Annotated in this window: 111 protein-coding genes and 1 other annotated feature (1 of these 112 cut by a window edge); of the genes, 89 read left to right on the top strand and 22 right to left on the bottom strand. The window is 39.3% G+C overall.

Translation table 11 applies throughout. The annotated features are described in order from the left end of the window. The 4 genes from Gferi_RS06715 to Gferi_RS06700 all read left to right on the top strand — a co-directional run. Nucleotides 1–752, top strand: partial view of a hydantoinase/oxoprolinase family protein gene (locus Gferi_RS06715; RefSeq protein ID WP_069974853.1) — the 3' end only. The gene continues 1,387 nt to the left of window position 1, outside the view; 752 of the gene's 2,139 nt are visible here — the last part of the coding sequence; its start codon lies off the left edge, out of view; its stop codon occupies nucleotides 750–752. Between the two features lie 21 nt (nucleotides 753–773). After that, nucleotides 774–1,430 (top strand): hypothetical protein, encoded by a 657-nt coding sequence (locus Gferi_RS06710; protein WP_069974852.1) that lies wholly within the window; start codon nucleotides 774–776, stop codon nucleotides 1,428–1,430. Nucleotides 1,431–1,530: 100 nt separating this feature from the next. Then, nucleotides 1,531–2,889 carry an FAD-dependent oxidoreductase gene (locus tag Gferi_RS06705; protein ID WP_069974851.1) on the top strand — a complete coding sequence of 453 codons (1,359 nt, stop codon included), beginning with the start codon at nucleotides 1,531–1,533 and terminating at the stop codon, nucleotides 2,887–2,889. Between the two features lie 102 nt (nucleotides 2,890–2,991). Then, a complete protein-coding gene (locus tag Gferi_RS06700) occupies nucleotides 2,992–3,915 on the top strand; it encodes an ROK family protein (RefSeq protein WP_069974850.1) in 924 nt (307 codons plus the stop codon). A gap of 238 nt (nucleotides 3,916–4,153) precedes the next feature. On the opposite strand, the gene Gferi_RS06695 is transcribed toward Gferi_RS06700, so the two are convergent. Continuing rightward, the gene (locus Gferi_RS06695) at nucleotides 4,154–4,960 is read right to left on the bottom strand and encodes an IclR family transcriptional regulator (RefSeq protein WP_069974849.1); all 807 of its coding nucleotides are present in this window, start codon (nucleotides 4,958–4,960) and stop codon (nucleotides 4,154–4,156) included. Between the two features lie 283 nt (nucleotides 4,961–5,243). On the opposite strand from Gferi_RS06695, the gene Gferi_RS06690 reads away from it, so the two are divergent. From Gferi_RS06690 to Gferi_RS06665, 6 genes are all read left to right on the top strand, one after another. Next, complete coding sequence (locus Gferi_RS06690; RefSeq protein WP_069974848.1) at nucleotides 5,244–6,236, top strand: 2-keto-3-deoxygluconate permease; 993 nt, start codon at nucleotides 5,244–5,246, stop codon at nucleotides 6,234–6,236. Nucleotides 6,237–6,307: 71 nt separating this feature from the next. Continuing rightward, nucleotides 6,308–6,589: a UxaA family hydrolase gene (locus tag Gferi_RS06685; protein WP_069974847.1), complete on the top strand. Its 282-nt coding sequence runs from the start codon at nucleotides 6,308–6,310 to the stop codon at nucleotides 6,587–6,589. A 28-nt stretch (nucleotides 6,590–6,617) separates the two neighbouring features. Next, nucleotides 6,618–7,778, top strand: a complete 1,161-nt coding sequence (locus Gferi_RS06680; RefSeq protein ID WP_069974846.1) for a UxaA family hydrolase — start codon at nucleotides 6,618–6,620, stop codon at nucleotides 7,776–7,778. A 154-nt stretch (nucleotides 7,779–7,932) separates the two neighbouring features. Further along, entirely contained in the window at nucleotides 7,933–8,823 is an 891-nt protein-coding gene (dapA, locus tag Gferi_RS06675; protein ID WP_069974845.1) for a 4-hydroxy-tetrahydrodipicolinate synthase, read from the top strand. Between the two features lie 118 nt (nucleotides 8,824–8,941). Next, complete coding sequence (locus Gferi_RS06670) at nucleotides 8,942–9,280, top strand: PadR family transcriptional regulator (protein WP_069974844.1); 339 nt, start codon at nucleotides 8,942–8,944, stop codon at nucleotides 9,278–9,280. Beyond that, entirely contained in the window at nucleotides 9,273–10,673 is a 1,401-nt protein-coding gene (locus Gferi_RS06665) for an FtsW/RodA/SpoVE family cell cycle protein (RefSeq protein WP_069974843.1), read from the top strand. The genes Gferi_RS06670 and Gferi_RS06665 overlap by 8 nt, the downstream gene beginning before the upstream one ends. Nucleotides 10,674–10,879: 206 nt before the next feature. Here the strand turns inward: Gferi_RS06665 and Gferi_RS06660 are convergent, their stop codons facing one another. The 3 genes from Gferi_RS06660 to Gferi_RS06650 all read right to left on the bottom strand — a co-directional run bounded on the left by Gferi_RS06660 (nucleotide 10,880) and on the right by Gferi_RS06650 (nucleotide 13,022). After that, nucleotides 10,880–11,860 (bottom strand): helix-turn-helix transcriptional regulator, encoded by a 981-nt coding sequence (locus tag Gferi_RS06660; protein ID WP_330389606.1) that lies wholly within the window; start codon nucleotides 11,858–11,860, stop codon nucleotides 10,880–10,882. A gap of 342 nt (nucleotides 11,861–12,202) precedes the next feature. Beyond that, nucleotides 12,203–12,394, bottom strand: coding sequence for a hypothetical protein (locus tag Gferi_RS06655; protein ID WP_069974841.1), 192 nt, complete (start codon nucleotides 12,392–12,394; stop codon nucleotides 12,203–12,205). Between the two features lie 82 nt (nucleotides 12,395–12,476). Continuing rightward, nucleotides 12,477–13,022, bottom strand: a complete 546-nt coding sequence (locus Gferi_RS06650) for a MerR family transcriptional regulator (RefSeq protein ID WP_069974840.1) — start codon at nucleotides 13,020–13,022, stop codon at nucleotides 12,477–12,479. Nucleotides 13,023–13,157: 135 nt separating this feature from the next. Here Gferi_RS06650 and Gferi_RS06645 point away from each other — a divergent pair, with 135 nt between their 5' ends. The 14 genes from Gferi_RS06645 (at nucleotide 13,158) to Gferi_RS29420 (ending at nucleotide 26,455) form a co-directional block, all read left to right on the top strand. Continuing rightward, complete coding sequence (locus Gferi_RS06645; RefSeq protein ID WP_069974839.1) at nucleotides 13,158–13,784, top strand: TetR/AcrR family transcriptional regulator; 627 nt, start codon at nucleotides 13,158–13,160, stop codon at nucleotides 13,782–13,784. Between the two features lie 57 nt (nucleotides 13,785–13,841). Continuing rightward, nucleotides 13,842–15,125 carry an MFS transporter gene (locus tag Gferi_RS06640; protein WP_083273413.1) on the top strand — a complete coding sequence of 428 codons (1,284 nt, stop codon included), beginning with the start codon at nucleotides 13,842–13,844 and terminating at the stop codon, nucleotides 15,123–15,125. Then, on the top strand, nucleotides 15,106–17,454 hold the full coding sequence (locus Gferi_RS06635; RefSeq protein WP_069974837.1) for an ABC transporter permease: 2,349 nt from the start codon (nucleotides 15,106–15,108) through the stop codon (nucleotides 17,452–17,454). Before Gferi_RS06640 ends, Gferi_RS06635 begins: the two co-directional genes overlap by 20 nt. A gap of 27 nt (nucleotides 17,455–17,481) precedes the next feature. After that, nucleotides 17,482–18,234: an ABC transporter ATP-binding protein gene (locus tag Gferi_RS06630; protein WP_069974836.1), complete on the top strand. Its 753-nt coding sequence runs from the start codon at nucleotides 17,482–17,484 to the stop codon at nucleotides 18,232–18,234. Between the two features lie 64 nt (nucleotides 18,235–18,298). Continuing rightward, a complete protein-coding gene (locus tag Gferi_RS06625) occupies nucleotides 18,299–18,505 on the top strand; it encodes a hypothetical protein (protein WP_069974835.1) in 207 nt (68 codons plus the stop codon). Between the two features lie 110 nt (nucleotides 18,506–18,615). Beyond that, complete coding sequence (locus Gferi_RS29425) at nucleotides 18,616–18,786, top strand: DUF255 domain-containing protein (RefSeq protein ID WP_083273412.1); 171 nt, start codon at nucleotides 18,616–18,618, stop codon at nucleotides 18,784–18,786. Nucleotides 18,787–18,947: 161 nt separating this feature from the next. After that, the gene (locus tag Gferi_RS06620; protein WP_069974834.1) at nucleotides 18,948–19,934 is read left to right on the top strand and encodes a DUF4180 domain-containing protein; all 987 of its coding nucleotides are present in this window, start codon (nucleotides 18,948–18,950) and stop codon (nucleotides 19,932–19,934) included. Continuing rightward, nucleotides 19,935–20,774 carry an alpha/beta fold hydrolase gene (locus tag Gferi_RS06615; RefSeq protein WP_069974833.1) on the top strand — a complete coding sequence of 280 codons (840 nt, stop codon included), beginning with the start codon at nucleotides 19,935–19,937 and terminating at the stop codon, nucleotides 20,772–20,774. A gap of 18 nt (nucleotides 20,775–20,792) precedes the next feature. Next, nucleotides 20,793–21,158, top strand: a complete 366-nt coding sequence (locus tag Gferi_RS06610; RefSeq protein ID WP_069974832.1) for a DUF4180 domain-containing protein — start codon at nucleotides 20,793–20,795, stop codon at nucleotides 21,156–21,158. A 674-nt stretch (nucleotides 21,159–21,832) separates the two neighbouring features. Beyond that, nucleotides 21,833–22,000: a DUF255 domain-containing protein gene (locus Gferi_RS29165; protein ID WP_207645802.1), complete on the top strand. Its 168-nt coding sequence runs from the start codon at nucleotides 21,833–21,835 to the stop codon at nucleotides 21,998–22,000. 34 nt (nucleotides 22,001–22,034) lie between these two features. Then, nucleotides 22,035–23,918 (top strand): thioredoxin domain-containing protein, encoded by a 1,884-nt coding sequence (locus Gferi_RS06605; RefSeq protein WP_334292689.1) that lies wholly within the window; start codon nucleotides 22,035–22,037, stop codon nucleotides 23,916–23,918. Nucleotides 23,919–24,065: 147 nt separating this feature from the next. After that, nucleotides 24,066–25,178, top strand: coding sequence for an ABC transporter ATP-binding protein (locus Gferi_RS06600; protein WP_069974831.1), 1,113 nt, complete (start codon nucleotides 24,066–24,068; stop codon nucleotides 25,176–25,178). Between the two features lie 23 nt (nucleotides 25,179–25,201). After that, a complete protein-coding gene (locus Gferi_RS06595) occupies nucleotides 25,202–26,200 on the top strand; it encodes a PucR family transcriptional regulator (RefSeq protein WP_069974830.1) in 999 nt (332 codons plus the stop codon). Nucleotides 26,201–26,353: 153 nt separating this feature from the next. Beyond that, nucleotides 26,354–26,455, top strand: a complete 102-nt coding sequence (locus tag Gferi_RS29420; protein WP_408607485.1) for a putative holin-like toxin — start codon at nucleotides 26,354–26,356, stop codon at nucleotides 26,453–26,455. Nucleotides 26,456–26,693: 238 nt separating this feature from the next. On the opposite strand, the gene abc-f is transcribed toward Gferi_RS29420, so the two are convergent. Beyond that, nucleotides 26,694–28,601, bottom strand: a complete 1,908-nt coding sequence (gene abc-f / locus Gferi_RS06590; protein WP_069974829.1) for a ribosomal protection-like ABC-F family protein — start codon at nucleotides 28,599–28,601, stop codon at nucleotides 26,694–26,696. Between the two features lie 430 nt (nucleotides 28,602–29,031). Next, nucleotides 29,032–29,296: a binding site (T-box leader), on the top strand. Between the two features lie 170 nt (nucleotides 29,297–29,466). Between abc-f and trpE the strand changes: the two genes are divergently transcribed. Genes trpE through ltaE form a run of 8 tightly spaced genes read left to right on the top strand, consistent with a single transcriptional unit; the run spans nucleotide 29,467 to nucleotide 36,996 of the window. Further along, the gene (gene trpE / locus Gferi_RS06585; protein ID WP_069974828.1) at nucleotides 29,467–30,939 is read left to right on the top strand and encodes an anthranilate synthase component I; all 1,473 of its coding nucleotides are present in this window, start codon (nucleotides 29,467–29,469) and stop codon (nucleotides 30,937–30,939) included. Between the two features lie 2 nt (nucleotides 30,940–30,941). Then, nucleotides 30,942–31,499: an aminodeoxychorismate/anthranilate synthase component II gene (locus Gferi_RS06580; protein WP_330389690.1), complete on the top strand. Its 558-nt coding sequence runs from the start codon at nucleotides 30,942–30,944 to the stop codon at nucleotides 31,497–31,499. A gap of 31 nt (nucleotides 31,500–31,530) precedes the next feature. Then, entirely contained in the window at nucleotides 31,531–32,550 is a 1,020-nt protein-coding gene (gene trpD / locus Gferi_RS06575; RefSeq protein ID WP_069974826.1) for an anthranilate phosphoribosyltransferase, read from the top strand. Further along, complete coding sequence (gene trpC, locus Gferi_RS06570) at nucleotides 32,547–33,329, top strand: indole-3-glycerol phosphate synthase TrpC (protein WP_069974825.1); 783 nt, start codon at nucleotides 32,547–32,549, stop codon at nucleotides 33,327–33,329. The genes trpD and trpC overlap by 4 nt, the downstream gene beginning before the upstream one ends. Next, a complete protein-coding gene (locus tag Gferi_RS06565; protein WP_069974824.1) occupies nucleotides 33,326–33,928 on the top strand; it encodes a phosphoribosylanthranilate isomerase in 603 nt (200 codons plus the stop codon). The genes trpC and Gferi_RS06565 overlap by 4 nt, the downstream gene beginning before the upstream one ends. 1 nt (nucleotide 33,929) lies before the next feature. Continuing rightward, entirely contained in the window at nucleotides 33,930–35,132 is a 1,203-nt protein-coding gene (gene trpB / locus Gferi_RS06560) for a tryptophan synthase subunit beta (RefSeq protein ID WP_069974823.1), read from the top strand. Beyond that, on the top strand, nucleotides 35,122–35,916 hold the full coding sequence (gene trpA, locus Gferi_RS06555; protein WP_069974822.1) for a tryptophan synthase subunit alpha: 795 nt from the start codon (nucleotides 35,122–35,124) through the stop codon (nucleotides 35,914–35,916). The genes trpB and trpA overlap by 11 nt, the downstream gene beginning before the upstream one ends. 48 nt (nucleotides 35,917–35,964) lie before the next feature. Then, nucleotides 35,965–36,996 carry a low-specificity L-threonine aldolase gene (gene ltaE, locus Gferi_RS06550; RefSeq protein WP_069974821.1) on the top strand — a complete coding sequence of 344 codons (1,032 nt, stop codon included), beginning with the start codon at nucleotides 35,965–35,967 and terminating at the stop codon, nucleotides 36,994–36,996. A gap of 32 nt (nucleotides 36,997–37,028) precedes the next feature. On the opposite strand, the gene Gferi_RS06545 is transcribed toward ltaE, so the two are convergent. The 6 genes from Gferi_RS06545 to Gferi_RS06520 all read right to left on the bottom strand — a co-directional run bounded on the left by Gferi_RS06545 (nucleotide 37,029) and on the right by Gferi_RS06520 (nucleotide 48,615). Then, nucleotides 37,029–38,438, bottom strand: a complete 1,410-nt coding sequence (locus Gferi_RS06545) for a Na+/H+ antiporter NhaC family protein (protein ID WP_069974820.1) — start codon at nucleotides 38,436–38,438, stop codon at nucleotides 37,029–37,031. Between the two features lie 93 nt (nucleotides 38,439–38,531). Further along, complete coding sequence (locus Gferi_RS06540) at nucleotides 38,532–39,689, bottom strand: alanine dehydrogenase (RefSeq protein WP_069974819.1); 1,158 nt, start codon at nucleotides 39,687–39,689, stop codon at nucleotides 38,532–38,534. 283 nt (nucleotides 39,690–39,972) lie between these two features. Next, nucleotides 39,973–41,373 carry a sigma-54 interaction domain-containing protein gene (locus Gferi_RS06535; RefSeq protein ID WP_069974818.1) on the bottom strand — a complete coding sequence of 467 codons (1,401 nt, stop codon included), beginning with the start codon at nucleotides 41,371–41,373 and terminating at the stop codon, nucleotides 39,973–39,975. Between the two features lie 33 nt (nucleotides 41,374–41,406). Then, complete coding sequence (locus Gferi_RS06530; protein WP_069974817.1) at nucleotides 41,407–42,468, bottom strand: flavodoxin family protein; 1,062 nt, start codon at nucleotides 42,466–42,468, stop codon at nucleotides 41,407–41,409. After that, on the bottom strand, nucleotides 42,465–43,706 hold the full coding sequence (locus Gferi_RS06525) for a Rossmann-fold NAD(P)-binding domain-containing protein (RefSeq protein WP_069974816.1): 1,242 nt from the start codon (nucleotides 43,704–43,706) through the stop codon (nucleotides 42,465–42,467). The genes Gferi_RS06530 and Gferi_RS06525 overlap by 4 nt, the downstream gene beginning before the upstream one ends. A 1-nt stretch (nucleotide 43,707) precedes the next feature. Next, nucleotides 43,708–48,615 carry a nucleotidyl transferase family protein gene (locus tag Gferi_RS06520; RefSeq protein ID WP_069974815.1) on the bottom strand — a complete coding sequence of 1,636 codons (4,908 nt, stop codon included), beginning with the start codon at nucleotides 48,613–48,615 and terminating at the stop codon, nucleotides 43,708–43,710. Between the two features lie 246 nt (nucleotides 48,616–48,861). Here Gferi_RS06520 and Gferi_RS06515 point away from each other — a divergent pair, with 246 nt between their 5' ends. The 5 genes from Gferi_RS06515 to Gferi_RS06495 all read left to right on the top strand — a co-directional run bounded on the left by Gferi_RS06515 (nucleotide 48,862) and on the right by Gferi_RS06495 (nucleotide 53,137). Next, nucleotides 48,862–49,236, top strand: coding sequence for a GntR family transcriptional regulator (locus Gferi_RS06515; RefSeq protein ID WP_069974814.1), 375 nt, complete (start codon nucleotides 48,862–48,864; stop codon nucleotides 49,234–49,236). Further along, nucleotides 49,233–49,934 carry an ABC transporter ATP-binding protein gene (locus Gferi_RS06510; protein ID WP_069974813.1) on the top strand — a complete coding sequence of 234 codons (702 nt, stop codon included), beginning with the start codon at nucleotides 49,233–49,235 and terminating at the stop codon, nucleotides 49,932–49,934. The genes Gferi_RS06515 and Gferi_RS06510 overlap by 4 nt, the downstream gene beginning before the upstream one ends. Next, a complete protein-coding gene (locus Gferi_RS06505; RefSeq protein WP_069974812.1) occupies nucleotides 49,921–50,709 on the top strand; it encodes a hypothetical protein in 789 nt (262 codons plus the stop codon). Before Gferi_RS06510 ends, Gferi_RS06505 begins: the two co-directional genes overlap by 14 nt. Before the next feature lie 426 nt (nucleotides 50,710–51,135). After that, a complete protein-coding gene (locus tag Gferi_RS06500; protein ID WP_069974811.1) occupies nucleotides 51,136–52,281 on the top strand; it encodes a double-cubane-cluster-containing anaerobic reductase in 1,146 nt (381 codons plus the stop codon). 79 nt (nucleotides 52,282–52,360) lie between these two features. After that, a complete protein-coding gene (locus Gferi_RS06495; protein WP_069974810.1) occupies nucleotides 52,361–53,137 on the top strand; it encodes an acyl-CoA dehydratase activase in 777 nt (258 codons plus the stop codon). Nucleotides 53,138–53,142: 5 nt separating this feature from the next. On the opposite strand, the gene Gferi_RS06490 is transcribed toward Gferi_RS06495, so the two are convergent. Continuing rightward, a complete protein-coding gene (locus tag Gferi_RS06490; protein ID WP_236932750.1) occupies nucleotides 53,143–54,165 on the bottom strand; it encodes an FUSC family protein in 1,023 nt (340 codons plus the stop codon). A gap of 480 nt (nucleotides 54,166–54,645) precedes the next feature. Here Gferi_RS06490 and Gferi_RS06485 point away from each other — a divergent pair, with 480 nt between their 5' ends. The 18 genes from Gferi_RS06485 to Gferi_RS06400 all read left to right on the top strand — a co-directional run bounded on the left by Gferi_RS06485 (nucleotide 54,646) and on the right by Gferi_RS06400 (nucleotide 67,967). Beyond that, entirely contained in the window at nucleotides 54,646–55,143 is a 498-nt protein-coding gene (locus tag Gferi_RS06485) for a nucleotide triphosphate diphosphatase NUDT15 (RefSeq protein ID WP_069974808.1), read from the top strand. A gap of 30 nt (nucleotides 55,144–55,173) precedes the next feature. Beyond that, nucleotides 55,174–56,322, top strand: a complete 1,149-nt coding sequence (locus tag Gferi_RS06480; RefSeq protein ID WP_069974807.1) for an aminotransferase class V-fold PLP-dependent enzyme — start codon at nucleotides 55,174–55,176, stop codon at nucleotides 56,320–56,322. Nucleotides 56,323–56,367: 45 nt separating this feature from the next. Further along, entirely contained in the window at nucleotides 56,368–56,877 is a 510-nt protein-coding gene (locus Gferi_RS06475) for a (Fe-S)-binding protein (protein WP_236932704.1), read from the top strand. A 75-nt stretch (nucleotides 56,878–56,952) separates the two neighbouring features. Further along, the gene (locus Gferi_RS06470; RefSeq protein WP_069974805.1) at nucleotides 56,953–57,186 is read left to right on the top strand and encodes a thioredoxin family protein; all 234 of its coding nucleotides are present in this window, start codon (nucleotides 56,953–56,955) and stop codon (nucleotides 57,184–57,186) included. A gap of 391 nt (nucleotides 57,187–57,577) precedes the next feature. Next, complete coding sequence (locus tag Gferi_RS06465) at nucleotides 57,578–57,769, top strand: hypothetical protein (RefSeq protein ID WP_069974804.1); 192 nt, start codon at nucleotides 57,578–57,580, stop codon at nucleotides 57,767–57,769. A 149-nt stretch (nucleotides 57,770–57,918) separates the two neighbouring features. Further along, nucleotides 57,919–58,254: an ArsR/SmtB family transcription factor gene (locus Gferi_RS06460; protein ID WP_069974803.1), complete on the top strand. Its 336-nt coding sequence runs from the start codon at nucleotides 57,919–57,921 to the stop codon at nucleotides 58,252–58,254. A gap of 40 nt (nucleotides 58,255–58,294) precedes the next feature. Beyond that, the gene (arsD, locus tag Gferi_RS06455) at nucleotides 58,295–58,618 is read left to right on the top strand and encodes an arsenite efflux transporter metallochaperone ArsD (protein ID WP_069974802.1); all 324 of its coding nucleotides are present in this window, start codon (nucleotides 58,295–58,297) and stop codon (nucleotides 58,616–58,618) included. Between the two features lie 24 nt (nucleotides 58,619–58,642). Next, the gene (locus Gferi_RS06450; RefSeq protein WP_069974801.1) at nucleotides 58,643–59,551 is read left to right on the top strand and encodes an ArsA family ATPase; all 909 of its coding nucleotides are present in this window, start codon (nucleotides 58,643–58,645) and stop codon (nucleotides 59,549–59,551) included. Further along, entirely contained in the window at nucleotides 59,535–60,425 is an 891-nt protein-coding gene (locus Gferi_RS06445) for an ArsA family ATPase (RefSeq protein ID WP_069974800.1), read from the top strand. Before Gferi_RS06450 ends, Gferi_RS06445 begins: the two co-directional genes overlap by 17 nt. Before the next feature lie 133 nt (nucleotides 60,426–60,558). Next, the gene (locus Gferi_RS06440) at nucleotides 60,559–60,774 is read left to right on the top strand and encodes a hypothetical protein (protein ID WP_156782335.1); all 216 of its coding nucleotides are present in this window, start codon (nucleotides 60,559–60,561) and stop codon (nucleotides 60,772–60,774) included. 267 nt (nucleotides 60,775–61,041) lie between these two features. Next, the gene (locus Gferi_RS06435) at nucleotides 61,042–62,211 is read left to right on the top strand and encodes a permease (protein ID WP_069974798.1); all 1,170 of its coding nucleotides are present in this window, start codon (nucleotides 61,042–61,044) and stop codon (nucleotides 62,209–62,211) included. A 198-nt stretch (nucleotides 62,212–62,409) separates the two neighbouring features. After that, nucleotides 62,410–62,913 (top strand): MarR family winged helix-turn-helix transcriptional regulator, encoded by a 504-nt coding sequence (locus tag Gferi_RS06430; protein WP_207645800.1) that lies wholly within the window; start codon nucleotides 62,410–62,412, stop codon nucleotides 62,911–62,913. Between the two features lie 72 nt (nucleotides 62,914–62,985). Continuing rightward, a complete protein-coding gene (locus tag Gferi_RS06425; protein ID WP_069974797.1) occupies nucleotides 62,986–63,981 on the top strand; it encodes a permease in 996 nt (331 codons plus the stop codon). 164 nt (nucleotides 63,982–64,145) lie between these two features. Next, the gene (locus tag Gferi_RS06420) at nucleotides 64,146–64,430 is read left to right on the top strand and encodes a metallophosphoesterase family protein (RefSeq protein ID WP_069974796.1); all 285 of its coding nucleotides are present in this window, start codon (nucleotides 64,146–64,148) and stop codon (nucleotides 64,428–64,430) included. A 122-nt stretch (nucleotides 64,431–64,552) separates the two neighbouring features. Next, complete coding sequence (locus Gferi_RS29265; protein WP_083273410.1) at nucleotides 64,553–64,756, top strand: ArsR/SmtB family transcription factor; 204 nt, start codon at nucleotides 64,553–64,555, stop codon at nucleotides 64,754–64,756. Nucleotides 64,757–64,788: 32 nt separating this feature from the next. Then, on the top strand, nucleotides 64,789–65,190 hold the full coding sequence (locus Gferi_RS06410) for an arsenate reductase ArsC (RefSeq protein WP_069974795.1): 402 nt from the start codon (nucleotides 64,789–64,791) through the stop codon (nucleotides 65,188–65,190). Nucleotides 65,191–65,371: 181 nt separating this feature from the next. Then, the gene (locus tag Gferi_RS06405; protein WP_069974794.1) at nucleotides 65,372–65,893 is read left to right on the top strand and encodes an NUDIX hydrolase; all 522 of its coding nucleotides are present in this window, start codon (nucleotides 65,372–65,374) and stop codon (nucleotides 65,891–65,893) included. Nucleotides 65,894–65,963: 70 nt separating this feature from the next. Continuing rightward, the gene (locus tag Gferi_RS06400; RefSeq protein ID WP_069974793.1) at nucleotides 65,964–67,967 is read left to right on the top strand and encodes a beta-propeller domain-containing protein; all 2,004 of its coding nucleotides are present in this window, start codon (nucleotides 65,964–65,966) and stop codon (nucleotides 67,965–67,967) included. Between the two features lie 138 nt (nucleotides 67,968–68,105). Here the strand turns inward: Gferi_RS06400 and Gferi_RS06395 are convergent, their stop codons facing one another. After that, nucleotides 68,106–68,423: a YbjQ family protein gene (locus tag Gferi_RS06395; RefSeq protein WP_069974792.1), complete on the bottom strand. Its 318-nt coding sequence runs from the start codon at nucleotides 68,421–68,423 to the stop codon at nucleotides 68,106–68,108. A gap of 223 nt (nucleotides 68,424–68,646) precedes the next feature. Here Gferi_RS06395 and Gferi_RS06390 point away from each other — a divergent pair, with 223 nt between their 5' ends. Both Gferi_RS06390 and Gferi_RS06385 read left to right on the top strand, forming a co-directional pair. Further along, nucleotides 68,647–69,561, top strand: coding sequence for an amidohydrolase family protein (locus tag Gferi_RS06390; RefSeq protein WP_069974791.1), 915 nt, complete (start codon nucleotides 68,647–68,649; stop codon nucleotides 69,559–69,561). Beyond that, nucleotides 69,558–70,385, top strand: coding sequence for a DUF166 domain-containing protein (locus Gferi_RS06385; protein ID WP_069974790.1), 828 nt, complete (start codon nucleotides 69,558–69,560; stop codon nucleotides 70,383–70,385). Before Gferi_RS06390 ends, Gferi_RS06385 begins: the two co-directional genes overlap by 4 nt. Nucleotides 70,386–70,880: 495 nt before the next feature. On the opposite strand, the gene Gferi_RS06380 is transcribed toward Gferi_RS06385, so the two are convergent. Then, nucleotides 70,881–71,264: a hypothetical protein gene (locus Gferi_RS06380; RefSeq protein WP_069974789.1), complete on the bottom strand. Its 384-nt coding sequence runs from the start codon at nucleotides 71,262–71,264 to the stop codon at nucleotides 70,881–70,883. 1,116 nt (nucleotides 71,265–72,380) lie between these two features. Here Gferi_RS06380 and cooS point away from each other — a divergent pair. The 18 genes from cooS (at nucleotide 72,381) to Gferi_RS06290 (ending at nucleotide 93,928) form a co-directional block, all read left to right on the top strand. Further along, nucleotides 72,381–74,276 (top strand): anaerobic carbon-monoxide dehydrogenase catalytic subunit, encoded by a 1,896-nt coding sequence (gene cooS / locus Gferi_RS06375; protein ID WP_069974788.1) that lies wholly within the window; start codon nucleotides 72,381–72,383, stop codon nucleotides 74,274–74,276. A gap of 10 nt (nucleotides 74,277–74,286) precedes the next feature. After that, the gene (locus tag Gferi_RS06370; protein WP_069974787.1) at nucleotides 74,287–75,072 is read left to right on the top strand and encodes an ATP-binding protein; all 786 of its coding nucleotides are present in this window, start codon (nucleotides 74,287–74,289) and stop codon (nucleotides 75,070–75,072) included. Further along, nucleotides 75,059–76,735: a formate--tetrahydrofolate ligase gene (locus Gferi_RS06365; RefSeq protein ID WP_069974786.1), complete on the top strand. Its 1,677-nt coding sequence runs from the start codon at nucleotides 75,059–75,061 to the stop codon at nucleotides 76,733–76,735. Before Gferi_RS06370 ends, Gferi_RS06365 begins: the two co-directional genes overlap by 14 nt. Nucleotides 76,736–76,933: 198 nt before the next feature. Next, a complete protein-coding gene (locus Gferi_RS06360) occupies nucleotides 76,934–77,566 on the top strand; it encodes a cyclodeaminase/cyclohydrolase family protein (RefSeq protein WP_069974785.1) in 633 nt (210 codons plus the stop codon). A 45-nt stretch (nucleotides 77,567–77,611) separates the two neighbouring features. Beyond that, nucleotides 77,612–78,466: a bifunctional 5,10-methylenetetrahydrofolate dehydrogenase/5,10-methenyltetrahydrofolate cyclohydrolase gene (locus Gferi_RS06355; protein ID WP_069974784.1), complete on the top strand. Its 855-nt coding sequence runs from the start codon at nucleotides 77,612–77,614 to the stop codon at nucleotides 78,464–78,466. Between the two features lie 97 nt (nucleotides 78,467–78,563). Continuing rightward, nucleotides 78,564–79,235 carry a methylenetetrahydrofolate reductase C-terminal domain-containing protein gene (locus tag Gferi_RS06350; RefSeq protein ID WP_069974783.1) on the top strand — a complete coding sequence of 224 codons (672 nt, stop codon included), beginning with the start codon at nucleotides 78,564–78,566 and terminating at the stop codon, nucleotides 79,233–79,235. 20 nt (nucleotides 79,236–79,255) lie between these two features. Continuing rightward, nucleotides 79,256–80,131 carry a methylenetetrahydrofolate reductase gene (locus Gferi_RS06345; protein ID WP_069974782.1) on the top strand — a complete coding sequence of 292 codons (876 nt, stop codon included), beginning with the start codon at nucleotides 79,256–79,258 and terminating at the stop codon, nucleotides 80,129–80,131. A 20-nt stretch (nucleotides 80,132–80,151) separates the two neighbouring features. Further along, nucleotides 80,152–81,525: a dihydrolipoyl dehydrogenase gene (lpdA, locus tag Gferi_RS06340; protein WP_069974781.1), complete on the top strand. Its 1,374-nt coding sequence runs from the start codon at nucleotides 80,152–80,154 to the stop codon at nucleotides 81,523–81,525. Between the two features lie 94 nt (nucleotides 81,526–81,619). Further along, nucleotides 81,620–82,393 (top strand): ATP-binding protein, encoded by a 774-nt coding sequence (locus tag Gferi_RS06335; RefSeq protein ID WP_069974780.1) that lies wholly within the window; start codon nucleotides 81,620–81,622, stop codon nucleotides 82,391–82,393. A gap of 21 nt (nucleotides 82,394–82,414) precedes the next feature. After that, nucleotides 82,415–83,359: an acetyl-CoA decarbonylase/synthase complex subunit delta gene (gene acsD / locus Gferi_RS06330; RefSeq protein ID WP_083273409.1), complete on the top strand. Its 945-nt coding sequence runs from the start codon at nucleotides 82,415–82,417 to the stop codon at nucleotides 83,357–83,359. A 67-nt stretch (nucleotides 83,360–83,426) separates the two neighbouring features. Beyond that, on the top strand, nucleotides 83,427–84,773 hold the full coding sequence (acsC, locus tag Gferi_RS06325) for an acetyl-CoA decarbonylase/synthase complex subunit gamma (RefSeq protein ID WP_069974779.1): 1,347 nt from the start codon (nucleotides 83,427–83,429) through the stop codon (nucleotides 84,771–84,773). Nucleotides 84,774–84,896: 123 nt separating this feature from the next. After that, nucleotides 84,897–85,682: a carbon monoxide dehydrogenase/acetyl-CoA synthase methytransferase subunit gene (gene acsE, locus Gferi_RS06320; protein WP_069974778.1), complete on the top strand. Its 786-nt coding sequence runs from the start codon at nucleotides 84,897–84,899 to the stop codon at nucleotides 85,680–85,682. A gap of 42 nt (nucleotides 85,683–85,724) precedes the next feature. Beyond that, a complete protein-coding gene (gene acsB, locus Gferi_RS06315; RefSeq protein ID WP_069974777.1) occupies nucleotides 85,725–87,851 on the top strand; it encodes an acetyl-CoA decarbonylase/synthase complex subunit alpha/beta in 2,127 nt (708 codons plus the stop codon). A gap of 19 nt (nucleotides 87,852–87,870) precedes the next feature. Continuing rightward, on the top strand, nucleotides 87,871–88,242 hold the full coding sequence (gene gcvH, locus Gferi_RS06310; RefSeq protein WP_069974776.1) for a glycine cleavage system protein GcvH: 372 nt from the start codon (nucleotides 87,871–87,873) through the stop codon (nucleotides 88,240–88,242). A gap of 60 nt (nucleotides 88,243–88,302) precedes the next feature. Further along, a complete protein-coding gene (acsV, locus tag Gferi_RS06305; protein WP_069974775.1) occupies nucleotides 88,303–90,237 on the top strand; it encodes a corrinoid activation/regeneration protein AcsV in 1,935 nt (644 codons plus the stop codon). Between the two features lie 102 nt (nucleotides 90,238–90,339). Further along, a complete protein-coding gene (locus Gferi_RS06300) occupies nucleotides 90,340–92,049 on the top strand; it encodes a [Fe-Fe] hydrogenase large subunit C-terminal domain-containing protein (protein WP_069974774.1) in 1,710 nt (569 codons plus the stop codon). A gap of 3 nt (nucleotides 92,050–92,052) precedes the next feature. Further along, the gene (locus Gferi_RS06295; RefSeq protein ID WP_069974773.1) at nucleotides 92,053–93,228 is read left to right on the top strand and encodes a PP2C family protein-serine/threonine phosphatase; all 1,176 of its coding nucleotides are present in this window, start codon (nucleotides 92,053–92,055) and stop codon (nucleotides 93,226–93,228) included. Nucleotides 93,229–93,244: 16 nt separating this feature from the next. Next, complete coding sequence (locus tag Gferi_RS06290) at nucleotides 93,245–93,928, top strand: DUF3786 domain-containing protein (protein WP_069974772.1); 684 nt, start codon at nucleotides 93,245–93,247, stop codon at nucleotides 93,926–93,928. 20 nt (nucleotides 93,929–93,948) lie between these two features. Here the strand turns inward: Gferi_RS06290 and Gferi_RS06285 are convergent, their stop codons facing one another. The 3 genes from Gferi_RS06285 to Gferi_RS06275 form a co-directional block, all read right to left on the bottom strand. After that, a complete protein-coding gene (locus Gferi_RS06285; protein ID WP_069974771.1) occupies nucleotides 93,949–94,389 on the bottom strand; it encodes a hypothetical protein in 441 nt (146 codons plus the stop codon). A gap of 95 nt (nucleotides 94,390–94,484) precedes the next feature. Then, entirely contained in the window at nucleotides 94,485–94,901 is a 417-nt protein-coding gene (locus tag Gferi_RS06280) for a DUF3842 family protein (RefSeq protein WP_069974770.1), read from the bottom strand. Between the two features lie 21 nt (nucleotides 94,902–94,922). Further along, nucleotides 94,923–95,114 carry a CooT family nickel-binding protein gene (locus tag Gferi_RS06275; protein WP_069981326.1) on the bottom strand — a complete coding sequence of 64 codons (192 nt, stop codon included), beginning with the start codon at nucleotides 95,112–95,114 and terminating at the stop codon, nucleotides 94,923–94,925. 272 nt (nucleotides 95,115–95,386) lie between these two features. Between Gferi_RS06275 and Gferi_RS06270 the strand changes: the two genes are divergently transcribed. Together Gferi_RS06270 and Gferi_RS06265 are read left to right on the top strand one after the other, a co-directional pair. After that, nucleotides 95,387–95,992, top strand: a complete 606-nt coding sequence (locus Gferi_RS06270; protein WP_069974769.1) for a hypothetical protein — start codon at nucleotides 95,387–95,389, stop codon at nucleotides 95,990–95,992. 130 nt (nucleotides 95,993–96,122) lie between these two features. Beyond that, the gene (locus Gferi_RS06265) at nucleotides 96,123–96,809 is read left to right on the top strand and encodes a TIGR00266 family protein (protein WP_069974768.1); all 687 of its coding nucleotides are present in this window, start codon (nucleotides 96,123–96,125) and stop codon (nucleotides 96,807–96,809) included. Nucleotides 96,810–96,878: 69 nt separating this feature from the next. Here Gferi_RS06265 and Gferi_RS06260 read toward each other — a convergent pair whose 3' ends face one another. After that, complete coding sequence (locus tag Gferi_RS06260) at nucleotides 96,879–98,309, bottom strand: sigma-54 interaction domain-containing protein (RefSeq protein ID WP_069974767.1); 1,431 nt, start codon at nucleotides 98,307–98,309, stop codon at nucleotides 96,879–96,881. 295 nt (nucleotides 98,310–98,604) lie between these two features. Here Gferi_RS06260 and Gferi_RS06255 point away from each other — a divergent pair, with 295 nt between their 5' ends. The 4 genes from Gferi_RS06255 to Gferi_RS06235 all read left to right on the top strand — a co-directional run bounded on the left by Gferi_RS06255 (nucleotide 98,605) and on the right by Gferi_RS06235 (nucleotide 103,824). After that, complete coding sequence (locus Gferi_RS06255; protein WP_069974766.1) at nucleotides 98,605–99,885, top strand: glycine/sarcosine/betaine reductase component B subunit; 1,281 nt, start codon at nucleotides 98,605–98,607, stop codon at nucleotides 99,883–99,885. Nucleotides 99,886–99,896: 11 nt separating this feature from the next. Then, nucleotides 99,897–101,171: a glycine/betaine/sarcosine/D-proline family reductase selenoprotein B gene (locus Gferi_RS06250; protein WP_083273408.1), complete on the top strand. Its 1,275-nt coding sequence runs from the start codon at nucleotides 99,897–99,899 to the stop codon at nucleotides 101,169–101,171. A gap of 106 nt (nucleotides 101,172–101,277) precedes the next feature. Further along, nucleotides 101,278–102,687 (top strand): Na+/H+ antiporter NhaC family protein, encoded by a 1,410-nt coding sequence (locus Gferi_RS06240; RefSeq protein WP_069974763.1) that lies wholly within the window; start codon nucleotides 101,278–101,280, stop codon nucleotides 102,685–102,687. Nucleotides 102,688–102,702: 15 nt separating this feature from the next. After that, nucleotides 102,703–103,824, top strand: a complete 1,122-nt coding sequence (locus Gferi_RS06235) for an alanine dehydrogenase (protein WP_069974762.1) — start codon at nucleotides 102,703–102,705, stop codon at nucleotides 103,822–103,824. A gap of 45 nt (nucleotides 103,825–103,869) precedes the next feature. Here the strand turns inward: Gferi_RS06235 and Gferi_RS06230 are convergent, their stop codons facing one another. The 3 genes from Gferi_RS06230 to Gferi_RS06220 are packed head-to-tail and all read right to left on the bottom strand — an operon-like array spanning nucleotide 103,870 to nucleotide 106,107. Beyond that, nucleotides 103,870–104,607 (bottom strand): amino acid ABC transporter ATP-binding protein, encoded by a 738-nt coding sequence (locus Gferi_RS06230; RefSeq protein WP_069974761.1) that lies wholly within the window; start codon nucleotides 104,605–104,607, stop codon nucleotides 103,870–103,872. An 11-nt stretch (nucleotides 104,608–104,618) separates the two neighbouring features. Next, on the bottom strand, nucleotides 104,619–105,290 hold the full coding sequence (locus tag Gferi_RS06225) for an amino acid ABC transporter permease (protein WP_069974760.1): 672 nt from the start codon (nucleotides 105,288–105,290) through the stop codon (nucleotides 104,619–104,621). Nucleotides 105,291–105,312: 22 nt separating this feature from the next. Then, nucleotides 105,313–106,107: an amino acid ABC transporter substrate-binding protein gene (locus tag Gferi_RS06220; RefSeq protein WP_069974759.1), complete on the bottom strand. Its 795-nt coding sequence runs from the start codon at nucleotides 106,105–106,107 to the stop codon at nucleotides 105,313–105,315. Nucleotides 106,108–106,716: 609 nt separating this feature from the next. Between Gferi_RS06220 and Gferi_RS06215 the strand changes: the two genes are divergently transcribed. From Gferi_RS06215 to Gferi_RS06195, 5 genes are all read left to right on the top strand, one after another. Continuing rightward, nucleotides 106,717–109,182, top strand: a complete 2,466-nt coding sequence (locus tag Gferi_RS06215) for a heavy metal translocating P-type ATPase (protein ID WP_069974758.1) — start codon at nucleotides 106,717–106,719, stop codon at nucleotides 109,180–109,182. Between the two features lie 30 nt (nucleotides 109,183–109,212). Then, the gene (locus Gferi_RS06210) at nucleotides 109,213–109,428 is read left to right on the top strand and encodes a heavy-metal-associated domain-containing protein (RefSeq protein ID WP_069974757.1); all 216 of its coding nucleotides are present in this window, start codon (nucleotides 109,213–109,215) and stop codon (nucleotides 109,426–109,428) included. A gap of 29 nt (nucleotides 109,429–109,457) precedes the next feature. Further along, nucleotides 109,458–109,793: a metal-sensing transcriptional repressor gene (locus Gferi_RS06205; RefSeq protein ID WP_069974756.1), complete on the top strand. Its 336-nt coding sequence runs from the start codon at nucleotides 109,458–109,460 to the stop codon at nucleotides 109,791–109,793. 36 nt (nucleotides 109,794–109,829) lie between these two features. Continuing rightward, nucleotides 109,830–110,507, top strand: a complete 678-nt coding sequence (locus tag Gferi_RS06200) for a hypothetical protein (protein WP_083273407.1) — start codon at nucleotides 109,830–109,832, stop codon at nucleotides 110,505–110,507. 195 nt (nucleotides 110,508–110,702) lie between these two features. Next, a complete protein-coding gene (locus tag Gferi_RS06195; RefSeq protein ID WP_069974755.1) occupies nucleotides 110,703–112,430 on the top strand; it encodes an urease accessory protein UreH domain-containing protein in 1,728 nt (575 codons plus the stop codon). A 373-nt stretch (nucleotides 112,431–112,803) separates the two neighbouring features. On the opposite strand, the gene Gferi_RS06190 is transcribed toward Gferi_RS06195, so the two are convergent. Further along, the gene (locus tag Gferi_RS06190; RefSeq protein ID WP_207645799.1) at nucleotides 112,804–113,190 is read right to left on the bottom strand and encodes a four-helix bundle copper-binding protein; all 387 of its coding nucleotides are present in this window, start codon (nucleotides 113,188–113,190) and stop codon (nucleotides 112,804–112,806) included. 186 nt (nucleotides 113,191–113,376) lie between these two features. Between Gferi_RS06190 and lgt the strand changes: the two genes are divergently transcribed. From lgt to Gferi_RS06175, 3 genes are read left to right on the top strand one after another with little or no spacing between them, the layout of a single operon-like run. Continuing rightward, entirely contained in the window at nucleotides 113,377–114,219 is an 843-nt protein-coding gene (gene lgt / locus Gferi_RS06185) for a prolipoprotein diacylglyceryl transferase (RefSeq protein ID WP_069974754.1), read from the top strand. Between the two features lie 13 nt (nucleotides 114,220–114,232). Further along, nucleotides 114,233–114,517: a hypothetical protein gene (locus tag Gferi_RS06180; protein ID WP_069974753.1), complete on the top strand. Its 285-nt coding sequence runs from the start codon at nucleotides 114,233–114,235 to the stop codon at nucleotides 114,515–114,517. Between the two features lie 59 nt (nucleotides 114,518–114,576). Further along, nucleotides 114,577–115,275 (top strand): zinc metallopeptidase, encoded by a 699-nt coding sequence (locus Gferi_RS06175; RefSeq protein WP_069974752.1) that lies wholly within the window; start codon nucleotides 114,577–114,579, stop codon nucleotides 115,273–115,275. Nucleotides 115,276–115,343 lie beyond the last annotated feature (68 nt).

Raw genomic sequence — 115,343 nt, 5'->3', positions numbered from 1 at the left:
GGGCGGTAGTGGTGAATGCATTAGCTGAGCACTACGGTTTCAAGTGGAAAATTGCGAAAAATGCGCCCTATATCTCTACGATCGGTGTGGCACTGGCAATGGTGAGGGAGCAAATTGAACGTACAATCGTAAATCCTACAGAAAATGATATCAAGAGGATTCGTGCAGATGTAATTGAGAGAATCGTTAAATCAGGTGCCAATGAACAAACTGTGGATGTTACCATCGAGATAGATAACCAGAAAAATATGGTTAGGGCAATCGCAACAGGTGCTACCGAATTAAGGAAAAAAGACCTGTCGGCTGTGAACTTGTCCGTGGAGCAGCTCAAACAAATATCAGCTGAAGCATTGGTTGTTCAAGCAGGAGATGTAGCCTTTTTGTATGGAATTGGAAGATGGTATTTGTTTGAAGCAAATACTACTGAAAAAGCTTTTATGGGTCTTCTCAAGAAGAAAAAAAGATACTCCTGCATCATTGACCGGGAGGGTGTAGTAAGGTTAAAAAAAGAAAAGGCAGCATGCCTAAAGTTTAAAAAATCCCAAACAAATAGCATTTTTGCTGAATTCCTTGATGAGAATACTACCTACTCCGATGCAAATGCAACTATTCCTAAAGTGTTCCTATTCTATAAAGAAAAAATGCTTGATTTAACTGGCATGCAAAATGCAGAACAACTATACTCGATTATGGAAGTTGAGACAGACTTTCTTGATCAGGAGGATGAAATAATAGCAGTGGCTTACAAATAATTGTACCTGGAGGCAGGGAAAATGAATATAAATGATCAGGTGCTAGCCTTTGGTGAGCTGTCACATGACCTACTTTTTCACAAGATACCGGCAGAGAAGTACATGTACTACATTGACCGCTCCATAAAAGAAGGAATATCTGCTGCGCGCCAATATATCCGTAGAGATATTCGATCACTTTACATGGAAAAGAATATAGAAATAAGGTATGCTGACGGCAGTTCCGCTTTCTTGGGAATCCGGTTCAGGGCACAGTTTCATTTAGGCAAAAAAAAGAGCAGTGTAACCATATACAGAAATTCTTTAGCTGAGCTTGCAAAAATGTCTTCGCTGGAAGGCGGCGGACAATTGACATACGAGAAGGCATTGGATATACACCTGTGTCATGAATTCTTCCACTACCATGAATATATAACCGGTAAGGCCGTATCAGAAACCTTAGACCCGGTTGTTACATTAAAGCTGCCCTTCTTTACCAGAAAAGCCAACATAAGCCGATGCAGTGAAATTGCTGCCCATGCTTTTTCAAAACAAATGCTCGGGCTTGAATACATGCCCAATATTTATGACTATATCTATTTGATGCATACTAAACAGTTGCCTCCGGATTACCTTCAGGCATTAGTAAAAAGATTCCAGATAGAGACCAAAGGGGGAAGGTGCCATATCCATAAATAATCCGGATCACACGAACCTGTGGTCTGTTATTATATAGGACCTGTTTTAAAGTACTGCCAAATGACCAGGTATAGCTGAACACTAAAAAAGGGGGATTATTATGCAATATGTAAGCAGGGAATATGACGTGATAATAGTAGGCGGCGGGATTTCAGGGGCAATGGCTGCCGTGGCCGCCGCAAGAAATGGTGTTAAAACATTGGTGATCGAAAAAAATGGTTTTCTTGGAGGCATGCTGACGGCTTCCGGTGTTGGCCCCATGATGACATTTCATGCAGGAAATACCCAGGTGATCCGGGGACTTACAGGAGAACTCATCGAGCGGCTTGTTAATCAAGGTAAATCGCCCGGACATATTTATGATACCACGGGATTTACCTATACGGTCACCCCTTTTGATTTAGAGGCTATGAAGATTGAGCTTGAGGATATGGTCTTAGAAAGCGGCGGAGAAATACTTTATCATACCATGCTGGCAGACGTAAAAGTTGAGAATCAGGAAATTAAAGAAATTATCCTCTGTAATAAAGCGGGACTTAGCAATCTAACCGGGAAGGTATTTATTGATGCTACCGGTGATGCAGACCTATCCATGATGGCAGGTGTGGATTTTACTAAAGGCCGGCCTACTGACGGTGCATCTCAGCCAATGACAATGAAATTGAGAATGAACTGTATAGACATGAAAAAGGTTAGAAACTTTATAAAGGAAAATCCGGATGAATTCCCGAGGTTAAAAGGGGATACCTCAATCATTGACAAATCTGACAGACTTTCTATTGGTGGTTTTGTTAAGATGCTGAAAAAGGCACAAGATAAGGGAGATATTTCCTTTAGACGGGAGGATGTTTTATTTTTTGAAACAAATAATTATGGTGAAATTATTGTAAATACCTCAAGGCTGCTAGGTTATGATGCGACAGACCCAATCAGCTTAAGCAAAGCAGAAATAAAAGGCAGGAAGCAGACAAGGGAGTTAGCCAGGTTTCTAAAATCAAACATACCGGGATTTGAGAATGCACAGGTTGAATTCACAGGACCATCAATTGGCGTAAGAGGATCAAGACAAATAAAAGGGGTATATACGCTTACGGGAGAAGACCTTATTGCATGTAGAAAGTTTGAAGATGCAATCGCCCATTCGGGATATCCCATTGACATACATAATCCTGACGGGGAGGGAACAGAAGCCAAAAAGCTTAAATGGGGAGAATATTACAGTATTCCATACAGATGTTTGGTCAATCATAAAATCAACAATATTATTACTGTCGGCAGATGCATATCAGCAGATTTTGAAGCACAGGCGGCAATTCGGCTAACGCCTACGGCAGGTGCCATTGGTCACGCAGGAGGAGCAGCAGCTTCAATGATAGCAAGAGGTGGGTTCAACGCAAAGGAGATTGATCCAAAAGAGCTTAGAAGAATTTTACTGGAGCAACAAGCATTTTTAGATTAGAGTACATTTATCCAGCTGCTGAATAGTGCTAAAATCTTTTACGGTAAAACCAATAAGCATTAACTCTAGATTGAATATCCTGAACCGAAGGGAGTAAATCCTATGAAAAATAAGCATTGGATTGGTGTTGATTTTGGCGGAACCAATATACGAATAGGTCTGTTTAACCATGAAAATAAGCTTGTCTGTGAGAATAAGTTTCTGACGGAGGCAAATAGGGGACCTGAGTACATCATAGCTAATCTTAAGCAGAATATACAAATGGTGAAAGGTGACCATGACATAGGCGGAATTGGGATTGGTATGCCAGGGCCCCTCAACCCCTATGAGGGAATTGTCCTTGGCCCTGTAAACCTTCCGGGTTGGGACTTCGTTCCCTTGGCTGATAGGATAACAGAATACTTTGGAATCCCATGCTATATAGAAAATGACTGCAATGTGGCAGCTTTGGCAGAAAGCTTGGAAGGCGCAGGGAAAGGTTATCCCATCGTATTTTATATTACAGTGAGTACAGGTGTTGGCGGAGGCCTGTGTATTCATGGTGAAATACTTTCCGGCGCATCAGGAAATGCTGGAGAGATTGGAAATATCATCGTTAGCGATAAACCGGTAAAACACAGTTTCTTAAATTCCGGTTCCCTAGAAGGGATGGCCAGTGGCACAAGTATTTTAAAGCTGGCGCAAAAAAGAGGATTAAAGGTTAATCATGCCCATGAAGTATTTAAACTGGCACGGGAAAATAACGAAACAGCAAGAGAAATAGCAGCGTCTGCCATGGATTCGCTGGCAAGGGGAATGGCAGCCATTGCCCATGTGGTAGAACCCCACATATTTATACTGGGTGGGGGGGTATCTACGGCTGTACCTAACTTTGCAGCTGAAATGAAGGAAAGATTTGAACAATACATCTACCCGGTAATGAGGGGAAAAATTCAAGTAGAACTTTCGCAATTCAATGAACCGGGAATGATCGGCGCCATGTACCTGGTTAAAAAGAAAGTAACAAGGCTAAACAACAAAACTTGAGAATATTTCACATATTTCGGAACAGTACTTGCAAATTATTTCATCATTTAGCCTGTATGATTTAAGGGACAGTTCTGAAGCTGAATTATTTTTAAACCAGATTCAACGCGGACCGTCCCCAGGTTGAATTTTTATATTTAGATAAAATAGCAAAAAAAGGATAGATCAAATTTTCTATCCTTAATTTTTTATTGTCTATTTTTTGAATAAATCCTTTTTATGGCTAGTATTAAGGTGCTTAACGGTATAATTCGTTTTTAAAGGTTAAGCTTTCTACATCTATATTAACTGCAGCAAAATAGGTTTCAATTTTTTTCTTAGCACTTAATAATAAGCTTTTTGCCAGGTTTAATTTTTCTTCAGTAGCCCGGAAGGTAGGAATACTAATACTGAGGGCAGCTACTGTTTCGCCATTATTAGATAGGGGAACGGCTAAACAACGCAAGTGTTCTGTTACTTCCTCTACTTCTTGTGCAATATTATCTTCTTTAACCTGATTCAGCTGCTGTGCTAAGATTTCTAAATTTGTGATTGTATTCTTGGTATAAGCCTTTAAACCTTCAGGATATAATAATTTTAAGTCTTCTAAATCAAATTGATATAATAGAGCTTTTCCCAAAGCCGTACAATAGGCAGGTAGACGCTTGCCTACATGGGAGATGAGCCGAATATCAATTTTTTTATCCGGATCCACCTTTGAAATATATAATACAGAGCCCCTATCTAATATACCCATCTGGCATGTTTCCTCAATTTCACTGACAATATATTTAATTTCATTATTAATAAATTCCAAGACATTTTTGTTGCTGGAATAGGAGGCACCTACGCAGAAAGAGGCTATTCCAACAGTATATTTCAAGGTTGGTTTATCTAAAAAAATAAATCTGCGGTCTAACATAGTTTGTATAATAGGGAAAATAGTGCTTTTGGGAGCTTTGATAGCTTCAGCTATCCCTGTTAGAGTAAGACCTTCAGGATGAGCCGCTAATAATTCTAAAATATTTAGTACCCTTTCAGTAGGCCTATGTGTGGTCCTCTCCATATAACCAACCTCCATTCAAAATGATATAACCAGTATTTTTATAATATCAGATAACGATTCCCATATCAAACGAAAGCAAAAAATCAAGAGAAAACATGTTGGAGAATTTAGAAAATTTAACTAGATTAATATTGACTCAATAAAATGTCTATGCTATTATCTAAGTATAAAGTTTGTATAAACAAACAGCGTTCGTAAATACGAACATTGGAGAGAGGAGAGGGGAATACTATTATTTTAAGCATGGAAATGTAGACGAATAAAATTAAGGGGGATTCATGCTATGATTATGAGATTTATTAAGAAGGTACCTGCAGGTATGATGATTGTCCCAATGCTTATCGCATCACTGATTAATACGTTTATTCCACAAATAGTGCAAATTGGATCCTTTACAACTGCAGTTTTTACTAGTGCCGGGGCAGCTACGGCTATTGGAATCCAACTATTTTGTCTGGGAACAACACTACAGTTTAAAGAAATGCCAAAAGTTTTTAAAAGAGGTGGAATCCTACTTCTATCAAAATTCGCAATTGGGGCGGCCATTGGTATTGGTATTGGAAAAATGTTTGGCATGGCCGGAGTCTTAGGATTAACTACATTATCAGTAATCAGTGCAGTAACGAATAGCAATGGCAGTGTGTATCTTTCTCTAATGAATGAATACGGAGACGAAACAGATGCAGCTGCCATGGCGCTGCTGGCGCTTAATGATGGACCGTTTTTAACACTAATTGCCCTTGGAGCATCTGGACTTGCGAATATACCATTTATTGCTCTCGTAGCAGCCGTTGTACCTATTGTTGTAGGTATGATCTTAGGAAATATTGATCAAGAACTAAAGAATTTTTTAGCACCAGCAGGAACGATCCTGATACCCTTTGTAGGTTTTGCCTTAGGTGCTGGGATCAATATAACAAATATTGTTAAAGGGGGACCTCAAGGAATTCTTCTTGGTTTGATTTGTACATTCTTGGGAGGAATTTTCATAGTATTCTGTGATAGATTTATTGGAGGCCGTCCGGGATATGCAGCATGGGCTGTTTCAACAACAGCGGGGAATGCAGTTGCAGTGCCGGCGGCGGTAGCTTTAATAGATCCGGCTTGGCAAGCTTATGTGGGTACAGCTACAACCCAGGTTGCAGCAGCCACTGTAGTTACGGCGCTTCTAGTTCCATTTATTACGGACTGGTGGGCAAAGAAATACGGGTGTCCTAAATATCCTTTGAAAGGGCAGGAATTTAAGAGCCAAAAGCTAGCAGAGCAAAAGGCTTGATAAATTAAAACATATAAAGCTTAGCATAAAACAAATTACATAAAAACGGATATTTAAGAGGAGTGGAAGCTATGGGTAATGCTTTGGTTATTAATGAAAAAGACAACGTGGCAGTTTCGATTGAGTCAATTACAAAAGGATCAGAGGTTAACTGTAAGATGAATGATGGTTCTACAATAGCTGTTACGGCCTTAGATGATATTGAAATTTATCATAAAGTGGCGACAAAGGATATTGCAAAAGACGAGACCGTTGTCAAGTACGGTCAGTATATTGGGGTTGCAGCCTGTGATATTAAAGTTGGGCAGCATGTACATGAGCATAATGTAGTAAGCAAGAGAGAAAATGCATAACGATAAACTATAAAGGGGGCTGGTAAAGATGAATTTTTACGGATATAAAAGACCAGACGGCAGGGTTGGTGTAAGAAATCATGTTTTAATTTTGCCTGCAAGTGTTTGTGCATCTGATACAACTAGAATGGTTGCTTCTCAGGTGAAAGGGGCTGTTACTTTTAACAATCAAAATGGGTGTGCTCAAGTTGAAGGAGACCAACAATTAACAATGGATATTCTAGCTGGTTTTGCTGCAAATCCTAATATTTATGGTACGGTTGTTATTTCTCTCGGTTGTGAAAATTGTCAGATGAATCTTGTAGTTGAAGCTATTAAAGAAAGAACAAACAAGCCAATGGAAACCTTTATTATTCAGGAAAACGGAGGCACATTGACAACCATTGAAAGGGCGGTTCGGGTTGCCAGAAAAATGGTTCAGGAAGCAAGCTTACTTAAAAGAGAAGAATTTCCTATTTCGGAACTAATTATTGGAACCGAATGCGGGGGATCTGATCCAACAAGTGGATTAGCTGCAAATCCATTAATAGGTGAACTAAGTGATCGATTAGTAGCCCATGGGGCCACATCTATACTGTCAGAGACAACAGAACTTATAGGTGCTGAACATCTTTTATCCGAAAGGGCCAAAACGCCAGCGGTTAAGGATAGAATATATGAAATTGTCTATAGATATGAAAAAGCCCTGCAGATGGTGGGGGAAGAAGTGAGAGAGGGAAATCCATCACCTGGCAACAAGGCAGGTGGAATTACGACCCTTGAAGAAAAATCCCTCGGGTGTATACATAAAGGTGGGCATACTGAGATTACAGCTGTATATGATTATGCAAAGGAGGTTCGTGAAAAGGGACTTGTAATTATGGATACCCCTGGTAATGATCCTTCTTCTGTAGCTGCAATGGTGGCTGGAGGCGCACAAATTATCGTCTTTTCAACTGGGCGAGGAACGCCTACAGGTAATCCAATAGCCCCAGTTATCAAGGTGACAGGGAATAAAATCACCTATGCGAATATGATTGATAACATTGATGTAGATGCCAGTCCGGTAATTTACGGTCCGCAGACAATGGACCAGTTAGGCGATGCACTGCTAAAAGAGGTTGTTGAAGTAGCTAATGGCAGATTAACAAAGGCAGAAGCCTTAGGTTATACAGAAATAGCTATAGCAAGATTGTGTAACTACGTATAAAAATAGGCCTATATAATAGAAAATTTTGAAAATATAATAAAGATAAAGCAAAATTGAGTATGGGCAGGCCTTAAGTTAATGATCTGTTTGTACGGTATGTTTTTTTATTGTTCTAGATATGAAATTAAAAATGACAAAAAGGTGGACTGATAAAATGTTTAAAGGAATTTATACTCCAATGATCACAATATTTGATGAAACGGGGGGGATTGATAAAGCAAGTAATGGGAAACTAATTGAAAAGTTAATTGAGGATGGCGTAGATGGTATTGTTTTAATGGGAAGTATTGGAGAATTCTTTACTTTATCATTAGAAGAGAAAAAAGAGTTTTTAAAATTTGCCATAAAAGTTATTGATAAAAGAACAAAGATCATGGTGGGAACAGGTTCTAATGATGTACAAGAAGTAATCGAACTAAACCAATATGTATATGAATTAGGAGCAGACGCTGTTTTAGTTATATGTCCCTATTTCTTCTCATTAGGTGACCATAGTCTCTATGAGTATTATCAAAAGATTGCAATAGAATCATCATTGCCTATTTTGCTCTATAATTTTCCAGAGCGTACATCTATTAATATGTCTGTAGAATTGGTGAGTCGCTTAGCAAAGGAATTTGATAATATTGTTGGGATCAAGGATTCTACTGTAGCATTTGGAAACACAAGAAAATATATTGAAGCTGTGAAAAAGGTGAAGGATGATTTCTGCGTATTTTCAGGATTTGATGAATGTCTATTACCTAACTTATTATCAGGGGGTGCTGGTATAATAGGTGGGCTAAGTAATTTTGCAGCTGAGTTATTTACAAGTGCTTATAAAGCATATCAAGATGGAAATTTAGCTAAACTGATAGTTTTTCAGGAAAAAATTAATGAATTAATGGCTATTTATGATTTATCAAATCCTTTCATACTAGCAATAAAGGAAGCGGTAAGTAAGACCTTAGGTCATCAATTTAATACAAGTTTAAGGAGTTCGGATATAAAATTAATTGACAGCCAAAAATTAATTCTTGATGAACTAATCAGAGATTATAAATAAATTTATTCAACAGCTTTCCTATTGTATACGAAACATATTGACAATCAGAATTTTTCTAAATACAATATTATACATAGAATATCTACTTATAAAGAAATGCTATGCATAGGAGGTCAATATGAAAATTAATAAGGAGCTTATGAAAGGCAGTACATCTATCCTTATTCTTTCTCTTTTAGATAAGGAAGATATGTATGGGTATCAAATAACACATGAACTTAAAAAGTTATCAAAAAATGTTTTTGAGCTTAAAGAAGGAACGCTTTACCCTATGCTTCACAGCTTAGAAAATGAAAAAGCCATTGAGTCCTATTGGCTTGATGCCGATAATGGAAAACGCAGGAAATATTATAAAATCACAAAAATCGGAAAAAAACTTTTGGAGGATAAAAAATCCGAGTGGCAAATCTACACCAGGGCAATTAATTCTGTAATTGGGGGTGTCTGCTTTGAATAAAAAAATAGAAGCATTTTTAGATGAAGTTTGCATCCATATAGACTATAAAGCAGTACATAAAGACCTCCGGGAAGAGCTTGGCGAGCATATAAACGATTTAAAGGAAGAAAATATAGCGAATGGGTACGATGAAGAAAAAGCGCTGGATTTAGCGATTTCTGCAATGGGAAATACAGAAGAAATAGGCATAAAGCTAAACCGTCAGCATAAACCACAGACGGAATGGTCGCTTTTGATTTTAACAGCGATCATTACTATAATCGGTGGTATAGTTATGTTTTCAAGCAGTAAATTCGTTGACGGACGAGCAATTGATTTCTCGAGATATATAGTCTTTTCAGCTATGGGTATAAGTACCATGACAGCTTTATATTATTTTGATTATACCAAGTTTAAAAATATATCCATGCCTATTTATATTTCCGGGATTTTATTGATTTTAGTAACAATGCTAATAGGAATACAGGTAAATGGTGTTAAAAGGTGGCTTGTGATTGGTAATTTTTCCATTTCATCTCCGGAATTTGCAAGTGTATTGTTTTTAATAGCGTTTGCAGGTTTTTTAGAGAAATACCGCGGAAAAGGTGCAATTAGTATTATAAAATTAATTATTCAAGGCGCTTTTTCAGTATTTTTATTGATACTGATGCCAAGTGCAGCTACTGCTTTTGTACTGGCAGTCGCATATGCGGTTGTACTTATCACAGCTATAATGAGAAATCATTTTAGCAAAAATAAAAAAAGCCAGTTCATGGCAGTCTTTGCAGGCGGTGCTGTCCCGGTTATATTATTCATATATAGTGTTATAACGAACCCATATAAATTAAAACGCCTTACTGTTAAAGCAGATCTTTCAGGAGCTGGTTACCCACAGTATATGGCAAATACCTGGCTATCTATTTCAAGCTGGTTTGGCAAAACGGAAGCTACATACAATGGGTATAGCTTGGATATGAGTCTGCCTAATGCCACAGGTGAATATATACTTGTCAATGTAATAGCAACGCTTGGTTGGGCGGTTGGAATTGTACTGGTTTTACTGATTGGTATTTTTATTGTTAGAATGTTTATGACCACAAGTAAAATAAAAAATCGTTATGGGTTTTATTTATCTATGTCTGCTTGTACAATCCTATCGGCACAATTTTTAATTAGTATTTTAATAAATTTCAATTTGTTCCCGTTAGCAAGTGTCAATATGCCCTTTGTGTCTTATGCTGGTACAGGGTATGTTATAAATATGGCACTTGTAGGAATTATTCTGTCTGTTTGGCGAAGAAACAATCTGATATCCTATAAGGAAAATGTTTTAAACAAACCATTTAAAAAAGATATTGTAAGTTTTTCAGATGGTAAGCTTATAATAGATCTAAAGGCTTGGAAGCAGCAATGAAGTGACACTTGCCCGACTTTTGAATTTATCAATGCGCTTCAGCTGAATTAAAACGAACATAATCTATGCACGATTCAAAATATCTCTGGTCTATACTAGGAATCCAGTCCACCTTATGTTTTTCACGCCAAGCGCAGGATATGGAGCGGTAAATCCGCAATCAAGACGGGCAAGCCGCAAACTTGCCCATCTTGAAAATAAATTGATTATGATTTCCGTACCGGCCTAATATACTTAAAAAACCGTTCCGGATTATGATAAAAGTAAATTATTCTACCGGGGGAAGTATCAAAGCAGTAACCGGTGCCTGCAAAATCAAAAGTTGCCATTGCCTTTTCAATCTTTTCCTCCACACTACGATTTTCCTGCTCATAATCGAATGGCCCATGTTCAAAAACAATATACTCGGCTTCGGGAACATCAATCATAAGCATTTGTGGTGGTACTTCGCCTTTATAATCAAAAGGAAGTCGTACACCATAACACTCTGTACGTGGAATACCCCAATCGCAGAGTCTGCCGTCCGGGTCATTAATGTACGCCATAATCTGACCGTTGCCGCTGTTAGATTCGCTCCCGCCTTCGTCATCCAATTTGCCCTTGATACTATCGAGTAAGCCGCATATTGTTTCGCAGTCCTGTCCCGGAATAAGACTTTGCTTTTGCCAAAAATCCCAATACCCATTACTCTCATAGTTTTTAATGTGCAAGAATTTGTGTGCGGGAATGGTTACAAAATAAATTTTAACATTATCTGTAGATTTCATCATCCCAATCTCTCCCAATCCTAAAAAGTAGCGGTCGAAAGGGTTTATTTTTGTACGAAGAACGACAGGCTTAGGCTTTTTTCGGTATTCACTTGGAGTTACACCATATGTTCCCTTAAAAGCTCTGGTAAAAGCTTCATGTGATGAAAAACCATAATCAAAAGCAATATCCAAAATGCTTTTTTCACTATCCCGAACCTCTTTTAGTGCAAAGGCTAATTTTCTATGCCGCAGATAATCCCTAAATTGCATACCCGATATTTCTTTGAATTTTCTCGTTGTATAAAATTCGGAATAACCCAGCCTGCGAGAAAGAAAGCGTAGTGTCAAGGCTTCATCATTATAATTTTTAATACATTTGTCAATTTCATCAACGATTATTTGAATTTGTTTCTGCCATTCGTACATTCGTCCGTTCACCTCGTTTCAACCACCCTATAGTTATTATAGAGTAATGGAACTTGCATTGCTTGATTTTACTTGCTGAAAACTCCGAAAAATAAATTATCTTCGTACTGTAGCCCAAAGTCAAATCTAAAACCACACAATTTACTATACCATAGTTTCAACCTATTTCTATCAAAAGCTTTAACCGTCCGTTCCGACTATCAAGCCTATCAATGGACGGGTAGTATTTTTTCGCAAAGGATGCAAAAAAATCTCCACCCTTAAACCATTGACAGGCTTGATTTTTGTCGTGTCATTACGCCGCCGAAAACGGGGAACAGGATAAAAACAATCCTGCCCCTGTTTCCGTCCACTTCATTTTACGGCAAAATCGGCTTCACTGGTGCGGCGGTTATCGTAAGCTTTTACGGGGCTACGCGCCCCGCACCCGCGACCTCCTCCAAAGAACAGAATGGAAAAACCCCTGCCTTTTGCAAAAATATCATTTAACCCCTTGACAATATTTGTTCTGTTTTGCTCCTGTTGTTGTACTGATTTCTCATTCATTGTAATTTTCCTTTATATTACTTATATAAGTTGCATAAACGTACTGATTGGGTCTACAGATTGATATCGCTTGCATATCATGCTATTTTAAGATCATTTTCTGTAAAGCCTGTTTTTGTGTCTCATCAACGAGCGGCAGCATCTTTTTCAACTTTAAATTTTTTTCTTCCGTAAGGCTATTGAGGAAAGCTCTCATTTTTTCGACCAGCTCTGGTACTAAATAATTACTTTCATTCATTCGGATCAACTCCATTATTTTTAATAATTGGTCTGCACTTATATTTTGGTCAAATGACAGTAGTGTTTGTAGTTGTTCAAGCTCATAACGCAGCTTTTCCTTTAACTTTATCTGTTCATTTATGATTTCGAGCTGGGCTTGAACTACAAGCATCGGATTATAATTATGATTTTCAATAAAGTTATAGATTTCCTCTAATGAAAGCCCCAATTGTTTTAGAGATAATATCTGCTGAAGTTTTGATGCATCAGCCTTTGTGTAAAGCCTATGACCAGCTTCGGTAAATTCAGAGGGCACTAATAGACCTATTTGGTGGTAATGGTGTAGTGTTCTTACTGTTATTCCACACTGGCTTGCAAGCTCACCAATTTTCCAAGAGGTTTTTGGCATCTTTTCACCTCGTCTCGTACGATTTGCAGGATATGCTACATCTGCTTTTATTAAAAAATTGTTGACAGGAAGAAAATGGTATAATATATTATTGATAGACCGACGGTCGGTACATTAGTGAAATGGAGTGAAATTATGAGAATTATTAAAGCATATGATGAAAGAAGAAATGAAATTCTTGATACGGCCGAAAGGCTATTTCATATGAATGGATATGAGAAGTGTACTGTTAATGACATACTTAAAGAGGTTGCCATTGCAAAAGGTACTTTCTATCATTATTTCAAATCTAAAGAAGAAGTTTTGGATGCGATTGTGCTGCGATATAAAGAGATTGTAGTCAGCAGGGCCGAAAAAATACTTAAGAAAAATGGCATTAGCCCGGAAGAAAAACTGATGCATATCTTCATGGCAATGCGGATTAATGATAAGGTTGACAGTGATATGCTTAATGAATTGCATAAAACTCAAAATGCATTATTGCATCAGAAAACTTTGAATCAAATAGTTACAGCTATGTCGCCTATTCTGGTAAAGGTTATTGAAGAAGGAATTGAAAGGAAAGCTTGGAGTTGCAGATATCCTTTGCAGTATATGCAAATTTTTCTGGCGGCATCACTAACGTTAACTGATGAAGGTATCTTTGTAGTGGATGCTGATTCGCAAATGAAGGTTATGGCAGCGTTGATCTCGATGCTTGAAAAGATGCTGGAGGTTCCATCGGATTCATTTATGCAGTTATTTATGCAGTACTGGGGATGAATGAAAAGAAATTGAAAAGATTCGCAAAATAAAGTGCACAAGAAGGGGGGGATTATTATGAAGAAGTTTATGATTATATGGCTTGGACAACTGATTTCAAGCATTGGCAGTGGTATGACTGCGTTTGCTGTTTCGATTTATGTTTACCATCTTACAGGGAGTGCAACATGGGTTTCTATTGCAGCACTTCTGGCATATCTTCCTACGATTCTGCTAAATCCTGTTGGAGGTATTCTTGCTGACCGCTATGACAGAAGGCTGATGATGATATGCGGTGATTCTTTTTCGGCGTTAGGTCTGCTTTTTATATTTATTAGTATACATACAGGACATGCGGGGGTTCTGCCTGTATGCATTGGCGTTACGATAAGCTCTATTTTTGTAGCGTTACTTGAACCTGCTTACAAGGCTACTGTTACTGACCTCCTTTCAGAGGAAGAATATGCCAAATCAAGCGGTTTGGTTCAGATTGCAGGGGCTTCTAAGTATTTGATATCACCTTTTATAGCGGGGCTGATTCTTTCTATTACAGATATCAGGGCAATTTTAATAATTGATATGGCAACTATTTTTGTAACTGTTATTGCTGTAGCATCGGTACGAAAGAGTATCCATGCTGTTAAGCCTAATATGGATAACTTTAAATTTTTCAAGGAATTTAAGGAAGGAATGAAGAGCATTACCTGTGATAAAGGAGTAAGCAGTTTGGTAATACTGATGGCATTTATGTGTTTCTTTATTGCTTTTTTACAGACGATGATGACCCCTATGATTCTTGCATTTGCTGATGTTAAGACACTTGGAATCATGGAGTCTGTAAGTGCTGTTGGTATGTTAATTGGAAGTATTGTTATTGGTATTTTAAATATTAAGAAAAATTATTCCGGGATTCTTATGATTTCCTTAATGGCAGCTGGTTTCTTTATGGCAATGACCGGCACAACAACTAATCTATGGCTGATTGTAGTTTTCTGCATTTTGTTTTTCACTGCATTGCCATTTGTTAATACCTGTGCAGATGTGTTGATCCGTGTCAGGATACCAAACGATGTTCAGGGAAGGGCGTGGGGAATGATAAGTGTCCTTACACAGATAGGTTATGTTGTGGCTTATGCAGTCTCCGGTATGCTGGCTGATTATGTTTTTGGGCCGATGCTTATGGAAGATGGCATTCTTGCAGGCAGCATAGGGCGCATTATTGGTACCGGAGAGGGACGTGGCATTGGGTTAATGCTTATTATTACAGGATTAATAATGTTTGCTTTTGCATTTATTTTTGGCTCTAGAGAAAGCATTAAGGTGATGGAAAGGAGTGGTGCCGATGAACTGGTTAATAGCTAAAAATGATTTTATAAGAAACAAAGTGATTAATCTGTCATTACTTTTGTTTATGATGTTTTCAGCAGGTCTTGCGGTCTTGTCTGTGATAATGGCAGTACAAACCTTTACATCGATTTCTGAATTATATAAGATGGCACAGCCACCTCATTTCATGCAGATGCATAAAGGAAAAATCAATCAGGACAAAATAGATGAGTTTATGTTAGACTACGAAGGCATAACTTGCTGGCAAACCGTAACAATGATTGATGTCTACGGTGAAAGTCTTACTGTTGTTGGTAAGGAGGATACTTACAATCTTTCTGACTGCCGTCTTGACATTGGTCTGGTAAAGCAGAATGAAACCAAGGATTTACTGTTAAATTCTAAACATGAAAAAGTAACCCTTCATAAAGGCGAAATGGGGATTCCCGTACTTTTAAGTGAAAGGTATGGTATGGAAATAGGTGATCGAGTTATGTTGACCAGTCATGATGTCACCAAGGAGTTTGTAATTAAAGAATTCATTTTGGATTCTATGATGAATTCCACAATGGTTTCTTCTACAAGAATACTGTTAAGCGATGAAGATTTTGATGAGCTTTCCGATCAGGTTGGAGAGAACGAATATCTGATAGAAGCGTATTTTACCCATTCAAAAGAGGCTTCGAATTTTCAGACTGCATATGAAAATGCAGGACTACCACAGAACGGTCAAGCAGTAACTTATACAATTATTTTTATGCTTAGTGCTTTAACGGATATCAGCACTGTCTTTGTTTTGCTTTTGGTGAGTATCCTTTTAATCTTTGTTTCCTTTATCTGTGTCAAGTTTACAATCATGGCTGCTTTGGAAGAAGAAATTAGTGAAATCGGTACAATGAAGGCCATTGGACTTACATTTGCGGATATTAGGGACCTTTATCTGAATAAATACAGGGCATTAGCAATGGCAGGCGTAATCGGAGGATATATTCTAGCATTACTAATTAGCGGTGTATTTACAAAACATATCAGCGCTACATTTGGAAATATGAGAATATCCGCTTTGGCACTGATATTATCCCTTGTTGCTGGCTGTCTTGTTTTTCTCCTTATAAGCTATTATTGTAAAAAAATATTAAAGAAAATCAAAAAGGTTACAGTTGTTGATGCTTTAGTTAGAGGAAAGGGATTTGATAAAGATAGTGGCGGTATAAAGGATGGACTATATAAATCAAAGAAAATTTCTGTTAACTGGCTGATGGGAATACGTGAGGTTTTCTATAAGTTTAAAAGCTGGATAATTGTATTTGCAGTCGTGTCAATTGCTGTACTGATGATTCTGGTTCCTCTTAATCTTTTGAATACCTTCGAGGCGCCTGAGTTTATAACATATATGGGAAGTTCTCTGGAGAATATTTTGATTGAAGTGGATAATGGGGAAAAACTTGAAAACAGCTATGGAAATGTAAAACAAGTTTTGGAAAATGATGATGCCATTGAAAATTATTATGAATATCGAAGGGTACGTGTCCAGACTTTTGATGCTGAAAATAAACTTATGAATCTGAATATAGACTGTGGAATTAACGCGGGAAATGAGCTGCAGTATCTTAGTGGTAAGACTCCCAAAGACGGAAATGAGATTGCCATTTCCTATCTTAACGCCAATGAAACCGGGAAAGAGGCCGGTGATACAATAGTACTTTACTTTAATGACAAAAAGCAGGAATTTGTTATTTCTGGCATCTATCAAGACGTTACCAGTGGCGGATATACTGCAAAGTCAAAATATAATTTTTCAGGACTTAATGCCGAAAAATATACATTTTCAGTTAATCTTAAGGATAGAGCAGAAGTGGAAAAAAAGGCAACTGAGTGGTCTAAAATCCTTGGAGCAGGAGTAACAGTGGACCCAATGGAGGATTTCATTAACCAGACGTTGGGTGGAGTTGTAAAACAGCTTAGAACTATGGTTTTTGCAATCGTCATTATTGGCGCATGCTTGGCAATGCTTATCACTGTTCTGTTTTTGAAATTACGTTTGGCAAAAGATTTATCAGAAATAGCAGTTTTAAAAGCTGTAGGATTTTCTGAACATGATATTAAACAGCAGTATACGATAAAAATAGGATGTGTTTCCATAGCCGGCATCTTGGCGGGAATTATCTTAACTGATGTCCTAGGTGAAAGGATTGTTAACGTTGCGTTAAGTATTGCAGGACTTGGGATTAAGAAGGTTGAACTTATTACCAATCCGGTAATCGAGTATGTCATGTGCCCATTGCTTTTGCTGGGGTTGATACTGCTCATAACAAGGATTGTTGTAAGAACAATTAAAAAATACAATATTATTTCTATACATTAATGAATTGGTAAATTAAGGAGGTGCTATGTGAAAACAATACTAGATGTGCGAAATTTATATAAAAGCTTTAAAGATACAAAGGTGTTAAGTGATATCAATTTTAAGGTATATGAGGGCGAGTTCATCGCAATCATGGGACAGTCCGGCTCTGGAAAATCCACATTGCTATATAGTATAAGCGGAATGGATAGACCCAATTCTGGCAATGTGTTGCTTTACGGTCAAGATATATCCAGTCTGGATGATGAAAAGATGAGTGAAGTAAGGCTAAAGCAGATGGGATTTATTTTTCAGCACTCCTATCTTTTAAAAAATTTATCTATCCGGGATAATATTGTACTTCCGGGGTTTAAGTCTGGTACCCTGTCCAGAGAACAGGTAAATCAAAATGCAGATGCGCTAATGGTAAAGACAGGAATCGTCAGTGTAGCGGATCATGATATTAAAAATGTTTCAGGCGGGCAGTTGCAACGTGCATCTATCTGCAGGGCATTAATTAATCAGCCGGATATTTTATTTGGGGATGAACCTACCGGATCGCTAAACAGTAGTACGACAAAAGAAGTGATGGATATCATCAACAACGTAAATAGAGAAGGTACGACCGTCATTATTGTTACCCATGATGCGAAAGTGGCAGCCAGAGCAGACCGTGTGATATTCCTTATGGATGGAAATATCCATGATGAACTGAACTTGGGAAAATATGATAGAGGCGAAAAGAAAAAATCATCTCGTGAGGAAAGGTTATCCGAGTGGTTAGAAAAACAGGGATTTTAGACAGGGCATAGGTATTTAAATAAACATTGAAACAGAGAGATTAATTATAAGGTCTTTTTAAGAAGTGAATGGTAAGGATTTGTATGATTATCTGTCAAAAGAAGATGTTGTGAAATATGAACCTTATGGTGTTTATGCCATGGATACGGCAGCTGCAGAAGCAAAAAGACGGGGAGAATCCAAAACCTTTTTTGCTGTTGAAGAACAGAATGAATTATATAAAACAGTAGCAAAATCAATTACATATACGAGAACGGATAGGATAACATAGAAATTAAAATTGAACATAGGTAAAAGATTACTACAAGAGTGCTATTCTTATGGTAATCTTTTTTATTTAGGGAATAATACTAAAAATACAATTTGAAGGAAAGTGATAATATGCCTAATAATAAAATACCCAATCGATTGATAAACGAAAAGAGCTCTTATTTATTGCAACATGCTTACAATCCTGTAGATTGGTTTGCATGGAGCAATGAAGCGTTTGACAAGGCTAAAAATGAGGATAAGCCTATATTTCTTTCGAATAGAATAATTAAAATAACCTGACAAAGGCTTACTAGGTAGTGTTTATCAAGTTATTTTTTATATAATGGATTAGAATTACTACGCGCCAACATAACTACTGGGAGCTTTGGTAAATTAGCCTTGACTCTATTAATATCATATGTTACTATTAACATATGATATTAATATATGGAGGTTGAGATATGTCAATTAATTTTGCAATTTTAGGAATACTAAGCTACAAGTCAATGGCAGGATACGATTTAAAAAAGATTATTCAAGACTCTGCTTTTATGCATTGGTCAGGAAATAATAATCAAATATACAAATCACTAACAGAGTTACTTGATAAAGGTTTGGTAACTAATGAAGTTAAGTATCAAGAAAGTTCTCCTACAAAAAAAATCTATACAATAACTAGTGAAGGACTTGCTGCTTTAAAAGAATGGGTTCTTTCTCCAGTTGAACCCAGTGAAATTAAAAAGCCTTTCCTGGTTCAGCTTGCATGTTCAAAACAACTCAATACCAATGAATTGAATAAATTAATTGATGGATATGAAAGTCAAGTTAAAATGCAGTTGTTAATGTGGCAAACCAATAAACAGGATTCAAATTTTTTGTCAGATAGAACTGTTTTGGAAACAAAAATATGGAGCTTCATTAACGATAATATTCGAAGAACACATGAAAATGAACTGGGATGGATTCAAGACCTGCGAAGAGCTATTGCTAATATTCCTAATAAAAACGATGTGACAGAAAATGCAAATATGAAAGTGAACGATAAGAAAGAAAAAAGCGACAGAATAATGAAGTATACCGTAAACAACAATCATGGAATAAGTTATGTTCATTTTAATGATTCAGAAACTAAACTTGAAACAGAAAGAAATATTTTAGACATCATTACTGCATTAGCAGAAAACAATACGCAGTTTGTCTTGTTTGATATTGAAGCACTTTCTAAGGACTTTCTGGAACCAAAAAAAGGATTAGTTGGAACTTTGCTTCAAAAATTTACGATGTATCATATTAAATCTGCAATTGTTATCAAAGATATGAGTAACTTGAAAAGTGAATTTGGAGATTCAATTGCTGAAAGCAGAAAACATGATGTTCTTAGATTGTTTATAAATATTGCAGATGCAGAAAAATGGTTTTGGAGCTTAAAGCAAAAGGGGGAATTTTAAATGAAAAATAAAAAAGCATTCAAAACACAGCAAGGCAGGGATGAAGTACTTAAATATTCTGATATGCTTCTTGAAAAACTGACAATACCATATGAAAGGTTAAATATAAACACCCGTCATGGCAACACATTTTGTATAGCTGCCGGGGATATTTCCGCACCACCCATGGTATTGCTGCATGGAAGCAGTATGAATTCAATTATGTGGGTAAGCGATATTTTAAAGTATTATCAAAAATACCGGGTATATGCCCTTGACTTGCCAGGTGAACCAGGGAGAAGTGATGAGAGACAGCTTCCATTTACCACATCGGATTTTGATGACTGGCTATATGACGTATTCAACGGGCTGTCAATAAGCAAGGCAGTTGTGATAGGAGCCTCTTTAGGTGCTTGGCTGGCGGCTAAATTTGCTATAAGGTATCCGGACAAAATAGATAAATTAGTTTTATTATGTCCAGCTGGCATAGGCGCTCAAAATAAAAAAATTATATTTACAGCATTGTTTCATATGCTTCTTGGTGAAAAGGGTATAAGAAGGTTGTTCAAAATTATTAACGGTAATGTTGATATGCCTGAAATAATATTAAAATTTCAAATATTAATAGGGAAAAATTTCAATATAAGGAAAGAGCCTATACCGATTTTTAGAGATGAAGAGTTGAGGCGTCTAACTATGCCGGTGTTCTTATTTGTTGGGGCAAAAGATATAATGCTGCATTCTATGGAGACTGCTGACAGAATGAAAAAACTTGTTCCAAGTGCTAGAATCAACATTTTGCCTGAAGGAGGGCACAGTTTAATAGATCTTACTGATACAATATTTGAACAAATAAAGTGAGAAGGGGGCACTTAAAGAATGAAATACACTATTTTAGGGAAAAACAATTCCATTGTATATATTGAGAGCGAAGATATTTTAATAAATGATTCACAATCTGCTCTCGACCTTATGATGACGGTAAAATATGAAAAAGACTGCAGCAGAATTGTATTAGATAAAAAGGCCATAAGTGAAGAGTTCTTCAGACTTAGAAGCGGTATTGCCGGGGAAGTTCTGCAAAAATTTATAAATTACCGTACCAAGCTGGCTATTATCGGTGACTTTTCTAAGTACACAAGCAAGCCTTTGCATGATTTTATTCATGAGTGTAACAAAGGCAATGATATTTTCTTTGTAGACAATTTGGATCAGGCAGTAGAAAAATTGGCTTTGGCTTACTAACTACTGTCTATTCTTAACCAGATGGGGCGAATTTTGCAGATTATAAACGTACAGAAAAAGCATCTGAACAATATAATAAAATGTCAGACTCAAAGGATAGTAAGTAAAGATGCTGCTATCCTTTTTATCTATTGGGTATTCCTAGCGTTGGTTATAGTTAAGGGCACTTGTCATTGATGACATGTAACCTATTAACTTCAATTCTTATAGAAAACTGACCCTCTCGTAGCAATGCTTTGAGAAGGTTTTTTATAATATGGTATAAACTATAAAAAGATAATATTTGATTATTGCGTATTCGTAGAATGATGCGACATACAGGGGAACACCACAGGGAGTGTTCCATGCATCACATACCGACAGGCTGTTATTTCCTGTAGGGGAGAACATTGTTCTCCCGATGCATATCATTAGCGGGCGCACACTGTGCTCCCCTACATTGTCTCCAACATAAGGATAGCGGTAGGGGCAGACCTGTGTGTCTGCCCAAAGAGACGGCAAAATTAACGGGTGGACACATAGGTCCACACTCCACCAATATGTCGCATCATTCCTAAATCACGTCACAAATGTAATACCAAAAGAGTGGAGAATCTCCGCTCTTTTTTCGTTTCACGAATAGGAAATTTGACAGTATAGCAAACTAATGAAAACAGATGAAGGAAGGTGATATAATGTCAAAAACTATGCATAAAACAGCAAACAGATTGGTCGATGAAAAATCTCCATACCTGTTACAACATGCATATAATCCAGTGGATTGGTATCCATGGTCTGAAGAAGCTTTTGCTAGGGCAAGAGAACTAGACAGACCTGTGTTCCTGTCTATTGGATACTCTTGACATGGTAAAATTTTGTTGTCATTGGTGTCATGTGATGGAGAGGGAAAGCTTCGAAGATGAAGAAGTTGCAGAAGTACTCAATAAATATTTCATTTCAATCAAAGTAGACCGGGAAGAGCGGCCGGATATTGACCACATTTACATGAGCGTCTGCCAAGCTTTGACCGGACAAGGCGGGTGGCCCCTGACTATTATCATGACACCTGAAAAGAAGCCTTTTTATGCAGGTACCTATTTTCCGAAACACAACAAGTCCGGGCATCCTGGGCTCATAGATATATTAAATCGCATAGAAGATCTATGGAGCCGAAGAAGAGATGAGCTGGAGAAATCCGGCGAGCAGATCATGGAAGCTGTGGAAGCCTCTATCTTAGCAAGCAATAAGGCAGAGCTTTCAAAAGACATCTTACATAACACCTTTAGCGACTTAAAGCATTTCTTTGACCATGCCTATGGAGGCTTTGGAAAAGCGCCCAAATTCCCTACTCCTCATAATCTGTCCTACTTGTTGAGATACTATACGGCTACTGGCAATGAAGATGGATTGGTTATGGTTGAAAAGACATTAGACAGTATGTATAAAGGGGGTATTTTTGATCATATTGGTTTTGGGTTTGCCCGCTATTCTGTAGACCGGGAATGGCTGGTGCCCCACTTTGAGAAAATGCTTTACGATAATGCACTGCTTATTATTGCTTATCTAGAGGCTTTCCAAGTTACAGGAAACTATCGGTATGCAGAGGTCGCGGAAAAGATATTGACGTATATTTTGAGGGATATGACTCCTGTTGAAGGCGGATTTTATTCTGCTGAAGATGCTGACTCCGAAGGAGAAGAAGGAAAGTTCTATGTCTTTGATGTGGAAGAAGTAAAAGAAGTCTTGGGAGAGGAAGAGGGCCCGCGTTTCTGTAAATACTATGACATTAGGCATGGCGGAAATTTTGAGGGAAAGAGCGTACCGAATCTGATCCATGTTGCCCTGGAGCATCTGGAAAAGGATCAAAAACTAAGGGAACAATTAAATGTGGGGAGAGAAAAGTTATATCACTATAGGGAAAAAAGAATACACCCTTTTAAAGATGACAAAATTTTAACTTCATGGAATGGCTTAATGATTGCAGCCACCGCATTGGCTGGAAGGGTTCTGGATAATATTGCTTATATCCATGCTGCAAAGAAGGCTGCAGGCTTTATCATGAACAAGCTTGTAAAAGAAGATGGCAGATTGCTGGCCAGATACCGTGATGGAGATGCAGCCCATCTGGCATATATTGATGATTATGCATTTCTCATGTGGGGATTGATTGAACTGTATGAAACAACCTTTGAAACTGTCTATTTGGAAAAGGCCCTTGGATTAGCCCAGGATATGGTCTATTATTTCTGGGATGAAGAAGCGGGCGGATTCTATCTCTATGGGAAGGATAGTGAGAGACTGATTGCCAGGCCAAAGGAAGTCTACGATGGACCAACCCCTTCCGGCAACTCTGTTGCAGCTTTGAATTTGCTTAGACTTGCGCGAATGACAGGAAATAAGGTGTTGGAAGAAAAGGCAATGCAGCAGTTCCATACCTTTGGAGGAAATGTAAAGGAGAATCCAAACGCCTTTACACATTTTATGATGGCTTTCTTATTTGCCAATATGGCTCCCAAAGAGATTGTGATAGTTGGAGGGAGAGATAGCGAAGATACAAAGGCCATGCTGGCAGAAATTCACCGACATTTCCTACCCTTTACTACTGTAGTGTTGAATGATGACAGCGAAGAACTGTATAGATTGGTACCTTTTGCAGTAAAGCAAGGTATGATTGAGAACAAAGCTACTGCCTATATTTGTGAAAACTTTGCTTGCCAGGAGCCTACTGCAGATTTAGAGGTATTCAAGAAGTTGATTGTACAAAGGCAAAAGATGATGTGAGATAAGATCCAGAGCATTGCTTTGGATTTTACTTTTTACAGCCATACACATACAAAATTCCAATGATTTTTTTGTGAATTCTCACAATGGAATTTCTTCTTTCCTTCCTATATACTTGGGATAAAAGAATGCTGGGGGGAGAGAAATATGGCTAAGGTAATCTTAAAAAGCATTAAAAAAATCTATCCGGGAAATGTACAGGCGGTAAAAGACTTCAATATGGAAATTGAAGACAAAGAGTTCATTGTTCTAGTTGGACCATCAGGTTGTGGAAAAACAACAACTCTGAGAATGGTGGCTGGGTTGGAGGACATATCGGAAGGGGAACTATATATCGGAGACCGTTTGGTGAACGATGTATCGGCAAAGGATCGAGATATTGCTATGGTGTTTCAAAACTACGCGTTATATCCACATATGAGTGTATATGACAACATGGCTTTTGGTCTTCAGCTAAGAAAGCTGCCAAAGGATGTTATTGATGAAAAGGTAAAAGAAGCTGCAAAAATTTTAGAAATTGAACACTTGCTGGATCGAAAGCCAAAAGCGCTATCTGGTGGACAAAGACAGCGAGTGGCTTTAGGCAGGGCTATTGTCAGGGAACCTAAGGTGTTTCTAATGGATGAGCCCCTATCCAATCTGGATGCAAAACTTAGAGTACAGATGCGAACGGAGATTACAAAGCTTCACAAAAAACTTCAATCTACCTTTATTTACGTAACCCATGATCAAGTGGAAGCGATGACGATGGGATCAAGAATTGTAATTATGAAGGACGGGGACATACAGCAAATCGATACGCCCCAGAATGTATATGAAAACCCTGAGAATTTGTTTGTGGCAGAGTTTATCGGCAGTCCACAAATTAATATATTTAATGGCACGGTTGTAAAAAATCATGGTAAAATTGAATTAAGACTAGAGGACGATACGCCGATCCATGTTACAGAAGAAATGGAGAAAATCCTTGAACAAAGGGGATATTTAGAAAGAAAAGTTTATGTTGGAATCAGGCCGGAGCATCTCCATGAGAGAGAGATCCAACCGCTGCATCATAATTATTCAATGATTTGCGGAAAAATCGAAGTAGCTGAACTAATGGGTGCGGAAAAGTATTTTCACACAACGATCAGTGGTAAACAGATTATTGCGCGGGTTGATTCAAAGTCAGTGAAAAAATCAGGAGACGACATTGAACTGAATTATCACTGGGATAAGGTTTATTTATTTGACTTTGAAACGGAGAAGAGAATTTTTTAGAAGCTTACATGAAGGGGTATCCTATGGAGTCTATGAAAGCGGTATTACAGGAAATAGGCAGAACAGTTGGTAAAAGAATTCTTGTCATAGCACAGGAAAAAGCTTATAGATATCCTCCTGATGCAGAATTTAACATTCCATTGGCAGCGCTTCAAGAGAACATTGAAGGAAATTACAAGGGCTATAATATCTATCGCTTATCTCCCGAACATCCTCATACTTATGTTTGTATAGAAGAGGACAGCTTTCACAGGGATATTACAGTAAACCTTATGCTGCTTATGATTGCCAAAGTATTGCAGGAGCGAAAGTCACTATCCCAACTGGTAAGAGGAGTTTTGAACGGAAACGTAGAAGACGAGCAAATGTTTATCTTGGAAGAAAAAAAGAGTAAGCTGCTGCCTGCTCACCTGATCCTGATAGATACCCTGGATCAATATAATGAGGAAGTAATGGAAATAACATCGAACTTTACAAATGTTAAACTCCAACTGATATACGAAAATCGCGTACTCCTGCTGATAGAAGAGGGGACGATAGAGGATGTATGCAAAGATATACGGACAAATATTATGACAGAACTGCTTACAGACTGTTTCATTGCTATTGGAGGTATGCTTCAAGTCAGTGAAGAGCTGCGCATTCATTACGTCCGCTGTCTGGAAGCAATGGCGTTAAAAAGACGATTTAAACTTCCGGATGGGGTATATCATTATGAGAAAATGGATTTTTATCGTGTGGCAGGGGAACTAAATCCAGAGTTAAAGGAAAGCATCCTTCAAAAGGTATTTAGCAAAAAATTTGAGGAAGCATTGGATCATGAAATCGTTACAACCATTGAGGAATATTTTAAAAACAACTTAAACCTAACAGATACTGCCGCAAGACTATTTATCCATAGAAATACACTGCTGTATCGATTAGACAAAATCTATCGGTGCAGTGGCTATGATTTGAAGAATTTTTCGGACTGCTGGCTGTTTCAGCTAGCTTGGATCATGCGCAAGGAAAAAGTGATTTAGATATCTGTTTAAAGGATAATGTAAAGATCTTCATAAAGGTTTCCTTGCTCAGAGATGAGGTATCTGTTTCTTGCAGGTGAATCTGTTTTTATGATAGGATAGATATAAGGTAATCGGATAAAAGCAGGGTGTGGTTGCCGCCTCTATTCCCAAATGGAAGGGGGTGGTGCTATGACTACTTATGAAGCATTGTCTTTAATGATTTTGTTTTCTATGTTAGTAATAGCGGTCCTGAATTTCAGGATAAAAAAATAATCACCCTGCCTCGCCCGCAGTGTGATTATAATTAATTAACGAAACACTGTATGGCAACCGCACCGCGCGGTGCCGATTACCTTTTTCTATATTATAACATAAAACGAAAAGAAATAAACACAATTTTATACACTTTTCTTTAATGTGTTTTTTAGAGAATCTGCATTTAATTGAAAAGATATAAAGAAAATCAAAGAAGGATAAAGTAGCGCCTTCTTTTTTACAATGCATAAACTGCTTACAGATCTGATTCCTTTGAAAGGCCTTCAAGCCAAGCTTCCATGAGTAAATCCAGTTCTGATTGCAGCTGGGATTTTTCTTCACAGACTTTTTGAAGTCTTTTATAATCACTGTTGGCATCAGCCATTTCCTGATCTTTTTTCCGAAGCTGATCTTCTATTAACGCGATTTTTTCCTCTATTTTCTTCAAAGGTTCAAGCGATTTACTATGCTTTTGTGGAGAGACTGCTGTTGGCCTGTTAGACTTTTTTACCTTTGACGGCAGCTGTTTTTCTAAAAGCAATTTCATTTTCAGCTTCTTTTCTTTGTAATCTTCGTAGTTGCCGATATACTCTATCAGTCTCCCATTCTCCAGTTCAACGATACGATTTGTCATTCGATTGATAAAATAACGGTCATGGGAGATAAAAAGGATCGAGCCGACAAAGTCGGTGAGTGCTTCCTCCAAGGCTTCCCGAGAATCGATATCTAAATGATTTGTCGGTTCATCTAGAACTAATAGATTGAGGTCTTCCTGCATGAGCAGACACAGTTTTAATCGACTTTTTTCGCCGCCGGATAATGTCCCTGCTTTTTTAAATACATCATTTCCGTAAAAGAGAAATTTCGCCAAGATGCTGCGCGCCATTCCCTCAGGAACTGGTACTTGATGGCGGAAAACCTCAAGGATCGTAGCATCCTCCCGGGGAAAAGCGATCTCTTGTTCCAGATAGCCTATACGAAGATTGGCACCAACTTTGATTTCGCCATCGTCATAGGGAAGCTGTTCCAGCAGAATTTTAAACAGCGTAGATTTACCGCTGCCATTTTTACCAAGAAGTCCAATCCGCTCTCCATAGCGCATCTGAAAGTTGAGCTGATCGAGCAGTACTTGGTCATCGAAGGTTTTTCGCAAGTTTTTCACGACAAAAATATCTTTGCCGGACCGTTGTTCCCCACCTAACTGAAGCTGGATTTTTGCCCTATCTAACTGGGGTCGGTCAAGTTTTTCTATTTTATCTAGGCGCTTTTGCATACTGGCAGCCCGTCTGAAAAATTTTTCATTACCGCCCCGATTGCCCCAATCACGAAGATCCTTGATGGCGTTCTCTATGGCTTTTATTTTCTTCTGTTGATCTGTATAAGCCTCAAATTGCAACAGCAGTCTTTTTTCTTTTTCCTCTACATAATAGGAATAATTTCCTTCGTAAACGGCGGCTTTTCCATCTTCGATCTCGATTACCCGGTGAACCACACGGTCTAAGAAATATCGGTCATGGGAGATGATTAAAACAGTGCCTTTATATTCTTTTAGATAATCCTCCAACCATTCAATAGATTCTAGATCCAAGTGGTTTGAAGGTTCGTCCAGAAGCAAAACATCGGGTCCTTGCAGCAGTATCTTCCCAAGGATGGCGGAGGTTTTTTCACCGCCGCTTAGAGAGGAGAAGCTTCTATCCAGAAAAGCCTCTGAAAACTTTAGACCGCTGCACACTTTGCTCAGCTTTTCCTCCATATTATATCCGCCTTGATGCTCGTATCGCAGTTGTACTTCTCCATATCTTTTCATAATCTCATCCAGCTGCATGGGTAGAGCATGGGCCATTTCCCGTTCCAGTTGATGCATATGGTCTTTCAATATTAAAAGTTCTTCAAAGGCACTGTTGAGTACATCTAGTACTTTGGTAGCTTCAGGGAAAGCAGGTATCTGATCCAAATAACCCAGCGTCGTGTTTTTTCGGATTGATAAAAATCCACCATCTTGTTTTTCTATTCCTGCAATGATTTTAAAAACAGTAGTTTTGCCACTGCCGTTTTGGCCTACCACGCCAATTCTTTCCCCATTTCCGATTTCAAAGGTGATATCTCCTAGGACTTTATTGGCACCATAATATTTTTCAATGTTTTTTAAAGCTACATCAATCATTTGAATTCCTCCTTAATTAAGACAAAAGCCCAGACCGGTAAATCCATGCCTAAGCTTTGAAGGAATAATATGCAAAGAAGCCAGTTCTATTTCAAGGTGTACAGAACCGTTTTATACCACAAAAAAGCCCAGGCAAGTAAATCCTTGACCGGGCATTCTATTCGACAGGTTTTGGATGATTTACTTTACGCTAGTTGACATAATATCTAATTTTAGACACACTACCCCCTTGGCAAAAAAAATCAAATGTTATTGCAGTTACAGGCAGTCTGTTTAAAATTGTATCAACCAGCAATTGTCCATACATCCATTTCACCTCCTAATCTTCCTAATTATACCATAGGAGTTGTATCTCTTCAAGACGAAATTTGAAGGAAAAATTTCTATTGACAGAATAGACAGAATGGTATATGATTTTATGAAATAGCCCGGAAATTCTATGATTGGAAAAAGTAGATAGGCAGCAAAGGCATAGCGAGTCGGGGATGGTGGAAGCCTGATGCAGAGGTGCTTATTGAATGGTTCCAGGAGAAGCTGTGTGAAATCCGCTTGGAGAGTAGCATAAAGCCGTCAGCCTTACGTTACAGAGGCAGGATATCGAAAGCGTACTACGGTTTCTGTATCTGAGAAAGTGAGATAGATTCTATCTGTCTAAAGTAGGTGGCAACGCGGAATGAGAACATTTCGTCCTATCAAATTAGGATGAAGTGTTTTATTTTTTTGTTCAAGTTGCGGCTGAGAAGTAGAAAGATAGGCTGTCTAATAAGGGTGGCACCGCGGAAGCAAGAGCATTCCGTCCCTGTAATGGGGATGGTGTGCTCTTTTTTATTTTTCAAAAACAAATCTAGTTATAAGGGGTGGTAAAATGATTTATCCGGAATTCGAAGAATTGAAAAGGATTGGCAGCTGTGCAGGGATAGTTCCGATCTGTTTGGAGATGGAGGGGGATACAGAAACCCCAATTACCCTATTTAAAAAGCTCTGCAGTACGAAGGACAGCTATCTTTTGGAGAGTGTAGAAGGAGGAACAAAGTGGGGGCGGTATTCTTATATTGGCAGAAAGCCTTTTATGAAGATAACCTGTTATGGACAGGAAATTTCTATTATCCGTGGAAAAGAGCATAGCTTCAGCATCGGGCAGCCCCTGGAGTTTGTGAAAACTTATATGAATGGCATCAAAATGGCACCGGTAGAAAATATGCCGGACTTCTATGGCGGTGCTGTGGGATACATTGGCTATGATGTCATCCGAAGTTATGAGCAATTGGGACCAATCAATCAGGATGATCTCCAGATACCCGATACCTGCCTGCTATTTACGGAGGAGGTGATCGTCTATGATCATGTAAAGCAAAAAATTAAAATTATCTTGATGCTGGCTGTGGATGAAAACTTAGAAAAGCGCTATCAAGATGGAAGAAAACGACTTTATGAAATAAAAGAGGAAATTCTTCAGAAAACACTATCTGTTAGCGGAGAAATAGAAGAAACACTGCAGGCAGGAAACTGTCAAAGCACGGAGAGCAAAGAAAGCTTTATGGAAAAGGTTGATAAAGCTAAAACATATATAAAGAACGGGGATATCTTTCAGGTAGTATTGTCCCAACGGCTGCAGATCGACACAAAAGTAAATCCTTTTAATGCATACCGTTCCCTACGGAGTCTGAATCCTTCTCCCTATATGTATTTTTTTGATTTTGGTGATTATCATGTGGTAGGCTCTTCGCCGGAACTGTTGACAAAGGTAAAGGAAGGCTGCATTGAGACCTGCCCGATCGCAGGAACAAGGCCCAGAGGACGGGATAGAACGGAAGATGAAGCATATGCCCGGGAGTTGTTAAAGGATGAAAAGGAATTGGCGGAGCATTTGATGCTGGTAGATTTAGCAAGGAACGATATCGGAAAGGTATCTGCTTTTGGTACGGTAGAGGTGAATCAGTTAATGGATATACAAAGATATTCTCATGTGATGCATATTGTATCCAACGTGATTGGGAGATTGAAGGAAGAATACAATATGTATGACGGATTGGTGGCCTGTATGCCTGCCGGTACAGTATCAGGCGCACCAAAGATTCGGGCGATGCAAGTCATTGATGAACTGGAAACAAGAAAAAGAGGGCTTTATGCAGGAGCGGTAGGATATTTTGGATTTAATGGAAACATGGATATGTGTATTGCCATCCGAACCATTCTATTTAAAGATAATACTGCTTATATTCAGGCAGGAGCTGGGATTGTGGCAGATTCAGACCCTGAAAAAGAGTATGAGGAAACCCTGCGAAAGGCAGAGGCCCTTTTACAAACTATCTATAAAGCAAAGGAGGAATCCAATTGATTGTGATCATTGATAATTATGATTCCTTTACCTACAACCTGTATCAGTATATAGGCGAGATACATGGGGATGTAGAGGTATTCAGAAATGATAAGGTAACCGTCGCTGAACTGCAGGGGATGGATATCAGCCATCTGGTCATTTCTCCCGGACCGGGATTTCCTAAAGATGCGGGCATCTCCATGGAAGTGGTCAAAGTCCTAGGAAAAAAAATTCCCACCTTAGGTGTATGCCTGGGTCATCAGGCCATCGGAGAAGCTTTTGGAGGTCATATCGTGCATGCGCAAAAAACCGTACATGGCAAAATATCTAAAGTTTTTCATAATGAAAAAGGTCTATTTGAAGGCCTGGAAAATCCTCTCAATGTTACAAGATATCATTCTTTAGCGGTGGATCGGAAGGCACTGCCGGAAGAATTGGAAATTACAGCTGAAAGTGTAGATGGGGAAATCATGGGGATAAGACATAAGGACTATCCCATATACGGCTTGCAATTTCACCCTGAGTCCATATCTACACAAAGAGGAAAAGAACTGTTAAGAAAATTTCTTGCCTTATAGGATAGAAGAGTGGAAAGGAGTGGTGTATGTGATGTTAACAGCTGCAATGGATAAAGTGATAAAAGGACAAAGTTTATCGGAGAATGAAATGGTGACAATCATGGAGGACATCATGGAAGGAAAGGCAACCCCTGCTCAAATCGGAGGTCTGCTGGTAGCACTGCGGATAAAAGGAGAAACATTGGAGGAAATAACCGGCTGCGCAAAGGCGATGCGGAGAAAGGCATCGCCTGTGAAAATTGATACAGATTATGCTATTGATACCTGCGGAACAGGGGGAGATGGTGCACACACTTTTAACGTTTCTACAGGAGCGGCCTTAGTAGCGGCAGCAGCAGGTGCGACTGTAGTAAAACACGGAAACCGGTCTGTTTCCAGTAAATGCGGTAGTGCAGATGTATTGGAGCATTTAGGTGTAAATATTGAACTGGAACCATTAGCGGTACAGGAATGTGTGAAGGCACTCAATATCGGTTTTATGTATGCGCCCCATTTTCATCAGGCGATGGGTTACGCAGCTGGACCGAGGCGGGAGCTGGGAATAAGAACGATTTTTAATATTTTAGGTCCTTTGACCAATCCAGCAGGGGTTAAGGGGCAAGTAGTTGGGGTTTTTGATGAAAGGCTTACGGAATTGATGGCAGCGGTTTTAAAAAATCTTGGTACAGAAAGGGCAATGGTCGTACATGGGCTGGATGGACTGGACGAGATTACGATTGCCACAAAGACAAAGGTAAGTGAATTAAAGGATGACCGGATCATAAATTATACGATTGATCCAAGGGATTTTGGATTACCATTGGGAGATAGAAAAGACCTGGAAGGAGGTTCTCCCGGTCAAAATGCGGAGATTTTGCGAAGACTTTTCCAAGGAGAGCAGGGAGTGAAGCGAAATATGCTGCTGCTCAATGCTGGCGCTGCCATTTATGTAGGAAAACAGGCAGCCTCTTTGGAAGAAGGCATTCGTCTTGCAGCAGAAACAATCGATAAGAAATTGGTAATGAAAAAGTTAAACCAATGGATTAAAAAGAGTCAGGGTGAAGGCCTATGATATTGGATAAGATTATTCGTAAAAAAAAGCAGGTAGTGGAAGCGGAAAAAATGAAGATGCCTTTGTACCGAATGTTTTCTGGATTAGAAGCAGAAAGGCAGTGCTTGGATTTTAAACAAGCGATAAAAAGCAAGTTAGGACTAAGTATGATCGCAGAAGTAAAGCGGGCTTCTCCTTCTAAAGGCATTATTCGAGAAGATTTTAATCCCTTAGAAATTGCAAGAAGTTATCAGCAAAACAAGGCAGAAGCAATCTCCGTACTGACAGAAGAACATTTTTTCCAAGGAAGCAGCCGATATTTGTCAGAAATCAGAAGGTTTGCCGATATTCCCTTATTAAGAAAGGACTTTATCATAGATCCTTATCAAATCTATCAATCAAAGGCTTTGGGTGCCGATGTGATTTTGCTGGTTGCAGCGGCTTTATGCACGAAGGAATTGGTGCTTTTTCAAAAAATAGCCGCAGAAATCGGACTCCAGTGTCTTGTAGAAGTACACAATCAGGAAGAGCTGGACATAGCCGTGGAAGCACAGGCAGAGATCATCGGAATCAATAATCGCAGCTTAAAAACCTTTGATACAGATATTGAAACAACGGCACATCTAATCAATAAAATCCCTAAGGGAAAAACCATTATCAGTGAAAGTGGCATTCATACCAGAGCAGATATGAAGTACCTGGAAAAATTGGGGGTAGATGGTGTTTTGATTGGAGAAAGTCTAATGCGGGCCAGTTCCATAAGAGACAAAATGCGAGAATTAAGGGGGGATAGGGATTGACAAAAATAAAAATCTGCGGATTGAAAAGAAAAGAGGATATCCAATATGTAAATCAATTGCAGCCTGATTATGTAGGGTTTGTATTTGCCCGGAGCAGCCGGCAGGTTGATTTGAATTGGGCTAGAGAATTGGTCAAAGATTTGGATCAGCAGATTAAAAAAGTGGGAATATTTCAGAACATGAAAAAAGAAGAGGTTGATGCGGTTGCTGAAGGATGCGGGCTGGATGTGTTGCAGTTTCATGGAGACGAGGAGCCGGATTACTGCAAAGCATTTCAACGACAAGTATGGAAAGCCTTTCGGATTAAAGATAAAGTCAGCTTTAGGCAGATGCAGCAATATACAGTGGCTGGTTATCTGTTGGATACCTATACAGGAGGGCAATATGGCGGAAGCGGAAAGACTTTTCCATGGGAGATGGCAGTAAGTATAAGGCGAAGAGGGCTATGGATAGTGGCTGGAGGACTTCATGCAGGGAATGTAGGAGAAGCTATCCGAATTTTGAAGCCGGATATCGTTGATGTAAGCAGTGGTGTAGAAGAGAATGGCATAAAAGATTTTAACAAAATGAAAAATTTTATAGAGAATGTGAGGAGATAAGATGAAAGATACAAAATTGCCGAAAAAATTTGGACAGTTTGGAGGGCAGTTCGTACCGGAAACGTTGATGAATGCACTAATTGAGTTAGAAGAAAAATTTATTGAGGCGAAAAATGACGAGGATTTTAGAAAAGAATATCAGTACTTTGTGAGAGATTACTCAGGCCGGCCTACGCCTCTGTACTTTGCTGAAAATCTGACAGCACGTCTAGGCGGCGGAAAGATTTATTTAAAGCGGGAGGATTTGAATCATACAGGTGCACATAAGATTAATAATGTCATCGGACAGGTACTCCTGGCAAAGAGAATGGGTAAAAAAAGAATTATCGCAGAAACAGGAGCAGGGCAGCATGGTGTAGCTACGGCCACAATCTGTGCTATGTTTGGGTTAGACTGCGAAGTCTATATGGGAGAAGAGGACATACAGCGGCAATCACTGAATGTATTCAAAATGAAGCTGTTGGGCGCCAAGGTGAACAGTGTAACCTCGGGAACTGCAACCCTAAAAGATGCTACAAACGAAGCCATAAGAGATTGGGTAACCCATGTAGATGATACTTTTTATGTGATTGGTTCTGTTGTAGGCCCCCATCCTTATCCTACTATGGTAAGAGATTTTCAACGAATTATTGGAGATGAGGTAAAGGAGCAAATTATAGAAAAGGAAAGACGGTATCCTGACTATTTGATTGCCTGTGTTGGTGGTGGAAGCAATGCCATGGGACTATTTTATCCTTTCAAAGATGAAACAGGAGTAAAACTTATTGGGGTAGAAGCTGCAGGAAAGGGTGTGAATACCGAAGCCCACGCAGCTACCATTGCAAAGGGAACTCTTGGGGTACTCCATGGGATGATGACCTATTTGCTTCAGGATGATAACGGTCAGATTTTACCGGTCTATTCTATATCAGCCGGATTGGATTATCCTGGCATTGGACCGGAACATGCCTATTTTCATACTACGGGCAGAGGCGAATATGTGTCTATAACGGATAATGAGGCGCTAGAGGCCTTTGAGTACTTAACCGTTACGGAAGGAATTATCCCTGCCCTAGAGAGTGCACATGCAATTGGACATTTAATGAAGCTTGCACCTAAGACCAACAAAGAGGATATTATTGTGGTCAATTTATCGGGCAGAGGGGATAAGGATATTGATACGGTATTAAAAAATTTAGAGAGGAAAGATCAATATGAAGAGTAAAATTGCAAGTAAGTTTGAAACGCTGAAAAACAAGAATAAGAAGGCATTAATCCCCTATATAACCTGCGGAGATCCAGAACTGCAAACTACAGAGAAGCTGGTATTCGCATTAGAAAAGGCAGGAGCAGATATTATTGAACTGGGGATTCCCTACTCCGACCCCTTAGCCGACGGTCCTGTTATCCAAAGAGCTTCCCAAAGAGCCTTAAAAAATCCTATTACCATTGACACTATTTTTGAGATGATCACTGGTCTGCGCAGGCAAACAATGATTCCTCTTGTATTTTTGGTTTATTATAACGCTGTTTTTCGATATGGTACGGAAAAGTTTCTAAAAAACTGCAATGAAAGCGGTATAGATGGATTAATTATTCCAGATTTGCCCTTAGAGGAAAGAAAAGAACTTTATGAGCAAATGAAAGCTTATCCGGTGGATTTAATTCCAATGGCAGCGCCTACATCGGAAGCACGGATTCAAGAGATTGTTCAGGTCGGCAGTGGCTTTGTTTACTGCATTTCCTCAAAAGGAGTTACGGGGAAGCGAGATACTTTTGAGAATAATTTAGACCAATTTATGGCACAGGTTAAAAAGCATACATCTATTCCTACTGCTATTGGGTTCGGAATATCTGGAGAAGAGGCTGTAAGAAAGCTAAAGGGGCTTAGTGACGGCCTGATTGTGGGCAGCAGTATCATAGAAAAAATCGAAGAGGGAATCGGAACCGGAGATGTGGAAGAACGGGTTTTTGACTTTGTTCAGAGACTTCATCATTCTATTGAATAGGTATATGATATAATAGAATAGTAAAGATAGGATGAAGGAGGAATGGATATGCGGTACATAGATTTGCGAAGTGATACAGTAACTGTGCCGACGGAAGAAATGCGGGAAGCCATGTTTCGCGCAGAGGTGGGGGATGATGTATATGGAGACGACCCTACGGTAAACAGACTGGAGGAATATGCTGCCCGGTTAGTAGGAAAGGAAGCTGCTTTATTTGTACCCAGTGGTACCTTTGGAAATCAGCTGGCCCTTTTTGTTCATTGCAAGCGGGGAGACGAGGTCCTATTGGGAGATGATAGTCATATTGTACAGCATGAAGTCGGCGCAGCTTCTGTGATTGCAGGCGTACAACTGAGGACCTTAACCAGTTGTCATGGCGAATTAGACCCACGGGAAGTGGAAGCAAAGATCAGGAAGGAAGCGGATATCCATTATCCGGATACCGGATTAATCTGTTTGGAAAATGCCCATTCCAATGGAAAAGTAATCTCTCTGGAAAATATGGAGCAAATCCATAAAATTACAAGGAAGTATCATATACCTATTCATCTAGACGGGGCAAGACTTTTTAATGCGGCCACTTATCTAAATGTAGAAGCCGGTGAGATTGTTCAGTATGTTGATTCAGTGATGTTTTGCCTTTCCAAGGGCCTCTGTGCACCGGTGGGGTCTATTTTAGCAGGAAGCAAAACTTTTATTGAAAAGGCAAGAAAGGGCAGAAAGCTATTGGGCGGCGGATTAAGACAATCAGGATTTTTGGCAGCAGCAGGATTGGTAGCCTTGGAAAAAATGATTCACCGACTGAAGGAAGACCATGAAAATGCTTTGCTGATGGGGCAGGAGCTTGCGAAGATTCCAGGCATAAAGGTTAATATAGAAGATATTCATCTTAATATGGTATTTTTTGATATGACAGGTACGGAATATGATTCAGATAAACTGGTGAAAGAGATGTTGAAGAAGGGTATTAAAATCAATCCGGCAGAGGATGGTATCATGCGTTTTGTCACTAACTACTGGGTTAACCGTGAGGATGTACACTATGTAGTAGATACACTGAAAACGATCATCAATATGTAAAAATGCCACGATCATTTGATCGTGGCATTTGCCTATACTGCAGTAAATCCAATAACCAGATAGACGGCTGCAGCAAGCCCTGCTGCCATTAATGCATAAGGAATTTGTGTTTTTACATGGTCGATGTGATCAGATGCAGCTCCGGTAGATGCTAAAATTGTTGTATCAGAAAGCGGTGAACAGTGATCGCCAAACACACCGCCGCCCGCAACAGCAGCAATCGTAGCCAGCACTAGGGAGGTAATTTCGCCGCCGGCAAAGCTGAAGGCAAGTGGAGCAGCAATTGGCATAACAATGGCAAAGGTTCCCCAGGATGTACCTGTTGAAAACGCGATTGTACTAGCAATTAAAAAGGTTAGTGCAGGAAGCAAATTGGGTGTCAGCCAGGATTCGGTTACAGAAATAATATAATTTGCAGTTCCCATATCCTTACTTAGCTTATTAATGGAGAAGGATAGCGCTAAGATGATGATGGCTGGAAGTACGCCTTTCATCCCTGCCATAGCAGTCTTCATGATGTCATTAAAAGGAATGCCCTTTACTCTCATGATAATGCCCAATACAACCACTGCTGTCATAAATGCTTCCATGGTCTTAGCAGATTTCATGGTAATAAAAGTACCCACCGCAATAGAGATAACGATTAGTACAGGTAATATAAAAGTAGCCAGCACGCTGCAGGAGAAGCCTTCATAGGGGGGTGTATCTGTTAATTCTTCTCCTAGAAGCGGATCGGCCCCATCACGTAATACTTTTCCCTCTTCTAAAGCTCTCTTTTCAGCAGCCTTCATAGGCCCAAAATCTGGAATAGCGCCAATCGCAAACAATCCAACGAATGCAACAGCGATGATCGCATAGAAGTTAAAGGGAACAGATCTTGTAAATACAGAGATTGCCTGATTGGCATCCTCAATCGGGCCCATTCCGATGAGTAACCCGGATATGTATACGGCCCAGCCGGTAATGGGTACCATTACACTGACCGGGGCAGAGGTGGAGTCGGCAATGTAGGCCAGTTTCTCCCTGGAAATCTTAGCTTTATCGGAGAGGCCCCGCATGGTTGAACCAACAAATAAAGGACTGAAATAGTCACTAAAGAATACAAACATCCCCATTACCCAAGCCACTAATTGAATCTTGACTCTACTCAATTTTCTGTTGTCCATGATTCTTGTGAAGCCTTGTATAGCGCCTGTTCGCTGGAAAAACGCAATTAAAATACCGATGAATAGCTCTAGTAGCAGAATCCAAGAAAAACTGGTAGTGCCTAGTGCACCTTTTAAAAGATTGGGAAAACCTAAAAGACCCTGCCCCGCCATTAAAACTCCGATAAAACAAGCTACAGCCAGAGAAAACACAGTGTTTCTTGTCTTAAATGCAAGTATAATAGCGATTGCTGCAGGTAGTATAGAAATAATGCCTAAATGTGCTCCTGCTTCCATTTTCATCTCTCCTTTTCATTATTTATTTATAAGATAGACACACCGTTAAATACTATTGTATCTACTCTATATGATATAAAGGGCTGCACCTTATTATTTTGCAGCCACTGTGGAAGTAGCTTTAGGTACTTTATCTAAACTATCACAGTTTTCCAGGTTAAGAACTTCCTCTGGCGTGGTCCACGGTCTGCTTTGAATAACACTGGTTTCCTCATGGGTAAGAATGCCTTTATAAGCAGTAAGACTTCTTCTGAGGTAACCGTCTCTGCGGCAGGCTTCTTGTATGCCAAGGTTTGCAATAGCTCTGAAGTGAGGCAGAACAGAAGCTGCATAGGCAATCGAGGTAGTATGAGGTGCAGCGCCAGGTATATTGTCTACACCATAGTGTAGGATACCATCGATCTCGTAGGTTGGGTCCGCATGGGTTGTAGGCCGATAGGTTTCAATCGCACCGCCTACGTCTGCGCTAATATCTACAATCACAGAACCTTTGCGCATTTCTTTCAGCATATCCTTCGTTATCAGATGATCTTTCCTATGCTTTGGCCACTTCACACAGTTAATCACCATATCTGTTTGAGGAAGAAGTTCTCTGATTGTATGTTGATTGGAAAAAGCTGTTTGAACGTTATGGGGAAAGACTTCTAAACAATGTCTAAGCACGCCGATGTTGATATCCATTAAAGTGACTTGTGCCCCAAGTGAAGCAATGATTTCTGTAGCTGCTTTTCCTACAATACCTGCACCTAAGATCAAAACCTTTGCACTGGGAGCACCGCCAATTCCGCAGATTAATTTTCCGGATCCACCATTGATGCTGAGCAGTGAGTAAACACCCATCAAAGCGCCAAGCTTTCCTGCAACCTCACAGTTTGGAGAACCGTAGCGGTGGGTATCCTCTGCAGTAAAAGCAATTACCTTTTTTTGGAGAAGGGCATCCACTTCTTCTTTATTTGCAGCAGGATGTACACAAGCAAAAAGAATCTGGTCCGGACGGAAAAGAGGATATTCTTCAGGGAAAAACTCTTTTACCTTTACTACCATATCACATTCCTGATAGATTTCTTCCATCGTATTTCGGATTTTTGCTCCAACGCGAATATAATCTTCATTTAAAAAACCGGCTTCATATCCTGCGTTATTTTGAATAAGCACAGAATGGCCATCCGATATTAACACAGCAGCCTCTGTAGGCGTTGCGATTACCCTGGATTCATTTGATTTATTTTCTTTTAATACACCGATCTTCATATAGATTCCTCCTATTGTTGGTTTGCATAAATAAAGAGCAAGATCCATGCCAAGTGCATCGGGTCGGTTAGAGAAAGAAAATGAGATAAATCATGGGTGTCAGCTTAAAGTTTTACAGTCCGCTATAGATTAGCATGCGCTGATAAAGTAAAAAAACTGGCAACAAAACAAGGGTTGCCAGTTTGAATGTTAAATTATGGGCAGTTTATGTTATAATTTGGGCAATTTTGAAAAGAAATTTATAACAATAAAATGTTTTGAAATTTATGTGTAATTTTGTCGATTAAAAAGGGCCATATAAGTTTATTTTTCGCTGAAGGGTCTGTCTTGGTATTTTTAATAACCGGGATGCTTCAGAAACATTGCCTCTTGTAGTATGGATAGCCTGTTGAATTAATTTCTTTTCCACTTCGGTGATGGCATCTTTTAAAGGTTGAATATTTACGGGCGCATCACTGTCTTCCTCTCTGATCTCTACTATTTTCTGTTCAATATGTTCTAATTCAATGGTATCCTCAGATGGGTCCAGCATATTCATGGCATATTCGATTAAATGCTCTAATTCCCGCACATTCCCTGGCCAGTGATAATCTAGAAAAAACTGATAAACTTCTTTTGAAACGTTCTGAATCTTTCTGTGAATAGAATTGTTATACTTGTTGATAAAATAGTTCAGTAAGAGTTCAATATCTTCTTTTCTTTCTCTTAAAGGAGGAACATGAATCGCCAGGACACTCAGACGGTAATAAATATCCTGGCGCAATTGATTTTCTTGCAGACATTTTTTGGGACTGAGATTAGATGCGGATATAACTCGGACATTGACCTTGCGTTCTTTGATATCTCCCAATCTTCGAATATAACCATCCTGCAGTACACGCAGCAGTTTGGCCTGGAGGTTCAAAGGCATAGAGTTGATTTCATCTAAAAAAAGTGTACCACCTTCCGCTAATTCAAAGAGTCCCATGTTATCACATGCACCAGTGAAGCTGCCCTTTGTAGTACCAAACAAAATACTTTCCAATAGGTTTTCAGGTATTGCGGCACAATTTTGAGCAATAAAGGGGCCTTGTGAACGTTTGCCTGAATTATGAATAGCATGTGCAAACAATTCTTTTCCTGTGCCGGTCTCACCATAGATGAAAACAGGGGAAGTACCATCTGCGATTCTTTGTATATAGTACTTAATCTCCTTAATCTTCGGGTTTTTTGATATGATATCATCTAAAACATAGCGTGCTTTATCGGGCAAAAATTGTTCTTTGAAAAAATTACGATGAGTAAAGAGCAAGGTATCCATCTCAATGTCTTGGTTGAGCCGATGCTTATATCGGGTAATATCCTTTGACAATTCGATAGCGCCTAGGATTGTACCGTTTCCTTTTATAGGAAGAGAAGTATTTGTTGTCTCAATGATGGCTCCATGGATATCTTGAAAGGATTGTCTTTTTTTATGAATTGGTTTTCCAAGCTCCATTGCTTTTATTAATGTACTGTTTTCTTTCGTAATTCCCTGAAAAACTTCATACAGCTTTTTCCCGATAATAGCATCTTCGTGTATGATTTCAGGATGAAATCTAGGATTAAATTTGACAGAAAATAATATATTTCCAGAAGTATCAATAATCGTAATGCCATCTATATATTCCATATCGCTCAGAAAATCTTTCCTTGACCGCGTCATGATGAACACCTCACTGCTTGATGTATTTTATTTTCATAGATTGGTTGAAACAGAGATTTTAATTTCTTCAAGTATGTGATAAGCAAAATGCTCAGTATCTTTTTCAATACCCTCTACGGCCAATATGCTACCGGGATCATTGGCCGTAGCCATGATCGCAAAGTAGGGAGGCAGCCGGAAACCCTTGTTGATGTTGAGTGCATCAATCAGCTGTTTCGCCAGGCTGTCGCTGCCGGAGTTGCCTGATACGATGGCTGCAAAGAGAGATTTGTCATAAAACTTGATCTTATGATATAACGCAGTTAACCGATTAATAACAGCCATCAGATTTGCCGAGATCGAATCGTTATAATTCGGACAAATCCAAACCACTGCATTTGCATTTTCAACGGTTGGAAGGACTTCCTTCACCATAAAACCTCCATAAAAGCAGCTGTCTTGCAGTCCAAAGTGCCTGCAGGTGTGATAGGGACAACCGATACAGTCCAAAACCGTTCCATTTTGTACATGAAGCTCTTCAATATGGCAGTGGGACAAGTGTTTTTTTATCATATCCCATAACATCAGTGTATTGGAGGATTTACGATAGCTGGAATGCAGCACGGCAATTTGAGGGTTGCTAATCTGAATCCGGTGGTCTTCCATCAACCGTTTGCCCAACCGCTTTGACAAGTCCAAGGAGATTTGTTCCAGGGGAAGCTGGTATGTCTTTTGCCAGGTGAGCAAGTTGTGTAAACTACCCGTTGCCTCTACCACGGGATGTCCCATAAAGCTGCATCCAAGCTGATTTGCCAAGAAAATCACAGAGGCTGCTGTGCTCTTTGTGTATAATTCGCCAGCGCTATGAACCAATAATGCACCTTGGGAACCCAGCAGGGCATGCTTGCCTCGTTTAGAGAGTTCCTGAAAAATATGGAGCAGAGGGATATTGAAGCCAACTTCATCGATTTCCACCGCGAATAATATTTGTTTGTTTTGCAAATTGGGCAGGTTATTCGCTGTTTTAATAATTTTCACTAAATTACTTCCTACTGCAGCTTTTGCCATCCTTTGAAGCTGCTGAGATACCTCTCCGGGAATTACTAGATGGATCATAACAGATTCTCCAATCTTGTATAGGTATGCTGTAGTCTTTCAAGAAGCCTTTGCGGAAGTTCCAACATTTCTATTTCCGTTCCTGATGGATGATAGCGATTCCTTGCACCCATATAAACGCCTCCCATATAGGTCGCACTATAATGCCAGTTGCCTTTTATCGTAGCGATCAAGGATAGGGCTCCGGAGGAAAGTGCCGGAGCTATAAAGGGTTTAAAGCCAACCTTGCGGACCTCTAGGTTTGCTGTCTTTGCTTTCTCTGTTAAGAGCAAGGAGCGGCTTTCATGATAGTTTTCAATGCTGTCGGCAATGACTAAATCCGCTCCATGGGGGCCAAAAGCTCTGCCTTCTTTTTCGTAATGTATTGTATCTTCCTGTTGATTCGCATAATAGAGTGCACGGGCATGCATCACACCCAGACCATAACCCCGGATTTGTTCCGGTGCTAGGCCTTTGAAGTCATAAATCCCCTTTTCATCCTGATTGCTGGACAGCAACAGTGATTTACACAGTAAATCTACAGGATCAGAGACAACTGCAAAGAGTCCCTTATAGCCTGAAGCCCGTGCCTGTTTTCCGTAGATGGAGAGGATCTTTGCATTTTCCTCCAGTTGTACCATCCGTACATCTTTGCCCTCTTCACCGACAGCAGGGACCTTGGCAGCGATGCAGAATACAAAAAGATCGCAGTTAAAAACATCCTCTTCTGCGATGATGTCTACAGAAGGGAAAGGAGTATCGCTAGGTCCATATATTTGATTAATTTCGTACTGCCAGCGGAGCAGTTTTTCCTGGCTGCGGTCAAAAATACCGATACTGTCGATACAGCTGCCGCCCATCAGCCGCAGCCCCATCAAAAGAGTGCCTCCCACATCCCCAAGGCCGGCAATATGAACCCTCCATTTATGTAGAGGATTCATAGAAAATGCATTATCCCAATCTGGATAGAAACGATTGAGGGCCATGACTTTTCTATTATTAATTTTTTCGAGAAGCCAACTGGGTAGGACTGGACCGGTCTCACGCTGCTTCTGCAGAAGATTCAGTCCTTCTTTTTGAAGCTCAAGCAGACCAGGGGTGGATAGGCAGAAGCTTCTTCGAGACTGCTGAGGATGCAGTTCCAAAAGGGCATAGAGTAGCCCCTCTGTATGGCTGGCTTGAGATTCATCTATTCTAGGCAAATCTACATACTTTTTTTGAGAAAAACAAATTTTATCTTGATAAGTATAGTAGAACATCTTATTTACCTCCCCTATGAGATTGTACTGCTGTAAATTCAAGGCGATGAAGAAGCTCTAGATCGTTTTCCAAGTGACTGGAAGGATTCACATTGAGATCATAAATCATGCTCTTTCCGTGATCCGGATATCTGGGATAAATAAAAACCTCACTTAAATGAGACAAGGTGAGACTCCGCTCGTTAAGATGCTGATACTCTACCTCCAATGCCTTTAGAATCTGAATTGCGTTTTCAATGGAGACCTGTGAAAGCGAGTAAATAGATTCATTGCTGACTCCCTTGATAAAATGGGGAGAGGTATAGGGCAAAATCAGATTAATAGAGGGTATGAGGTTTTTCTGAGGATATATGCCGCGCCATAAGGTATCTCCACCCATAAAGGGATAGAGCCAAGATTCATTAAACCAATGACGGAGCTTAGGAATAAAGTAGGCACAATCTACCTCCCGATCTTGAACTTCAAGCAGTTCTTTTCCTCTCCCGGAGAGAAGACCTACGATGATTTTGCGTACTTGAATTTTTTCTTTTTGAATGAGCGGATCGACTACCTTTAGACGATAACCCTTGTTTAATAAATCATCTACTAAGATCACCGGACGGTTAAAGGAACGAATCATTTTAATCTGATTTTCCAGATTTAAATAATAAGGAAAAGCACCAATCGTAAAACTCTTCATATCAGGATAAAACATTTTCTCCGTATGAAGGGATTTGGTCACCGTATTGGGGACAATGGCGCGATTGAGTACATTGCCAAATGGGACACACATGGCCTGACCAAGTTTTCGCGGTGTTAGAGGTACAGAAGGCACCTCGTTTTCAAAGCATATTTTCTTTACAAGGGTTTCATTAATCATATTGCTGTCAAAAGAAAGCACCAGTTGTCCAGGATAAAGTTTTGTCAAAGCATTTTGTAGGCGCTTTCTACATTCCAAAATAACTTTTTGTACACGACGGCTCTCGCGGAAGGGCTCCTTGATAAAGTTTTCTACATCTAAGCTGATGGTACAGGGATGAACCATATTGACTGCCATCACAGGGCTGCCTTCTTTGCTGCAGGGAAGGTCTTGAAACCCATGATTTTGCAGTATTTCGATCAAGTCTGATGGGGTGTCTGATGAAATTCGATTGTAGTAAATTCCATAGCCATAATCATTTTTTAAACAATGGGCTAAGGTTTCAGTCAATATGATCTGATGCAAATTATTAAAACTCGTGTTTTCTAAGATAAAAATGCCATCAATCAGGACGATTCTTCCCGTATAGTTCTCACGGATGCATTGAGAAATGTGAGTATCTCGAAACTCCTGAAAGATTGCTTCGGCTGGAATCCGGTGAAATACTGAATATGCCAGCATTTTGCCTTTTTCTTTTGCATCACGGATCAGAATCATTTTGCTGCCAGGCTTTTGAAAAACCTTCTTGATGTTAATAAATGCGTCGGAATGTCCATGAAATAAACTGGAAATCTCATGGGCGAGTGAATCTTCAAGGTGGTCTCGAAGCTCAACATCGATGGAAATAGTCTGAACAAAAGATTTATACTGAGGTTCTCTTCGATATAGATTGTTATCATAAACATATTTTTGTGCCAATGGATCAATCAATTTTGAAATCTCTCTATTCTCATCAATATAACCCCTAATTTGACTAGAACTGATATCTTCGTATTGGGGTGGTAGATTCAGTTTTATGACTGGCTGAACAATTTTTGCCATGGCATGCTGCAGACGAATATTCTCTTCAGGAGAAAAATCATTATCTCGTCGCTCAAACACAATATGTGGAAATTGAAGCAGCTCATGTTGATTGCTTTCATCGCGATAGGCTGATGCATTGAGGATGACATCACTGCCTACTACCATATAAACCTGAGCGTGAGGAAAACTGTTTTGCAGTGTGTTTAGATCCTCAGGATTGGCAATGTTAATGGGAAAATCATCAGGATAGAGATAGATGTTCATTTCATCTGCTACAGACATATGAATGATATTTTGACGGATGAGATTTGGCTGTGTACGTTTGGACCAAGAGAATTCATCTACAGCCAGATACACCTCAAAACCCATATCCCGTATTTCCCGGGTAATTTCCTTATGACCAAGAGTAAAAGGGTCAAAGGAACCTGGGAAGAATGCAATTTTTTCCGGAGAATCCAGTTGGATCGCATTTTGAAAAAAAGTATAGTCCGATATGAAACGATAGATATGGTTCAGACCTGCTGAGTTCGTCAAAATGAGCAGTTCATTGTCCTCTATACCCGGCAGCAGAGATAGTATTTTCTTTGCCATAAGTTTAAAGAAGCGGTGTTTTGCCTCTAAAGTTAAAAGTTTTGATCCAAACACATCTTTTCCAATGACACTAAAAGACATCTGCTTAATCTGTGGATGATCATGAACAAGGCCATTGAGCAGAATACCCAAAAGATTTTCCAAGCGGCGGTTATAGCGTTCTTCCTCTTCTGGAAACAATTCACGATACTTTGGATAATGGGAGATGAAGATACCAATGGTTTTTAACAGCAAGGTGCTGATTTGAGCATTAGATTGTTTGATTTTCTCAATCAAATCTGCAATGATTTCATCTAACTCTACGGGTTTTAGATAAAGAATGACCCTGCCGAGATAATTAGGTATATATTTTGCGAATTGAATACCTTCAATTTCTAAGGAACGAATGAGCTCTATAGCTACATCGTTACGCTGTTCTAAGGGCAGATTGGGAAAAAGTCGAACCAGTGCTTCACCGGCCCTGCTTCGTACATGATCCATGGCACTGACTTTCAGAAGGTTACAGAAGTGCATCGCTGTATAGAGTTTGTTGATGTCGGAACTGCAAAGGGTATAGTCTAAAAGCAGTTCTACATGGACTTTTTTAGAAACCCAGTTGGTAGCAGTTTTCATATTGCTAAGAAATACATCGGATATGCCCTCCTGAAGCAGCTCATAGGGACTTTTTTCTTCCTTTTCATTTATACTATTTGGAAATAGATTGTCATAGATTTTTCCCAATAGAAAATTTTCAGCCGGAAGCTCAGAATGCTTTGGTCCATTGGAGAAAAGTACGCGAATCTGTTGTATGACCTTTGTTTCTTCTGATAAATGTCTGATGAAGAAGTATACGACTTCTAATGCAGAAATCCGAATCTCACTGTTAGCACTATCCAGTTGGAGCAGTACGTACTGAAAAATGACTGAGAGACAAGTATCATCTGTACATAACGGGATATACTTTAATGTTTCCAGAAGATCAATCTGAATATCTTCTTCATGATATTGATCCAAATTGTAATAATTCAGCAGTGCCTGTCTAAATACATGAATCTGCTCATGGGAACAGTGGGCAAAGAAAGACGCAACCAGTGCACTGATGCTATATCGAATCCACCGGCGGTGTACAGCGATGATCTTATGATCAGGAAACATACAGAGCTGGAGATATTGATGGAGCAAATCAAGTCCTGTTACTGCCGGTGTAAGGATTCTTTCACCTTCAGGGATTTCCTTTTTATAATCTTCATCAAAGCTGGCGATCAGCCGGCCAATGAGTTCGGCACACTGTCTGCGGATATCCTGCTCGGCATGAATGAGTTGTTCATAAAGAAATTTCATCATAATCAACTTTTGCTTTTGCGTGAGATAGGTAGAATATTCTTCAAAAATATCCAGATACTCCCGCAGTACATTTGCATCTGTTTCGCTTCTTGCAATTTCGATGATTTCATTTAAAGATGCTTCATCTCTTAATCGATGCATCAGGTGAATATTGTGATGAATGGCAATATACTTTATGTTTTGAGTAACTTCACTGCCGGACATGAGGGAATAATATTTTTTGAAATTTCCCTCATGTGTGGCTGAAACAACGGTTAGTTCTGTGACTATACCTATGTCGCGCATATAGTCTTCAAAGTCTTTTAGCTTTCCATAGACCCTTGTATAGCGTCTTTCCTTCAGTGTATCTACATTATCCAGCTTGCTTAAAATGACTTCAAAAGATTCTTGCAGATTATAAATTTTCATTTCTGCCTGATTTTTCTGAGCGGAGGCATTTTTTACACGAAAATCACAGTAAATCAAAATAAGAGATTCCAAAGATAGATTTTCCAGTTCCAGATCCCATACTGAATGATTTAAGGCAATATGTCCAATATAAGGGAGATTATGTTTTTTGAACCATTGATCTGTATAGTAGTAATGGAGATAAGGAACACGATTGGATTCAAAGCTTCGACAGCCATATTTCCCGATATCATGACCGGCTGCCGCGCCAGAAACCCTGCCAAGGTCTAAGGGAATCCCTTTTTCTTGCAGCTGCCGCGCAATAAAGAGAGCGAGATAATGAACACCGCAGATATGATCTAGGGTGTTATGGCCTATAACCTCATAATTCAGCTTCATCATTTCGTAAATATATTCCTCTTGAAAAGCCTTAACAAAGGAAGTATATTCCCGTGGATTTGGCAGTTGGCTTCTCTCATCATCCGTAAGAAAAACTAGAGGATATCGGCTCTGCCATGTAAGATCGCGTCCTTCTTTTTGAAATTCGGATACGATTCGAAGGGCAGTAAGATATAACTGGCAGCCCGACGCCAGATGGGAATCAAGTGTGACTTCTATTGAGTGTGGAAAAGATTTGCTCAAAGCAAATTGAAAGATGTATTCCAAAGGATTGATGGGTTTATGATCCCCCCACAGTTCCTTCAACATGTCCTGGCATAACAAATAAACTGCATTACAGCTGTAATCTTTACTCTCTGTGATCCGGTGTATTTCATTGATGAAGGCTAAGTTTTCAGTGTGCTTTTTAATAAACTCTTTTTCTAGATGATAGATTTCAAGAAAACCTTGATTGAAAAGGGCGGTACGCAGTTGGTGGTAAAGTTCTTTTGTTACAGCAGTAGTCATAAGTCTCCCCCTCGTCATGGAAATATAGTTATTAACATTATAACGTATTGTGGACAATAATAAAGACTATTCTGACTCTTCCTAAAGGATTTTTCATCTTTCATCGTTAGTTATCAATTTATGATATAAATAGGATAAACATTCAAAAAGAATTTTATAAAAGGATTGACAAATATGAAAAAACATCATACACTAATAGTGTAATAGTTAACTAGTGCACTATTAGTGTATGGGAGGTGGTCTCAAATGGAGTTTGATAATTCAAAGCCTATTTATCTGCAAATTATAGACGATATCAAAAAACAGTTAATTCGAGGGGAATTAAAGCCTGGAGATAAAATATTATCCCAACGGGATTTTGCTCAAAAAATAAAGGTTAACCCCAACACTGTTCAAAGGGCATATAGGGAGATGGAAAATATGAATTTAGTAGAAACCATACGGGGACAGGGAACTTTCATTTATAGCCGTGAAGGCATGCTGGATGAAATCAAGGAAGAAATGGCCAGTCGTGTCCTAAAGAACTTTCTGGATGAAATGTATTCATTGGGTTTTGATAATGAAAAGATTATAGAACTGGTAGAAAAGTGTCAGCAACGATTGGAGGAGGATCGATTATGATAACATTTCAAGAGGTTACGAAGCAATTTGGAAATACGAAGGCATTAGATCAGGCGACTATGGTATTTCCACTGGGGAAAATCACCGGATTTCTAGGTCCAAACGGTGCTGGTAAATCAACCAGCCTTAAAATGATTGCCGGACTCAACAGACCGGATACGGGAACAGTTCGAATCGATGGAAAGCACCCTTCCGTTGAGACAAAAAAGAATGTTGCCTATTTACCTGAAATTGATCATCTGTATCCCTGGATGACCATAGGAGAGGCTGCAGATTTTATGAGAAGTTTTTATGGAGATTGGGACCATAGTAAATATGAAGAGTTAGTAAGCTTTTTACAATTAGAACCATCTATGAGCATAAGAAAGATTTCTAAGGGAATGCGTGCAAAAGCAAAGCTGCTTCTGACTTTTTCAAGGAATGCAAAGATCGTTCTGCTGGATGAACCGCTTTCCGGTATTGATATCTTAACGAGGGATCAAATTATACAGACCATCATCCGTGACTATCGAGCAGGAGAGCAAAGTATTATTATATCAACCCACGAGATTCAGGAGATCGAAGGATTGATTGATGAAGTGATTTTTATGGACCGGGGTAAGGCTGTGCTACAAGGAGACGCAGAAGACCTGCGCAGTGAACGAAATATGTCTTTAGTAGAATTGATGAAGGAGGTATACCGCCATGGGAATTTCTAGGGGAAATATGCTCTATACCTTATATAAAAAGGATTTAAAGGCTTCCAGATTTGAACTGCTGCTTATTGTAGGAATTATTCTCGCAGTAAATCTATATATTTTCTACAAAACCACAACTGGATGGCCGCTGCAAGCAGGCTTTGTGATGAATGTTGGCGGGACAATTACAATCTTTATTGCTATATTCATAAAGGCTTTTATTACAGTTCGAAATGAATGGAAGGAAAATACGGTTTACTTGATGATGTCGCTGCCGGTATCAGGCAGAATGATCTTTTTATCAAAGATGCTTTCGCTGCTAACCCAATGGATTGCACTGGAAGCACTATTAGGATTGAGTGCGTTTCTTTTCTTAAGAGGCATGATGACTCCTGACAGCTGGGGAAAGCTTGCTGAAATTCCCTTTGAATTTAAAATAGAAGTAGTTAAGTTGGGATTTTTAATTTTCCTAGGTGCAACACAAGCACTAATCTTAGCTTTCTTTAGCAGTGTGGTCGGAAAATTATTCAAGAAATTTTCAGGATTAATTACCTTTGGCACCTTCATTGCTGGAAGTATCCTTACTTCAAAGGTATCGGACATAATAATAAATGCGGTTTCCAGGTATCATTTAGAAGATTTGGGCAATAGTCAAATAAACTTTTCTAATGGTACGGCATGGGTTACAATTTTTCCAAACAATATATATATTGCCCTCACGGTAGTGCTTATCGGAGTTTCTGCAGCCCTTTTCTTCGGTACAGCAGCGATTTATGACCGTAAAGTAGAATTATAACAATGGCTTTATTCAAATATTGATCTATAGGTGTGTGATTGAAATCCTGGTTTATATGCGGAATGACGAGGACGTCGATCCCTACATTTCTGTTTTAGATTTACGTAGGGAACGGTGTTTCACCGTTCCGTTGAATATTAAACTTCTCAGTCACACATCTATAGATCCGTAACTGAAACGTTGATTTAAGCCCTATTTTTTTCTGGATTCTGGTAGGGATCGACCTGTGTGTCCTCCTGAAAATGAAGTGGGTAGCCTATAGATAGGTGTTTTTTATATATCCAGAAATATTTATAGAAAAAAGCTATCATATACCTATAAATTATAAGGAATTACTATTGGTAGGCCTTTATCTCCCTGTGATAGACTTCTCTTAGAAAGCTGGATAAGCTTTTAAATAAGCTGAACAATAAGGGGGAAATAGTTATGAGACCACCAATTATGGAAGAAGTAGAAGCCCTAAGGGGAATCAATTCTGTCAAGGTTAAGGAAGCAAGTGAAGCAGGGAAAAAAGTTGTAGGAATGTATTGTGTATTTTCACCTCAGGAAATTGCACTAGCAGCAGATGCCATTGCAGTAACCCTGTGCGGTACAAAGCAGGAACCCATTGAGGATGCAGAAAAGCACTTACCGAGAAATCTCTGTCCATTAATCAAATCTAGCTATGGATTTGCTATCACAGATAAATGTCCCTATTTTTATTTCTCAGATGTATTGTTGGCAGAAACTACCTGCGATGGAAAGAAAAAAATGTATGAATTGATGGGGAAAATCAAGCCGATGCATATCATGAATCTTCCTCAAACGTCACAAGGGGAGGATGCACTAGAAGCTTGGAAAAATGAAATGGTAAAATTCAAAAACTACTTAGAAGAGAAGTTTCAAGTAGAAATTACAGAGGAGAAGTTGAAGGACGCTGTTAAATTGATGAACCGGGAACGCAGAGCTATGCGCAAGCTTCATCAGCTCAATGCCCATAAGCCAGCACCGCTTACAGGAATGGATATGATGCTGGCCCAATGGCTAAAAGGCTTCAATATAGATAAAGAAGCTGGGATAGAGATCATTGAACGTTTAATTGCTCAGGTAGAAGAACAAATTGAAAAAGGCATTTCACCATTTACAGCAGATACGCCAAGAATTCTTTTAACAGGATGTCCGATCGGCAGTGGCTCTGAAAAGGTTCTAAAGATCATTGAGGAAGCTGGTGCCAGTGTGGTTGCATTAGAAAACTGTACGGGATATAAAGGGTTAGATGTACTGGTAGACGAAGAAAAGGAACCGATTCAAGCACTGGCTGAAAAATATCTCGCTACACCATGTTCCTGTATGACGCCGAATAATGGCCGCTTGGACTTAATTGAAAGAATGGCGAAGGAATATCAGGTAGATGGGATCGTGGATTTGACATGGCAGGCCTGTCATACCTATAATATTGAATCTTATACAGTTCGTCAGTTTGCAAAAGAGAAGCTAAACTTGCCATTTATTCAAATCGAAACGGATTACTCCGATTCCGATGCTGGACAGTTAAAGGTAAGATTGGAAGCCTTCTTGGAAACAATAAAATAAAGAAGCTAAGAGCTCCTGGAGTATGGGGCTCTTTATAAATTATCATATAATATGGATATACATACAAGGATGTGATCAGGTGATTAGCATTGGGATCGATATGGGATCTGTGGCAGCGAAGGCCATAGCCTATGATGGTAAAAACATCATCTCGAAAGTGATTCTGCCAACGGGGTGGAGTCCAAAGGAAACGGGACAAAAAATTCTTGAGCATTTTTTACAATCAGGCCTGATGGGGAAGCGGGAAGAGGCTGTGATCGTAGGAACGGGTTACGGAAGGATTGCTCTCCCCTTTGTGGATAAAAAAGTTACAGAAATTACCTGCCACGGGAAAGGTGCCCATTATCTGAATGCTGGCGTTCGTACCGTGATTGATATTGGCGGACAGGACAGCAAGGTCATCAAACTGGACCAGAAGGGCTCAGTGGTGGATTTTTTAATGAATGACAAATGTGCGGCGGGGACAGGACGATTTCTGCAAGTAATGTCTCACGCATTAGAGATCGATGTCAGCGAACTTTCACAGTTTGGCAGAGGCGCAGTACCGCGCAGTATCAACAGTATGTGTACTGTATTTGCAGAGTCCGAGGTTGTCAGTCTTATGGCTGAAGGGGCTTCGAAGGAAAGCATTGCAGCAGGGTTATTGCAGTCTGTAGTAAACAAAACCTATTCACTGGCTAGTAAGATAGGGGTGGAAGGAAAAGTTTTCTTTTCAGGTGGCGTATCTCAAAACCCCTTATTAGTGGAGTTATTAGGGCAAAAGCTGAATACAGGGATATTTTTTTCCGAACTGTCCCAGTTCAATGGAGCAATCGGTGCTGCTGTAATCGGCTATGAAGCCTTGAGGAATGAGTAGTCATTTCACTGGGGTTCTTTAAGGATACTACAGTAGATTGAGATAATTTCCTCAAGATTATAGAGAAACACCAGCAGATTGATTACATCATCAACTGGGAAATTACTATGCTCAGCATTTAGAATAAACCAATCTTTCGTTTCCTGGATATCAGACAAGATAGATGAAAAGGCCATTTGGAGCTTATTGTTCTTTAAGCAATTTTCAGGAACCATAGGCTCCAACTCTTTTAGAAGGAACTTATTTTTCATCATAGCTTCTCGAACCGGTGCAATCACCCGTTTATGAATGTCTTTGCCAAGGATTTGCCGGATTGGATGTAAATGCTGTAAAATCACTTTGGCTTGGGTTACAGTGTCCAGCATCTCTCTGCTATGCATACTACCGTGAGACATTAGCTTTTCATCCTTAATTTGCAGCAGCAGCATTTTTTCCGATTGCTGCAATCGGAAAGAAATTTCTCCTAAGTGATCATCTAATAATAAAAGATCTTTTTCGTTCCCATCTAAAAGGATTTCCAGCATTTCAATGATGGTTCCGAGGATTTCCTTTAAGGCTTTTTCAACAGAAGCAAAGGCTTTTTGGTGATAAACTGGAGGATAAATGCTAAAGTTTATAATCAAGGCAATGCCAATACCTAAAGAAGTATCAATCAGCTTACGAAAAGCAAAATCTATATATTCACCTTCAGCATTGAAAAAGACTCCTGCAAATACGATACTGGCCATTACAATAGAGTCCTGTAGTTTTAAATGATTCATAATAGAAATCAATACAATCGTACCGAGACCCGTCAGTATTGGACTTTCAGAAGATATCAGTACGAATCCCAAACCTACAGCGGCACCCAGTGAGGTACCCAAAAGTCTATTGATTCCAGTCCGCCATGAATCCGAAACCGTAGGCTGCATAGCAATAAAGGCAGAAATTACAACAAAAAAGGGATTTTTAATTTCCAAGAGCGGGGCAATTAAGATGGATAAGCCTACTGCAATACCTGTCTTGATGGTGCGTAAACCAATTTTCATTTCTTTCACCTATACTCCTTCTTTTTGTATCTATAAAAATGATGCAGCTTATAGCAGTTATTAGGTTACAAGGGGATGAAATCCCCTGCAGACTGTTGAAAATCCCTTATCTTCTTCGTTGCTGCAAAAATCCAGCATCCTTACGTATTACTGTATACGCTGCGGTCGCTAGATTTTCTTGCGCCTCGAATCTAAGGAATTTTGAACAGTCTGGATATTGTTGACTTTTTCAACAACCTCAAGGGAATGAAATCCCCTGCCGCCTTCAGGAAGGTGCTCAGACAGCTTTACTGTCGTCGATGCTCTTTTTATAGGTTTTTACAGGAGGGAATTTATTATACAGGGCAATTCTTTAAATCCCTGCAGAAGGAAATAGAAGTTGATTTATCGAATGAATCAAGGTAGTATTATAGAAAATATAGCATAGGTTACGTTTGGACATTTGGCAGAATAAAATCTATGGTGAAAGCAGGTGTAGGTATGCGTTATCATTTTTGTCCAAAATGTGGAGGAACCCTAAGTATCGAAAAAACAAAGGATCCCAATAAACCAAAGTGCACCCAGTGCAGTTTTACCTTCTATCAAAATCCGGCAGTAGGGGTGGCAGCCATCGTTATTAAGGATAAAAAGCTGCTGATGGGAAAACGGCAAGGAAGCTATGCGGGACAATGGTGTATTCCTTGTGGTTATGTAGAATGGGATGAAGACGTGTATGATGCAGTTGTCCGGGAATTTTTTGAGGAAACAGGATTAAAGATCAACATATCCTATGTCTATACAGTATTGTCCAACTTCCACAACCCGGCACAACATACGGTAGGAATTTGGTTTATGGCGGAAGTGGCCTCGGGGACAGAAGAAGCAGGGGATGATCTGGAGGAAGTCGAATATTTTTCTTATGCGGATATGCCCGTGCTTGCATTTCCAACGGATAGGGACGTTATTGAAAAGCTGAAGACAGAAGGATTCATCAACTAAGGAAGAGGTTTTTAAAAGGGGGATAAGGTAGTGGAAATATATTTAGATAATGCAGCCACTTCATTTCCAAAGCCGCCGGAGGTAGCCAAAGCCGTATATGAGTATATGATGCATAATGGCGCGACGGCTGGCAGAGGTGCTTACGAACGGGCGATGGAAGCGGATCGAATGGTCTATGAAGCAAGAAAGCTTGTTGCAGAGCTATTTCATTTTAATGATCCGAAGAAGGTCATCTTTACAGCAAATGTGACAGAGGCTTTAAACCTAGCGATGTATGGCATGCTAAAGCAGGGAGATCATGTGATCACAAGCAGCTTGGAGCATAATGCAGTATGGCGATGCCTAAAAACTTTGGAAAGAGACAGGGGGATTAGCATCTCAACCATTCCTGCAACAAAAGAAGGATTCACAAATCCCGATGATATTGCAAAGGCAATACGGCATAACACAGCACTGATCATATTTACCCATGCATCCAATGTACTGGGAACCCTTCAACCGATTCGAGAAATTGGCGCAATCGCACGGCAGCACAAAATTCCTTTTATGGTAGATGCAGCGCAAACTGCAGGGGTATGCCCCATACATATAGAAGAAGACCATATCGATCTGTTAGCTTTTACAGGACACAAAAGCCTTCTCGGGCCTATGGGTACGGGGGGATTGATCGTAAACTGGGACGGAAAGATCCGTCCGTTAAAACATGGTGGAACAGGAGGCGACTCGGCCTATGAATATCAGCCGGAATACTATCCAAATAAATTAGAGACTGGGACATTGAATGTCAGTGGTATTGTTGGTCTTAGGGAAGCTTTGCGGTTTATACGAAACGAGGGTTTAGAGAATGTACTGAAGAAAGAAAAAGAGATTATAGCCTACGCACTAAATCGTCTTAGTGAGGTTAAGGATATTATTATCTATGGGCCGAAGGATGTAGAAAAAATCGTAGGTGTGATTTCCTTTAACATCAAGGGGATCTCTGGAGAAGATATCGCTTATCGTCTCGATCAAGAGTATGGCATAATGATACGTGTAGGACTTCATTGCGCTCCTACGGCCCATTGTGTTATTGAAACTGAAAAAGAAGGAACAATGCGAATTGGCATTGGGTACTTTAATGAAAAATCAGACATTGATAGTCTCGTAGAGGCACTTAAAAAGATTTCAGGGGATTATTAGAGCAGAAAGGGGATGTGGATAGAGATGTACTTAGAAGAAATAAAAATGACACGTATACAACCTTGTACCGCAGATTCAGGAAGGATGAAATTTAAAGCAAAATTCTCAAGAGATGTTTCTGAGATATTACCCTATATCAATGGAAGGATGCAAAGGGCTATATATCATAAGACTGCAGGCACTTTAACCTTTCATAAGGAATTTCGCATGATAACCATTTATCCTGAAAAGCTAGCAGTTTCAAAAGTAATTAACGAAACCGATGCTTTTGAGGTAATAAGCCTGGTACAGGATTTGATCAATGATACCTATGAAAAAAGAGATGAGATAGAACCCTTATATGAAATGCGAGAGCGGATTAGCCCCATCGAGGTTTATAAGCATCTGCCAAAATTAAACTGTAAGCGATGTGGTGAAATGGCTTGTATGGCCTTTGCATCAAAAATAGTCAGTAGTGCCCAGAACATTAAACGCTGTTTACCGCTTTATGAAGAAGAATATAAAGGGAATTTAGAAAAACTGGATACAATATTACAAATTTTAGGATATGAATAAGATTCCTCGTTGACAACGCACTTATATGATTATAATATAAACATATAAGTATATTATTATGAAGGAGGAAGATGCATGCTGATTCAAGTACTGGGACCAGGCTGTAAAAACTGTAAAACTGTAGAGTCGAATGTAAAAGAAGCATTACAGGCATTGAACATGGAAGCAACGGTTGAGAAGGTAACTGATTTTTCAGATATTATCAATCTAGGAGTCATGAAGACACCGGGCCTCATCATTGAGGGAGAAATAAAGGCATCGGGAAGAATTCCTTCTACGGAAGAAATCAAAGGATTTCTTACTAAATAATTTCTTTGTTCGTACTATGAAAAAACCTATCCTGTGATTTTAGGATAGGTTTTTACAGTTAGTCACAAAGTAGCGGAGTCAGGGGGACGGTTCGAGTGTCACCGAAGCATAGCGAAGGTCCGGAGGGAAGACGATGGAACCGTCCCCCTGGCGAAGCGGATGAGGTTGAAAAATTCTGACACTTCATCATTGGAATGATCGGTTTAATATTCATATGAATATAGATGCAACCAAGCAAGAATGAAAATAGAAGGGTGTGATAAAAATGAAAAAAGGGAGAATTTCTCCTTGGCTGCTCAATTATATTCGCCAGCGGGGGAATGCGATGAATGTTACCCGCAGAATAAGCCTTAAAGGGTGATGATCCATCTTTAAGACACCATCAGGTCTGATGGGAGAACCAGAAAACCAAGAGAATTTTGAAGTATTTGAAATTGAGGATGTAAAACTATATATTGAAAAAAGCATATTAGAAGATTATGTTCAAAAAAATGTACTGCTGATTAATATTGAAGGAGCTGGAAGATATCCGTTATACATTACCAACGAGGCTGAGAGCAATGGATTGAATTCATCTGAATAGAAAAGGATAGGATTTTCATAAATGCGAAATATTATAATAGACTGGTTCATAAAGCAGTCTATATTTTTCATAAACACATTGACACATATCTATATATAATGCATACTATATATAGATATGTGTCAATGTTAACCTTTGGAGGTGATGAGGTGAAAGAATATATTGAAATGTTTAAGGCCTTAGCGGATGAAAATCGACTAAGGATTTTATGTATGTTATCTTGTGGTGAGCTATGCGCCTGTGATATACAGGATAGCCTAAACTTAACACAGCCCACAATCTCACACCATATGAAAATATTACAGCAGGCAGGATTAATTGAGGTAGAGAAAAGAGGTAAATGGGCCTTTTACGCGATAAAACAAAATCAAATTGATGCCTTGTGTCGTTTCATAAAGGATGCTACTTCAAAAGCTCATGAAAAAGAGGAGTTTAAAAATTACTGCGCATGTAGTAGAAATCGATGTATTTGTGATGAACAGTAAATAAACCAATAAAATACTTCATTCTAAGGAGGTAATCAAGATGAAAAAGAAGATAATCATTAGCATTTATGAACCGCCGATGTGTTGTTCAACAGGCATATGCGGTCCATCTCCTGACACAAAACTAATGGACTTACAGGATGCAATTAAGCGATTGGAAAAAGAATTTCCAGATGTACAGATCAACCGATATTCTATGAATTTTAACCCTAAGGATTTTATGCAAAATCAAGAAGTTTTTGCTAAAGTTCAAGCAGAGAAAACGAATGCATTACCGATTATCACAATCAATAATGAGATTGTAAAGGAAAAAGATTATTTGAGCTATGATGAATTTGTGGAGGAAGTATCGAAAAGATTATAGACCAGCAATCCAAGGAGGTTAATCATGAAAAAGACACCCAGATTTATTTTCTTTTCAGGGAAAGGTGGTGTAGGGAAGACTTCCATGGCTTCTTCTACAGCAGTTTACTATGCTGAAAAAGGATTAAAGACTTTAATCGTAACGACGGATCCTGCTGCAAACTTATCCGATGTGTTTGAGCAGCAGATCGGACATAAGGTGACTGCGATTGAAGGTGTATCTAATTTACTGGCAATGGAAATTGATAGTGATGAAGCAACTGCTGAATACAGAGAAAGAGCTCTAGCACCAATTCGAGAAGCCTTTGGGGATGAAATGGTGACAATAATGGAAGAACAGCTTAACTCTCCGTGTACGGAGGAGATGGCATCCTTTGATAAGTTTACAGATTTTATGGATACCGATGAATATGATATTGTCATTTTTGATACAGCACCTACCGGACATACTATTAGACTGTTAGAGCTTCCTGTAGACTGGTCTAAGCATATCGAGGAAAGTTCAAAAGGGTCAGGTCAAACCTGCATGGGTCCTGTACAAAATATTCAGGATTCTAAAGATAAGTATGATAGAGCTGTGAAGCTGCTGCAAGATAAAGAGGAAACCCATTTTATCTTTGTACTGCAGCCAGAAGCTACTCCGATTAAGGAAACGATTCGTTCTGCAAAGGAATTAGGAGAGATTGGTATCAATACTACAGAAGTCATTGTAAATGGTATTTTACCAGAAGAAGAGCTGTTAAATCCCTTTTTTAAAAAACGTGGAGAGATGCAAAAAAGATATCTCCAACAGATCAATACAGAAATTCCTTTGCCAAAGAGAAAAATGCAGTTGTTGGCAGAGGAAATTAGAGGCGTAGAAATCCTGGAAAAAGTCGCAGATCAGTTATATAATCAACAAGAGGCGGTGAATCAAATTGAAATCTCAAACTAAAGTGATATTGCCAGAAAATAAAAAGCCCAAGTTAATATTTTTTGCTGGAAAAGGTGGGGTAGGAAAGACCTCTATGTCCTGTGTGACGGCATTATATTTAGCTGAGAAAGGATTTAAAACCCTGCTTTTGACTACTGATCCTGCATCCCATATTGGAGAAGTGTTTGAACAGCCGATTGGGGATAAAATACAGCCTATCGCTGGTGTAGAGAATCTATATGGACTTAAAATTGATCCAAAGCAGGCTGCGGAGGAATACAAAGAGAGGATCTTTACTGAAGCAGCAAAGAATAATTACTCCGAAGAAATGATGATGGGACTGAGAGAAGAATTAGATTCTCCGTGTACAGAGGAAATGGCAGCCTTTGATCGATTTACAGACTATGCCGATAATGAAGAATTTGATGCGATTATCTTCGATACGGCTCCTACTGGTCATACGTTGAGGCTTTTAGAACTGCCTTTAAGCTGGAACAAACAAATTGAATTAAAAACGGCCATGAATACGGTAAATGAGGGAGATTTAAAAGCACAAGAGAGATTTAAACGGGTAATCAGTAAAATGCGAGATAAAGAGCAGACGACTTTTGCTTTTGTTGTATATCCTGAAAACACGCCAATTCAAGAGGCTTATAGAGCTGTGGAAGAGTTAAAGGGGGCAGAGATTTATACCCAACTGGTGATCGCAAATCAAGTACTGCCGGAAGAATACTGCACAACAGCATATTTTCAAAAGAGAAAAGAAATGCAGGATAAGCATTTAAAGGTTATCCATGAAAAGTTTGACTGTGAGATATTGCAAATGCCTTTGTTTGCCGAAGAAATCAAAGGAATTGATACAATTCGGGAAGCAGCAAATGCATTATATAAATAAATAATACCTAATGGAGGGAAATAAAATGAGCAAAGTGGAAATGAATATTTTTGCGGTGAAACCAGCAGGCTGTGGTTGAGGGCCATCTGACAGTTGTGGACCAACTAGAACAATTATGGATGATATCCAAGATTTGAAAAATGCGATCAAGCAGGAAGGCTTACTGGATCGGGTTGCCTCCATGAAATTTATTGATATATTCTCACCAGCCCTTAGCAAATATCCGGAAGTATTTAAACAAGTCAGCGGGGGTGCTGCACAAGTACCAATCGTTGCTTTTGGAGAAGAAATTATATCTGAAGGGAATGTAGATATTACAAAAATTATTGAAAATTTAAAAACACGATAGAATTGGTTAAAAGCTCAGGTAGAATACTGGGCTTTTTTTATATAAGGTAGGAAAGTTCTACTTTTCTATTATATAAAAAATAGGGGTTGTAGGGGATGAAATCCCCTGCCGTACTAAGGAGGGTGCCCAGACTGCGAAAGCGTCGTAGACGCTCTTTTTATACTTTTAATTGTGTACAGCATATAGGCGTTGACAGAATCTGAGAAAAACCATATTATAAGTATATAATAATATATTTATATACTTATAATGATGGGAGGTATTAACATGAGTGAATGGAAGAAGTTTTGGATCATTCTAGGCGTATTTTTGACTGCATATTTTATGCCAGTAAACAGCTTAAGATTTCAAGGTGCGATTATAGAATCTTTTGCCATGTTAAATGATTATGCGAGAGAGCATGTATTGCTTTGTCTGGTGCCAGCATTTTTTATTGCCGGAGCGGTAGCCGTGTTTATTTCACAGGATGCAGTGATCAAATATTTTGGCCCAACAGCAAAAAAATGGGTAGCCTATTCGGTAGCTGCTGTATCAGGGACGATTTTAGCAGTGTGTTCTTGTACCATACTGCCCTTATTTGCAGGAATCTATAAAAAAGGCGCTGGGTTAGGGCCTGCAACTGCTTTTCTTTACTCTGGTCCAGCCATCAACATATTGGCGATTGTGATTACAGCCAGAGTATTGGGTCCTGAGTTAGGAATCGCTAGAGCTCTTGGCGCAGTGGTATTCAGCGTGGTGATTGGTTATCTGATGCATTTAATATTCTTAAAAGAAGAAAAAGAGAATATGAATAAAGACGCCAGTATGTTTGCCCATGAGAGTCAAGAGGATAAACCTCTATGGAAAACCGGTATATACTTCTTTTCTATGGTAGGGGTTCTGGTGTTTGCAAACTGGGGAAGACCGATGCAGGCAACTGGATTATGGGCAACTATCTTTAGCATGAAGTGGATCTTAGCAGCAGGATTCTTAGCGGTGGTATTATACGCATCTGTTAAGTGGTTTAATAAAGAAGAAAGAGATGAGTGGTTTAGTTCTACTTGGGGATTTGCAAAGCAAATCTTACCTCTTTTGTTCTTCGGCGTGCTGGTTGCCGGAGTTTTACTTGGAAGACCTGGACACGAAGGATTAATCCCCTCAGCATGGGTGGAACGACTGGTAGGCGGCAATTCCATCGGAGCCAACTTATTTGCATCGGTTGCAGGCGCATTCATGTACTTTGCGACACTAACGGAGGTACCGATTTTACAAGGTCTTATCGGATCGGGCATGGGGAAAGGACCAGCACTGGCACTGTTGCTGGCAGGACCGGCATTATCCTTACCCAATATGCTGGTAATCCGTCAGGTGATGGGAACAAAGAAAACCGTTGTATTTGTGTGTTTAGTCGTAATAATGGCTACCCTTGCAGGAGTAGTATATGGAACATTGTTCTAATGTTCATGTCGATCTGAGCTTATCTTATCGTCCTTCATTTTGTAATCATTATTGTAGGGGCAGGCCTTGTGTCTGCCCGTTACTTTTTATAGGATTTGATGTATGTATCCATCAGATTTTTTGAATGATATCAACATAAATATAAATTGACAATACAATAATTGTATAATACAATTAAAAGGAAAGGAGGCAGTAAGAATGGATCAAAAAGAAATGAAGGATCAATTTAAAGTTCTACAAACATTGGATATACATAACGAAGATTGTTGTGTAGAAGAAGTGGGGGACATGATTCAGCGATTAGTGAGAGTTTTTCAATTGATCGAAAGAGATCAAATAAAGATTTTTGGTGTAACCTCAACCCAATGCTACTGTCTTTTGGAGCTGTTGAAAGTAGAAAGACTGACGATGAATGAAATCAGTCATAAAATGAATCTCGATACCAGTACGATGACAAGGGTAATTGATAAACTTGTCAGGGATCAAATGATCTCAAGAGAACGGCAGGAAGAAGATAGAAGAATTGTTGTTTTAGAGCTAACAGAAAAAGGAAAAGATGTGGCGCTGCAGTTAAACCAAAGTATTCGAAAATATTATAAAAACATTATTCAAAACCTTCCAGAAGGCCAGGTAGAAAATGTATTAAATGCTGTTTTTTTATTACTGAATGCCTTTGATAAAGCAAATCCAAACTGCTGTTAAAAATTTTATAGAAAAGTTGTATAATACAAATTATGTATCATACAAAATATAAGAAAAGGAGAATGTATTATTATGCGTATGATTCAAGATGTAATTTTCACCGTAATCGATTTTTTGAAAGCAGACTGGCATATCCTATTCATCGGTATATTGATGGCTGTGAGTATTAATGTGTACGTTGATTCCATGAAGCTAAAAAAGTATTTAGAGAAGAACACTGTGTTATCCGTACCCGGTTCTGTAGCTTTTGGTGCCCTCACACCTCTCTGTGCCTGTGGGACCATGGCAGTGCTGTTGTCCATGTTTATCTCTTCTATGCCATGGGGAGCTGTAATGGCTTTCCTGGTGTCATCACCATTAACAAGCCCATCGGAATTTATGTTTCAAACCAGTTTCTTTGGTACTAGATTTGCAACCATGGTTTTAATATCTTCCATTGCATTAGGTTTATTGGCAGGCTTTATAGCCCATCTGCTGGATATGAAAACCAACTTTTTTAAAGGTCAGTTCAGACTAAATAAAGAGGTAGAACAAAGCTGCTGTTCTCAGGATGAAAGTGAAGGGGTCATAGATTTATTAGAAACTACTACATGCTATTCCAAGAAAGAAGCAGTTATTGAAAAAAGGCAAGGTTTTGTTGAAAAATACAAGATTCATGAATTCATAAAAGAGTTTTATAACACAGGCATTAAAAAAATTCTATTTGCTTTTGTAGTATTTATTGCAGTAGGAAGAATTGTTGAGATGATGATCCCAAAAGAATGGATTTTGGCACTTTTTAGTCAAGATAAAAGTTATTCCATTCCACTAGGTGCAACCATTGGATTGCCGCTTTATGTATCTGGTTCAGCTTCACTGCCGATTATGAAGTCCTTTATGAGTTCTGGAGCAGGAGAAGGTGCAATCCTGGCATTTTTAATTACGGGAAAAGCAACAGGGGTTCCAGTAATCGCAGGTATGTCTACGATTCTGAAGAAAAAAGCCATATTGTTCTATGTAGGCTTTGTTTATCTGGGAGGCATATTCTTCGGATATCTATATCAAATCTTATTAAATATGCAGTTATAGTATTTGAGACATAAAGTGCGGCAAATGCATAATGAATCATTTACAATAAAGACGGAGGGATATGTAGGTTATCTCTCTGTTTTTTTGAATAATTAGAAATCAATATGATATAAGATAAATAGGTGAGAAAAATCATTTCAACCGTAGAAAATGGAGAGATACTTATGGGAAAAAAATTGGCATTTATTTCAGATATTCACGGAAATATTGAGGCTTTAAAAGCTGTCCTATCAGATATGGGGGATAAAAACATAGATTTTCAGAATGTATATTGTCTAGGGGATCTGGTTGGATACGGACCAAGACCGAATGAAGTAATTGAACTCATTCAGCAGAAAAAGATTCAGACTATATTAGGGAATTATGATGAGACTGTAGGCTATTATCTACCGAGCTGTGGCTGTCCCATATATTTTACAGTAGGACCGGAAGAATTAACATACATTTAACACAAGACTTATTTATACATCAATATATCATGATATAATAAAAATCAAGAGATGATTTTTTTATGCACTGTTGCCTTCCTCCTCCCATTCACTTCCCACAATAAACCTGTTCTGTTACAGAAATCATTGAATATACGGATTTTAGTCAATCGAAAATATCGAACCATCTAAAATGCTTGAGAGAAAGTGATTTGGTAGATGCACGACAGGATGGCAAATTTATCTATTATCGCATTAAGGATGAAAAAATAAAGACTATATTGTTATTGGCGAATGAACTTTTAAAGGATGTTTCAGAAGAAAAATATAATTGTATGAAATACTAAGAAATTTTATCGAATCTTAAGGAGGCTTTATCATGAAAAAGAAAGTAGCATTTGTATGTATTCATAACTCCTGCCGTTCGCAAATGGCAGAGGGCTGGGCGAAGCACCTAGGCTCAGATGTTTTAGAGGTGTATTCAGCCGGTACAGAGGAGTATCATGAGGTAAAGCCATTGGCTGCTCAAGTAATGGAAGAAGCAGGGGTGGATATGGGTGAACATTATCCGAAGCTTTTAACCGATATTCCAGAAGAGGTAGATATATTGATCACCATGGGGTGTGGTGTGGTTTGTCCATTTTTACCCTGCAAGCATGAAGAAGATTGGGGCCTTGTAGATCCATCGGGGGGACCGATTGAAGATTTTAGAAATACAAGAGATTTGATTAAGGGTAAAGTTATTGATTTAATTGAAAGAGTTAAAAAAGGAGAATTATAAAGTATATAGAAACACTTTTTTATAGTACGAATTTTGTTGTAGGGGCAGGCCTTGTGTCTGCCCGCTTTTATTTCATATGGTATAATCAAGGGGAGAAGGGAATACTTTGTATAAGTTTGCCGGATTACCTAAAAAATATAAATGATAAAAGTATGATACATGGAGAAGGGAGAATGTGCTTATGGAAAAACTGGATAGTCAAGAGGTCTATAAAGGGGTCATCATTCGGGTGGAGAAGGATCGGGTACGATTGGAAAATGGAGTAGAAACCTACCGGGAGTCTGTAAGACATCGGAATGCGGTAGCTGTGGTAGCATTAGATGAGGAAAACCACTTATTGATGGTGGAGCAATATCGATATCCTATCGGAGGAAAATTGGTAGAACTGCCGGCAGGGCTTATTGATGAGGGCGAGGAACCCTTAGAGGCTGCAAAAAGAGAATTGGCGGAAGAAACAGGATATGAGGCAGAGCATTGGCAGCTGCTGACAGAGTTTTATCCTTCCGGAGGCGTTCATGACGAAAAAATATACATATATTTGGCGAGGAAAATTAAACAGACGGCAGAACCTCATCTAGATGGAGATGAAATTTTAACCTCTCATAAAACGCTATTTGGAGATCTGCTGAAAAAAGTACAAGACGGTGAAGTTCAGGACGGAAAAACTATTATCGGGATATTAATGGCACAAAAATTTATTTGAAATAGTTGGAACAAACTTACAATTCCCTGCGTCTTAAGGATAAAGAATATATGCAAAGGACGTGAAGAGAATGAAAAAAAAGGGACAGATGTTGGTTTTAATTCTACTTGCATTTTCACTTCTAGTAGCTTATGGCTATACACATAACAGGATCGTTTCCATAGCAGAAGAGCCGCCGACGCAACTGGAAGCTTTGCCGAGGGTAGGCAGTCAAGAAAATTTGAGAAGCCTGCTAAAGACTTATTATGAGAGAGAAAGCTTGTTGTACGGCAATATGATGAAAACGGCGGACGGTGGAAGCCGCGGCATGGAGTCTGTTACTGTGGAATTAGAAGCACAAGCTGCGGTAGCGAACGACGCGGCGGGAGATTATTCTACTACCAATGTACAGGTACAGGGTGTTGATGAAGCGGATTTGGTAAAGACCGACGGAAAGTACATCTATCAAATCAATGGTGCCAGCCTTGTAATCGTTGATGCGCAGCAGCCGGAAAAAATGAAAGTAAGCAGTCGCGTTTCTTTTAAAGAAGAACAGTTTAGGCCTTTAGAAATGTACTTAGACCAGGATTATTTAATTCTCATTGGACATACACCTATGCCCATCGGTATTCCAAAGCCGATGATTCAAGATAGTGTTGACAGTACGGTACAAAAGATAAGACCAATGCCTGTGTATTATGGTGGAAGTACCGTATATATCAAAGTTTATGATATCAAGGATAGAAGTGGTGTGAAGTTAGAGCGGGAAATCAAAATGGAAGGGAATTACCTGTCATCAAGAAAAATCAAAGATAGCCTTTATCTAGTAGCAAACCATCCAATACACTATTATATCATGGAAAATAAGGAGTCGGAGGTACCTACACCTCGCTACCAGGACACTTTGTTGGGCGAAGAGATCAAGACCGCTGCTTTTGAAGACATTCGATATTTTCCTAATGCAGTAGAACCCAATTATATTACTTTATTAGGATTGAATCTAAAAACTTTTAAAGAAAAAGCAAATATAGATACCTATTTAGGTCAGGGTGAGAATATTTATGCTTCTTCTGAAAATCTCTATATTGCAGTTAACCGGTATGAATTTGAACAATCGTTGGATAAACCGCAAAATCAAGTGGAAGGCACAGCAGGCTTTCGAAAAATTCTTCCGGGCTACAGCCATAACACAGAAGTTTACTGCTTCGGGCTGAAGGATGGGGAATTCCGATATACTGCGAAGGGGAAAGTGCCGGGACGGATTTTAAACCAATTTTCAATGGATGAATATGAGGAACACTTTAGAATTGCAACGACTACAGGTGAAATGTGGCGCAGCGATGAATTCACGTCGAAAAATAACGTATATGTTTTGGATGGGCAAATGAAAACGGTAGGGAGTCTGGAAGGAATTGCTCCCGGGGAACGAATCTATTCCATGCGCTTTATGGGGAATAAAGGATATATGGTGACATTCCGAGAGACGGACCCTTTTTTCGTATTAGATTTAAAGGAGCCTAAAGAGCCAAAAATGCTGGGCTATTTAAAGATTCCAGGATATAGTGATTATCTGCATCCTTACGATGAGAATCATATTATTGGCTTTGGAAAAGAAGTTATCGAAGTAAAGGGTGCAGCCCTGCAAGCAGGTATGAAAGTTGCCGTATTTGATGTACGGGATGTAAGCCAGCCTATAGAAAAATTCAAAACGGTTATCGGGGATCGCGGTACAGAATCTTCGCTGCTACAGAATCATAAGGCGTTGTTGTTTTCCAAAGAGAAAAACCTAATGGCCTTCCCCTTGACGGTAATAGAAAATAAGCGTGTGCAGCAGGACCCTTGGAGCTCGGGAGAGTTTACGTTTCAAGGTGCTTATGTGTACCAGCTGGATATGGAAAAAGGATTATCCCTGAGAGATCGCATTACCCATCTGACACCGGAGGACTATATGAAGGCAGGCCAGCATTGGTATGAAAGTGATCTGAATGTACAGCGCATTCTTTATATAGGAGATATCTTATATACCCTTTCAAACCAAAAGATTATGGCACATGATTTAAAAACACTGAAACTTAAGGGAAGTTTAACATTGTAAACATTTATGGTCAAATGTTTCTGACAAGTAATACAGATGGAGGCAAGCCTCTATAGGCGTCAATCTAATCTATAATATGTCATTTATAAAAAGTTCACTGAAATAAAAAATGTGAATCCGTTGGACTCACATTTTTTATTATTTTGCCAAGCGCACGGCTGTGCCGTAAACCAATATTTCTGCAGCGCCCTGCATGATTGCAGAAGAGGAATACCGCACATTGACGATGGCATCGGCACCCATCTTGCGGGCTTCTTCAATCATTCTTTCTGTGGACATTCTCCTTGCATCATTAAGCATATCAGAGTATCCTTTTAATTCGCCGCCAACGAGAGTTTTTAGTCCTGCAGCTAAATCCTTGCCCAGGTGTTTTGACTGTACAGTACTGCCTTCCACCAAACCTAGTACCTCACTGATTTGCTTTCCGTGTATTGATTCAGTATTGACGATTAACATAATAATCCTCCTTTATTAGGTATAGATATTATAATAATATGCCCATAAATAAAGATTCAAAACAGGGCGGATGATTCATATGATCCATCCTATATACCATTTCTATCCTCAGTATAGATCAGCTGCACAGGGATGTCAATGATCCTAATTTTGACCGAGCCAGGCACAGCATGGTATAATTTTTTCAAACCTTGAAGGAAGTTAAAACGGGGGGGATGCAGCTATGTTGATAGACAGCCATATTCATATTGCCTTGGATGGTATAGATATAAAGAATACTAAAGCGTTGGGCAGCTTAGAAGAAAAAGAAGCTTGGATTCGGAAAATCCTAAAACATTATAAAGAAAAAAAGATTTTTATGATGAGAGATGGCGGTGATCTTTGTGGTTTATCCTCCATGGCAAGAGAGATCGCCAAAGAAGTCGGAATCATCTATAAAACGCCTCTCTATGCGCTGTATAAAAAGGGACATTATGGTGCTTTGCTTGGAAAAGCTATTATGGACCTAGTTGACTTCCGCATCGAATTTCAGAAATTGGTTGCCTTGAAACCAGATCATTTGAAGGTTCCGCTGACAGGATTGGTTTGTTTTGATCAATATGGAAAAATAGGACCCATTGCTTTTACAAAAAAAGAATTAGCATATATGACAGCGGCTGCCCATGATCAGGGATTAGCGATAATGGTTCACGCAAACGGGGCGGAGGCAGTGCAAATGGCAATTGAGGCAGGAGTAGATACCTTAGAACATGGATATTTTATGACAGAACGCGAATTACAGGGATTGGCAGAAAAAGATATTGTATGGGTTCCTACATTAGCGCCGTTAGGCAATTTAGTAGAGAAGCGAGATGAACGCTTTTTAAAAGAGATTCCTATTATTGAAAAAACCTACCGTCAGCATCAGGAGCTTTTTTATCGTGCAGTAGATATTGGAGTAAGGATTGCAGTGGGCAGTGATGCGGGAGCCTATGGTGTATTGCATGGATCTGGATTTTTCGATGAGATAAGTCATATGGTAAAAGCGGGACTGTCAGAAAAAACAGTATACGAAATGGCTTGTGAAAATGGAATAAAAGCACTACAAATAAAAGCGGAAGAAATTCAATCTATCGAAAACGAGGTGTCAAAGACATGAGGATAACCATTATTTATTCGGGAAAAACCGGAAAACAGCCGGAGAATATTTTTCAGATGAAAACTGACAGCCGGTTTGCAAATGTGAAATTTATTCCCCATTTACATGATGATCCAATGGCATGCAATCTATGTGGGAAAAAGTGCTACTGGTGCAGAAGTCGTTATCAGTTGAATTTTTCAGAATATATTCAGGAGATGATTGAACTGCCGGATATATATCCACTTTTTGTAGATGAACCTTTAACCTATCTTCCAAAAGAGTTTATGCCTAGCGATGTATTTGTCGTAATTGGCGTTCATCAGGATATTTTAGTAGAACTGCCCGGGTTAATCCATAGAAGCGGGGGAAAGGCTATTGTTGTACCTTGTGAAGGTTCTGACTGGGTTTCCCGTTGGACGCGGGAAAGAACCATAGAAGAATGTGAAAAATTTGGCTTGGAATATGATTTTCCTAAACCCTTCTGTGCTATGAAACAGGGGAAGTTTGAGACCATTAATCAGTTTATGGATTTTTTCAGAATTGGAAAGCCTAAAATGCGCCTCTATGTAGATGAGGAAGACGTTATTCGAAAGGTAGATGTACTGGTGTCTGCTCCCTGTGGGAATGGTTATAATGTGGCAAAGCATCTTTTAGGCGTTAGATTGGGTGAAACCGCTAAGAAATCCGTGGCGAAGTATTGGCATAGCTTTCCCTGCATGGGAGGAATGCAAATTGATCCGGAATTAGGAGATACAATTTTGCATATTGGCGGTTATCTTCACTATAGTGCCTTAGACAATGCGGAAATCATTAGGACTGAAAAAACGCGGGAAGAACAGTAAATACGGAGCGAATAACAGACTATAGATGTGTGATTGAGAATCCTTATTTATGCCAGTTATTTTCCTGATTTTAACAGATAGAAGAGTCACTGCTAGCAGTGCTGAAAATATAGCGGGCAGACACAAGGCCTGCCCCTACGAAAATCGGATATTGTAGGGGACGGCCTTGTGTCGTCCCGGATAAAATTAAACTTTTCAGTCACACATCTAGATGTAAATAAGGATTCTCAGTCCAAAGTAGCGGAGTCAGGGGGACGGTTCCAGCGTCACCGAAGCATAGCGAAGGTCCGAAGGGAAGACGATGGAACCGTCCCCCTGGCGAAGCGGATGTAATGCACTTAGTGTGACTTATATAGAGATATTCTTTTCCGGGCTAAGATCCTTCGACTCTGTTTCATTCCTAACATAGGATGACAAATTATGGGTTAGGCTGAAGTCTGTATATTTATATACACCATCAAATAATAAAAGCGGAGGACTCGACCTCCGCTTTTATTATTTGATGGTGTATGGAATTTTTATAATATCACTTTGAACTACATTATCCCAAAATCTTAAGTGGCTGTATTTTCCATATAAGGCTAGAGATCCGTCCTTAACCTTTCCTTTTATCATGTCAAACTTGATTATGGACAACTCATCCTTCAAAGCTGGAATGGTTTTGAAAACATTGAAAAGTGAAGTGAAATCAGCAGCTTCTTCTGTAATGGATAAAGATTTCTCAATTTGGCCATTACAAACTGGACAAGTGAGACTATAATGCAAATCATAGTTGTCGGGACCTTTCTCTTCTAAAAGCATTTCTGTAACAGGAACTTGGTTCGTACACCCACATTTTGCAAATACCATAATAGGATACTTGAATTCTAGGCTCTTCATAATATTCCTCCTTCATACTAATAGATGTTGATCTGTTATAGATCAGTGGCTTACAAAGACCCAAGCTTAGAAATACAATGAATAAAAGAATATGTAAAAAATGATTTTGTATAGTTTAAAACTAACATAAAAATTCAAAAAATTCAACCAAATTTTGCGTCGAACTATGACGTTGCAATATAATTTGTAAAATAACAAACAATCTTGCATATTATAAATTATTGCGATAAAATATTGACAGTTAAATAACAATATGATATTGTTTACTTATAACAAATGTATGTTATAAAGCATCTGAATAGTATAGATAATTAACCATGAAGGTTATGTTGCAGCAGAAAATTGCTGTGCAGTACTTCGTGGTTTTTTTATTTTTTATTACTTTATAAAATAAGCAAATAATATTTAATACGTTTATGTCATTCCCTCCCTACGATCATTTTATAAAGCGTAAGCCAAACGCAAATGACCGTAGGGGTCCCCTCATAAATAAAATTGTGAATAGCAATTGCTGAAAACAGCCAAATAACCGGGTTCTAAGGGAGTTTGGCATTTTGTCATGTAAAAAAAAGCAACTTTTATGTGGAAAAAGCAAATATAATACAAAAAATATATAGATATTACAAACGTCTTTTTCAAACATGTATTATAATACTAATTAAATAAAGAGAAAATATTTTGAAAATAACGAAAGGAATTTTGGATATTTTCCATCAGACCCAATGTATTTTTATAGGCAAGGGGAAATCCTTTGCACACATTGTGGAACGAGAGAAGTCTGGATACATAATACAGTATAATGTGTTAAAAATTTAATATACAATTGTTTGAAATTTAACTAAGTCTATGCTACAATGAAAACGTGCATGAACTACAACCAGATAAAGTGAAAAAAAGATGAAGTAAAGCAAGCGCATCTATTTTTTTTAAGAAAAATGTTAAAAAAATAACAAATATTTTATACATTCAAGTCGCTATATGGCTAAAAAAGTAAAAATTCTACCCGGAAATCCTGAAAATTTTGTTTTTTTATATATACATGTTAATTATTTAACGCTAATTATTGCCAATTATCTAGGATCATGAAGGTCCTAGAAAAAATATAGGGGGGACACTATGAGCGATCAATTTATTTCAATTTATCAGTCAGGTGAGGAACAACTTTTAGAAAAAGCAGTAAAAGACGGTGCAGAAACCATGTGGGATAGAAAAGCTGCCCAAAAAACACCATGTGGTTTTGGGGAAAAAGGGGTTTGTTGTAGAATTTGTGCAATGGGACCTTGCCGCGTTAGTCCAGTTGCTGGTAAAGGGGCACAAAAGGGAATATGTGGCGCTACGGCAGATGTAATTGTGGCAAGAAACTATGCAAGAATGGTGGCCGCAGGAACTGCTGCTCACTCAGATCACGCTAGAGATATTGCACATATATTGCATATGGCAAGTAGAGATGGAAATTATAAAGTAAGAGATGAGAAAAAATTAATGAGCCTTGCAAAAGAATGGGGCGTGAATACAGAAAATCGTGATATTTATGAAATTGCACATGAAGTGGCAGAAATTGCATTAAACGAATTTGGAAAGCCTTTCGGAACGCTTAAATTCCTAGAAAGAGCACCAGAGCTCAGACAGAAGGTTTGGGAGGATCTGCAAATTAAGCCAAGAGCCATTGATAGAGAAATTGCTACGATCCTGCATTCAACTCATGTCGGATGTACTGGAGATGCAGAGAGCCTCGTGCACATGTCAATGAGAACATCCTTAGCAGATGGTTGGGGTGGCTCTATGATTGGAACTGAATTTAGTGATATTATATTTGGTACACCGGTTCCAAGAGAAACTGAAGCAAATCTTGGGGTATTAGATGAAAAGCAGGTAAATATTATCCTACATGGTCATGAACCAAGTCTTTCAGAGATGATTGTAATGGCTTCATTAGATCCGGAAATGCAAAAACTTGCAAAAGAAGTCGGGGCTGAAGGAATTAATTTAGCAGGAATGTGCTGTACCGGTAACGAAGTAACTATGAGACATGGTGTAAAGATTGCGGGTAACTTCTATCAGCAGGAAATGGCCATATTAACAGGTGCTGTTGAAGCAATTATAGTAGATGTACAATGTATATTTCCGGCTTTAGCTAAATTGTCAGATTGTTATCATACGAAGTTTATAACAACTTCTCCAAAGGCAAAAATTACAGGTGCTACACATATTGAATTCCATGAAGATAATGCTATGGAATCTGCGAAAAACATTGTTAAAGAAGCTATTGAAAATTTCAAAAATAGAAAGAATGAAAAGGTGTTTATACCGGAAATTAAGTCCAATGCAGTTGTTGGATACAGTGTAGAAGCAGTTATCAAGCAGTTAGACAAAGTAGTCAACCCGCATATAGATCCAATGGGTACTGTAAAGCCACTTGCAGATGTTATCAAAGCTGGAGTTTTAAGAGGGGCAGTAGGAATTGTTGGATGTAATAACCCAAAATCCAAACATGATTATAGTCATATAGAAATCATGAAAAAGCTGATTGCCAATGATGTAATCGTAGTAACTACAGGATGTGCAGCCCAGGCTGCAGCAAAGGCAGGCTTATTGACAAAGGATGCCAGAAAGCTTGCAGGTCAGGGATTAGCTACAGTATGTGAACTGGTAGATATTCCGCCGGTATTGCATATGGGTTCATGTGTAGATATCAGTCGTATTTTGACAATTGTAGGAGAAGTTGCAAAGCATCTTGGTATAGACAATAGCGACCTGCCGGTAGCCGGAATTGCACCGGAGTGGATGTCCGAAAAGGCTGTTGCCATTGCAACTTATGTTATATCTTCAGGAATAGATACTTTCTTGGGAATTACACCTCCGGTAACAGGATCTGACGAAGTTGTAGATATTCTAACAAATCGAGTGGAAAATATGACTGGTGCTAAGTTCTTTATTGAAGAAGATCCACATGCCCTAGCAGATAAAGTACTAGGTCGTATCGAAGAGAAACGCCAAAAACTAGGAATATAGGTGATAAATAATGAAAATTGCTATAACGGGAAAAGGCGGAGTAGGAAAAACAACATTTTCAGCAGTATTAAGTCGACTATTAGCAGACAAAGGTTATAGCGTTTTAGCAGTGGATGCGGACCCTGATGCCAACCTTGCATTGGCATTGGGGTTTCCCCATGAACTGGCAGCGGAAATCGTTCCAATTTCTGACATGAAAAATTTAGTAGCAGAGAGAACGGGATCCCAACCAGGTTCCTTCGGCACAATGTTTAAGATGAATCCGAAGGTTAGTGACATACCGGAGAAATATTGCAAGGAGTACAACGGTGTAAAGCTCCTGACTATGGGAACGGTTGATTCCGGAGGGTCAGGCTGTGTTTGCCCAGAGCATGTATTGTTAAAAACCCTTACAACCCATTTAATTATTGGCAATAAAGATGTGGTCATTATGGACATGGAGGCAGGAATCGAGCACTTGGGCAGAGGAACTGCAAAAGGGGTAGACTTCTTTATTGTGGTGGTAGAACCGGGGGAGAGAAGTTTGCAGACCTATAGAAAAGTAAAGCAACTAGGTGAAGATATCGGTGTGAACAAGGTTTATGTAGTAGGGAACAAAGTGCGAAACAAAGAGGATGAAGACTTTATTTTGAATCATGTAGATTCCAATGCATGCCTTGGCTTTATTCACTATAATCAAAGCGTAATCGATTCTGATCGTGCTAATCTTTCTCCTTACGATCAAAGTGAGGAGACTAAGATAGATATTGAAAAAATATATCAAAAACTGAGGGGGTTTTCCGATGTACAAATCTGATATTGAAATCGCTCAGGAAGCGAAACTGCAGGACATCAGAGAAATTGCCAAAAAGCTAAATCTTACTGAAGCTGATTTAGAACTTTATGGCAAGTACAAAGCAAAAGTAGATTACAATCTGCTTAAAAAGGACAATGGGGGTAAAAAGGCAAAGTTGATCTTAGTTACAGCCATTAACCCTACACCAGCAGGAGAAGGTAAAACCACTACTACGATCGGTACTGCCGATGCTTTATCAAAACTTGGAAAGAATACTTTAGTTGCACTGCGGGAGCCATCTTTAGGACCCGTTTTTGGGGTAAAAGGAGGAGCAGCTGGCGGCGGATATGCTCAGGTTGTACCGATGGAGGATATTAACCTTCACTTTACAGGTGATTTCCATGCAATTGGAGCAGCAAATAACTTATTAGCAGCAATGATTGACAATCACATTTATCAAGGAAACCAATTAGGCATCGATGCAAGAAAACTAACCTGGAGAAGAGCGATGGATATGAATGACCGTCAACTTCGAAACATGGTTAACGGCTTAGGTGGAAAAGGAAATGGTGTTCCAAGAGAAGATGGATTTGACATCACGGTTGCTTCCGAGGTAATGGCTGCTTTTTGTCTTGCAAGCGATATTATGGACTTGAAAGAAAGACTCGGAAATATCATTGTTGGTTATACAAAAGACGATCAACCGATTCTGGCAAGACAGCTTAATGCCCATGGTGCAATGGCTGCACTGCTAAAAGATGCACTTAAGCCAAATCTTGTTCAAACATTAGAAGGAACACCAGCTTTTGTACACGGTGGACCATTTGCGAATATTGCTCATGGATGTAACTCTGTAATTGCAACAAAGATGGCTGCACATTTTGCGGATTATGTTGTTACAGAGGCCGGCTTCGGTGCAGACTTAGGTGCAGAAAAGTTCTTAGATATCAAATGTAGAATGGCAGGCTTAAGTCCTGATGCTGTCATTATTGTAGCAACAGTTAGAGCGTTAAAATACAATGGTGGCGTTTCAAAGAGCGAATTAAATCAAGAGAATTTAGAAGCATTAGAAAAAGGTCTTCCAAACCTGTTAAAACATGTTGAGAATATTACGAAGGTATTTAATTTGCCAGCTGTAGTAGCCATCAACAGATTCCCGCTAGACACTGAAGCCGAATTAGAATTAGTAAGAAGAAGATGCGGCGAACTTGGCGTAAACGTTGCACTTTCAGAAGTATGGGCAAAAGGCGGCGAAGGCGGGCAAGAATTGGCTCAAGAAGTATTGAAATTGATCGAAAAGGGTGAAGCAAATTTAACTCATCCATATGAATTAGATATGCCAATAAAAGAAAAAATTAGAGCGATTGCTCAAAAAGTTTACGGTGCTGATGATGTAGCTTTCGCAGGTGGAGCAGCCAAAGAAATCGATAGATTAGAAAAATTAGGCTTTGGCAACTTGCCGATCTGTATGGCGAAAACACAGTATTCTTTGAGTGATGATCCAAATAAACTTGGTAGACCTACGGGCTTTACGGTAACGGTAAGACAAGTAAAAGTATCTGCCGGTGCAGGCTTTATTGTTGCATTAACGGGTGAAATTATGACAATGCCTGGTTTGCCGAAAGTACCATCTGCAGAAAAAATCGATGTAGATGAAAATGGTGTAATTACAGGATTATTCTAAGAATCTCGCAATTCCGATAGGATTTAGAATATATGAAAAAGTGCGGTACAAGGAAAAAATAGCGATCGTTACATAGAATAAAAAAGACTTTTCCTTGTACTGTATACTTTTTCAAAAATATAGATGACTATCATCTATATGTGGTTTTTTTTAATTTCGAAATGGAAAATTATGTTAATTAGATAGGGTGTGAGGATCTTGAAATTAGTTGAACAAAGCTGTAGTGAGTTTACAAGTCTTCTTTCTTCTAAAGCTGCAGTTCCAGGAGGAGGAGGAGCAGCGGCATTAGTAGGGGGACTGGGAACAGCCCTTGCAGGCATGGTATGCAACCTGACCATAGGAAAAAAGAAATATCAACACGTAGAAGAAAATGTAAAAGAAATTTTAGCGAAAGCAGAACAAGTGCAAAGAGAATTGTTAGATATGGTAGATGAAGATGCGGAGCATTTTTTACCACTTTCTAAGGCTTACGGTATGCCTTCCAACACAGAGGAAGAGAAGAATGAAAAAGCAAGAGTATTAGAAATTGCATTGAAACAAGCTTGCGAAGTACCTATTAGAATTGTTAAAACCTGTTATGATGCTATCAAATTACATGAAGAGTTGGTGGATAAAGGATCAAAGCTGGCCATTAGTGATGTGGGTGTAGGGGTACAATGCTTGAGAGCAGCACTGATCAGCGGGCAGCTGAATGTTATGATTAATATTGGAATGATTAAAGATGAAGATTACGTCCAAAGGGTAAAAACGGAAACAGAAAAGCTTGTTCAAGAGGGCACCAGAATTGCAGATGAGGTATATCAAAAAGTAGAAAAAGTGCTATATGTGTAAGATTTCATTACAAATAGATTAATTTAAATTAAGGGGGTTTTTGTAATGGGTGAAATTATTAAAGGGAAACCAGTAGCAGACAAGATTGCAGAAGAATTAGCAGTAGAGATTGAAGTACTTAAGGGAAAGGGCATTTCACCAAAACTGGCAATCGTTAGAGTTGGAGCAAGACCAGATGATCTAGCTTATGAGAAGGGCGCATTAACACGATGTAAGAAGGTAGGCGTAGAAGCAGAGGTTCATGAGTTTTCTCAAGAGATCACGCAAGCAGAATTTATTGCAGGTGTAAAAAAACTAAATGAAGACAAGAATGTACATGGAATTCTTGTTTTTAGGCCACTTCCAAGCCACTTAGATGAAAAAGAATTAAAGCATGTCATTGCAGCTGAAAAGGATATCGACTGCTTGAGTCCTGTAAATGAAGGAAAGCTAATGGAAGGGGACAAAACAGGATTGGCACCATGTACGCCAACGGCTGTAATGGAAATTTTAAAGCATTATAATGTAGAATTACAAGGTAAAAATGTGACTGTGATTGGGGCTTCTATGGTAGTAGGAAAGCCTGCTGCAATTCTTTTATTAAATGAAAATGCAACCGTTACGATTTGTCACATCTTTACAAAGGATACAGCAGCGATGGCGTGCCAGGCAGATGTTGTTGTCGTAGGCTGCGGGGTACCGAGATTGGTAAAAGAAAGCTGGATTGCAGAGGGTGCTGTTGTGGTAGATGTAGGGATTAACGTAGATGCAGATGGAAATATGTGTGGAGATGTAGATTTTGATAAGGTAGTAGATAAGGTAGCTATGATTACACCGGTACCAGGTGGCGTTGGTGCAGTAACTACATCCATTTTAGCAAAAAATGTAGTAAAAGCTTGTAAATTGCAGAATAACCTTTAAGACTTGAAGGTGTATTCTTTAAATAGATGATATAGAAAATTAATCGGTATTTATAACGTGTATACAATATTCTTTATGTGTAAGGAGGCGTGGGGGAATGATTATTTCTCAAAAGAAGTCCCAAGAGGAACTGTTAAGTTTTCTGAAAGGAAGTCAGAAAATTGCCATCACAGGATGTTCTCTATGTGCATCTACCTGTAAGGTGGGTGGTGAAGAGGAAATTCTTGAATTGAAGGCATGGCTGGAAGAAGAGGGTAAAGAAGTTACTGGCTATAAGGTGTTGGATCCTGCTTGTAATTTATTAAAAACTACAAAGGATCTAAAGAAAATGAAGGAAGAGTTAAAGGATGCGGATGCAATTCTTTCAGTAGCCTGTGGCGATGGTACCCAAACCGTAGCCAAAGCAGTAAAGCTTCCTGTATATCCTGGCGTAGATACCATGTTTATCGGAGAAATTGAAAGAGTTGGCCAATATGAGGAATCCTGTAGAGCCTGCGGTGAATGCGAGCTTGGCTGGACTGGCTCTATTTGTCCCATTACACGATGTGCGAAGGGCTTGGTTAATGGTCCCTGTGGCGGTGCAAAGGATAAAAAGTGCGAAGTCAACAAAGAGAATGAATGTGCATGGATCATGATCTATGAAAAAATGAAAGAGCTTGGACAGTTGGATAAACTGATGGAAGTAAGAGAGCCTAAGAACTATCAAAAATCTAATAATCCAAGAAAGATCAATTTAAGAGAAGCCAATAAAGAAGCCGTAGAAGCCTAAGGCAGTAAAGGGGGATTAGCATGAGTTTATTAAAAGAAACATTAGACAGAGGCGGATTTGCTGTAACAGCAGAAATGGCGCCTCCAAAGGGAACTGATTTTGCTCACTTGTTAGAGTGCGCTAAAGCAATAAAGGGAAGGGTACACGGCGTTAATGTAACAGATTTTCAGTCAGCGGTCATGCGTGCAACATCTCTAGTTACTTGTAAGCTTTTAAAGGATGAAGGTTTAGAGCCTGTACTTCAAGTGACAGGAAGAGACAGAAACAGAATCGCGATTCAAGGAGAACTGCTTTCTGCTAGTGTATTCGGGATTAAAAATGTTTTATCCTTAACAGGAGATCATACAGTGGTTGGTGATCATCCTCAGGCAAAGCCTGTATATGATCTGGACTGCATCGGTATTCTTCAAGCTGCTACGATTCTTGCCAGCGGAAAAGACATGGTAGGAAATGAATTAAAGGGAACACCGGAGTTTTATCTAGGAGCTTCTGTTACGCCTAGATTTGATCCATTGGAGGTTCAACTCTTCAAAATGGAAAAGAAAATCAAAGCGGGTGCAAGATTCTTTCAAACCCAGGCCGTATATGACTTAGAAACTATGAGAGAGTTTAGAGAAAAAACAAAAGCTATGGACGGAAAAATTCTTGCGGGAATTATTCCGTTAAAATCAGTAGGTATGGCAAGATTTATGAATAACAATGTGCCGGGCATCCATGTACCAGAAGACGTAATTGCTAGAATTAAGGCTGCAGAAGATAAGGTGCAGGAAGGTATTAAGATTGCTGGTGAGTTTATCAGACAATTAAGGGAAGAAAATCTTTGTGATGGCGTACACATTATGGCCATTGGCGCAGAGGAAAATGTACCTGCCATATTGGATGCAGCTGGACTATAAGTGAATAGAGGTGGAACGGCATGAAAATCGTAGTAATTGGCGGAGGTCCTGGGGGATATGTAGCCGCCATTAAAGCAGCGATGATGGGTGCAGAGGTAACGATCGTAGAAAAGGAAAAGGTAGGCGGCACCTGTCTGAATGTAGGATGTATTCCTACAAAAACTCTGTTGGCTTCCTCAGAAATTTTAGAAGCAGTAAAGGAAGCCAAGGAATTCGGTATTAACGTTTTGGGCGATGTTCAAGTAGATTTTCCAGCTGTTATGAAGCGTAAGGATAAGATTGTTGAGCAGTTGGTAAAAGGGATTGAATTCATATTTGAAAGTAAAGGCGTTAAGTTGGTAAGGGGCTTTGGCCGATTAGCCGGTAAGGATAAGGTTGAAGTAACGATGGCTGACGGTGCAAAGGAGATCCTCGAAGCGGATAAAATTATCCTTGCCACCGGTTCCGTTCCCATTGTACCGGGAATGTTTCCCTATGACAGAGAGCGTATCATTACTAGTGATGAAGCATTGTTTTTACAGGAAGCGCCAACATCTTTAATTATTGTTGGAGGTGGCGTCATAGGCTGTGAGTTCGGACAATTCTTCAGCAAAATGGGCACAAAAATCACAATTGTCGAAATGGCGGAACAATTGCTTCCATTTGAAGATGAAGATGTAGCAAAACAGTTGTCAAGGGCTTTTAAAAGAGATAAAATGAAGATGATACATGGTGAAAAAATTGTCAATTGCGTAGTGGAAGGCGATGTAGTTAAGGCTACTTTAGAGGGCGGAAAAACCATTGAAGCGGAAAAAGCATTGATTTCCGTAGGAAGAAAGCCCTATCTAGAGAACCTGGGCCTTGAAGAAGTCGGCATTGAAGTAAGAAATGGAAAAATCCTTGTGAATGATCAAATGGAAACAACAGTTCCAGGAATTTATGCTATTGGAGATATTGTAGACAGTCCTTTCTTGGCTCACGTAGCTTCTAAAGAAGGGTTAGTAGCTGTAGAAAATGCAATGGGTAAGAGCAAGAAAATCAGCTATAAGGCTGTGCCAAGATGTGTCTATACAGATCCTGAGGTAGCGGCAGTGGGTATTACGGAAAAACAGCTTATTGAAAAAGGTATGGATTACCATGTAGGCAGATTTGAATTCAGAGGTTTGGGAAAAGCTCAGGCCATTGGAAAGTTCCAAGGTTTTGTAAAGGTGCTTGTAGATCATGAGGATAAAATTGTAGGAGCATCTGTGGTAGGACCTCACGCAACCGATTTATTGGCAGAACTGACAGTAGCAGTACACTTAGGGTTAACGGCTGAGGAAGTGGGAGATGTGATTCATCCGCATCCAACGCTGTCGGAAGCTTTGATGGAAGCACTGCATGATGTGCATAAAGCTTGTGTTCACTCATTGTAAAGAATAGGTCTTTTAAAGGGCCTGTCTTCAATCGGAAAACATATGCTAAAATCCGGAGGGCTTTTGTATATTACAGGACTAGGAGGATATTCATATGGGTTATACAATTGCTGTAGCTGGTAAAGGTGGTACTGGAAAAACAACATTGACAGGTCTTTTAATAGATTATCTCGTGAAAAAGGGAGAAAAACCGATTCTTGCAGTGGATGCCGATGCAAATTCTAATTTGAATGAGGTACTCGGCCAAGAAGTTGAAGCAACAATTGGGGAAATTAGAGAAGAGGTTAGTCAGAGAGAGCTGACGGGAAACAGCTTTCCAGGGGGCATGACAAAGGCACAATATCTGAAATATCGATTAAACACGGCCTTAATCGAAGGAAGTGGATATGACCTTTTGGTAATGGGAAGATCAGAGGGTCAAGGATGTTACTGCTATGTGAACGGAATTCTCAGAGAACAAATTGATTCTCTTTCAGACAGCTATAAATACTTAGTGATTGATAATGAAGCGGGTATGGAGCATCTCAGCAGGAAGACAACGAAACATATCGACACATTATTGCTGGTCAGCGACTGCTCCAAGAGAGGCATTCAGGCAGTCGGGAGAATTAAGGAATTGGTCAAGGAGCTGGAACTGCAGGTATCGAATATCCAGCTGATTGTTAACCGGGCACCAGAGGGCAAACTTGAGGAAGAAACGGTTCAAGAAATCGAAAAGCAAGGTTTAAATTTAGTAGGGGTGGTTCCTTTAGATCCGACGGTTTTTGAATATGATGCTAAAGGAATCCCAACGGTAAAAATGCCGGAGGATGCCGTATCCAAAAAGGCATTAATAGATATATTTTCAAAACTAGAATTTTTAAAGTAATCATTTAAGGGGGCGATTTTAGTGGCATTTAAAATGTCAGTACAGGGCTTTAAAGGAAAAATTGGAGAAGTAACGATAGGAACCGGCGATAAAGCCATTACATTAGGTGGTCAAAATGCCGTTGCATTCTTCGAGACAGAGGGAGAAGGTGCAAACACTCCAAAAATTGGTCTGGAGATATTGGACGTTTATCCGGAAGAATGGATAGCTTCACTGCAGGAACTATACAAGGATGTAGCTCAGAATACTGTACAGTGGGCAAAGTTTGTTGAAGAAAAATTTAATCCTGATTTTATCTGTTTGCGATTTGTAGGAGCAGATCCTAACGGATTAAATAAACCGGTAGAAGAATGTGCTGAAGTAGCAAAAGCTGTAGCGGAAGCAATTACTTTACCGCTGGTAATCGCTGGAACCAATAACCATGAAAAAGATGCAAAGCTTTTTGAAAAGGTTGCTGCAGCTGTAGATGGGCATAACTGTCTATTCCTAGCAGCTACTGAAGATAACTATAAGGCAGTAGGTGCTGCAGCAGGCCTGGCTTATCAGCACAAGGTCGGAGCAGAATCCTCTGTAGATATCAACCTTGCAAAACAGCTGAATGTTTTATTAGGACAATTAGGTGTTAAAAATGAGGATGTTGTCATGAACATCGGATGTGCAGCGGCTGGTTATGGCTTTGAGTATGTGGTATCCACTATGGACCGTATCCGGTTGGCTGCTTTGGGACAAAACGACAAAACCTTGCAAGCACCTGTAATTACGCCAGTTGCTTTTGAAACTTGGGGAGTAAAGGAATCTATTGCTGAATTGGAAGATGCGCCTGAGTGGGGATCACGTGAAGACCGTGGTATCGCTATGGAGGTTTCTACAGCGGCTAGTATTATTACGGTTGGCTCTGATGCAGTAGTTGTTCGTCATCCAAAGTCATTGGAAACATTACGAAATTTTGCAGGGGCATTGGTATAAATCATAAAGATCAAATCTATATAGATACGTTTATATTAAATGAATTTGAATAAGGGGGAAAGAAAAAATGGCTTTAACAGGATTAGATATATTTAAATTGACTCCAAAAACAAACTGTAAGGATTGCGGATTTCCAACTTGTTTAGCATTCTCCATGAAGGTTGCAGCCGGTGGAGCGGAAATCAGCAAATGTCCACATATGAGTGCGGAAGCGTTGGATAAATTATCAGAGGCAACAGCACCGCCAATGAAAACTGTAAAGATCGGTAAAGGCGAAACAGAGTATGTCCTTGGCGGAGAAACGGTTTTATATCGCCATGAGAAGACTTTTGTAAACAGAAATCGATTTGCAGTAAGCTTTAAAGATAGTATGACGGCAGAAGACGTTGCTGCTAAATTAGAGAATATAAAGAAGGTTAATTATGTAAGAATTGGAGAGGAAATGAAGGTTGAAATTGCTGCCCTTCAGTATACCGGCAACAAGGATGCCTACATAGCGTTAATCAAACAAGTGAAAGAAAGCGGACTAAAACTTGTTTATATGCTCGTCTGTGAAGATACGGCAGTACTGCAAGATGCATTGGCACTAGTAAAAGATGAAAATCCAATCGTATATGGTGCGACAAAGGATAACTATGAAGCAATGGTCAACCTGGTGAAGGGTGACAAATTGCCATTAGGTTTAAAAGCAGCAAATCTTGAAGAATTATATGGCCTGGTAGAAAAGGTACAAGGTCTTGACTATAAAGAGTTATTGCTTGGAACAGGAACCGACAGCATTAAGGATGCGGTGCAGAGCACGCTGCAAATCAGAAAAATAGCATTAAAGGAGCAAGACAGAAAGTTTGGATATCCGTCCGTAGTATTTGCAAATGAATTGGCAAAGGGAGACAAATACCTTGAAATCTCGCTAACCTCTCTATTCACATTAAAATACGGTTCCATCATTGTATTAGAAGATATCGATTATGCGAGAGCATTGCCGTTGTTTGCATTAAGACAAAATGTTTATACAGATCCACAAAGACCAATGAGAGTAGAACCAAAGCTTTATCCAATCAATGGTGCCGATGAAAATTCACCAGTATTGGTAACTGTAGACTTTGCATTAACATACTTCATCGTAGCAGGCGAAATTGAAAGATCTAAGGTTCCGGTATGGCTGGCAATTCCAGATGCAGGGGGCTACTCTGTATTGACAGCATGGGCTGCAGGCAAGTTTGGCGGCAGCAGCATTTCCAGCTTCATTAAGGAAAGCGGAGCTGAAAATACAACGAAGAACAGAAAGTTAATCATTCCTGGAAAAGTAGCTGTATTAAAGGGTGATATCGAAGACAATCTACCAGGTTGGGAAATTGTTATCGGTCCAGACGAGGCAATGCATTTACCGCAATTCTTAAAGAAATTAAAATAGGGAATATATTCTGCAGAGGATGATGAACCTGTCGTTTCGTAAAAGTAAGCAGTTTTTAGAGGTCATAAGGAAAGCGGAAAGCTTTTCCTTATGACTTTGAAATAAAAAATGGGGGGTAAAAAAATGGAAAAATTTCTTGTAATAGGTGAAAGAATTCACTGTATTTCACCATCTATTCGTAAAGCCTTGGCAGAAAGAGATCCAGAGCCAATTTTAAAAAGGGCAAAGGAGCAAATTGAAGCAGGTGCAGATTATGTAGATGTGAACATTGGACCGGCTGAGAGAGATGGAGAGGAATTAATGACTTGGGCAGTACAGTTGATCCAATCCAATTTTGATAATGTTCCATTAGCATTAGATACTGTAAATAGAAAAGCCATTGAAGCGGGCCTAAAGGCATATAACAGCGAAAAAGGCAAGGCGATCATTAACTCAGCAGATGCAGGCCCAAGAATCGATTTATTCGAATTGGCAGCTCAATATGATGCGAAAATCATCGGACTATGTGCAAAAGAAGGTATTCCTAGAGACAATGAAGAGCGCATGGCTTATTGTACAGAGATGCTTGAAAAAGCTATGGAAGTAGGAATGGATCCTACAGACATTCTTTTTGATCCATTATTCCTTGTTGTAAAAGGAATGCAAGAGAAGCAAAATGAAGTATTGGAAGCAATCAGAATGATTACGGAAATGGGTTTAAAAACAACCGGAGGATTAAGCAATATCTCCAATGGTGCACCAAAACATATTCGCCCTACAATGGATGCGGTTTTTGCAGCAATGGCAATGCAATGCGGCCTATCCTCAGCCATCATCAATCCATGTGACAAGGAATTAATGGATACAATCAAAACTTGTGACGTAATTAAAGGAAACATACTGTACGCTGATTCCTATCTAGAATTATAATTTACATAAAAAAATGATGACTTTAAAGGGAGGGAATGAAAGATGAACTTGTTTCAAACGATTTTTACAGGTTCAAACCAGGCAGTAAGTGCAGCAGAAGGTTTACTGAAGCAAGCAATCGAGCAAAAGGGCAGAGATCATAAGGTGGCTTTTCCTGATACCGCCTATGCACTACCGGTAATCTATGCTGCAACTGGAATTAAGATTACTACCTTAGGAGAGCTTGAAGGGGCTATTGGCATCGTAAAAAGCTTGATCGTAGAAGAACTTCAGTTGACGCAAGCGTTAAATGCAGGATTGGCTACTGCAGTTGCAGCTGAAATCATCGAAGCAATTAAATATGCAATGAATGAAACCCCTTATGAAGCTCCTTGTGCAGGACACATTACTGACCCAATTATCCGTTCTTTAGGAGTACCATTGGTTACGGGGGATATTCCAGGTGTTGCGGTTGTATTGGGTGAATGTCCAGACAGTGCTACTGCTGCAAAAGTGATCAAAGACTATCAATCAAAAGGTCTTTTAACTTTCCTTGTTGGCAAGGTTATCGATCAAGCTATCGAAGGCAATGTAAAAATGGGATTAGAGCTTCGTGTAATTCCATTGGGTTATGATGTAACTTCTGTAATTCACGTTGTATCAGTGGCCATCCGTGCCAGCTTGATCTTTGGTGCTGTAGAGCCAGGTAAATTGGATAAGCATATGGAATACACAAAAAACAGAGTTCCGGCCTTTGTAAATGCATTTGGCCCATTAAGCGAATTGGTAGTATCTGCCGGTGCCGGAGCAATCGCTTTAGGCTTCCCGGTAATTACAGATCAAGTCGTGCCTGAAGTACCAACCCTGTTATTAACACAGAAGGACTATGATAAAGTAGTTGCAACTTCCCTTGAGGCAAGAGGCATTAAAATTAAGATCACAGAACTTCCAATTCCGGTTGCTTTCGCTGCTGCTTTCGAAGGTGAGAGAATCCGTAAGGATGACATGTATGCTGAATTTGGTGGCTCTAAGACAGAGTGCTGGGAGTTATTAAGAAAGAAGGACTTATCTGAAATAGAAGACCATAAGATTGAAATTATCGGTCCAGATATTGATGCTGTAGACGGAGATATTAAGAGATTGCCATTGGCAGTGCTTGTTGACGTTGCGGGCAAAAATATGCAGGAAGACTTTGAGCCTGTATTGGAAAGACGTATTCACTATTTTATGAACTATACAGAAGGTGTAATGCACGTTGGACAAAGAGATACGACTTGGATCAGAATTGGTAAAGAAGCATTCGAAAAAGGTTTTAGATTGAAGCATTTTGGAGAGATCCTTTATGCAAAAATGCTTGATGAATTTGATACAGTAGTAGATAAATGTCAAGTAACCATTATTACCGATGCAGAAAAGGTGAAGGCATTAAAAGCAGAATATGCAGAGCCAAGATATGCAGCAAGAGATGCACGCTTAGCATCATTAACCGATGAAAGTGTAGATACTTTCTATTCCTGTAAACTTTGTCAATCCTTTGCACCTGCCCACGTATGTATCGTTACGCCAGAAAGGCTGGGACTTTGTGGTGCGGTTAGCTGGTTAGATGCAAAAGCTACGAAGGAGCTTGATCCAACGGGACCATGTCAGCCAATCGTAAAAGAGGGTGTTGAAGATGAAGTAAAGGGTATTTGGAAATCTGTAAATGAGTATGTAGAAGAAAACTCCCAAGGGGCAGTAGGTAGAGTAACCCTATACAGCTTAATGGAAGATCCAATGACTTCCTGTGGATGCTTTGAATGTATCGCTGGTATTATGCCAGAAGCAAATGGTATTATCATTGTAAATAGAGAATTCCCAGGCGAAACACCGGTGGGTATGCGTTTTGGTGAATTAGCTTCTATGACTGGCGGCGGTGTTCAAACGCCTGGATTCATGGGCCATGGTAGATACTTCATCTCTTCGAAAAAATTCATCTCCGCTGAAGGTGGAACTTCCAGAATTGTATGGATGCCGAAGGAATTAAAAGAGTACGTTAGAGATAGATTAAATCAAACAGCAAAAGAAGTACATGATATCGATAATTTTGTAGATATGATTTGTGACGAAACCATTGCAACAGATCCAGAGAAGGTAGTAGAATTCTTAACTGAAAAAGGACATCCGGCATTAACCATGGATTCAATCATGTAGAAAAGGGGGAATCTTGATCATGTATCCAGAGAATTTAAAGTATTATCAAAAGCATACCTGGGTAAAAGTAGAAGGGGATAAGGCTTTGATCGGAATTACCCACTATGCTCAGGCAAAGCTTGGAGAAATATTATTTGTTGAAATGCCTGAGGTAGGTGATGAACTGAAAGTCGGAAAGGACTTTGGGGTTGTAGAATCATCTAAAGTGGCATCAGATCTCTATGCGCCAATTTCCGGAGAAGTACTGGAGATCAATGAGAGATTAGATGAAGAGCCAGAGTTTATCAATGAAGAACCTTATGAAGCTTGGATCGTAAAAGTTCAGATTGCTGATGAATCAGAATTAGATGCATTATTAAGTGCAGAGAGTTATGAGGCAACATTGGCTTAAGTAAAAGTTAAATATCTTTTCCCCTTCGGGGGAAAAGATATTTTTTGGAGGTATAACATTATGGTTAAAGTAAGGTTTGTACCAGAGAACGTAGAAGTGAAGGCAGATCTGGGAGAAAATCTGTTGGAGGCTGCAAGGCGTGCCAATGTTTTTGTGGATGCGCCATGCAATGGGAACGGCTCCTGTGGAAAGTGCAAAGTAAAGCTAAAGGAAGGAAAAGCAGAGACAAAACAAACCCATCATATTAAAGATCAAGAGTGGGCGGAAGGTTTTGTATTGGCTTGTGAGACCAAAATTTTAGAGGATATTACCGTAGAAATACCTAATAGTCATGCTACGAATATGTCAGGAATGAGAATTGAAGGAATATCAGAATCTCGAGAAAAGGAAATTTTTGAAAGGGCCCGTAAGCAAGTGATTGATAATGGAATGTCCTTTGGCTCCTATGTAAAGAAGGATTATCTGGAGATTGAACTGCCCACATTAGATGATAATATTTCTGACTGGGATAGGATAAAAAGACATCTCCGTATTCATTTAGGTTTTAACAAAGTATTTTGCAGACTGCCGATGCTCCGAAAAATTCCAAATATGCTGAGGGACAATGATTTTAAGGTTACCATCACCCATATACCCAGAGGAGATAACCGCACCACCATTGTGAATATCGAGGCTGGAGATACTCGAAATCGATTGTATGGTGTGGCCTTAGATATTGGGACTACCTCTGTAGCGGCTTGCCTTGTAGACCTCTATGAAGGAAGGCTTTTGGCAAAGGCTTCCTCTGGTAATGCACAAATGAAATATGGCGCCGATGTGATTAACCGAATTATTTATGCGACCAAGAGGGGCGGACTCGAAAAGCTGACTCATGCCATCATTCATGAAACGATTAATCCACTGTTGACAAAAATGTACGAAGAGGCAAACGTAGGGAAAGATGAAGTGATTGCCTTCGTTGCGGCTGGCAACACCACCATGTGTCACTTGCTGTTGGGCGTATATCCTGATCATTTGCGTAGAGAACCTTATATACCGGCTTTTATTCGTGCACCATTCATTAAAACATCGGAATTAGAGTTAGAAGCAAATCCAGAAACCTTTATCTATATTGTACCTTCAGTGGCCAGCTATGTTGGAGGAGATATTACTGCGGGCGTATTATCCTCAGGCATATGGGCATCTGAGGAAAATGTATTGTTCATTGATTTGGGTACTAATGGAGAAATTGTGTTTGGAAACAAAGATTATTTCATGACTTGTGCATGCTCTGCAGGACCAGCTTTTGAAGGCGGTGAAATCAGTAGTGGTATGCGTGCAGCTCCTGGTGCCATTGAGCGAGTCTCTATTGATCCATTCACACGAGAACCTCAGATGAAAATTATCAGCGAAGAAACGCCTAAAGGGATTTGTGGTTCTGGATTAATTGATTTGATTGCGGAAATGATGGTTACGGGCATCATTGATCGGAGAGGAAAATTAAACAGAGATTTAAAAACGCCGCGGATTCGATTTGATGAATATGAAATTGGTGAATATGTACTTGTGTTTAAGGAAGAATGGAACCTGGAAGAAGACATTACCGTTACAGAAATTGATATCGACAATTTTATTAAGGCTAAGGGAGCTGTATATTCCGGAGCGGCCACTTTGATTGAGAGCCTGGGTCTGGACATGAGCATCATTGACCGTGTATATATAGCAGGTGGAATCGGCAATAGTTTAGCCATTGATAAGGCTATACAAATCGGTTTGTTCCCTGATATTGATAGAGACAAATATGTTTATATCGGCAATAGTTCGCTGATGGGCTGTTATCTGACACTGATGAGTGAAGATGCACGCAGAAAACTTGAAACGATTGCAGGCCAAATGACCTATATGGAGCTGAGTGCTTATCCAAGCTATATGGATGAGTTTATATCTGCTTGCTTTTTACCTCATACAGATATTGAACGCTTTCCATCGTCATCGGTGAAAATAAATAATCAATAGATTGTTAAGAAGATTTCTCTACAGATAAGAACTTGCAGAGGAATCTTCTTTTGTAAAGTAACTTAACTATAGACTGTCTGAAGATCCGAAAGGAAAAATGCCATGAATACAGTTTTAACACTATCTAAAAATGCTTGCAACAATTGCTACAAATGTATACGAATTTGTCCGGTAAAGGCAATTTCTTTTAATGACCGACGAACAAAAATAGAGCAAAGCCGATGTATTGCCTGTGGAAAGTGCTTTATCCTATGTCCTCAAAATCCTCAAAGTAATCGGAATAATTTAATTAGAACAAAGGCTTATCTTGCTAATGGGAAAACACTGGTTGCTTCTGTAGATCCCGCTTATGTGGCCTACTTTGGTGAAGATTATAAGCGTCTTGCAGGTGTATTAAAGCAGCTGGGATTCCAGTATGTTGAAGAAACGACCTTAGGGATAGATAAGGTTTATGAAGAATACCGAAAAAGTATCTTTTCCAAAGAGCAAAAGTATTTTATTACAACCACTTGCTCTACGATGAATCTGTGGGTGCAAAAATACTATTCAGAACTGAACCCTTATATGCTGCAGGTAGTACCACCTATGATCGCCCATGGAAAAATGCTCAAAGAAAAATATGGGTACCAGTGTAAGGTTGTTTATTTTAGCCCGTGTATTGGGGCGAAAGCGGAATTTATTGAGTTTGTGAAGGAGGGGGCAGTAGATGCTGTATTTACTTTCTATGATCTTGAAAAATGGATAAATAAAGAAGAAATAGATTTAGCCAGCGCGGAAGAAAGATCTTTTGAAGATGAAGGTACGAGGCAGGCGAAACTTTTTCCCACTGAAGGCATTTTTGCTTTAAGAGAGCTGGCTGGCCTTGATGGAAGGGACTTCATCCGCGTAGAGGGTGCGGGACAATGTAAAGAGGTACTGGAGTGTATGAAACAAGGAAGTTTAGAGCCTGCAATCGTAGAACTATGTTTTTGTAATAATGGCTGTATTACGGGATCATCCTTTTCGCGAAGCAAAGGAAATCTTTTCAAACGAAAAAAACAGGTATGCAGATATAGTGAAACGGCAGCAGAACGTGTAATAAAAGAAGCCGAAGGATTTCCCTTTGACTTTTCACGCAGCTTTAGTGACCGAAAACCGGAGCATAAGATACCGGAACGGGACGTCCTAGAGAGTATCCTCAAGGAAATGGGAAAAATGAAGCGAAGTGACGAGCTGAATTGTGGTACTTGTGGCTACCAAACTTGCCGACAAAAAGCTGAAGCCATTTACAATGAAATGGCTCAAACCTATATGTGCCTGCCTTTTATGAGAAATAAGAGTGAAACTATTTCCAATCTCATTTTTGAGCATTCGCCAAACTTCATTTTTCTTGTAGGAAGAGATTTAAAGATTAAGAGTATCAACCCTGCAGCGATTCATCATCTACAGGTTGAAAAAAGTGAAGGGGATGATCTTCATCTGGTATCTATCATAGATTTTTCAAACTTTGTAGAAGTATTTGAAACGAAGAAGAATATCTATGGTAAGAAGATCCGTCTGGAGGATAAGAATCTGACGGTGATCTTGAACCTTTTATATATTGAAAAGCAGGATGTGATTCTTGCCATTCTAAATGATATTACAAAAGAAGAGGAAAAGGAGAAAGAACTGCTGCGAATGAAGAAAAACACAGTGGAAGCAGCAGAGCACGTCATTGCAAAGCAAATGCGTGTAGCCCAGGAAATTGCCAGCTTGCTTGGAGAAACTACTGCAGAAACCAAGGTGATTTTAACAAGGCTAATGGAGCTTACACTCAACCAATCGGGGGATTAAGAGATGGAATACTTTATTGAAGTAGGATGGGATCAATTAAATAAGACTGGAGAAGAGCTTTGTGGGGATCAGGTGGAAGTGGTAAGAACTGAGGATGGAATGATTGTAGTACTTTCTGATGGCCTGGGCAGCGGTGTGAAGGCTCATATCTTGGCCACAATGACGGCGAAGATTGCTGCTACGATGCTCAAAGAGGGATTAGATATAACAGAAGTAGTGGATACCATTGTAAATACTTTACCAATTTGTCAGGTGCGAAAAATTGCCTACTCTACCTTTACGATTGTGTATGTCCGGCATAATGGTGAGGCTTCCATCATTCAGTTTGATAATCCACCCATTTTTTATTATGATAAAGAGGGAAATCAGGTTTATAAAAATTCCGGAGTAGCGGTAGAGATTAATGGGAAGAAGGTTTATCAAAGCAAAATTCAGCTCCAGAAAGGAGACTGCGTCATTGCTGTATCTGACGGCGTAATCCATGCTGGATTAGGAGTGATCTTTAATCTAGGCTGGACTTGGGAAAATGTAGCCCAATATTTAAATAGACTATGTCCGAAGCACAACAGCCTATATATTTCAAAGGCATTAATTGCTACGTGCCGTGACTTATATGACGGAAAGCCGGGGGACGATACCACTGCAGTTGCAATACAATTGAAAGAGCCGAAGTACATAAATTTATTTACAGGACCGCCTCTGCATAAGGAGAATGATGCTGCTGTGGTGCAGCAGCTGGTGCAGAGTCCTGGGAAAAAAATAATTTGTGGAGGTACTGCAGCCAATATTGTTGCCAGAGAATTAAACTGTGATATGCAGATGGATCTTACTACTGTGACAGCACAGATTCCTCCGATTACGCACATGAAGGGTTTTGAATTGGTAACAGAGGGAATTCTAACCCTCCGGGAAACCTTAGAGCAATTAAAACTCTTTCATACCCATTCGCTGACAAGGGAGATTTCAGGCAGAATAAAAGAAAAGAATGGTGCAGCCATGCTGACGCAGATACTCCTTTATGATTGTACCCACGTAAATTTTTTTGTTGGGAGAGCTGTGAATCCAGCACATCAAAGTCAGGATGCAGCTTCAGCTATACCCATGAAATTAAGAATCGTAGGGGAATTGATAAATATGCTTAAAAAGATAGGGAAAGTGGTTTATGTACACTATTATTAAAATAGGAGGAATGGAAATGGATTATCAAGCAGTAAAAGAAGATCGGCAGGGAAAGGTACCCTATGAGTTTATAAGGGATATTTTTAAGGATAAAGATCCTTTCATGATGTCAGAATTGGCAAGCGCCCCCTATGACCCGGAACGTCAACGCTTCACAGTACATATGATGGGAAGCCTATACTATGTTCAGTATCCTGCTGGTGAAGTCTACACTGAGGAAGGGGAACCCATAGAGGTATATGCAGTCATGACGCTTTTTTTGCGCTATTTGGCAAATGCCAGAGGAATTCCCCCTACAGGCAAGGATATCACCTACAAGGAAATACCCGGAGGACATGTGTATTACAGTAATTTTAATAGCCGTACCATCATGAGATTGGCAAGAGCTTTCGGCAACCGCTTGGAGGAAGTAAAGGAAGCCTTTGAAGCCATTGGAGGCCAGCTTGTAAAGACAGGAGATATAGGCTGCCGTTTTCAATTCATGAATAATGTCTACCTCACGTTTATCCTTTGGAAAGGAGATGAGGAGCTTGCTCCTGCTGCCAACATTTTATTTGATATGAATACGCCCTATTATTTTGATGCAGAGGATCTGGCAGTGGTAGGGGATGTGGCTGTTGGTGTACTGAGGAACCATGGAAAAATTCCGAATTGGAAGGGCCTCTATGAAAATAAGCATAAAAAAGAGGAATTGATTTAGATAATTCCTCTTTTTATCTATTACATATGCTTCTTTGCTTCAACCAGCATGCCATTGGCCATTTCCATATACTCAATCGCTTTTTGGATATGGGCAGCAACCTCTGGGCGATCCATCATTTTTGCTTTTTCTACCCATTGTTGGAAGCTGTCCTGATGGGAGCGGTTATGGTTAATCCAATGAACCAGCAGTACACGAAGGGTTTTCTCATCATTCTCTATACTTGCTGGTGATGGATGTTCATGGTTGTGGTCTCCATGGTCATGATCGTGGGGATGGTCGTGACCATGACTTTGAGCGTGGTCGTGCTCATGATTATGTACATGATGATGCTCATGTTCATGATGGTAGCTGTGTCCGCTATTGCTTTCATGGGTATGTCCGTGGCTGTGATTGTGTTCATGATTGTGAGAATGATCATGATGGGTATGAGAATGATGGTTTTTGTCATCAGAATGCATAATAATATCTCTCTCCTTTTTCTTAATAGTTATGATAACCCTTCAGGCAATCATGGGTGATTTGAAATTTGATAGTTCTGATAGGGCTTGTCAGTTTATTTAATATTGAACTCTTTTTTTAGAATGCCGATTGCATCCTTAATCAACAGCATTAATGGTTTGTTTTCCAATCCAACCAATTCAAAATTATCAGGCAGAATCGGCAGCAGAATTTTTAAAGCTTCAGCATCTGCAATAGCTGTAGCAATCCTAGGGGTAACCTCTCCCATCATGGCGTTGGGTATAACTAAGGAAGCAGGACCCAAAATGACACTGGCTTTTTTAATGGATACCATGATGGCATTTTCTCCAGTTGCTCCCTTATTGGCATGATTTTTCAGCATGGCAGAGGTTGCTGTTGCATTGGTTCCAAGACCATATATTTCAAAATGAGGAGGAAGCTCCTGCCGAAGATGTGTTACAATCTGGCTCCCGATTCCTCCACCCATTCCATCTATTACTGCAATAATCATCTATAGGTCCCCCAAATTTCATTATTTCTTTTCTTCGATGATAATCTTGTGGTCGATCAGACGAATTTCTTTTACATAACCCTCAACAATTTTTTGCTCTCCTAATAAATCACTTAAGTATACTTTACCATTTTCGGGTTTCATGTAAACAACATTCTCCATGATTTTCTTTTCACCTTGAGGTGTTGCTAGGTATGCAATGGACTCACACATGTTCATTCCTCCGTTTTTATTGTAAATTTGCAAAAAGATTCCTCTAAGGCTGTTTCGACAGCTTAAAGAAATCTTCATGATTTCAAAATACATATTACAGGTCTCTTTGTTAAAAGCATATCATAAATTCCTAAGTTTCGTCAATGCAAGTTTTCTGAATGTATTGAAATGTTGAAAGGATTTAAATGATATATAAAACCTGTAAATCCATTTTGCTATTGGTTTATTTACTTAGGAATAGGGGTAAAATATGGACGAGCGGAGGTGTATCCATGGAAAAAAGATTCTTAAATCAAGAAATCAAACAGATATTAGAGAAACTGGAGAATGGAAGAAAAATACAGATTGAAAAGGAATTGCAAATAGTGAACAATCCTAGAACTGTAGGTGAACTTTTGCAGGAACTGGAAAAGCATATCGAGGAAAAGAGTTCTCTAACAACTCATTTTTTTAAAGTGATTGAGACGTTGGAACTGGAAGAATTATTTCCTTATATATTGAATACTATTGATAAGATGGACAGCAGTATTTTTAAGGAATATGCTTTCCAATCCTTATCCGCTGTTTCTAAAGATGCGGAGGAAGTAGGGAAATATGTGCCATCTGTATTAAAAGTGATTGAAGAATCCACAGATTATCGCGTAATTTACCAAGGTGTAGTTGCTCTGTACAAAATGGCTAAAACCCACCCCCAGTTGGAAAGTCAGCTGAAGGAAAAAAGAATCTTTGTCAATTTATCTGTCATACAGGATATTCTCAGCATGTTGAAGCACGTAGACAAATGGGAACCAGATTTTCATAAAAACAGTAATGTCCGTACACCATTAGGAGATCCTGATGAATTCTTTGCCTTTGCCAGCCAGTTTATTGCTTTTTAATAACCAGCAGAAAAACATTTGCAATACAGTCATAGAATTAAATATGACTGTATTTTTATGACTGAAAAAAGGATAATGGAAATAAAGCGGGAAGAATATAATTTAGTGATAAGAATTGGAGGGATAATTTATGAAATACGAAATAAGGGGAGGGAACCTTCCTGTTGTGATTTTAGAGATGCAGCGGGGAGAGACTGTTTTTACAGAATCCGGAGGTATGGGGTGGATGACTGCTGGATTCGACATGGATACCAACATGGAAGGGGGTCTTTTAGGCGGAATTGCGAGAAAACTGTCGGGAGAGTCTCTCTTTATGACCAATTATCATTGCAGAGAGACTACTGGAACGATTGCATTTCCAGCTTCTTTTCCAGGCACCATTATTCCATTGAATCTACAGGGTGGACAGTCAGTGATTTGTCAAAAACGAAGTTTCCTGGTAGGAGAGCGATCTGCAAAGCTGGAGATCCATTTCAGGCAGCGTTTTAGCGCCGGATTGTTTGGCGGCGAAGGCTTTATATTGCAGCGGGTTACCGGTCCAGGTATGATCTTTGTTGAGATCGACGGCTCTGTTATCGAATATGAACTGCGTGCAGGAGAAGAATTAAAAGTGGATACTGGACACGTGGCCATGTTTGAACCTTCTGTGCAGTTTGAAATTGAGAGGGTTAAAGGAATTACCAATATGCTTTTCGGAGGGGAAGGGTTATTTCTGACGAGGCTTCGCGGTCCAGGAAAGGTATGGCTACAGACCATGCCAATTCCAAACTTAGCTGGACAATTGATGCCTTTCTTGCCAACTGGAAAGAGTGAGTAGTCTAAGCGATGTACATTGCTAAAAAGAAGACATTTTTTCACAGGGACAGATCATGTATCTGCCCCTTTTTTAATCTTTATCTAGATCTAATCCATATTTGTCAATCTTATATTGCAGGGTTTGCCTGGAGACTTTGAGTAGTTTAGAAGCTTTTGACATATTGCCTGCAGATTTTTTAAGTGCTTTTTTGATCATAGATACCTCTATGGCCTCAATGGCTTCATTTAGCGGCAGAATGCTTTCTTCAGATTTTGGAGAAATCAGAAAATCTTCCAGGAGGGGTTCCTGTAAATGATTATATTTTTCTGTAATATAAATAGGCAAGTGATCAATATGAATTGTATTTGTATTGGTTATATTCATGGCGGCTTCGATGATATGCTGTAATTCTCTCACATTACCGGGCCAATCATAGGTATAGAATAACTCTGCTACTTTTTTTGATACGGTTGTGACTGCTTTATTAAATTTATGATTGTAGATAGAAATAAAATAATTTGTCAGAAGCATAATATCCTCTTTCCGGTCTTTAAGCGGCAAGAGTTTGAAGCTGATTACACTTAGCCTGTAGAATATATCATCTCTCAATAACTTTTTGTGAAGTGCTTCCAAAGGATCGACATTCATGGCAGCAATAATTCTTACATCCACCTTTTTATATTTAGTATCACCAACCCGTTTGATTAATCCGTCCTGTAATACCCTAAGAAATTTTGCCTGCATGGACCAAGGCATAGAATTCAGCTCATCTAAAAATAAAGTGCCGCCATCGGCCAACTCAAAAATTCCAGGTGTATCGGAAGCGCCGGTATAAGCGCCAACCACACTGCCAAATAGGGTGGTTTCCATCAATGTTTCAGGAATAGACGCGCAATTTTGCGCAATAAAAGGTTTGTGCCTGCGATAACTATGATTGTGTATGGATTGAACAAATAATTCTTTACCTGTACCTGTACTGCCGTATATGAGTATGGGAGAAGAGCTGTCTGCAATCAGCTTAGCTTTTTCAATATTTTCAAGCATATACTTGTTTTGCGTAGTGATATCCTTAAATGTATATTGAGCAAGATTCAATTCGCAAGGAAGCGGCTTTTTTGCGGGAAAATTAGTTGGTCTGCTGCATTTACGTTTTACATCTTCATTGGTGGTAATGTCTTTTGACAATTCTACAGCACCTAGTATTTTGCCATTCTTAATAATTGGAATGGTTATATTTTTTGTTGTTAAAATTCTCCCACGATAATCCGAGAAGGTTTGATGACTTTTTGTTATAGGAATACCCTGTTTTAGGCAATTGTAGATCGTGCTTTCTTCAAGGCTATCCAAGTTATATACTTCTAAATAATTCTTATTTAATACATCATATGTATCGCTTTCGTTATCAAATCTAGGGTTATATCGTACGGTATATACAATTTTACCGTGTTGATCTACCATTGTTATTCCATCAATGTAGTTAATATCTAATAAATCTTTTACGTTATAATCGTTGTCAAACATTTTCCGCTACACCTCCAATTATATTCAGAGAATAAACTGCGAATATGCGTAGTTGATACTAAAAATTCTAGCACAAAAATTAGTCCTTTAACAGAATAAATCACAGAATATGTCAGAAAATTTTAAGCAATATTGCAGAAAATTTTGCATCTATTCAAAAAACTGTAAGGGAAGCAGAAACCATTAAATGACGTAACAGCCTTAAATACACAGTTTTAAATATATGAGAATTTTGCTATGGAGTGGCATGTTCTTTGCAAATTGACTATGGAGACTAAAATAAGGAGGGATACTTTTGGAGCTTGAGGTAAGGGAGATTTTTATCAAGGATGTACAGTTTGGAGATAAGATTGAAATCATGGATCACATACTGTATATCAATAAAGATGAGATTGCTGATTTATTAAGAGCAGACGAAAGGATTGCGGGTGTAAAGATAGACTTAGCCAGGCCGGGGGAGTCCGTAAGAATTATACCTGTAAAAGATGTAATTGAACCAAGGGCCAAGTTGAATGGGGATGCTTTTCCAGGAATTGACGGAAAAATAGAAGCAGTAGGCAGTGGTGTAACCTATGCACTAAAAGGATGTTCGGTGATTACTACCGGACCGATTGTGGGATTCCAGGAAGGAATCATCGATATGTGTGGTCCTCTTGCAGAATACACTCCTTTCGCCCACCTGAATAATATTGTAATCCACATTCAGAAAAAAGAGGGTTTGCATCCCCATGAGCATGAGGAGGCAGTAAGAATTGCCGGAATTAAAGCTGCTCATTATATTGCTAAGAAGGTTCTGAACGCAGAATATGATAGGGCAAATAAATATTTCTGGAATCATTTCGGAGACAGCGCTTCCGACACGAAGGAACTGCCCCGTGTTGCCTATGTATATCTTTGCATGAGCCAGGGACTTTTGCATGACACTTATTTTTACGGCAAAGACACTAAAAAGATTTCACCAAGCATCATTTCACCATTAGAAGTATTTGATGGGGCCATTGTCAGTGGAAATTGTGTTTCGCCAGGATCAAAAACAACTACCTTTCATCACCAGAACAACGCCGTTATACGAGAATGTTTTAAAAGACATGGATTGGAGATAAATTTTGCCGGCATTGTTTTAAATCCTTTAATGGTAACCTTAGAGGATAAAATTAGAAATTCCGTATTTACTGTAAAGCTCGTAGAGATGCTTGGCGTAGAGGGTGTAGTTATATCCCAGGAAGGGTTTGGAAATCCCACAACGGATTTGATGATGATTTGCGAAAGATTAGAGAAAAAAGGGATTAAAACCGTACTCATAAGTAATGAGGATGCAGGTGTAGATGGTAAGTCAGAGTCTCTTCCTGATGGAACCGTTAAAGCAGATGCGATTGTTTCAACGGGCAATAGCAATGCGACTATAAAAATTCCACCTATGGATAAAATACTGGGAGACCTCCAGGCCATTGAGCATGTAACAGGAGGTTTTGTGGGCTCAATCCAAGAAGACGGGGGATTGATTATAGAAATTCATGGGATTATGGGAAGCCATAATTTGCAGGGCTACAGTAAGCTCAGTGCAGTGACTGTTTAGGAGGGGGACGAATGAAGAGAGTTATTTTTTATACAAATCAATTTTTTGGACAAATTGGAGGGGAAGATCAGGCGGATGTACCTCCGCAAGTGCGAGAAGAAGTTATAGGACCCGCTAATCTTTTCAAAGACCATATAGGCGGTGAAATTGTTGCAACGATCATATGTGGAGACAACTACTATGCGCAGAACATGGAAACTGCAAGAGCTTTCGTATACCAGCAAATTGAAAAATATAAACCGCAGTTGGTTATTGCAGGTCCGGCTTTTAATGCAGGAAGATTTGGGATGGCCTGTGGAGACATCTGTGCCAGTATTGAGGGAAAGTATAATATTCCGACTTTGACTGGGCTGTATGCAGAAAATCCTGCAGTAGATATTTACAAAGATAAAACTTACATCGCCGAAACGGGTAACTCAGCAGCAGCTATGAGAAAAGCCGTACCGCTGATGGTAAAATTGGCCAATAAATTGCTAAATGGTGAGAAATTGGGACTTCCAAAAGAAGAAGGATATATTCCAAAGGGTATTCGGATGAATATATTTAAGGAAAAAACAGGAGCAGAAAGGGCACTGGACATGCTGATAAATAAACTGTCCGGCAAGCCATATGAAACAGAAGTTCCTATACCTGAGTATGAGGCCATACAAGCAGCAAAGGCTGTAGCAGATTTATCCAAAGCTAAGATTGCATTATTAACGTCAGGGGGTGTTGTACCTAAGGGAAATGCAGACCATTTGCCGGCGGCTACAGCAAAATTTTGGATGAAGTATGACATAAGAGCACTTGATTCTTTGAATGGAGGTGAGTATGAATCTGTGCATGCAGGGTTTGATCCCGTTTATGCCAATGACAATCCTAATAGAATTGTACCTCTTGATATTATGCGAAGATTAGAAAAGAAAAGGAAAATCGGCAGCTTATATGATTACTTTATTGTAACGACGGGAAATTCTACATCCGTTGCAGATGCAACCAGAATGGGAAAAGAAATCGCAGAGGAGCTGAAAAAAGCAGGGGTAGATGCTGCAATTATGACGAGTACCTGAGGTACTTGCACACGTTGCGGAGCAACGATCGTAAAAGCAGTTGAAAGTGCTGGAATCCCAGTAACACATATTTGTACAATCACACCGATTTCAAAAACGGTGGGAGCTGTTAGAATCATAGGTGCAGTAGCAATTCCCTATCCTATTGGTGACCCTGCATTACCAGAGGATAAAGAGCAAGAAAAAAGAGTTAAATTAGTAGAAAAGGCATTGGATTTACTAAAAAAGGATTATTAATTTTATTTTTGAAGAAAGGAATGAAATTATCAGTATAAGTTAATAGGATACCATTTACTCTCTAAGTTGTTTGTAAACCATAAATAAAAATAAAGGGGGATTCAATATGGAGCCAGTTAATTTTGGAATATTGTCAATACTGCCGGCAGTGGCAGCGCTTGCATTGGCGTTTATTACCAGAGATGCTATATTTTCACTGATTGTAGGATGTCTCATTGGTCTTGTAATCACAGGGCAAAACATATTTGTAGGGGTATCACAACTGATGCAAGGTGCCCTTGGCAATGCAGACTTTATTTGGGTATTAGGCATTGAGGTATTTGTTGGTATTTTGGTTGCATTGTTTCAAAAATCAGGTGCGATTGATGGATTTACAAAGGCCCTTGAAAACAAAAGCATCAAAGCACGTGGTGCGCAATTGCTAGCTTGGCTGTTAGGAATTTTTATCTTCTTTAGTGATTACTTTAGTCCGCTATATACAGGAACGGTTATGCGGGATATTACGGACAAAGCTAAAGTATCCAGAGAGAAATTATCTTATATTTGTGATTCGACCTCCGCTCCAATATGCACCCTTATCCCATTTTCATCATGGGGGATATATATTGCAGGCCTATTGGTGGGAATCGGCGTGTTTGCAGATAAAATGACTGCACAAAATGCAGTGGTACAAATGGTGAAATATAATTTTTACGGAATATTTGCAATTGCTATGGTAGGATTGATTGCAGCCGGTATTATCCCGGATTTCGGTCCAATGAAAAAAGCTGAGAAAAGAGCGAGGGAAGAAGGAAAAGTACTTGCGGATGGCGCAAAACCCCTTATTGGCAAAGAATTATCAGAAATAAAGCCAAACGCAGGAATCAAACCGAATTTGTTTATAAATTTTTTCATGCCGGCAATTATCATTATTGCTACAACGGTCGGTACATACCTGGTTCTTGGTTCGGCCAAAACATTAGAGGCATTTATTGCAGCTGTTACTTACCAGTTTATTGTAATGCTAATACAACGAATGGGAACCATTCAAGAATTAGTGGAGACATCTATTAATGGAATCAAAGGCGTTATGTCGGCAATCATTATCTTAGCATTGGCTTATTGTTTGAACAGCATCACAAAGCAGCTGGGGACAGCCAGTTTTGTAATTGATGCAACAAGTAATTGGATTACGCCTACATTGTTATTGGTATTTACTTTTGTCATCTGTGCGTTTATTTCGTTCTTTACCGGTACTTCATGGGGAACTTACGCGATTATGATTCCAATTGCAGTACCTTTGGCATTTGATATGACAGGAGGAGCTGCTACAGGTTTAGTCTATGCAACCATTGCTTCAGTAGTTGGAGGAGGCTGTTTTGGGGATCATTGCTCGCCCCTTTCAGATACAACCATTTTATCATCCCTTGGAGCTGGTGCCGATCATATAGATCATGTGAAAACGCAGATTCCCTATGCCCTATCTATTGGTGCACTTACCTGTGTATTATATTTAATCCTTGGAATTACACTCTAATAAGGAGGGACGCTGATGATTATAGGAATTCCAAAAGAAATAAAACCCCAGGAATACCGAGTAGCATCAACACCGGACTGTATGAAACGGCTTATAAATCAAGGACATTCTGTACTCGTGGAGAAGGGCGCCGGGATAGGGGCAGGGTTTTTGGATACAGATTTTATTCAGGCAGGGGCTGAAATTGTTGACAGAAATAAGCTTTTTGAAAAGAGTGAAATGATCTATAAAGTAAAAGAGTTTTTTCCAGAAGAGTTTCAATACTTAAGAGAAGGATTGATTATTTTTACCTATATTCATTCTAATGCCCATCGTGAGCAAACCGATGCCTTTTTAGAGAAGAATGTGATTGGCATTGCCTATGAAGATATACAAGATCAAAATGGAGAATTTCCACTGCTAAAACCTATGAGTGAGCTTGCAGGCAAAGGTGGTTTTATCATGGCTTGCCAATATGCACAGAAATCGAATCATGGCAGTGGTCTGATGTTAAATAGAGTTCATGGCGTAAGGACACCCCATGTTACTATTATTGGCGCAGGGACGGCAGGCTTAGGCGCAGCTGAGCTTGCAGCAGCTTTTCAAAATCAAGTGTCTATATTAGAGATCGACTTGAACAAGCTAGAGCAGGCAAAATACAAACTTCCACCCAATGTGGAATTATTATGCTCCAATCATAATAATCTCATTGCATGTTTAAAGAAGACCGATGTACTCATGAATTGCATACTTTGGCCAAAGTGGAGAAAAGATCATTTAGTGTCTAAAGATATGCTAAAAATGATGAAACCTGGGGCATTAATTATTGATGTATCCTGTGATGAGGCAGGTGCAATAGAAACCTGCAGAGCTACCAGTCATGATGATCCAATATATATAGAAGAAGGGATTGTCCATTACTGTGTAGACAATATCCCTTCCACATTTGCAAGGACAGCAACGGAATCCCTGGCCAATGCAACACTTCCTTATGCCCTCGAGCTTGCAAATAAGGGGCCTAAAAAAGCGCTTGTTGAGAACCAAGCACTACGGAAGGGATTATCCTTTTATTTTGGAAATCTCACTTTAGAAGAAACCGGTAAGAAGCAAAATCGTTCCTATATTACTCCGGAAGAAGCTTTAGGGATGAGAGCGTAGCGATAAATATTATAGAAATAGAAAAAACTCCGTAATGGAGTTTTTCTATTTTTCAATAATCTGTTTTAGAAACTTTTGTGTTCTTTCATGTTTTGGTGTACAGAATATTTCATCTGGTGTTCCCTGCTCAACAACGACACCATGATCCATAAATATTACGCGATCGGCTACCTCTCTGGCAAAACCCATTTCATGGGTTACAATGATCATGGTCATGTGTTTTTCGGCTAAGCTGCGTATAACACTTAGGACTTCACCCACTAATTCGGGGTCCAGTGCAGAAGTAGGCTCATCGAATAATATTACATGGGGGTTTACTGCCATGGCTCTAGCGATACCGATTCGCTGCTGTTGTCCGCCTGATAAGCAAGATGGATATTGGTTTCGCTTTTCAAGCAATCCAACCTGGGTGAGTAATGCTTCACCCACTGTTTCCGCTTCGGATTTAGACATTTTCTTTACAGTGGTCAAGGCTTCTGTTATATTTTCCAGTGCAGTTTTATTTTTAAAAAGGTTATAGCTTTGAAATACCATGGCACTGGATTTACGAATGTTACGAATTTCCTGTTTATGAACTTTCTCAGCATTTACCTGAAAACCATTGATCGCTAGGATTCCCTTATCAGGGGTTTCTAAATAATTAAGACATCTTAGCAGCGTTGATTTACCTGAACCGGAGGGGCCAATAACAACGACTACTTCTCCATGGTTTATTTCTAAATCAATGCCTTTTAAAACCTCATTGTTTCCAAAACGCTTATGCAAATTTTGAATTTTAATCATAGAATCATCCTCTAATAGGCTTTATTTAAACGCATCTCCAGCTTTTCTAAAAAATAACCGATACAAATGGTAATCAGCCAATAAACCATTACAACGACCAAGTAGCTTTCGAAAAACTTATAGGTGGCTGCAGCTGACATTTTAGCTTGTGCCAGCATTTCTGATACGCCTAGTGTAAAGGCGAGGGAAGAACTTTTCACTAAGTCGATGAGACTATTGCCCAGAGAAGGTATGGCAACGCGGGCTGCTTGGGGAAGGACAACTCTTTTCATGCCTTGCCAAGGAGTCATGCTCAGAGATAGACAAGCTTCCATTTGTCCTTTGTCAACTGACTTGATAGCTCCCCGAATAGATTCCGCCATATAAGCGGCACTATGAAGGCTTAAGCCTAAAAAAGCGGCGGTATAAGCGTTCATCCTGGAAAACTGTGGGATAATTTGAGGTATTCCGTAATAAAGTAGGAATAATTGTACCAACAAAGGTGTTCCTCTAAAAAAGGATATATAGACCCTTGATAATGGATACAGAAGTTTGATTCTATAGGTTGCAATCAATGCCAGTGTGGTTCCTATGCACAAGGCAATCAATGAAGAAATGAAGGTTAGACTGAGGGTCACATGTACATATTGAAAGATTCTTGGAGAAACTCCCAGCATGAATGCAGTATCAATATTCAGATTCATCTTTATTACCTACCACTCTAGTTTATTTTTTGGTGATATCTGTATTAAACCATTTGTTGGAAATATTTTCTAAAGTACCATCTTCTCTCATTTCTATAATGGCCTCATCTATTTTCTCGATTAAAGCTTCATTATCATCGCTCTTTACAAATGGGAAAGAGTTTTCTAATGGCTTTACAGGATCGCCGCCTAATTGTAAGTCCAGTCCAGATTTCTGAATATTAACCACTCCGGCAAGCTTATCATTCATAACCGCATCAATTCTACCGATCGCCACATCTTGAAGGGAACCTATAAAGTCCTCATAAGTGATGACGTTAATTTCATTGTTAACATCATATTCCTTAATAAGCTGTTCATAATTTGATCCTAAACTAACACCTATTTTTTTCCCTTTCAGATCCTCTAAGGATTTGATTTCTTCATTTCCCTTTTTAACCACTAACTGGGCTCCGGAAAATACATAGGGAGTTGGAAATAAATATTTCTCTTTTCGCTGTTCTGTGATCGTAATTTGATTGGATATGGTATTGATTTTACCCGTATCCAACATTCCGAACAGACCGCTGAATTCTGCAGTTTCAAACTTTACTTCATAGCCAATTCTTTTACTGATCTCATTCCATACATCGATTTCAAATCCATCTAATTTACCCTCGGAATTCATAAAGGTAAATGGGGGATAGCCGCCAGAGGTACCGATGGTAATCGTTGGATTACCTACTTCATTACTAGGATTTAATGTACAACCAACAACTACAACTAACATCAATAAAGCCAATGATATCAAGGCTAAAGTTCTTTTCTTAAACAGCATTTTAACTTCCTCCTAAACCATAGTATTTTGATATGAATTTATGTATTTATTCTACCATCATGAAATTTTCATGTCAACCATTAATATTTTTTGGGTAACATATAATTAGCATACAGTTAAGTAGGAAGGGATCATTTTCAATATGGATAGATTCAAATGCAAATCATGGATAGCAGTAGATTAGTGCGACATACAGGGGAACACCACAGGGAGTGTTCCATGCATCACATACCGACAGGCTGTTATTTCCTGTAGGGGAGAACATTGTTCTCCCGATGCATATCATTAGCGGGCGCACACTGTGCGCCCCTACATTGTCTCCCACATAAGGATAGCGGTAGGGGCAGACCTGTGTGTCTGCCCAAAGAGACGGCAAAATTAACGGGTGGACACATAGGTCCACACTCCACCAATATGTCGCACTAATCTACTTATGCGAAAATGAAAACTTTGAAAAAATTTCTTTGAAAACCTATTGACAAGATCTAGAAGAAGGTTTAACATAGAATCAAGATACCCAAGGGGGGTATGGTATGAAGCTAAAATAAAGCAATTTTATTTATAAGATATTTCTTAGATTGAATAAGGGAATTTAAAGGAGTGAGAGGAATGCAAACGGAAAATCTGAAGGTTCTAGGGATGACCTGTGCCGCGTGCGCCAAAGCAGCAGAAAGAGCAGTAGGCAAACTGGATGGTGTTGAGAAGGTTAGTGTGAATTATGCTACTGAAAAAATGAATGTAGATTTTGATGGGGATAAAGTATCCATAGAGCAAATAAAAGCCGCCGTTTTAAAAGCTGGCTATGAAGCAAAGGAAGAAGATGATACAAAAGAAGTTTCGATGCCTGTATCGGGGATGACTTGTGCAGCATGTGCAAAAGCCATCGAGAAGGCTGTTGGAAAACTGAAAGGTGTAGAGAGCGTGGCCGTTAACTTTGCTACTGAAAAGGTAAGCGTTAAATACAATCCTAAAGATATACGGCTGTCTGAAATAAAACAGGCAATCACCAAGGCAGGCTATACCCCTTTAGAGGTTGAAAATAAAAATAGAGTAGATGAAGATAAAGAAAGAAAAGAAAAAGAAATCAAGACGCTGTGGATCAAGTTCGTTATATCCGCCATATTTACAATACCCCTTGTGTATATCGCCATGGGACCTATGGTGCCATGGTTAGGCTGGAAACTTCCAGCATGGTTGGAGCCGATGCAGTTTCCATTGTTATATGGATTAGTAGAGTTGGTATTGGTAATTCCGGTAATCATAGCGGGATATAAGTTTTATACTGTGGGATTTAAGGCAATTATTCGCCGCAGTCCGAATATGGATTCATTGATTGCCATGGGAACGGCTGCAGCCGTAATTTACAGCATATACTCAATTTACAGAATCTCTATCTATGATTTTATGTATGTAGATGATCTATATTTTGAGACAGCCGGGGTAATTATTACATTGATTCTTCTAGGTAAATACTTAGAGGCTGTATCAAAGGGAAGAACCTCAGAGGCCATTAAAAAGCTGATGGGATTGGCACCAAAAACAGCGATTGTTATTCAAGAGGATAAAGAAATAGAAATACCGATAGAAGAAGTAGAAGTAGGGGATATTATACTTGTAAAGCCGGGTGAAAAAATTCCGGTAGATGGCGAAGTCATCGAAGGTCACACTACAATTGATGAATCTATGTTAACCGGTGAAAGTATTCCGGTAGATAAAAAAGTAGGAGATAAAGTGATTGGTGCAAGTATCAATAAGCACGGCTCTATCAAATTTAGAGCAACAAAAGTAGGCACTGATACCGCATTGGCGCAGATTATCAAGCTGGTAGAGGATGCGCAAGGCTCCAAAGCACCGATTGCCCAGATGGCAGATATTGTATCCGGCTACTTTGTACCGATTGTATTTGTGATTGCTACCCTGTCCGCATTCATCTGGTATTTTAGCGGCCAAGATACTGTTTTTGCCTTGACAATCTTTATTGCGGTACTTGTAATTGCCTGCCCTTGCGCCCTTGGACTGGCAACACCGACTGCGATCATGGTTGGAACTGGTAAAGGCGCAGAGTATGGCGTACTGATTAAAGGGGGAGAAGCCCTCGAAACTACCCATAAAGTACAGACCATCGTATTTGATAAAACTGGAACCATTACGGAGGGGAGACCGGAGGTCACCGATATTGTCACCACGGATGTGATCGACCGAAATAAACTGCTTCAAATTGCTGCATCCGCAGAAAAGGGATCAGAGCATCCATTGGGTGAGGCTATTGTGCGTGGAGCAGAAAAGGAAAATCTGGTGATGTTGAAACTGGACAGATTCTTAGCGATACCAGGTCATGGTATTGAGGTAGAGCTGGATGGACAGGTGGTCCTCCTAGGGAATAGAAAGCTTATGGCAGAAAGAAATATAGCACTGACACAGTTGGAGGACGAATCAGACCGGTTGGCATCAGAAGGCAAAACACCGATGTATATGGCAATAGGAGATCAGTTGGCTGGAATTATTGCAGTAGCCGATGTGGTGAAGGAAAGCAGTGCCAAAGCAATCAAAAGGCTTCATGAAATGGGCATTGAAGTGGCTATGATAACGGGTGATAATAAGAAAACTGCACAAGCAATCGCAAAGCAAGTTGGAATCGATAGAGTTTTAGCAGAGGTGTTGCCTGAAGATAAAGCCAATGAAGTAAAAAAACTGCAGGAGGAAGGCAAAAAGGTAGCCATGGTTGGAGATGGAATCAACGACGCACCGGCACTAGCGCAGGCAGATATTGGAATTGCTATCGGTTCAGGTACAGATGTGGCAATGGAATCTGCAGATATTGTATTAATGCGAAGTGACTTGATGGATGTACCAACAGCCATTCAGTTAAGTAAGAGTACACTAAGAAATATTAAGCAGAATCTATTCTGGGCCTTTGCCTATAATATAGCAGGGATTCCCCTGGCTGCCGGCTTATTATATGCATTTGGTGGACCTAAACTAAACCCTGTGTTTGCTGCAGCGGCTATGTCTCTAAGTTCTGTATCCGTACTGACAAATGCATTAAGATTAAAAAACTTTAAACCTTATAAATAAAAAAACTTTATCATCAAGGAGGAAATAAAAATGAAAAAATTAGTTTCAATTGAAGGAATGAGCTGTGGTCATTGTGTAAGACACGTAGAAGAGGCATTAAAAGAGTTAGCAGGAGTTGTAAGTGTAGTAGTTGATCTAAAAGGAAAAAATGCAGTAGTAGAAATGAATCAGGAACTATCCGATGAGCAAATCAAAGGTGCTATTGAAGAAGCAGGATACGATGTAGTAGGGATCAAGGGATTATAACTAGAAATTTGTAGAACGGAGGGAGCCCTATGGATGATCCAAAGCAGAATATAGAAGAGCATGAGAACTGCTTAGAAGGTTGTCATCAAAGGACTTCAAGCAGATCAGAAAAAACGAAACAAGCGCTGATCACCCGACTCAATCGGATTGAAGGGCAAGTTCGAGGAATTAAAGGGATGATTGAAAAGGATATCTATTGTGATGATGTATTAATCCAAATAGCAGCCGTTCAATCAGCAATGAAATCTGTCAGTAAGCTTCTCTTGGAAAATCATATGAAAAGCTGTCTGATCAGCAGAATCCAAGCTGGGGAAAATGAAGTAGTAGACGAGCTTTTATATACCATTGAAAAAATGATGAAATAAACCCATATAAATGATCATTTAACTGGAGGAATAAGGATGAATATGAAAAAGACATTACTATTAGCTGCCACAGTAGGTATGACTTTTGTATTTTCTGCATGTCAATCAACCGATGTTGTTGGTAAGGTAGCTGTAAGCTCCTTTGAAGAGGTGCTGACGGCAGCATCAGCGAATGTAACCTTTGATGAGGAGAAAAATAGTTGGACCTTAGAATCACCTGCAGGGGATGAATTCAAATGGAGCAAGGATTTCAGCGCTACAGAAGCTGACAGCATTATTGAATTTGATGCTGCGCCTTTTATCGGTGCAGGCCTTGATTTGGCAAAACTGCCTGAGAACTATGTTTATGATTCTGAAACAGGCAGATTGGCGATGAATTTTGCATTGGGAGAAGAGAAATTTAATTACAGCGGCGAAGCGACTCCGCTAGACGCTTTCAAGAAGATTGTAGAAACAAAGAGAGATCTTATTGGATATCATGAAGCCCTGGATCACTATGGCATTGCATTAGGTGAAGGGAACATGTTCGAGTGGGCGAAAGACATGACGAAGAACGATAAAGATATTGTATTTGTCCTAAATCCCCAGCCATTTATTGATGCAGGTGTAAATCCGGATCAAGTAGAGGGATGGGTATTTGCAAAGGTTGAGATGATGGAAAATGGCAAAAAGTTTGAAGTAGATAAATTATTAAGACCCTTTGACTTAAAATAGTAGCATATGCTACAGTGATAGTATGAAAAAGTACAGTCAGAAACAAACGAAAAAGCTATTTTAATAGGCAAATATGTCTCTAACAATGATATAAAGCCGTGTACAGAATAAAATGATATTCTGGCACGGTTTTTGCTGTTTATGCTAAAGGATTATATATGAAAGCACTGATTAAGTGAAAATAGGGGTGGGAGTATGGAAAAAAAAGTTATGTTTTATTTAGATGGAATGACTTGTGGAAGTTGTGAAACGAGAATTGAGGCTGCGATTTCCGGATTGGATGGTGTTTATGAGGTAAAGGCTTCCTTTCGGCGGACGAAGGTGGAAATTGTATTTGATCAAAACAGAATTTCTCGGGAAAGGTTCATAGAAGTTATTGAGAAACAAGGCTATGAGGTTTTAGAAAAACCAAAGGATTCTGTGAAAAGTATTGTGCTTCTATTAATTCTTTTATTTGGAGGTTTTTATATCATACAAAACACCATCGGTTTCAATTTTATTCCTCAGGTATCAGAAGGCATGAGTTACAGCTTGATTTTTCTGGTGGGGCTTTTAACTTCTGTGCATTGTATTGCGATGTGCGGTGGGATTGCATTGTCTCAAAGCGTCCATTCAGATGAAGGCAAGGGAAAATTTATGCCCTCATTACTATACAATGTGGGAAGAGTTGTATCCTATACGATTGTCGGGGGAATTGTAGGCGGATTGGGTGCTGTGATCACTCCTTCAGGACAATTTAAAGGAATGATCGCAATTGGAGCCGGTGTATTCATGATTTTGTTAGGGCTTAAAATGCTGAATATTTTACATTTGCCGAATTTATTGGGATTTAGAATTCCAGGGATTTCTCTTGAGAAAATTAGAACTTCTAATCCGATAAGACCTTTTATTGTTGGACTTTTTAATGGTTTTATGCCCTGTGGACCACTGCAAACCATGCAGTTATATGCTCTGGGAACAGGAAGCATTACAAAGGGTGCACTATCTATGTTTTTTTTCAGCGTAGGTACAGTGCCGCTTCTTTTCCTCTTTGGAGCTGTTACTTCTATTATTAATGGCAGATTAAGCAGAAGCATGATGAAAATTAGTGCTGCATTGGTTATGGTTTTAGGCATTGTTATGCTTAATCGGGGCTTATCATTATCTGGTGTTGCATTAGATTTTGGGTTATCAAAAACCGTTCAAAATGAAACAAAAAAGGTGGTAGTAGAAGACGGAAGGCAAGTTGTGAATCTGATTGTAAACAATAGAGGATACATACCGGATGTGCAAGTGGTCCAGGTAGGTATTCCTGTGAAGATCAAGTTAGATGTACAAAGCATTAATGGATGTAATAATCCTATCATTATTCCTGAATATGGAATAGAGGCTGACCTAAGCTCAGCGAATCCAGTGATGGAATTTACACCTATGAAGGAAGGACCTATCCGAATTACCTGTTGGATGGGAATGATTACTACAAGGCTTACAGCTGTAAAAAATCTTGATAACATAGATAACAGCATTTCAGACAATCAGGGGTCTTCCAAAGGAATATGGGAGATAGAAAATAAGGCCGCTGCAGCGAGAATCGATGGAAATACGCAAATTATTGAAATGAACGTAGATGGTTCATCCTATAGCCCTAATATCCTGGTAGTACAAAAAGGAATCCCAACCCGCTGGGTGATCAATGTAGAAGAGATAGATTGGTTTAATAGTATCGTAACCATACCGGATGCAGGATTTGTTCAACCATTAAAAGAAGGGCAGAATGAAATAAAATTTACGCCAAATAGTCCGGGTGAGCTGACTTTTACATCCGGGACAGACAATTTTGTGGGTAAAATCGTGATTGTGAATGATTTAAATCGCGTAAACCTGAAGAAATTAGAGGACACGATTATAGAGGTACCGGATGGTGAAGGAGCAAGCTGTCATTAAAAAGAAAGTATCTATATAAAAGAACAATTTGGCAAGATACGGTGAATAGTTGTAGGATATCCTATATATTGTGTATCAAATGGTACAATGAAATAGCCATATGTACTCAGGAATCGTGATAAATGCTAATGATAAATCTTGGCATGATTTTTGCTTATATTATAGATTGATAATGTTTTAAAGGTTCCCCCCTTTAAAATATATATTTATAGCTAGTGAGTGTTTCACTAGCTTTTTTTTAAACCTCACTTTTCCTCTAAATTCTGGGAAGGGAGGATCTACGTGTCCTTCCGGAAATGATGTGGGCAGACACTCAGGTCTGCCCCTACGACTTTGGATAGATAAATCAAGATTCTCAATCACGCTTCTATAGCTACATTATTACAAAGGCACGACATTCTCTAGCGCAGTGCATACATATCTGAGCGCAGCTTTGTGACTCTGCATCCGGGAATCTTGCACATTCTGCACCGCAAACCTCACAAATATAAGCACATAGAGTAGCTGCCTGTTTCGCAAAGCAGCTATTTCTTGCGATAAACTTTGCGGTTAGGCCACAGATGTCGGCACAGTCCCTTAAAAATTGCAGTTGTCTCACACGATAATGAATGTCATATCTGTGCTTCAAATGGGTAGTCATGTGCTCACAGACGGCTTCACAGTTTTGAATGGTCTCTACTATTGGATGATGCTTATGATGCGGAGGCTTTGTAACATCAACAGGGTACGTGGGCTTATGGTCCACAGGATGGTCGGACATAAAACAATCCCCTTTCATTAATATTTATATTTTACAGTCAATATATTCTTTAGAGATATGAAGTGTGTTCTGTTAACAAAAATATTAAAATATTCGTACACGCCCTATAACGGAAGGGGTATGTTTAAGGTTAAAAAAGTTGGCATACAATTTGCATATAATTCTATTAAGAAAGGGGGAAGGCTGTTGAAACCGATATTCAGCATTGGACACTTTACGATCTATCTTTTTGGAATTACCATTATGTTAGGAATGCTGGCAGGACTGTGGATCATGACACGGGAGGCTAAGCGAAAAGGCCTAGAACAGCAGCATATGCTGGATCTGGCGCTATACACGATATTTGCTGGCATCATTGGAGCCAGATTGTATTATGTTGTTGCATTCAATTTTGAATATTATATGAGAAATCCGTTGGAAATACTGATGATTCAGCAAGGTGGGTTATCTATACAGGGTGCACTAATCGGAGGAGCCTTGTTTGGTTATTGGTATACAAAGAAAAAGGAAATACCTTTCTGGAGGGCTGCAGATACCTTTGCTCCAGGGATTATACTAGGACAGGCAATCGGTAGAATTGGATGCGATGTATTTGGGATACCAATGAAAAATATCTATCCATGGGGGATTAATATAAACAATCAAATCCTGCACCCAGCACAGATGTATGAAATGCTTCTGGACTTGATCCTCTTTGGATATCTCTGGAGAAATCGTGATAGAATCCAGTATGACGGACAGTTATTCATCAAATATATCGTAGGATTTTCAATGAATAGGTTTGTTGTAGAGTTTTTCAGAACAAATCCTATCATCTTTGGACCGTTTTCCATTGCACATCTTACCAGTGTCGGTATTATCGCAATTGCTTTCATAGCAGGAAAGATTATTAAAAGGAAGCAGGAAAACCTACAAATCGATGTAGCAAATGAAACAGCAGCTGTAAGAAATGGCGAATATATTCTCATACCAGCGATTGCAGCAGTAGGCATTTGGTTTTATTATTTTATTCACGGAACATCATATTAAGGAGGAATGAATAATGGAAAAACAAAATGAAAAAAAACAAAGCTGTCATGAAAGTAATAAAGAAGGACACAAGGGGGGATTAAAACATGGATTGATGATGATCCTTTGCTGTATGCTGCCGATACTGGTGATTGCAGCATTGCCTCTGCTTGGTTTAGGGGGAGGAAGGTTGTCTTCTTTTGCATTTTTACTTTGTCCCCTAATGCACATAGGGATGATGTTTATGATGCGAAAGTCAGGACATGGAGGCTCTTGTCATGGCAGTAAAGAGGATGATTATAAAGCAGAACGTGAATAGTGAAATGAATTAAATATATTTTTTATTCTATAAACTTCCGATTCGAAGGGGGAAAAGACATGTTTCCATTTTTTTATGATCCCAGCTTTATTTTAATTATACCGGCGATTCTTTTGGCCATGTATGCACAGAATAAAGTACAAAGTACTTTTAATAAATATGTTCAACATGGGGCTAAGCTTGGAATGACAGGCGCTCAACTGGCTTCAGATATTTTGCGAAAACAGGGGATGCATGATGTGAAAACAGAGTTGGTTGGCGGGCATATGACAGATCATTATGATCCCAGAAGTAAAGTATTGAGACTATCCTATAAAATTTACCACGGGACCTCCCTAGCTGCCTTAGGAATCGCCGCTCATGAGGTAGGTCATGCTATACAACATGATGAAGGATATGCATTGCTATCCTTAAGAAACATGATTGTACCTTTAGCGAGCATTGGTTCTCAGGCTGCATTTCCATTATTGTTTATTGGATTGTTAATGGGTTCCCAGTCTCTTGCGGGCTTAGGGGTTGTAGTGTTTATGTTTGCAGTACTATTCCAGCTGATTACATTACCCGTAGAGTACAACGCCAGCAGCAGGGCACTAGACCTCTTAACTGCAGGGAATTATATTAGTTTTGAGGAAGAAAAACCTGTCAAGAAAGTATTGGATGCTGCTGCACTGACCTATGTAGCTGCTACAGTAATGGCTGTACTTCAATTGTTAAGATTGCTAATGATTTCAGGGTTATTAGGCAGAAGAAATGACTAGCGTTAAAAAGATAAACACCTTAAAGCAGCACCCCTTTATTGGGGTGCTTTTATGATGATTGGTATTCT

Origin of the sequence: Geosporobacter ferrireducens, assembly GCF_001750685.1 — a bacterium.
GTDB lineage: Bacteria > Bacillota > Clostridia > Peptostreptococcales > Thermotaleaceae > Geosporobacter > Geosporobacter ferrireducens.
This window is presented reverse-complemented; position numbering and strand designations above follow the sequence as displayed.

Bases quoted from the DNA above. Each gene is read 5' to 3' on its own strand.
- Gferi_RS06640 (WP_083273413.1), top strand. From the start codon at position 13,842: ATGAAGAAGTTTATGATTATATGGCTTGGACAACTGATTTCAAGCATT.
- acsE (WP_069974778.1), top strand. From the start codon at position 84,897: ATGGAAAAATTTCTTGTAATAGGTGAAAGAATTCACTGTATTTCACCA.
- Gferi_RS06410 (WP_069974795.1), top strand. From the start codon at position 64,789: ATGAAAAAGAAAGTAGCATTTGTATGTATTCATAACTCCTGCCGTTCG.
- Gferi_RS06180 (WP_069974753.1), top strand. From the start codon at position 114,233: ATGGAAAAACAAAATGAAAAAAAACAAAGCTGTCATGAAAGTAATAAA.
- acsB (WP_069974777.1), top strand. From the start codon at position 85,725: ATGAACTTGTTTCAAACGATTTTTACAGGTTCAAACCAGGCAGTAAGT.
- Gferi_RS06285 (WP_069974771.1), bottom strand. From the start codon at position 94,389: ATGCATTCTGATGACAAAAACCATCATTCTCATACCCATCATGATCAT.
- Gferi_RS06655 (WP_069974841.1), bottom strand. From the start codon at position 12,394: ATGAATGAGAAATCAGTACAACAACAGGAGCAAAACAGAACAAATATT.
- Gferi_RS06600 (WP_069974831.1), top strand. From the start codon at position 24,066: ATGGCTAAGGTAATCTTAAAAAGCATTAAAAAAATCTATCCGGGAAAT.
- Gferi_RS06670 (WP_069974844.1), top strand. From the start codon at position 8,942: ATGAAAATTAATAAGGAGCTTATGAAAGGCAGTACATCTATCCTTATT.
- Gferi_RS29425 (WP_083273412.1), top strand. From the start codon at position 18,616: ATGCCTAATAATAAAATACCCAATCGATTGATAAACGAAAAGAGCTCT.
- Gferi_RS06390 (WP_069974791.1), top strand. From the start codon at position 68,647: ATGTTGATAGACAGCCATATTCATATTGCCTTGGATGGTATAGATATA.
- Gferi_RS06680 (WP_069974846.1), top strand. From the start codon at position 6,618: ATGAATTTTTACGGATATAAAAGACCAGACGGCAGGGTTGGTGTAAGA.
- Gferi_RS06520 (WP_069974815.1), bottom strand. From the start codon at position 48,615: ATGACTACTGCTGTAACAAAAGAACTTTACCACCAACTGCGTACCGCC.
- cooS (WP_069974788.1), top strand. From the start codon at position 72,381: ATGAGCGATCAATTTATTTCAATTTATCAGTCAGGTGAGGAACAACTT.
- Gferi_RS06420 (WP_069974796.1), top strand. From the start codon at position 64,146: ATGGGAAAAAAATTGGCATTTATTTCAGATATTCACGGAAATATTGAG.
- Gferi_RS06350 (WP_069974783.1), top strand. From the start codon at position 78,564: ATGATTATTTCTCAAAAGAAGTCCCAAGAGGAACTGTTAAGTTTTCTG.
- Gferi_RS06505 (WP_069974812.1), top strand. From the start codon at position 49,921: ATGGGAATTTCTAGGGGAAATATGCTCTATACCTTATATAAAAAGGAT.
- Gferi_RS06195 (WP_069974755.1), top strand. From the start codon at position 110,703: ATGGAAAAAAAAGTTATGTTTTATTTAGATGGAATGACTTGTGGAAGT.
- Gferi_RS06345 (WP_069974782.1), top strand. From the start codon at position 79,256: ATGAGTTTATTAAAAGAAACATTAGACAGAGGCGGATTTGCTGTAACA.
- Gferi_RS06400 (WP_069974793.1), top strand. From the start codon at position 65,964: ATGAAAAAAAAGGGACAGATGTTGGTTTTAATTCTACTTGCATTTTCA.
- Gferi_RS06290 (WP_069974772.1), top strand. From the start codon at position 93,245: ATGGATTATCAAGCAGTAAAAGAAGATCGGCAGGGAAAGGTACCCTAT.
- Gferi_RS06485 (WP_069974808.1), top strand. From the start codon at position 54,646: ATGCGTTATCATTTTTGTCCAAAATGTGGAGGAACCCTAAGTATCGAA.
- dapA (WP_069974845.1), top strand. From the start codon at position 7,933: ATGTTTAAAGGAATTTATACTCCAATGATCACAATATTTGATGAAACG.
- Gferi_RS06270 (WP_069974769.1), top strand. From the start codon at position 95,387: ATGGAAAAAAGATTCTTAAATCAAGAAATCAAACAGATATTAGAGAAA.
- Gferi_RS06430 (WP_207645800.1), top strand. From the start codon at position 62,410: ATGGATCAAAAAGAAATGAAGGATCAATTTAAAGTTCTACAAACATTG.
- Gferi_RS06610 (WP_069974832.1), top strand. From the start codon at position 20,793: ATGAAATACACTATTTTAGGGAAAAACAATTCCATTGTATATATTGAG.
- Gferi_RS06510 (WP_069974813.1), top strand. From the start codon at position 49,233: ATGATAACATTTCAAGAGGTTACGAAGCAATTTGGAAATACGAAGGCA.
- acsC (WP_069974779.1), top strand. From the start codon at position 83,427: ATGGCTTTAACAGGATTAGATATATTTAAATTGACTCCAAAAACAAAC.
- Gferi_RS06705 (WP_069974851.1), top strand. From the start codon at position 1,531: ATGCAATATGTAAGCAGGGAATATGACGTGATAATAGTAGGCGGCGGG.
- Gferi_RS06260 (WP_069974767.1), bottom strand. From the start codon at position 98,309: ATGTTTGACAACGATTATAACGTAAAAGATTTATTAGATATTAACTAC.
- Gferi_RS06190 (WP_207645799.1), bottom strand. From the start codon at position 113,190: ATGTCCGACCATCCTGTGGACCATAAGCCCACGTACCCTGTTGATGTT.
- trpA (WP_069974822.1), top strand. From the start codon at position 35,122: ATGAAGAGTAAAATTGCAAGTAAGTTTGAAACGCTGAAAAACAAGAAT.
- Gferi_RS06635 (WP_069974837.1), top strand. From the start codon at position 15,106: ATGAACTGGTTAATAGCTAAAAATGATTTTATAAGAAACAAAGTGATT.
- Gferi_RS06395 (WP_069974792.1), bottom strand. From the start codon at position 68,423: ATGTTAATCGTCAATACTGAATCAATACACGGAAAGCAAATCAGTGAG.
- Gferi_RS06545 (WP_069974820.1), bottom strand. From the start codon at position 38,438: ATGGAAGCAGGAGCACATTTAGGCATTATTTCTATACTACCTGCAGCA.
- Gferi_RS06470 (WP_069974805.1), top strand. From the start codon at position 56,953: ATGCTGATTCAAGTACTGGGACCAGGCTGTAAAAACTGTAAAACTGTA.
- Gferi_RS06525 (WP_069974816.1), bottom strand. From the start codon at position 43,706: ATGTTCTACTATACTTATCAAGATAAAATTTGTTTTTCTCAAAAAAAG.
- Gferi_RS06535 (WP_069974818.1), bottom strand. From the start codon at position 41,373: ATGACGCGGTCAAGGAAAGATTTTCTGAGCGATATGGAATATATAGAT.
- Gferi_RS06280 (WP_069974770.1), bottom strand. From the start codon at position 94,901: ATGATTATTGCAGTAATAGATGGAATGGGTGGAGGAATCGGGAGCCAG.
- trpE (WP_069974828.1), top strand. From the start codon at position 29,467: ATGATTTATCCGGAATTCGAAGAATTGAAAAGGATTGGCAGCTGTGCA.
- Gferi_RS06500 (WP_069974811.1), top strand. From the start codon at position 51,136: ATGAGACCACCAATTATGGAAGAAGTAGAAGCCCTAAGGGGAATCAAT.
- Gferi_RS06240 (WP_069974763.1), top strand. From the start codon at position 101,278: ATGGAGCCAGTTAATTTTGGAATATTGTCAATACTGCCGGCAGTGGCA.
- Gferi_RS06700 (WP_069974850.1), top strand. From the start codon at position 2,992: ATGAAAAATAAGCATTGGATTGGTGTTGATTTTGGCGGAACCAATATA.
- Gferi_RS06450 (WP_069974801.1), top strand. From the start codon at position 58,643: ATGAAAAAGACACCCAGATTTATTTTCTTTTCAGGGAAAGGTGGTGTA.
- Gferi_RS06275 (WP_069981326.1), bottom strand. From the start codon at position 95,114: ATGTGTGAGTCCATTGCATACCTAGCAACACCTCAAGGTGAAAAGAAA.
- Gferi_RS06200 (WP_083273407.1), top strand. From the start codon at position 109,830: ATGAATATGAAAAAGACATTACTATTAGCTGCCACAGTAGGTATGACT.
- trpB (WP_069974823.1), top strand. From the start codon at position 33,930: ATGAAAGATACAAAATTGCCGAAAAAATTTGGACAGTTTGGAGGGCAG.
- Gferi_RS06540 (WP_069974819.1), bottom strand. From the start codon at position 39,689: ATGAAGATCGGTGTATTAAAAGAAAATAAATCAAATGAATCCAGGGTA.
- Gferi_RS06300 (WP_069974774.1), top strand. From the start codon at position 90,340: ATGAATACAGTTTTAACACTATCTAAAAATGCTTGCAACAATTGCTAC.
- ltaE (WP_069974821.1), top strand. From the start codon at position 35,965: ATGCGGTACATAGATTTGCGAAGTGATACAGTAACTGTGCCGACGGAA.
- Gferi_RS06175 (WP_069974752.1), top strand. From the start codon at position 114,577: ATGTTTCCATTTTTTTATGATCCCAGCTTTATTTTAATTATACCGGCG.
- Gferi_RS06335 (WP_069974780.1), top strand. From the start codon at position 81,620: ATGGGTTATACAATTGCTGTAGCTGGTAAAGGTGGTACTGGAAAAACA.
- Gferi_RS06650 (WP_069974840.1), bottom strand. From the start codon at position 13,022: ATGCCAAAAACCTCTTGGAAAATTGGTGAGCTTGCAAGCCAGTGTGGA.
- Gferi_RS06530 (WP_069974817.1), bottom strand. From the start codon at position 42,468: ATGATCCATCTAGTAATTCCCGGAGAGGTATCTCAGCAGCTTCAAAGG.
- Gferi_RS06465 (WP_069974804.1), top strand. From the start codon at position 57,578: ATGGGAGAACCAGAAAACCAAGAGAATTTTGAAGTATTTGAAATTGAG.
- Gferi_RS06205 (WP_069974756.1), top strand. From the start codon at position 109,458: ATGGATGATCCAAAGCAGAATATAGAAGAGCATGAGAACTGCTTAGAA.
- Gferi_RS06620 (WP_069974834.1), top strand. From the start codon at position 18,948: ATGTCAATTAATTTTGCAATTTTAGGAATACTAAGCTACAAGTCAATG.
- Gferi_RS06220 (WP_069974759.1), bottom strand. From the start codon at position 106,107: ATGCTGTTTAAGAAAAGAACTTTAGCCTTGATATCATTGGCTTTATTG.
- Gferi_RS06685 (WP_069974847.1), top strand. From the start codon at position 6,308: ATGGGTAATGCTTTGGTTATTAATGAAAAAGACAACGTGGCAGTTTCG.
- Gferi_RS06355 (WP_069974784.1), top strand. From the start codon at position 77,612: ATGGGTGAAATTATTAAAGGGAAACCAGTAGCAGACAAGATTGCAGAA.
- Gferi_RS06230 (WP_069974761.1), bottom strand. From the start codon at position 104,607: ATGATTAAAATTCAAAATTTGCATAAGCGTTTTGGAAACAATGAGGTT.
- Gferi_RS06490 (WP_236932750.1), bottom strand. From the start codon at position 54,165: ATGAAAATTGGTTTACGCACCATCAAGACAGGTATTGCAGTAGGCTTA.
- Gferi_RS06475 (WP_236932704.1), top strand. From the start codon at position 56,368: ATGACACGTATACAACCTTGTACCGCAGATTCAGGAAGGATGAAATTT.
- Gferi_RS29420 (WP_408607485.1), top strand. From the start codon at position 26,354: ATGGAAGGGGGTGGTGCTATGACTACTTATGAAGCATTGTCTTTAATG.
- gcvH (WP_069974776.1), top strand. From the start codon at position 87,871: ATGTATCCAGAGAATTTAAAGTATTATCAAAAGCATACCTGGGTAAAA.
- lpdA (WP_069974781.1), top strand. From the start codon at position 80,152: ATGAAAATCGTAGTAATTGGCGGAGGTCCTGGGGGATATGTAGCCGCC.
- Gferi_RS06690 (WP_069974848.1), top strand. From the start codon at position 5,244: ATGATTATGAGATTTATTAAGAAGGTACCTGCAGGTATGATGATTGTC.
- arsD (WP_069974802.1), top strand. From the start codon at position 58,295: ATGAAAAAGAAGATAATCATTAGCATTTATGAACCGCCGATGTGTTGT.
- Gferi_RS06295 (WP_069974773.1), top strand. From the start codon at position 92,053: ATGGAATACTTTATTGAAGTAGGATGGGATCAATTAAATAAGACTGGA.
- Gferi_RS06645 (WP_069974839.1), top strand. From the start codon at position 13,158: ATGAGAATTATTAAAGCATATGATGAAAGAAGAAATGAAATTCTTGAT.
- Gferi_RS06215 (WP_069974758.1), top strand. From the start codon at position 106,717: ATGCAAACGGAAAATCTGAAGGTTCTAGGGATGACCTGTGCCGCGTGC.
- Gferi_RS29165 (WP_207645802.1), top strand. From the start codon at position 21,833: ATGTCAAAAACTATGCATAAAACAGCAAACAGATTGGTCGATGAAAAA.
- Gferi_RS06210 (WP_069974757.1), top strand. From the start codon at position 109,213: ATGAAAAAATTAGTTTCAATTGAAGGAATGAGCTGTGGTCATTGTGTA.
- Gferi_RS06695 (WP_069974849.1), bottom strand. From the start codon at position 4,960: ATGGAGAGGACCACACATAGGCCTACTGAAAGGGTACTAAATATTTTA.
- acsV (WP_069974775.1), top strand. From the start codon at position 88,303: ATGGTTAAAGTAAGGTTTGTACCAGAGAACGTAGAAGTGAAGGCAGAT.
- trpC (WP_069974825.1), top strand. From the start codon at position 32,547: ATGATATTGGATAAGATTATTCGTAAAAAAAAGCAGGTAGTGGAAGCG.
- trpD (WP_069974826.1), top strand. From the start codon at position 31,531: ATGTTAACAGCTGCAATGGATAAAGTGATAAAAGGACAAAGTTTATCG.
- Gferi_RS06710 (WP_069974852.1), top strand. From the start codon at position 774: ATGAATATAAATGATCAGGTGCTAGCCTTTGGTGAGCTGTCACATGAC.
- Gferi_RS06615 (WP_069974833.1), top strand. From the start codon at position 19,935: ATGAAAAATAAAAAAGCATTCAAAACACAGCAAGGCAGGGATGAAGTA.
- Gferi_RS06605 (WP_334292689.1), top strand. From the start codon at position 22,035: ATGGAGAGGGAAAGCTTCGAAGATGAAGAAGTTGCAGAAGTACTCAAT.
- Gferi_RS06365 (WP_069974786.1), top strand. From the start codon at position 75,059: ATGTACAAATCTGATATTGAAATCGCTCAGGAAGCGAAACTGCAGGAC.
- Gferi_RS06515 (WP_069974814.1), top strand. From the start codon at position 48,862: ATGGAGTTTGATAATTCAAAGCCTATTTATCTGCAAATTATAGACGAT.
- Gferi_RS06225 (WP_069974760.1), bottom strand. From the start codon at position 105,290: ATGAATCTGAATATTGATACTGCATTCATGCTGGGAGTTTCTCCAAGA.
- Gferi_RS06235 (WP_069974762.1), top strand. From the start codon at position 102,703: ATGATTATAGGAATTCCAAAAGAAATAAAACCCCAGGAATACCGAGTA.
- Gferi_RS06385 (WP_069974790.1), top strand. From the start codon at position 69,558: ATGAGGATAACCATTATTTATTCGGGAAAAACCGGAAAACAGCCGGAG.
- Gferi_RS06265 (WP_069974768.1), top strand. From the start codon at position 96,123: ATGAAATACGAAATAAGGGGAGGGAACCTTCCTGTTGTGATTTTAGAG.
- Gferi_RS06595 (WP_069974830.1), top strand. From the start codon at position 25,202: ATGGAGTCTATGAAAGCGGTATTACAGGAAATAGGCAGAACAGTTGGT.
- Gferi_RS06405 (WP_069974794.1), top strand. From the start codon at position 65,372: ATGGAAAAACTGGATAGTCAAGAGGTCTATAAAGGGGTCATCATTCGG.
- Gferi_RS06380 (WP_069974789.1), bottom strand. From the start codon at position 71,264: ATGAAGAGCCTAGAATTCAAGTATCCTATTATGGTATTTGCAAAATGT.
- Gferi_RS06425 (WP_069974797.1), top strand. From the start codon at position 62,986: ATGCGTATGATTCAAGATGTAATTTTCACCGTAATCGATTTTTTGAAA.
- Gferi_RS06370 (WP_069974787.1), top strand. From the start codon at position 74,287: ATGAAAATTGCTATAACGGGAAAAGGCGGAGTAGGAAAAACAACATTT.
- Gferi_RS06435 (WP_069974798.1), top strand. From the start codon at position 61,042: ATGAGTGAATGGAAGAAGTTTTGGATCATTCTAGGCGTATTTTTGACT.
- abc-f (WP_069974829.1), bottom strand. From the start codon at position 28,601: ATGATTGATGTAGCTTTAAAAAACATTGAAAAATATTATGGTGCCAAT.